Raw genomic sequence first — 112,869 nt, 5'->3', positions numbered from 1 at the left:
TTTCTACAGGATGCCGCCGGCGCTGTGACGGGCGGCACTGTGGCGCAGGGCGCATTTGCCGGTCAGGATATCGCTGTGGTTGGTGGCATGCTCGATGTGCTGCACGGAAATGCTCAGATGATGATCGCGATGCACGCCCTGTTCATGGCGATCACCATTTTCGTGGTGGCGCGAGGCGTTTCGGGCGGCATCGAAAAGGTGGCGATCTGGCTGATGCCCACCTTCTTCGTCCTGTTTCTGGCGATCACCATCTACAGCATCTTCACCGGAGCCTTTAGCGAGACACTGAACTTTCTCTTCGCTTTTGAGCCAGCGCGGCTGCTTGACCCCAATGTCATGCTCTCGGCGCTGGGGCAGGCGCTGTTCTCCTTGTCGCTGGGCTCGGCGCTGATGATCACCTATGGTGCCTATGCGACGCCCGAAACCGATCTTGCCAGGACATCGGGCATGATCGGCGCTGCCGATACCTCGGTGGCGATTATCGCCGGGCTGGCAATTTTCCCGATTGTCTTTGCCGCGATGACACCCGAATTGCTGGCACAGGTCCTGGCCGGAGAACAGCCGGTGCCGCAAGGGCTGGGGCTGATGTTCGGTACCTTGCCGGTGTCGTTCCAGACCATGCCCGGTGGTTCGATAATCGGGCTGCTGTTCTTCATCATGGTATTTTTCGCTGCGCTGACCAGCTCTGTAGCTCTGCTCGAAGCGTCGGTAAGCTGGGCCTCGCGTCAGTTCAATGTCAGCCGCAGCATGACTGCGGTAGTGCTTGGGTTGATCGCCTTTGCCATCGGTGCGGTGGCCAGCTTCTCGTTCAATGATCTGACCGATTTCCAGCCACTGTCCTTTGGCATATTTGAAGGGCAGACATTGTTCGGTCTTCTCGATACCGTGACCGGCAAGATCATGCTGCCGGTATCGGCACTGTTGGTGGCGCTGTTCGTCGGCTGGATCGCCGATAAACACACCATCAATTCACAAAATGGCCTGAGCGGTATCGCTCAGGCGCTGTGGCGTTTCCTGATCGCCTGGCTATGCCCGCTGGTTATTGCCGCGATCCTGTTTTTTGGGCTGTTCCCCGGCATATTAGCGGCATAGAATAGTTGCTCCTCAGAGTCGCAAATATCCAGCAGGCGGACTATGGTCATGAAACGCTTTTCCCTGTCCGTCCTGTTACTGGCATTGGTACTGTTTCACGGCGGCCCTGGTCTTTCCGCCAGCGCAAGGGAGAGCATCGCCATGCCCAAGGCCGACAATGTCATCATCATTGCGCATCGCGGTTCCAGCGGTGAACGACCCGAGCATACGCTGGCGAGCTATGAGCGGGCGATCGATCAGGGCGCGGACTATATCGAACCCGATCTGGTGCTGACCAGTGACGGCGTGCTGGTGGCGCGGCACGAAAATGATATCTCCGACACCACCGATGTCGCCAATCATCCCGAATTTGCCGGTCGGCGCACCACGAAGACCATTGACGGTCAGCAGATCACCGGCTGGTTCACCGAGGACTTTACCCTGGCTGAATTGCGCACCCTGCGAACCCGCGAACGGCTGGAGCTACTGCGCCTGGCCAATAGCCGGTTCAACGGGCTTTACCAGATCCCGACCCTGGCCGAGATCATCGCGCTGGTGCGAGCCAAGGAGGCAGAGACCGGGCGCACTATCGGTATTTATCCCGAGACAAAGCATCCCAGCCATTTCGCTTCTATCGGTCTGCCATTCGAAGAAAAGCTGGTGCAGCAATTGCATCGTGCCGGCTATCGCGGGGCAGACGCGCCGATATTCATCCAGAGCTTCGAGGTCGGCAATTTGCAGAAGCTCAGCCGCATGACCGACTTGCCGCTGGTGCAGCTGATTTCAGGCGAAGGCACATTTCCTCCTGACCGTCCTGACATGCCCTATAGCCAAATGATGACGCCCAAAGGGCTGGCGGCGATTGCCGAATATGCCGATGCTATCGGCCCGGCCAAGAGTTGGGTCATTCCGCGCGATGACCAGGGCGCTTTGGGCCAGCCGACCGGACTGGTCGAAGCAGTGCATGCCGCTGGCATGAAGATCCATATCTGGACAATCAGACGTGAAAATTTCTTCCTGCCACAAGAGTATAAACAGGGCGACAAACCGGGTGCCATTGGTGATGTATCTGGTGAGATTCGCGCCTATCTGGATACCGGGATAGACGGCCTGTTCAGTGACAATGTCACCGAAGCAGTGGCCGCACGCAATGGTCAGGACGATTAGGGTTTGGGGCTGTAATAGCGTCTGACGGTCGCCAGATAGATGCTGATCGCACCGATGCCGAGCAGCGTCGACAGGATGAAGGGCGCGCCCGGAAAATACAGACCGTTGCTATCGGCATAGGCCGCGAATGCGCTTGTCATCATCACCGGACCGATGATCGAGGTGAGGCTGATTGTGCTGGCAATCGCACCCTGCAATTCTCCTTGTGCATCATCGTCGATGCGATCGGTCATCATCTGCTGCATGGCCGGGAAGGCAAAGCCGCTGACTGCGCCGACGATGACCCCGGCAATCATCATCCAGCCATCATAGGCAAACGCGAAGATCAGATAGGCCGGGACGCTGATCATCATGCTGATTATGGGCAGCCTCTTTTCGCCGAAGCGTGCGATTGCCCGGCCGGTCAGCGCTCCTTGCACAATGGCCAGCAAGATACCAAACAGGGCAACACTCAGACCTATATCAAGCTTGCTCCAGGCAAATTTCTCGATGGTGTAATAGGACCATATCGACAGTTGTGCCTGTGCAGCCAGCTGCAGCAGGAAAATGACGCTCAGAAAGCCGAGCACAAGCGGTGTACGGCTCATCTGCATGATGCTGCCAAAGGGGTTGGCACGGCTGGCCGAGAAATGGCGGCGGCGCTCTGGCGTCAATGTCTCGTGCAGCATGAAGGTGCCCGCAACAGCACCGGCGAGCGCCAATATCGCGGCAACGATGAAGGGAAGCCGGGTGCCATATTCACCGACAATGCCACCAATGGCCGGACCGACAACAAAACCCAGTGCGCCTGCACCACCCAATATGCCGAAATATTTTCCGCGCTCCTTGCGGTCGATAATGTCGGCGATGCAGCTATTGGCCGCGGCCCAGCTGGCGCCCATGATGCCAGAGAGAATACGACCCAGGAACAGCCATGCCAGTGTCGGTGCCCAGGCCATGATGGCATAGTCGAGGCCCAGCAGGGTCAATGTGATCAGCAGCACCGGGCGGCGCCCGAAACGGTCACTCAGACCGCCGATCACCGGTGCAAAGAGAAACTGCATCAGTGCATAGGCAAAGAGGAGCTGGCCGCCAATCTCTGCCGATTGCGCGACGGAGAGGCCGGTGAGTGAGACCAGCAATTCGGGCATCACAGGGATGATAAGTCCTATCCCCATCATGTCGATGAAGATGATAAGGGCAAGAACCGTTATTATGGATCGCGGCTTGATCGCAGACACGCTGGATGCCGCAGGTCGTGAGACCTCAGACATGGAGAATTCCATTGCTTTGATGTTCAGGGCGAGTCGTGAGCTGCCCAGAAAAGCTGCACCAGTTATGATTTTGGTGCAATAGGCTTCGAACAGAGTCCCGCCCAATTGCCATTATCGTCGATTGAACGCATAGAGCGTCAAGATACATATTGCCGCTTTTGGGAAAGACCGTTTCATGTCCACAACCTATACCCTCGACACCTCGACCAGCCGCGCCAACCCGACACCACAGCCGATGAAGCGGCTGACCGTGCCGGCGATCCGGCGGCGCAAGCAAGGCGGCGTGACCGAGAAGCCGATCGTCATGTTGACTGCCTATACCGCACGCATGGCACAGATACTCGACCCGCATTGCGACATGCTGCTCGTCGGTGATTCGCTGGGTCAGGTGATTTATGGCCTGCCATCGACGGTGCCGGTGACGCTGGACATGATGTGCGCACATGGTGCGGCGGTAGTGCGCGGCAGCTATCACAGCGTCGTGGTCATCGACATGCCCTTTGGCAGCTATGAGGCATCGCCGGAGCAGGCCTTTGCCAGTGCTTCACGCATTATGAAGGAGACCGGGGCCGCAGCGGTCAAGCTGGAAGGTGGTGAGGCGATGGCGGAAACCGTCGCCTTTCTCAGCGCGCGGGGCATTCCGGTGGTCGGCCATGTCGGGCTGACGCCGCAGGCGGTGAATGCACTGGGCGGCTATGCTGCGCGGGGCCGCTCCGATGCGGAAGCAGAAAAAATTGCCGGAGATGCCAAAGCACTGGATCAGGCCGGTGCCTTTGCCATCGTTATCGAAGGGGTAGTCGAGCCGATTGCCATTGCCGCAACCGGGGCGGTGGGCGTGCCGACCATTGGCATCGGCGCATCGGCGCAATGCGACGGGCAGGTGCTGGTGACCGAAGACATGCTTGGCCTGTTCGAGCGAACGCCGCGTTTCGTCAAGCGCTATGGCAATCTTGCGGAAACGGTAGAGGAAACGGTGAAGGCCTATGCCGCCGAAGTCAGCGACCGCAGTTTCCCGACTGAAGCACAGACCTATCAGCCGAAAAGCTGAGCCGCATCGCTGTTTACGCCATGGCGCTCAGCCCATTGCCCTGGCCTTGCGATACAGGCGCCGCCAGTGTTTGCGGTCGCGCAATGACAGGCTGTCATCTGCCGCGCGCGTCGCCAGTTCGTCGATAAAGTCATCACCGAAACGTGATTGCAGTCCCTGGATCTCGGTCATGTCACGCTGTTTGCGCTCATTGGGTTCAAATAGATAAAACATCATACGCCTCTACGATACAGGACCCTTTGCACCCACAGCTGCAGGCACTGCATGAAACAGAAATGCGCTTGTTTTTATTATCTATGCAGAAATGAACTGCATCAGCCTCTCACGAGACATTTTGTTACACGATGACAGCAGGGAAATCCAGAGGTGTTAACCACAACAAATCGCTTGTCTGCGACTGCCTGGCGATTAGTCTGCTTCGCACTCCCGGATTACAGAGAATGATGGAACCGAAATATGAATATCATGGGTAACACCGCCACAGGTGATGACGCTGCAAAGCGGGAAGGAGGCGGTCCGTTGGCCGGGGTACGGATCATCGATATGTCGTCGGTGGTGATGGGGCCTTTTGCCACCATGATCATGGCCGATATGGGCGCCGAGGTTATCAAGGTCGAATTTGATCGCGGCAAGGTGCCGGGCGATATGATGCGCTATGCCGGTTATTCGCCTGACGGCAAGCGGGGGCCGATCTTCATGGCGCTGAATCGTGGCAAGAAAGCGGTGACCATCGATGCTGGAAGCGACGAAGGCAAGGCCAAGCTTACCGCGCTGCTTGAAGGTGCGGATGTCTTCTTTCACAATGTGCGCCTTGCCGGGATGCAGCGGCTGGGTCTGGATTATGACGGCGTTCGCGCGATCAAACCGGATATCATCTATACCCATTGCGCCGGCTATGGCTCTGGCGGCCCCTATTCCAAGCGCCAGGCCTATGATGATCTGGTGCAGGCGGCTTCGGGCTTTGCCGCGCTGGAGGCTGAGCGGTCGGGCGGCGATCCTGCTTATGCACCCTCGCTGATCGCCGACAAGACGGTTGGGCTGTTCGCTACCTATGCGACACTGGCGGCGCTATACCATCGCGAGCGCACCGGTGAGGGGCAATTTGTCTCCGTGCCCATGTTCGAGAGCTTCACCTTCTTCAACATGGTGGAGAATCTCTATGGTGCGACTTTCGAGAGCGGTAATGGCAAGCTTGCCTATACCCGCTCGGTCAATCCGAGACGACGACCCTATCCCACCCGTGACGGCTATATCGCCATTGTTCCCTATATCGATGCCCAGTGGGAACGATTCTTCGAAATTGGCGGTCGCCCGGGTGTATTCGATGATCCGCGTTTTTCGACTTATGAGGCGCGGACGCAGAATACCGGCGCGCTCTATGCGATTATCGAGGAAGTGGCGGCGACCAAGACCACCGATGAATGGGTAAAGATATTGGCGGAAGAACAGATACCGGCGATGCGCTATAACAGCATGGAGGATGTGCTGCACGATCCGCATCTGCAGGCGGTGGATTTTTTCGAGGCACGCCAAGACCCGATACTCGGTACCTATCGGTCAATGCGCCATCCGGTTGATTTTCACGCCAGTCCGGCACGGGCAGGGGCGACGCCACCGGCAATGGGGCATGACAATGACTTGCTGAAGGATCTTTAGACGAATACTTGGAACAGGTTATTGCCAGAACGGGTTCAGATGCGGCGTACACGTCCTGGCGGTTGCTTGGCGAGTCTGCCGCCGCGATGCATGTTGCTGGGGCTGTATTTGTTATCGCCGCCTTTTTTGCTGCGTGCCTCTTGCGGATCAATTGGCTGATCAAAGGCAACACCGAAACGACCGCTGGCATGCCATGACACGCGACCGTCAATATCTTCGAGATTGGCGATTTTGACGACGACGCGATCACCGCGTTCGCAATAGATATTGCTCTCCGCCATCATGCCGCCAGCCGACAGGTTCCGGACACGCACGTCAACGACCTTGGCAGATTTTGAAAAATGGATTTTCGCCAGCAGGAAGAGTGAGTCACGGTGTTCGGTGCGATTGTCACGATCATCGCCCGAGGCACCCTTTCCGCCATCCGAAAAATTATCCCAAAAACCCATAGTCTCTGTCCTGTCCACCCTTTCGAGCATCCTATGCGTTGTAAATAGCCTTAAAGTGTCGATGCTTCGTTAATGGAGAAGGTAAATTTGTTCATAGCCTGTATCCGCGCCGCGACATGTTGCAGCGGCGTTTGCTTGGCCTATGCCAGACAAGGGTGAAGATTTCGTCAGCACGGCTGCAGGAATGTGCAGCGACGAAAGCAGATAGTACAGCGCGGACCAGTGGCCGCGCCGCGATTGCGTGACGTACTTCGAGGCGTTAGCGTTTAGCTGTCGCGGGAAATTTTCTCGCGCCGCTCATGTGCTTCCTGGGCATCGACTGTCATGGTGGCGATCGGCCGCGCGATCAGCCGGCCAAGGCCGATAGGCTCGCCGGTGACTTCGCAATAGCCATATTCGCCCGCATCGATGCGGCGCAGCGCGGCATCAATCTTGGAGATCAGTTTGCGCTGGCGATCACGGGTGCGCAACTCAATGCCCCAATCGGTCTCGCTGGAGGCACGATCATTGAGGTCCGATTCGCGGATAGGACCGCTTTGCAGCTGCTGCAAAGTGCCTTCTGCTGCCTCGATAATCGTTTTCTTCCATGCGTTTAACAGATCACGAAAATATTCGAGCTGCGGTGGGCCCATATATTCTTCGCTTTGGTCGGGGGTGTAATCCTGGCTGAGAGAACGTCGTGCTTTTGCCAGGACATCTATGTCGTCCATGCTTGTGGTGGTGACCATCAGATGCTCCCGTTAAGGCTTGTTTGCGCGGCCTATAACCATGGTCCGGGCCAACGACAAGCCCCATCCATCGGTGATTTATGCATTCTATCGAATAAAGTGTATGACCACTTTCGAAACTATGATTGCCGGAACTGATTGGCGCGGGAATGCTCTCCTTGGACTGTATCCTGCCAGGCTACAATGTTCCGAGCGGTATCATTATGCCCTGGTGCGGAGGCCTGGCGGAAGATGTTTTAACCTTTGCCGCTGACCAGTCTCATAACGGGACAAGGCGCAGGATTTGCCACAAAAATCCGCGAAATTTGTCATATTAGTAACGGTAGCAAGGTTAACGGGATTGTGATGACGCCCGTTTTCTGCCTTTGTGATTGTATCGGAAATGCAAGATTTGCGGTCATTATCCTTTTTCGGGTAATATGATTATCCGCGGTCCGTTAACGAGAGAGCAGAGATTATGTCTGTAAAGATGGCCCTGGCAAAACTATGCGCCTGCACCTGTGGTGGTGCAATTATTGGCGGCGGCGCGGTGCATGTCGCGGACACGCCTGCCACAGCGCAGACCCAGACGCTGCAGCTTGCCGGCGCGAAGAGCGTCGAACGCGCTACGCCGCGCAAGGCTTCGCGTGCCCGGGTTTATCGCAAGGGACCACTCAAGCGGGTGAAGCGGCGAGTGCGCCGTGTTGTCAGGACGGAAAAATCCTGTGCCGCACCGACTGTGGTGACCGTGGCGACACAGACTGCACCCATTCCGCTGCCCCCTCCGATTCTGCCCCCGCCACCTTTGCCACCCCAGCCCCCTGTCGGCAGCACTGGCGGTAATATTCCGGTGGTCATCGGCGGTGGTATTGGCGGTTTCGGCGGCGGCTTTGGCGGTTTCGGCGGCGGCTTCTTCGGCGGCTTCTTCGGCGGTGGCGGAGGAGGCGGCGGTGGCGGCGGCGGTGGCGGTGGCGGCGGCTCCACCGGCGGCGACGGCGACATCAATATCGACATCGACATCGACAATGACAACACCAGCTCGGGCAATGTCAGTACCAGCACCGGCGGTGTTTCCACTTCGACCGGCGGTGTATCGACATCTACGGGCGGTGTCTCGACCTCAACCGGTGGCGTATCGACATCGACATCTACGGGCGGCGTCTCGACCTCGACCGGTGGTGTCTCAACCTCAACGGGCGGCGTCTCGACATCGACTTCCACCGGCGGCGTCTCGACCTCGACCGGTGGTGTTTCAACCTCGACCTCGACCGGTGGTGTCTCCACCTCGACCTCGACCGGTGGGGTCTCCACCTCCACCTCTACCTCGACTGGCGGCGTCTCGACCTCAACCTCGACTGGTGGCAGCAGTTCATCCTCGTCGAGTTCGTCTTCGTCGAGCTCATCGTCTTCCAGCTCATCCTCAGGTGGTGGTTCGACTGGTGGCGGCACCTCGACTGGCGGTGACACGTCAACAGGTGGCGGCACTTCGTCCGGCGGCAGCAGTTCATCCTCGTCGAGCTCGTCTTCGTCGAGTTCATCGTCTTCCAGCTCATCCTCAGGTGGTGGTTCGACTGGCGGTGACACTTCGACTGGCGGCGGCTCGTCCTCGTCGAGCAGTTCGTCTTCCTCGTCGAGCTCGTCAAGCACCTCCTCGGGCGCGACCTCCTCGGGCGCAACCGGTGGTTCATCGAGCTTTGGCGCGACATCCTCCTCGTCGAGCAGTTCGTCCTCGTCTTCGAGCTCGAGCAGCTCTTCCAGCGGTGGCACCAGCGGCTCGACCGGTTCGACCAGTTCATCGTCGAGCAGCTCGTCTTCCTCGTCGAGCTCGAGCAGTTCTTCAGGCGGTACCAGCGGCGGTTCCAATGGTGGCACCCCGGTTCCGGCACCGCCGATGCTGTTGCTCTTCGGTGGCGCAGCCGCAGCCCTGGTGGCGCGGCGTCGTTATCTGGCGGCAAAGCAAGCGCCCACGGTCGAGGTGTCTCACAGCCTTTAAGAATATTCCTGTTACGGAGGGGGAATGGGCGGCGCCTGCCATGGCACCGCCCTTTTCCTATGGACCGGCAGCAAGGGCCTTGCACCGTGCACAGCCTCGTTGCATAGCGCTGGCCATGCATGACATTCGCACCATAAGAGAGAATCCTGCGGCCTTTGATAACGCGCTGACATTGCGCGGTATGGAGCCGCAATCCTCCACGCTATTGGAGCTCGATGAGGAGCAGCGGCGGCTTACCACCGAATTGCAGGTGATGCAGTCGCGGCGCAACGAGGCCAGCAAGGCGATCGGTGCGGCCATGGGCAAAGGCGACAAGGAAACCGCCGAGGCGCTCAAGGCTGAAGTGGCACAGATCAAGACCAGCATGCCGCAGGTCGAGGAGAAGCAGCGCGAAGTTGCCATGGCACTGCACAGGGCGATGGCGGCTCTGCCCAATCTTCCTGCGCCCGATACGCCGGAAGGTGCCGGTGAAGAGGACAATGTCGAGATATCCTCCTGGGGAACGCAGCGTGTATTCGATTTCACCCCGAAGGATCATAGCGAGCTTGGTCCTGCCTTGGGGATGGAGTTTGAAACCGGCGCAAAAATGTCGGGATCGCGGTTCACCTTTTTGCGCGGCCAGATGGCGCGTCTGCAGCGGGCCATAGGGCAGTTCATGCTCGACAAGCAGACACTTGAAAACGGCTATACGGAATGTGCCCCACCGCTGCTGGTGCGTGATCATGCGTTGTTTGGCACGGGTCAGCTGCCCAAATTTGCCGAAGACCTGTTCCGCACCACCGATGATCGCTGGATGATCCCGACGGCAGAGACCAGTCTGGTGAACTCGGTACGGGAAGAAATTCTCGATGCCGAGCAGCTACCGATCAGGATTACCGCCCTGACGCCATGCTTTCGCTCCGAAGCCGGCGCAGCGGGGCGCGATACCAAGGGTCTGATTCGCCAACACCAGTTCGAGAAGGTCGAGATGATTACCGTCGCCCGACCCGATCAGGACGAAGCCGAATTTGCCCATATGCTGGCCTCTGCCGAATCCATATTGCAGGCATTGGATTTGCCCTATCGCAACCTTTTGCTGTGTACCGGTGATCTTGGTGCAACGGTGCGCAAGACCATCGATCTGGAAGTCTGGCTGCCGGGGCAGGGCGCCTATCGCGAGATTTCGAGCGTTTCCACATGCGGTCAGTATCAGGCTCGTCGCATGAATAGCCGCTACCGCATCGAAGCCGAGAAAAAGGGCACGGATTTCGTGCATACGCTCAACGGCTCGGGCCTTGCGGTGGGCAGAACATTGGTAGCGATTGTCGAAAATTATCAGGAAGAGGATGGCAGCGTACGCATTCCCGACGCATTGCAACCCTATATGGGCAGCATCACCCGGCTGACGCCGCAATAGGAAAGACCTGGCCATGCGTATCCTGCTCACCAATGACGATGGCGTTCACGCGCCGGGACTGGCGGTGCTGCTCAATATTGCCCGCCAGCTGTCGGACGATATCTGGATTGTTGCTCCGTCGGAGGAAAATTCGGGTGCCGGCCATTCGCTGACGCTGTCGCGGCCGTTGCGGGTGCGTCGCCATGGCGACCGGCATTATTCGGTCGATGGCACGCCTACTGACAGTGTGTTGATGGCGGTGGCCAAGCTGATGAAGGACAGCCCACCCGACCTCATCCTCTCGGGTGTCAATCGCGGCGGCAATCTGGCCGAGGATGTTTCCTATTCGGGTACCGTTTCTGCTGCTGTAGAAGGCGCGCTGGCAGGCATTCCGTCAATCGCGCTCAGCCAATGCTATTCACGCGAGGGCGCGGGCAACAGCGTCTCGTTCGAAACCGCTGAAAATTGGGGTGTGAGGGTATTGCAGCCCCTGATTGCGCTGTTGTCAGACGATGCAGCGATGCCGGCACGCACACTTCTCAACGTCAATTTTCCTGCCTGTGCTGCCGGTGATGTCGCCGGGATCCGCTCGGTGGCGCTGGGCCGCCATGATTATGGCCGGGTGCGGATTATCACCAATCAGGACCCGCGCGGATTTGATTATCATTGGTTCGGTCTTGCCCCGACAGAGAAGACACCGGAGCATAGCAGCGACCTTGAAGCGGTGTCGGAAAACCACATCAGCGTGACGCCGCTGCATCTCGACATGACGCATTATGCATCGCTGGAATTGCTCGAATCGCGGCTCGCCGCTGCGACGGGTAACCAGGGCGATATGTAAACATGCTTGTGCTCGCTTGTAAAAACAGTGGCACATTGCCGACATTTTGTTAGACAGTCGCGATGGCCCGGGCACAAGCTTTGCGACGGATAGCGTTAGCGCGATGGCAGCAGGCTTCGCTGCGTAACTGCCTGCTGGCGCTGTGTCCCGCTCTCATACTCAGCGGCTGTATCCCCCAGGCAGCGGGCGACTATGGCCGTCCCACAACAACGGCTCCGACACCCGCGCCACGGCTCGAGAGTGACCCCTCTGTCGGCACAGTGGCCGATACACGCCCGTTATGGGAGGCGCGACCCGTCAGTCGCAATGCCGTGTCGGTCAGCGGCGGCAGCTATATCGTACAACCCGGTGATACGTTGCGCGGCATCGGCAACAAGACCGGTGCCGGTTCGGAAGCGCTGGCCGCGATCAATGGCCTGGAACCACCTTTCACCATCTATGCCGGTCAGCGGCTGACAATACCCTCCGGTCTGTTCCACAATGTCAGTAGCGGCGAGACCGGCATCGCCATTGCCCGCGCCTATAATGTCCGCTGGGCCGATATTGTCGTGCTCAATGATCTGGAAGAGCCGTTTATCCTGCGTATCGGCCAGCGGCTCAAACTGCCCGATGGCGCAATGATGCAGCCGGCAAGCCCGCCGGAGAATATATCTTTGGAGCAGCGCGCTGCCGCTTTCTCTCTCGATATAGATGATATTGTCACCGGCGGCCAACCGGCGGCGCGCGAGGGCGTGGCGGTGTCTGCGGGGAATGCCGCTCCGGCGCGCGCATCGACAGCGGCGATCGTTGCCCCCAGCGGCTTTGACGGCCGTTTCCAATGGCCTGCCAGCGGTGCCGTCCTTTCGCGTTTTGGCAATAAGGGCGGCGGCAAGGTCAATGACGGTATCGAACTGGCGATGCAGCAGGACGCGCGGTTCAGTGCTGCAGCCGGTGGTGTTGTCGCCTATACCGGCGATGATGTGCCGACGCTCGGCAACCTTATCCTGATCGATCATGGTTCTGGCTGGGTCACCGCCTATGGCAATGCCAGCCGCATATTGGTGAAGCGCGGGCAACAGGTCAAAGCCGGTGATGTGTTGGGCCTTGCCGGCGATACCGGGCTTGCCACCCGACCGCAGTTGCATTTCGAACTACGGCGCGACCGCAAGCCGGTGGACCCGCTGACACGGCTGCCGGAGCGCTGATTCCATGCGCTTGCGGCCCTATGAAACGCTGTCGCGCCGGTCGAGTATGCCGGTCTGGCTTGCGATTACCTGGCGCGTGGCATTTGTTGTCGGTCTGATCGCGGCGGCGATAGCGGTACACTGGTTCGATCGCGCTGGCCTGCGCGACGATTATGACGGCGATGTCAGTTTTATCGACGTCATCTATTTTACCATGATCTCGATCACCACCACAGGCTATGGCGATATCGCGCCGGTGACCGACAGGGCGCGGCTGTTCGATGCCATGCTGGTCACGCCGATCCGGATTTTTGTGGTACTGATTTTTGTCGGCACGGCGTATAACTTTGTTTTCAAGCGTACTTGGGATGTCTGGCGTATGAGAATCATTCAGGCCAATTTGCACGACCACATCATTGTTGCAGGCTTCGGCACAAGCGGGCGCGAGGCGGTGGAGGAACTGATTGCGCGCGGCACATCGGTCGAGGATATCGTGGTCGTCGACGCTGATGCGGAGGCACTGACGGTTGCCGAGCAGATGGGCTGTTCGGTGCTGTGCGGCGATGCGACCCGCGACAAGACGCTGCTCGATGTCAAGATATCGCGAGCGAAATCTATGGTGGTGTCTGCCGGGCGCGACGATACCAGCATATTGATCGTGCTGACCGCGCGCCATTTGGCGCATCATGTACCGATCAGCGTGTCGGTTCGCGCCGCTGATAACGAGTTGCTGGCGCGTCAGGCCGGGGCCTCGACAGTGATCAATCCGGTCAGCTTTGCCGGCCTGTTGCTTGCGGGTTCATGCGATGGTGCCAATATCTCCGATTATCTCAGCGATCTGGCCTCGGTGCATGGCCGGGTCAAGCTGAGTCAGCGTGATGTTGCCGATGAAGAACTGGGTCGGTCGCTGTCGGATATCACCTCGGGTGGTCTTGGCGTACGCATTTATCGCGATGGTCAGGCCTATGGTTTCTGGGAACCGCAGGCGGCCAAGCTCGAATCCGGCGACATGATTGTTGAAATCATGCCCGGCAATGGCGCCAAGGTCGAAGCCAAACAGGCTTGAGTTGCCTTTCGCGGCCTCAGCCCGCACCAAAGGCAGCGTGAACCAGCCCCATCGCCAGATAGAATAAAGTCCAGTATCCGGCATCGATAAAGAACAGTTCACGGCTTTTCTGTGAAAACAGGTAATTGGTGCCGATGGCAGGTACGACAAAACCAAGCCCGATACCCAGCGAGAGCAGAACCACGGTGACAAAGCCCAGGTCGCGCTCATAGCTGGCTATGGTATGCGCGAGAACAAACGAAGCCAGCAGGCTGAACAGAAAGGCCGTGCCGTAAATCTTGCCCATGTTGCCGCTTTGAATCTCTTCCTCCGTAAGCCCCACCGCGCCCATCCAGCGCTTGCCCATGATTGGCCCGTACCAGATGCCCCCGACAACAAAACCGCTGAGCGCGGCCACGAAGATTGCCAGCCAGTTCGGCGCAAATATATCCATGATAATCCTCCCCTTAGTGACCGGAACTTCTAACCCCTTGATGCCGAATTGGCAAAATTGCGCCGATCATCGTCCAAACAGCTATTTTTCCACAAATTACGCTGTATCAACAGTGCACAACGCCCCCAGTCTCTTGCCCCATACGGTCATGCTGTTAAGGATGATGTGCCGGATTCTCCTAGGGAGTTTCGGAACGATATTATGCAACTGTGGCAATGCGCCCGTAAGGGGGAAGAAAAGCGATGAAAGCGACACTGGAACGCGGCACCTTGCTGAAAAGTCTCAGCCATGTGCAATCGGTGGTGGAGCGTCGCAACACGATCCCGATCCTCTCCAATGTGCTGATCGAGGCGGCGGCCGATGGCAGCGTCCGCTTCATGGCCACCGATCTCGACCTTCAGGTGGTGGAAACGGCGCAGGCCAGCGAGGTCGAAACGCCTGGCGCGATCACCGTGTCAGCGCACACACTGTTCGAGATTGTCCGCAAACTCCCCGATGGCAGCCAGATTTCGCTTGACGCTGCCGATGGCAAGCTGGCGGTCAAATCCTCGCGCAGTCGCTTCAATCTGCCGACACTGCCGCGCGATGATTTCCCGATCATTGCCGAGGGCGAATTGCCGACCAGCTTTGAGCTGCCTGCAGCCGAGTTGATCGCGCTGATCGACAAGACCAGCTTTGCCATCTCGACCGAAGAGACCCGCTATTATCTCAATGGCATCTTCCTGCATGTCGCCGATGAGGATGCGCCGGTTCTCAAGGCTGCCGCTACCGATGGCCACAGACTGGCGCGCTACACGTTGACGCGTCCCGATGGCGCCGAGAAAATGCCCGATGTCATCATTCCGCGCAAATGCGTTGCAGAACTGAAAAAGCTGCTCGACGAGAATAGCGATAGCAATGTGATGGTTGACCTGTCCGCCAGCAAGGTGCGCTTCACGCTGAAATCGACCATCCTGACGTCCAAGCTTATCGACGGCACCTTTCCGGACTATAACCGCGTCATCCCGACAGGGAATGACAAGCTGCTCAAGCTTGACCCGCAGAGCTTCCGCGAAAGCGTAGATCGTGTTGCCACTATCGCCCAGGAAAAGACCCGCGCGGTCAAGATGGCTCTGGACAGCGACAAGGTGACGCTGTCGGTGACGTCGCCGGACAATGGCACCGCAGCGGAAGAACTCTCGGCTTCCTATGGCAGCGAGACGGTCGAGATCGGCTTCAATGCCAAATATCTCACCGATATTCTCAGCCAGATCGAAGGCGACAGCGTTGACCTGCATCTGGCCGATGCCAGCGCACCCACGCTGATCAAGGAGCATGACAAGGCACCGGCGCTTTATGTGCTGATGCCGATGCGGGTCTAAAACCGCCTTAGCCTGTTGCGCGAGTCACGAGCGAGCGTTAGAGCCCGCGCGACGCATATGGCAATGGTCCACATCTTCCTCGCGCGTCTTGCGCTTCTTGCCACGCTGCTGTCGGTGCTGGTTCCGGTCGGTTTCATGCCGGACTGGGGTGAGCAGGGCTTTGTCATCAGCATCTGTTCGCCGCGCGATGCCCAGATCGCAACCATCATGCCCGAAGATCCGATCTTTGCCAGGCTGGCCGAGGTGCAGCGGCGGATGCAGGATGACGCGCCGCTGGACAAGGATAACAGGCATGACGATACCATGCCCGATTGTACCTTTTCCGGTGCTGCCGCGCTGGCGGTGCTGGGCGATGGTTTCGCACCGCTGACAATCCCCTTGCCGGACCGCCAACCGCTGCCGGGCCGCAAGAATCTTGGCGGCTTTCTCTCCGAAACGCTGTTACCGCCGGCTACCGGGCCACCCCTTTTCTCGACGCTTTACTGAGACACCGCCGCTCCGTTCATCCGGGCGGCAACTGTTATGCGCGGTATCTGCCGATAGGTGGGTGCCGTGAAGAGTTGAGAGAATTCCGATGAAAAATATCCTGAAACTGGCGCTGCTTTGCGGCGCCGCGATCCATGCTGCACCCACGCTGGCGCATGATGTTTACGCCGATGACCATGCGCCGATCGGTGTCATGGCCGACCATGCGCACAAGAAAGGTGAGGTAATGTTTTCGGCCCGTTATATGCGGATGGAGATGAGCGAGAATCAGATCGGAACCGATCTGGTATCGAATGAGACCATCGTTACCACCATTCCCAATCGCTTTTTCGGCCTTCCCGGCCAGCCGCCGACGCTGCGCGTAGTACCCGAGTCGATGAGTACCGACATGTATATGGTCGGTGCGATGTATGCGCCCGAGGACTGGATCACACTGGTCGCCATGAGCAGCTATATCGAGAAGGAGATGCTGCATACCGTGTTTGCCGGTCCCGTCGGCACCGATGTGCGTGGCCAGTTCACCACCAATCCCAAGGATATTGGCGACCTCACCGTTGGTGCGATCTTCCCGGTTCTGGGTGTCAGCGATCACAAGCAGAGCAACCGCCATGAGCTCAATGTCCGTGCTGCGGTCAGCCTGCCGCTGGGGCCGACTGACGAAACCGATACCATTCTCACGCCCATGGGTACCACGCCTACAGTGCGTATTCCCTATCCGATGCAGATCGGCTCTGGCACTTTCGATCTCAAGCCCGCGGTGACCTATAAGCGCTGGAGCGGCGGCTTCGGTTTTGGTGCGCAATATAGCGGCATTATCCGCACCGGTGAGAATGAGCAGGGTTATCGTTTCGGCGATGTCCACCAGTTCACTGCCTGGGCCAGTTATCGCCCGGCGCAATGGGTCAGCCTGTCGGGCCGGGTGCAGGGCAGAACCACCGGTCAGATCGAGGGGATTGACCCGATCGTCGTTGCCCCGATCCAGACCGCTAATCCCGATTTTCAGGGCGGTGAGCGGGTCGACCTGATTGCCGGGGTCAATTTTGTCTCGACCCATGGCGCACTGGCCGGGCACCGCCTCGGGATCGAATTCGGCGCACCGGTCTATCAGGACCTGAACGGTCCACAGCTCGCTGGCGACTGGATGCTGACCATCGGCTGGCAAAAGGCGTTCTGAGCATCGGTGATGAGAGACTGTGCGCCATCATCGTACAGTCTCTCAGGCCTCTATTGCAGCATCTCGAGGCAGCCTGTTCCTGACAGAATGTCGTCAACCTTGTCATGCGCCTTGCCTTGCAGGGCGCCATAGCGCTGCCGCAGATCGGCGAGGCATTTGGCCTGATATTTGAACGTGCCCTGGGTGTACTCCATGCCGTCCACGCTGATGCTGAATGCCCTGTTGCCTTGTTGCAGTGCGGCAGCATTGGCAAGCAGGAAGGGGGCATAGACCCGGCCTGCCTGATGCAATAACGCATGAACAACAGGCTGCAGGGCGGCATCGGGATCATCCCATTCGCCTTCAATGCCCGACATATCGTCAATGTGCAGCAACCAGCGCAGGCTATAGGGGTAGTCGGTGCGCATCATCGCCTGTGCCGTAGGGTCAACGCCGAGTTGCGAGAGTTGCCCGTAAAGGCCAAATTCGGCGAGTGAGGGGCGTGTTCCGAACAGGCAATGCTGATCGGTAACATGGGCTTCCAGCGCATCCAGTACGGCGTGTGTTGTTGCCTTGATCAGGGGAAAATTTCCCTCGGTGCAGCCGACAATCGCCATGCGTTCAACTTGCCGTTTGCGAAACTGCTCGGCATAGACCTCGCTGGTTTCGCGTCCGCCGCCTTTCATCGCGTCAAAGGCGAGCCAGCGGCTCATCTGGATCTGATCCACCTCACGCAGCCAGCGATAGCCGAACATCGCCTTGGTCAGCCACTCATCGGCAAAATCCTCTATAAAATGGGCGAGAAAGGCGCGTGCCGGATCGGGCGGGATGATTGAGCGCCCCTGTTTGCGAGCTTCGAGGTCATAGAGTACCGGCGTACTGTCATTATGATAGCTGCCATCCGGATAGCGGATCACCGGGATGACCGGCGCTTTGACCTTGGTGCCGGCCAGTTGCATCGATTCCGCGCCATGGCGCCAGATATGCCCTATCCGGCGATAGCGCATGATGGCGCGCAGCTTCATCGAATATGGCGAGCCGAGCGCACCATGAAGCGTGTACATTGTCGCTATTCCGCTGCAATCCGTTGTGCTACCGATTGCGGGCCGCGGATCAGGCCGCCGGGACGGGCATCGGTCACCGTGCCTTTGTGGAAGGTCACCTGTCCCGATTTGATGGTGCAGTCATAGCCCTGTGCCTTTTGCAACAGACGTTTTCCGCCTGCTGGCAGATCAAAGGCCAACCACGGTTTCTCCAGCTTGATCGCATCGAGGTCGATGACATTCACGTCGGCGAGATAGCCCGGTTTCAACACGCCGCGATCCTCCAGTCCATAAAGACGCGCGGTGTCTGCTGTCTGGCGCTTGATTGCGTGCTCCAAATCTACCTTGTCGCCATCGCGGTTTTTCACCCAATGCTCAAGGAAGAAGGTGGTCGAGGCCGCATCGCAAATGGTACCGCAATGCGCGCCGCCATCGGACAGCGAGTTCACCGTATCGTCCCGGTGGAACAGCGGGTGGAGGAAGTTGAGATTGCCATCGGCATAGTTGAGAATCGGGTAATAGATCATGCCCGCGCCGTCATTCTGCATCAGCAGGTCATAGGCATATTCCGGGCCAGTCACCCCAGTGGTTTCTGCGCGCGCCGCGAGAGACTCCTCTGCGGTCGGTTCGTAGTTGAACGTATCGTCCATCTCATATTGCACCATCCAGCCATTGGCGATGATCATCATCAGCGGCAACAGGTCGCCTGCATCATCGGGATAGATGGATTCCTCGGTGATCAGTTTCGCCTTGAATTCGGGGTCCTGCAGGCGGGCATATTGTTCATCCCATGACAGTTCCTCGATTTCCTTCCAGCTCGGCTTGAACAGGAACGGATGCACCGTACCGCGCCAGCACATGATAATTCCATTGCCGCGTAGGGCTATCTGGGCGACGATATTGGCGCCCTTGGCATTTTCCTCGGCGGTGCGCTGGATCTGCTCGTCGAGCGGCATTTCCTTGGCGATGGACTGCAGCGCAGCAAAGGTGACGGGCAGGCCGGTTTCGCGGCTGAGATCGCCCATCCAGCCGAACTCATCCCATTCATAGCGCAGGTCCGATGCCATTTCGAACACGCCATGGCCAACGCGGCCCATGGCGCGACCAATGCCGATCAGCTCTTCCTTGGTCGCGGTTGTACCGGGCACCAGCTCGCCATCAACCGAGCGGTGCAAAACCGTGCGCGATGTTGAGAACCCGAGAGCACCGGCGCGCAGGCCGTCCTCGACGATCTTCGACATTTTCTGAATATCATCCCCGGTCGGCACCGCGCCAGGCTTTTCCCGGTCGCCCAGCACATAGGCGCGCACCGCGCCATGCGGCACATGGGTGGCGACATCGACGGTGCGCGGCATCGCCTCCAGCGCGTCCATATATTCGGGGAAAGTCTCCCAGTTCCAGGTCATGCCCTCGGCCAGCGCAGTACCGGGAATATCCTCGACGCCTTCCATCAGGCCGATCAGCCATTCATGCCGGTCGGGCTGCGCCGGAGCAAAACCGACGCCGCAATTGCCCATGACAACAGTGGTCACGCCGTGCCAACTCGACGGCGCCATTTCGCTGTCCCATGTCGCCTGACCATCATAATGGGTATGGATGTCGACAAAGCCGGGGGTAACGATACGGCCTGTGGCGTCAATTTCTTCGCGCGCTTCGCCGGAAATGTCGCCAATGGCGGTGATGGTATCGCCGTCTATGGCGATATCGGCGGTATAGGCGGCCTCTCCGGTGCCATCGACAATGGTTCCGCCGCGAATGATCAGATCATGCATTGACTCTCTCCTGCGTTTTCTTTTGTGATTATCAGAATTAACCGTGTGATTAAAGACGGGGATGCGATGGACCACGGACAGGATTATAGCTGGAACCCTGATCCCGATAGCGGGATCACCACCCGTTTTATCGAGACCAATGGCCTGCGCTTTGAACTGGCCGAAACCGGACCGGCGAACAGCGACAGACTGATGCTGTGCCTGCATGGTTTCCCCGAGCTCAATTTCAGCTGGCGACACCAGATGCCGATGCTGGCCAAAATGGGTTATCGCGTGTGGGCACCGAATATGCGCGGCTATGGCGCTTCGTCCAAGCCAGAAGGGGTAAGGGCCTATCGACTTGACGCGCTGGTGCAGGATGTCGCGGCGCTGATCGATGCCAGCGGTGCCAAACAGGTGACGCTGATGGCGCATGACTGGGGTGCGATTGTTGCCTGGCATTTCGCGATCAAGCGGATACGTCCGCTCGAACGGCTGATCATCATGAATGTGCCGCACCCGCTGGCGTCTCGGCGCGAGCTTCGTCATTGGCACCAGCTCAGGAAAAGCTGGTATATCTTTTTCTTCCAGATATCGGGTCTTCCCGAATGGGGATTGCGCCGCAATGGCGCGGAACGCGTACGCGACGTGTTTTACAATATGGCGGTCGACAAGACACATTTCACCGATGATGTGCTCGATATCTATGCCCGCGCTGCCGCAAAGCCGGGAGCGTTGACGCCAATGATAAACTATTACCGCGCACTGATGCGCTATCGCGATTTTCGCAAAATTGGCGATGGCCGGGTGGATATCCCGACGCTGATGGTCTGGGGTGAGGAGGATGCCGCTATCGATATACGCTGCACCGACGACACCGATCAGTGGGTGCCCGGCCTGACGTTGCACCGGCTGCCCAATGTATCGCATTGGGTACAGCAGGAAGCACCGGACAAGGTTAATGCGATCATTCGGGACTGGCTTGCCCGGCAGGTTTAGGCAGCCGTCATAGCGATGCAATATGCTGCGCCTAAGCGCGCGATCTGCTCAAGGAGAATTGTCCATGTCCGGTTACCGCAAAACTGCCCTATGGCTGTCCTGTATCACCTTGCCACTGGCACCAATTGGTGCCACGCAAGCGGCTGAGGAGCATTGGGCCGTGTCCTCCAGTGGCGATTTATCGGCCTTTCTCGACTGCCTGGAGCGCGAGCAACTGACCCTGATCTCGGCGCATCGCGGCGGGCCGTCTCCGGGGCTGCCGGAAAATGGCATAGAGGCTATGGACGCGCTTCTGGCCGCTGCTCCTGCTATCATGGAAGTCGATGTCGCCGCCAGTCGCGACGGGGTTTTGTTCCTGATGCATGATGATACGCTCGATCGCACCACCACCGGCAGCGGCGAGGCGGCAGCACAGGACTGGGCGAGCATAGCCGCGCTCAGGCTGAAAGACGCTGATGGCTGGGTGACGCCTTATACCGTGCCTACTCTGGAAGCGGCTCTGCGCTGGGCAAAAGACCGCACCATCATGCAGATCGATTTCAAACGCTCGGCGAAATATGAGGATGTGATTGCGCTGATCCGCGCCGAAGATATGGCGCAGGACGTCATATTGATCGCTTATTCGGTCGCGGCGGCGGCGAGACTCCACGAACTGGCACCCGAAATGCTTATCTCGCTTTCTATTGATCGTCCAGGCGCGCTGGCAGAGGCTGAAGCCGCCGGAGTCCCACGCCAGAATATCGTTGCCTTTACCGGCACCCGGTTACCGCGCCCCAATCTTTATGCAGAGCTGGACAAGGCCGATGTCGAAGTGATTTTCGGTACGCTTGGCGGTTCACGCTCGATCGACAAGGTGCTCGAGCGCTATGGTTTCGATGCCCGTTATGCGGAATTGGGCAGGAACGGTGTCGATATCATTGCCACGGACCGCCCCCGTGCCGCCGCCAGAGCCCTGGCAGAACGCGACCGCCTGCCGCAGGCGGGGCAGTGTGGAATAGAGCGTAAAGCAAAAGCAGAGTAAATCCGGTCAGGCCGCTTCCTCGGTTGGTTGTTTTTCATGCCGCGCCGGGCCATCGAGATGCTGGCGAATGGCCGTCAGGCATTCCTCGCTATGGCTGAGCAGGAACAGATGACCGCCATCTTCTATAAGGTGCATCTTGCTGTTGGGGATCAGCGTTTCGAGAATGGTGCCGTTGATCGGGCGGACAATATTGTCCTCGCCACCCATCATGATCAGCGTTTCCTTGTTCATCAGCGGCAGGAAAGGCGCGCTGGTCCAGCCGGCAAAGGCCAGTAGCTGATAGAAATAACCGAGCCTGGTCGGCGGCGTGAGGCGGCTGCTATGGTGCTGCTTGCCATCGGTCGAGCCGCCATAAAGGGTGGCGAAATTCTCGTTCATATAATCCGGGTCGATATAGCGCCGCGGATTGGCCATTTTGCTCAGCGCTGACATCTTGCCCGGCACCATGAACATGCCTGCCGTCGTTGCGGCGAGGATCAGCTTGCGCACGCGGTTGGGGTGCTGCAGCGTGAAATGCTGCGCCATGGCACCACCCCAGCTGACGCCCATGACATCGGCTTCCTCGACCTCGAAATTGTCCATGATGACATCGACAATACGCGACATCCAGACGGCGTTATAGGGGATCATGGTATCGGGTGAGCCACCCACGCCGGGCATGTCGAGTGTGATAAACGGCCGTTCGGTCAGCATCTCGGCAAAGGGCGCGACCGCTTCCATATTGGCGCCGATACCGTTGAAAAACAGCAATGGCGGCTTGTCGAGGCGGTCATTCATGCGCCAGCGCGCGACCCGCAACTCCTTGCCATCCACGGTTTCCATGGAGATTTCAGCGTTGCCGGTCAGTGTGTCTGCCTTGGCCATGTTTATCCTTTTGTGGCGCCAATCGCTGGCTGGGAAATGTGTTCTATCGCCATCGGGTTCGTTGGCAAAGCCGTTTTGGTTGCGTTCCAACAGGCAGTACGCCCCGATCAGTCGAGAACATAGAGCCCCGGTGCCGGCTCCAGCGGCGGGTGTTTCTTGCTGCCCAGCATATCGGGCGCGGGCATCTTGTCGCCCGACCGGGCCTGTACCCATTCCATCCAATAAGGCCACCAGCTGCCTTTCACCTCTTCGGTACCGGCGAGCCATTTGTCGACATCGACGGGTGGTTTCTTGTGCTTGGTCGGGCTGTTGCCCTTCAGCTTGAAATATTTCGCCTTGGGGTTGGTTGGCGGGTTGAGGATCGCCTGCATATGCCCCGATTGCGACAGCACGAACTCGATATTCTTCGAGCCGAAAAGCTGGGTCGAGCGGTAACAGGCGCGCCATGGGGTAATGTGGTCGGTTACGCCGCCGAGGATGAACAGGTCATTCTTGACCTTGCTGAGATCGACCTTGTGATCGATCATCTCCACCTGACCGTGATTGACGAAGGCGAGGGTTTCGTAAATGTGCAGGAAATCGCCCATCAGGCTGGCCGAGAGATTGGTCGCGTCAGCGTTCCAGAACAGTACGTCAAATGCCGGCGGGTCCTCGCCCATCAGATAGTTGTTGATGACATAATTCCAGATCAGGTCATTGGGGCGCAGCCAGGCAAAGCCCCGTGCCAGTGAATTGCCCTCGATCACGCCCTGCCGCGCCGCGCGCTGCTTGGCGAGCTCTAGGCTGTTTTCGCTCATCAGCGACCCGGCCTCGATATCATTCTGCTTGGGATGGAGCACACAGACCATCAGCGTCACCGCACCGATGCGGGTATCCTTTTCCGATGCCAGTTTGGACAGCAGCATCGCCAGTGTCTGGCCGCCCGAACAGCCGCCTGAGACATTGACGGTATCGGAACCGGTAATCTCGCAAATCGCATCAATCGCTTCTTTGCACGAGGCAATATAATCGGCCATGTCCCAGACGCCGTGTTCCTTCTCCGGATTGCGCCAGCTGATGACAAAGGTCTGGATGCCATTGTCGACCTGCCATTTGACCACCGATTTTTCGGGGCTGAGGTCGTTGATATACATTTTATTGATTTGCGGCGGGATGGTGAGTTGCGGCACCGCATAGACCTCATCGGTGGTCGGCGCATAATGAATCAGCTCCATCATCTCGTTGCGATAAACGACATTGCCCTTGGAGGTGGCGACATTCTTGCCCAGTTCGAACGGCTTCTTGTCGACCTGGCTGACCATGCCCTCATTATAGACCATGTCGTTATAGGCGTTCTTCAGCCCCTTGATCAGCGACAGGCCGCCACTGTCTATGGCGCGTTTCTGCGCCATGGGGTTGCCGATAAAGGTGTTGGTCGGCGCCAGCGAGTCGATGATAATGTTGCTGATGAAATTGGCGCGGTCTTTTTCCAGCGCATCGAGCTCAAGGTCCTGGATCCAGCGCTGCATGCCCTTTTGAACCGCAAGATAATATTGCGCACCGGCTTTGAAAAACGGGTTGAACTGCCAGGCCGGGTCCATGAATCGCTTGTCCTTGGGGTGAGGCGAAAGCTCCGACTGGCCGGTCATGATCTTGACCACATCCTCGGAAAACGCCTGGGCATGGCGCATGGTGCGCGCCGGATCGGTGGCAGTTTCGCGCAGCAAAAGGCTGATCGCGCCAACAAAATCCTCGCGCGCCAGCCCCATGAGCGGCCCCAGTGCGGTGGTGGATTGCGCTGCCTCGTCGATCAGTGTGCGTGGCCCCGAACCGGATGTTCCCTGTTCGCTCATATATCTCTCTCCCATGGGTCGCGCTGTTGCGCTGACAGTTGCTGTTGCCGTGTTAGTCCGTTTCCGGCGGAAATGCCATCATCGACATTATGTAGGAATTCTATTCGGCTATTGTTACCGGGCTGATGCCCAGGCCATCGCCCTGGCGGCCGACATCAAAGCGGCGCAGCACTTCGCCGCTTTCAAAATCGACTTCGGCAACTGTGTCCTGACCTGTCTCGGCGAGATAGAGCCGGTTGCCATCGGGCGAAAAAATCACCGTCACCTGCGCCGCCTCGCGCTCGCCACTGACGGTAATGCTGCGTACAACCTCCTTCTTGGCCGTATCGATCACGCTGACGCCGCCATCGACCAGATTGGAGGTCACGGCATATTTGCCGTCCGGGCTGATGGCGAGGCGCAATGGGAAGCGGCCTGATGCAATCTTGGCCTTTTGCTCAAAAGTCTCAGTGTCAAAAACAAAAACCTCATCACTGCCCCGGGCCGATACCCAAAGCTCTCTGCCATCGGGGGTGAGGGCAATCCCTTCCGGCTCGTTTCCGGCGGAAAGATTTCGCACGGCCTTGCCTGCGACGGTGTTGATCACGGTGACATTCTTCGATTGCAGATTGGCGACATAGGCGCGTCCGCCATCGGCGGTGACGGCCAGCATATGGCTGCCGTCATTCTCTGTAGGTATATCGCTGGTAACAAAAACCGATTCATTACAATTTTCATTGAAAGCACATTCATCAGGGGTGACGATGGTAAGCGTATCCGAACCCTCGGTTGTGGCCATGACGCGACCATCTTCAAGCCATATTATGCCATGCGGCCGTTTATTGGAAAACAGCTCTAGCCGAGTAACCTTGCTGCCGCTGCCAATCGAGAAAACATCTATTGTATTACCGCCATAAGCTGCCACTGCCACCATGCTGCCATCTGGCGATATCGCCACCTCATGCGGCTGGGGACCGGTGTCGGCGCGCTTTACCTCCCTGCCGCTGGCAAGATCGATAAAACTCACCGTATCCTCACCCTTGTTGCCAACCACCAGCGTGCCCGACAGTGCCGCTTTCTGCGTCGCATCTGGGTCGCCGGATTCCGCCTGCGCACCGCATGCTGCGAGTAGCAGAGTCAGTAACGGAAAAATGATCGACCGGCACATATTGGACTGATTCATGCGACTATCCTCTCCAAACCCCGTCTGCTGCGGGATATTGTTCGGAGACTAGCGCGCTATCGTTGTGGCGACAATATAGTGCAGTGCTTGTCGCCTGGCAGCTTTGGTCTAGCCGAAAATCCGCTTTCCATGTGTTACCCGGTCGGCCATGGCCATGGTGGTCAGTTGCGCATTGACACGCATGCAGCTGGGCATCACGCTGGCATCGGTGACGAAGACATTGGTGGTGCCGTGCACCTTCTGATCAAGATCAACCACGCCCTTGTCGGGATCGGTGTTGATGGCGTTGCCGCCATGCGGATGGCTGGAAGACAGCACGACATCGTCGGCCTCCCGAATAGCCTTGGCGAAGAAGGCATCGATGTCCGGTCCGTCCATGCCTTCCCATAATGTCTGGCCGCGCAGCAGCGCCGGATAGACTTCGCGTGCACCCGCGGCGAAATGCACTTTCGACAGCGTTGCCAGCGCCCGGCGCAGTGTCTCGAGGGTTGCTTGGTCGAGCTTGAAGTCGAGGGTGCGCTTTTTCATACGTCCCAGCCGGTCGGCGGGGAACAATATCCCGGCAGAAGCAAGGTGGCTGTAATTGCGCATGCGCTGGAAATGCTCCTCGAACCAGCCGGGGACCAGAGTCGACATGCTCATCGGCGGCTGGAAATGGCTCTCGATCAGGAAATCACCGCGGTCGACATAGGTCGCCATCTGGTCCTCGTCCCAGGCATTTTGCACATTATCCATGAGCGCCGGCACAGGACAGGCGATATTGAGCGAGATATTCTCGCCCGTCCCGTCAATGCCGCTGGCGTCGAGAATGTTCGAGGAGGCAATGGTGCCAGCCGCGACCACAACGCCCCTGCTGGCGTGGATCGTCTTGCGCGTACCGTCGCGAAACGTCACCGCAACCGCTTTGGCGATGCGCTCACCGGAGCCATTGCGACCACCCCACAGAATTTCAGTCACTTCGGCAGCAGTGACGATACGCGCTGGTACGGCCGCGCTGGTGGCATCGGCAAGCCAGGTTTCGGGCGGGGCATTTTTGCGGCCATAGGGGCAGCCAGTGTTACAATAACCTGCCGAGACGCAGGCGCGATCCGTGGCATAAGCACCCCAGTTCTTGCTGAACCATGCGAGTGGCGCATTGGCGTCGAGCGGATCGGTCGATGTCGCCTTGAAGGCATTCCAACCGCGGATCAGATGGTTGCCATTATTGCGCCCCAGCCGCTCGACGATCGGGGCGATATCCAACCGGTTTTCGATCCTTGCATAGCTGGTAGTCAGATCGGCCTCGCTCACCGGGGCGCCGAGGCTGCTCCAGGTGGCGAGCACGTCATTGGCTTGCGGGTGGATCAGCCCGTCCTGCTTCACGCGCAGCGAAATGCCATTGTTGATTACCGGCGAACCGCCGACCACCTGTCCCTGGAACACGATGATGTCACGGTTGCGCGTCGTCTGGATCGCACCGTCGCGATAAAGATTGGACGACATGATCTTTTCATGCGTGGTGATGCGGCTGGCAGGGAAATGCTCACCGGCCTCGACAATCAGCACCTGATAGCCACTGGCGGCAAGATTGGCGGCCGCCACAGCGCCACCGGCACCTGAGCCGATGACAATCACTTCGGCGCTGTCGGGCGCGGTGCTGCTGTCGAGGAATACCGAGGCAGGAAGATCGTCGCTGGAATTTTCGTCAACATCGGGATCTTCCGGAGGTCCGGCACGATGGCGCGCCGAGGGCAGGGTGAAGTTCAGCGTTTCGAGAACTGGATTATCGGCATTATCAGCCTCGCTGCCATGCTCGCCACCGAGCCAATGGCCATAATAGCCGGCATAGATAATCCCGCGAATCCGGGCAAAATCCTGAAACAGGTCAACACGGCGGTTCTGCAGCTTTTTCTCGAAGGCGCGTTTGCGTCCGGTAGGGCTGGCAAAATGAAAAAAGGGCCCGCCGAGGAACAGCCATATGACATAGAGCGACAAGCCTGTTTCGCGCGCCTTGCCGCCATGCATTGCGGCGAACATCACCTGCAGGTTCTTGACCACCTCATCGGCGGTGATCACCATATCGGTGCCATGGAACAGCGTTTGCGTGAACTTCTTCCAGATCGCGGCCTGAAAGCTGTTGAACGGCTTTGACATTACTATCCCTCCCCAGTGGCGACCCGAAGAGATAGCTGACCTTATGCCGACTATTCACTGGCTGCAACCATAGAAAAACAAAGAAAAATGCATTCATATTTTCGGCAGGTATTCTTTGCGGGGAAAACCATATCGTCGGCACGCGTGTTTCCTGCTGACAGGCAGGGTGCGGGCTGCTAACCGCTGCTGCACATGGCTATGGTGCCTTTACCGAGTTTTCCCGAAGCTGCATGACCGACCTCAACAAAATCCGCAATTTCTCCATCATCGCCCATATCGACCATGGCAAGTCGACGCTCGCCGACCGGCTGATCCAATATACCGGCGGCCTGACCGAGCGCGAGATGAGCGAGCAGGTTCTCGACAATATGGATATCGAGAAGGAGCGCGGCATCACCATCAAGGCGCAGACGGTGCGGCTGAATTACACCGCGCGCGATGGCGAGACCTATGCATTGTCGTTGATGGACACACCGGGCCATGTCGACTTTGCCTATGAGGTGTCGCGCTCGCTGGCGGCCTGTGAAGGCGCGCTGCTGGTAGTCGATGCCGCGCAGGGCGTTGAGGCGCAGACACTGGCCAATGTCTATCAGTCGATCGAGCATGATCATGAGATCCTTCCCGTCATCAACAAGATCGACCTGCCCGCCGCCGACCCCGACCGGGTCAAGGCCGAGATCGAGGATATCATCGGCCTGCCGGCGGACGAGGCGGTGCATGCCAGCGCCAAATCGGGTATCGGCATTCAGGATATTCTTGAGCAGATCGTCACCAAAATCCCACCGCCTGGGGGCGACCGTGATGCCCCGCTGAAAGCGATGCTGGTCGATAGCTGGTATGATCCCTATCTCGGCGTTGTCATCCTCGTCCGGGTGATGGACGGCGTGCTCAAAAAGGGTGAGCGCATCAAATTCATGCAGGCGGGCAGCGAGCATCTGGTCGACCGTGTCGGCTGTATGCGGCCCAAGATCGAGCATCTGGATGCGCTGGGACCGGGTGAAATCGGCTTTATCACCGCGCAGATCAAGGAAGTCAGCCAGACCGCGGTGGGTGACACCATCACCACGGTGAAAAACGGTGCCGAAGCGCCGCTGCCGGGGTTCAAGGAAGTCCAGTCCGTCGTATTTTGCGGCCTGTTCCCGGTCGATGCCGCTGATTTCGAGAAGCTGCGCGAGAGCATCTCCAAGCTGCGGCTGAATGATGCCAGCTTCACCTTTGAGATGGAAACCAGCGCGGCTTTGGGGCAGGGCTTCCGTTGCGGCTTTCTCGGGCTGCTGCATCTGGAGATTATCCAGGAGCGGCTAACCCGCGAATATGATCTCGACCTGATCACCACCGCGCCCTCGGTGGTTTATAAAATCACCATGACCGATGGCGAGGAGCTCTATCTGCACAACCCCGCCGACATGCCCGATGTGGTCAAGATCGCCGAGGTCGAGGAGCCGTGGATCGAGGCGGTGATCTATTGCCCCGATGAATATCTCGGCAGCATTTTGAAACTGTGTCAGGACCGGCGCGGGGTGCAGAAGAACCTGACCTATGTCGGCGACCGCGCCCAGGTGACCTATGAGCTGCCGCTCAACGAGGTGGTGTTCGACTTTTACGACCGGCTCAAATCGATCAGCCGCGGCTATGCCAGCTTCGACTATGAGCAGATCGGCCTGCGCCCTGGCAATCTGGTCAAGATGAACATCTTGGTCAACTCGGAGCCGGTCGATGCGCTGAGCATGATCGTCCATCGCGACGCCGCCGAGGCGCGCGGCCGGCATATGTGCGAGCGGCTCAAAGACCTGATCCCGCGCCACCTGTTCAAAATCCCGGTCCAGGCCGCGATTGGCGGCAAGGTCATCGCCCGCGAAACCATCAGCGCGATGCGCAAGGACGTCACCGCCAAATGCTATGGCGGCGATATCAGCCGCAAGAAAAAGCTGCTGGAAAAGCAGAAAAAGGGCAAGGCCAAGATGCGCGAGTACGGCAACGTGGCCATCCCGCAGGAGGCGTTTATTGCGGCGTTGAAGATGGGGGAGGAGTGAGGTGGCGCACTGCTTAACTCTCAGGCAAAGAGTGCTGAAAGCTAATAATCTAGCTGAAAGCAGCATGTGAGCTTTGAATAGAGCTTTACAAAGGTTTTTATCAAGCTGACGCTATGCACCTACTAGGCCAGCTTAGGTCCATATTAGTTGTGGATTATCGGGGCATTGGCACTTGCATGACAAGAGTGCCAATGCGATTTATTAATCCGACAAAGTTGGGGGCCGAGCAGCAACTCGACCCCCGGTTTACCACCGACTACTGGTTGGTCGCGGTGGAACTGTCCCATGTTGGGGACGTCGTGCCTATGGCAACGACGCCTACAGTCAGTCAAGCGGCCAATGTTTATACACAAGGTTATACACATGGCTGACTACAGGATTACGCACAGTCGTAAAGATGGAAATGACTCTGACCGCCGATTGGATGGTTTTCTGATCGGTGGTGAATATTTCACGATTGATCAGGTGATTTCCTGGATTATCAACGATCACCATCGTTTTTGGGTTTCTGTTAATGGGCGCTCAGTTTGGGTTGAAGTCCGGCAGCATTCACAATCTCGTCGGTATTTCCTAACGACCGAAGACGACGGATTCCCTCCTAACAACCTTTTGAGCTTGCCTGACTGCTAACTGGAAAATCTCTACATGCGCTTTTGAAGAAGCAAAACCAAACAGGCTCGGAAATCAATATGAATGAGAATAAAAATCTAAGTGATTTACGCAATAGTATTGATGAATTGATTAAAAAAGAAGTACGGTTAAGGCAAGATGCTAGCTTTTCAACTGATGAAATACTGGAAAAAATAAAATCACAGCTTCATACAGAAATAGGTAATTCTAAGAAGGGACTGATCGATATAGCCTTGAAAAGGCTTATAGATGAAGTCAGTAGACGCAAAGCGGGTAAGCGCAAATCCACAGATCAGTTGAGTCTATTTGCTGAATATAAAAATATCCCACAGACCGTAGCGATTGGAGGAAGGACTAGAAAACGCACTGCTAAACTCTCGATTTCTGAAGCATCAGCCTATTTAGAATCCATATCCCCCAAGGCGGTAAGCGATCAATATGAGGCTTTCAAAAAGTTAGTAGAAGATTGCCTTATGGTTAGTGTTTCAGGTGAAGAAACACTTGAAGTATTGATACAAAGAAAGCGAAACGAAGGCAGTAAGTGAACCTGTGCTAGACACCCTTTCGGAGTGCTAACAAACCTCCTCCATTCCGGACCAAGTTTCCGAAATTCTCCCTTATTCTGCGCTAGTTATGCGGCTGCTGACCATTTTGGAGGAAAGCATGGAGCCGCTTGCGGGGGCTGGCGGGGCGGGGTGTGCTGCTGCCGGTTCCGGGGATGATTATCGCGATGCGCCGCATTGCGTGCGGCAGATGTTGTCCCTGTCGCGCGCGGTGGGTGAGGCATCCGATGACGCATATGAGGCGGTGCCCTCCTGCCTCTGGGATTATGGCCAGTTGCGCTTCGATCTGTCGGCGCGGCGGGTGGCGCGGGCGGGGCGCGATATTCCGGTTACCGCGCGCGAATTTGCGATATTGCTGCATCTTGCCTGGGCCGGGGGGCGGCCGGTGGCAAAGACCAGCCTGTATCGCGCCATTTTCGGCCTTGGATTTGTGCCCGAGACCAATGCGCTGGCGGTGCATATCTACCGGTTGCGGCGCAAGCTCGATCATGGCTTTGCGGTGCCGCTGCTGCGGACCGTGGAGGGCCGCGGCTATGCGCTGATCCCCGAGGGATAGGCATATGTCGAAGCGGGCACGGGCCATTGTTTCACAAAAAGAGGCGAAGACGCGAAGAGCTTCCACCAGCAAGAACCTTCTTTGCGCCTTTGCGTCTTTGCGTGAGCCTTTTTAGAATATATTGAATCGTCATTGCGAGGAGGCCGAACTTGTTTCGGGCGACGCGGCAATCCAGAGCAGCACGAGACGCCCTGGATTGCTTCGCTACGCTCGCAATGACGTGCTTCAACGTAAAATGACAACGCTCTAGGAAACCTCGACCCGTCTCGGCTATGCTGATGAAAGCTGACGTCGAGATTTGACAGTCTCCCACTCCTCGCAATGACGGTTATGGGAAAGCGATTATGCTGCTAGGGTCGGGCCATGACCGATACCGATCATGCCCCGCTCGACCTTTACTTCGCGCCGACGCCCAATGGCTGGAAAATCTCGGTGATGCTCGAGGAGTGCGGGCTGGGCTATAATGTGAAGTGGGTCAATATCGGCGCCGGTGAGCAATTTGCCCCGGACTTCCTGAAGATCAGCCCGAACAACCGTATCCCGGCGCTGGTCGATCATGCGCCTGATGATGCTAAGGGACCGCTTTCAATCTTCGAGACCGGGGCGATCCTGCTCTATCTGGCCGAGAAGACCGGACAGTTCCTGCCCGGTGATCCGGCAGGTCGTTATGGCGTGATCCAGTGGCTGATGTGGCAGATGGGCGGGTTGGGACCGATGCTCGGCCAGCATGGCCATTTCGCGCTCTATGCACCGGAGAAAATCTCCTATGCCATTGACCGCTACCGTCGCGAGACCGAACGGCTTTATGGCGTGTTGGATCGGCAATTGACGGAGCATGAGCATGTTGCGGGTGCGGATTATTCGATTGCGGATATGGCGTGCTTCCCCTGGGTGCAGACCTATAAGCGGCAGGGGATTGATCTCGCTGAGGATTTCCCGAATGTGCGGCGCTGGTATGATGCGTTGAAACAGCGCCCGGCGCTGCGCCGCGGCATGGCGCTGGGGCGGGAGGCGCTGAACCGTAATCCGCAGCAGGATGCCGAGGCGCGCAAGCATCTATTTGGCCTCAAGGACTAAGCGCAGGAGCACAATGCATGACCGTGAAAGTCGAGTTTTTCTTTGATCTCTCCAGTCCATGGACCCGTCTGGCGTTCCATAATGTCCAGCCGATCATCGAAGTCACCGGGGCAGAGATCATCTGGCGGCCAATCCTTGTTGGCGGGGTGTTCAACGCGGTTAATCAGGCGGTCTATGCCAGTCGCGAGGACATGACCGGGCCCAAGGCGCGGCATTATGCCAAATCGCTGAAGGACTGGGCTGCGGCGGCGGGAGTGTCGATGCATTTTCCCTCGCCCTGGCATCCGGTGCGCTCGGTGCATGCGATGCGCGCTTGCACTGCATTGGCCGATGACCAGCCAGCGCTGCAACGCTTTGCCAAAGCCTGTTTCGATGCTTATTTCGGACCGGACCAGCGCAATCTGGATGATCCCAATGTGTTGAGCGCCATTGCCAGCGGGTTGGGCATGGATGGCCCGACGCTGATTAGCGAGACCCGGGACCAGGCGGTCAAGGACCGGCTGTGCGCTACTACGGAGGAGGTGATTGCGCGCGGCGGCTATGGCTCGCCGACCATCTTTGTCGACACCGACGACATGTATTTCGGCAATGACCAGTTGCCGCTGGTCGAACGGGCGATTAGGCTGAAAAGCGAATAGCAAAAAGGGATTCCCGCATGTCCGAACGCGTCACCATTTCCGTTACCGATCATATTGCCGATGTCCGCTTCAACCGGCCGGAAAAGCTCAATGCGCTCGACAAGGCGCAGCTTGAGGCGATTGCCGAAGTCGGCGATACACTGACGGCGATGGATGGCATCCGCGCGGTGGTGCTGTCGGGTGAGGGCAAGGGCTTTTGCGCGGGGCTGGATATGGCCAGCTTTACCGAACCGGCAACGACATCGAGCTTGACCGACCGTACCCATGGCAATGCCAATCTCTATCAGCATGTTGTGCTGCAATTCCGCCAGATCGCTGCGCCGGTGATCGCGGCAGTGCATGGTGCGTGTATCGGCGGCGGGCTGCAATTTGCCAGTGCGGCGGATATCCGCATCGTCGCGCCGGATGCGAAAATGTCAATCATGGAGATGCGCTGGGGCCTGATCCCCGATATGGGCAGCTTCACCACCTGGCGCAGCTTTGTCCGCGATGATGTGCTGCGCGAACTGACCTATACCAACCGGATTTTCTCCGGCGAAGAGGGCAAAGAGCTGGGCTTTGTCACCCATTTGTCCGAGAATCCGCGCGAGGATGCGATGGCGCTGGCCAGGGAAATCGCCAGCCGTAACCCGGATGCCGTGCAGGCCAGCAAACGCCTGATCAACCGCCTGCCCGATATGACCGCGGATGAAATCCTGATGATGGAGTCAGAGGAGCAGGACAAGATCGGGCGGACGCCAAACCAGATCGAAGCGGTTATGGCGTTTATGCAGAAACGCGCAGCAAATTTTGTCGACTGATATCATGGCTACCAATCCTTCCGCCGCAACCGACGACAAAATCTACATCTCTGCCGATCAGCTACTCAGCGATTCCTATCGGCTGGGGATGCAGATATTGGAGAGCGGTTTTGCGCCGACGCATCTGGTCGGCATCTGGCGCGGCGGCGCGCCGGTGGGGATTGCGGTGCAGGAACTGCTGGAGTTTCATGGGCAGGAGAGCGACCATATCGCCATCCGCACCTCCTCCTATATGGGCATTGACAAGCGCCGCGCGGGAGTACGCGTTTTCGCGCTGGGCTATCTGATCGACACGCTAGGCCCCGATGACCGGCTGCTGCTGATCGATGATGTGTTCGATACCGGGCGCAGCATCGAGGCGCTGATTACCGAACTGGCCAAGCGCTGCCGCTATAATATGCCCAGGGAAACGCGAGTGGCGACGGTCTATTACAAGCCGTCGCGCAATGAGACCGGGTTGGTGCCCGATTTCTATGTGCATGAGACCGAGGAATGGCTGATCTTCCCGCATGAGCTTATCGGTCTCACATCTGCCGAAATCGCGGCACACAAGGCCGATGCCGATATCATCCTGAAGGACACATAATGACCGGATTTGCTTCCGCTGAAGAACGCGACGCTTTCATCGCTGGCCTGCCCAAGGCCGAATTGCACCTGCATATTGAGGGTTCGCTGGAGCCCGAAATGATGTTCGCGCTGGCGCAGCGCAACACCGTCGATATTCCCTTTGCCTCGGTTGAAGAGGTGCGCGCTGCCTATGATTTCTCCAATTTGCAGGATTTTCTCGATATCTATTATCAGGGCATGGGCGTACTGATCGAGGAACAGGATTTTTACGACCTCACCATGGCGTATCTGCAGCGCGCACAGGCGGACAATGTACGCCATGTCGAGATTTTCTTTGACCCCCAGGGCCATACCGAGCGAGGCGTATCGTTTGAGACGGTGATCAACGGCATTACCCGCGCGCTGGCTGATGGCGAGCGTGATCTCGGCATTAGCTACCGTCTGATCATGTGCTTCTTGCGGCATCTGTCCGAAGAAGACGCCTTTGCAACCTTGGAAGAGGCGAAACCGCATCTCGATAAAATCCATGGCGTCGGGTTGGACTCATCCGAGGTCGGCCACCCGCCCAGCAAATTTGAGCGTGTCTTTGCCAAATGTCGCGAATTGGGCCTGAAGGTCGTCGCTCATGCCGGCGAAGAGGGGCCGCCTGAATATGTGCATGAGGCGCTGGACCTGCTGAAAGTCGACCGCATCGACCATGGCAATCGTGCGCTGGAGGATGACGCGCTGGTGAAGCAGTTGGCGGATGAAGGCATGTGCCTGACCGTCTGTCCTCTTTCCAATCTCAAGCTATGTGTCATCGACGACATCCATGAACATCCGATCCGGATCATGCTCGACCATGGTCTCAAGGCGACGGTCAATGCCGATGATCCGAGCTATTTTGGCGGCTATGTCAACGATAATTTCCGCGTGGTGACTAAGGCGCTGGACCTTGATCGTGATCACCTGCTGACGCTCGCGCGCAACAGCTTTACCGGATCATTTCTGGAAGATGCCGATAAGCAGCACCATCTGGCGGCGATCGCGGCCTTCGCCGGATAAGCCTATCCGGGCTGAATTGCCAAGCGCGCAAGGCTGCTGTGGTGCGAGTCATGCTGTCAATACGGTTCGCTGAAATATTCTATATAGCGAAACAATTATACGGCTAATAGAGTTAGTATAGTTCGATCCATATTGAATAAATATTACTTCATTTAGGCGTGAAAAGCTTTCTTGCCGCCGTATTCCATAGTCCGACCAGATTGAGGAAAATAATAAACGGTGCATGATGCAGTTGCGCTGTCCGATTCGCAGCGTAAAAGCAAGAAAAGGAGTTCCCCGATGAAGAATATTGCATTGAAAATGGCTGCATTCGCTATGGCGGTTGCCCTCCCCGGAGCCTATGCACAGGCACAGTTCCCCAGTGACGGCGCTTTCCTGCAATGCATGCAGGACTGTCAGGATTTCATGCCCGATGTGCAGACTGTGAGGCTGTGCGAAAACTGGTGCTATATTGAATTCGACCCTGGCTGATTGACGACTGACTGACAGCCATGCCGGGCTGATCTTCGTTCATCTATACGGTATAAGGCCGACAAAGGTGGGCGTGGAGAAGCCCGGTTTCGGCGCTTTACTCTTTCCGATCTAACTCCCCTCCACCATCAGCCTTTCATATTCGCGGCGCAGTTCCTCGGGAATGGGCACCGGGCCGTTTTTGTCCGTCAGCACAATGGTGGTGATGCAGGTTGCGACACAGCCATGGGCCTGAAACGCACCCGAGGCAATATCCCAACTTGAAGAGCCAATGCGGCTGATCCCGCTGGTGATTGTGATATGCTCGGGAAAAAACGCCTCGGCGACATAGTTTATCGCAACTGCCGCGATCAGCCAACGCTGCCCGGATTTGCGCCGTTCCGATTTCAGCGAATGGTTGAACAGCCCGCGGCCATGCTCGAACAGCCCAGCCATTTTCACATTGTTGATATGCCCGAGCACGTCGAGATCGGCAAAGCGAGTCTCGGTGGAGTGTGAAAAGGGATAGTTGGCGCTGTCTAGCTGCCAGCTTTCGGCTTTGGGCATTTCATTCTCCTCCTTCTCCCTTGAGTGGAGAAGGATATGGAGCCTTTCGCCTTCAGGCGTTAGGCGGAATTGGATGAGGGTGAGGAAGGGCATACGGGATGCACACCCTCTCTCAACTGCGACTAACCGCCTTCGCTAAAGCTACGGCGCTAAGTCTTCGTATCTCTCTCCCTTCAAGGGAGAGAGCAATCTTAAAGCGACCGTCCAATCAGCTCTTTCATAATCTCATTGGTGCCGCCGAAGATGCGAGTGACGCGGGCACCGCGCCAGGCGCGGGCTATGGGATATTCGTTCATATAACCGGCGCCGCCATGCAGTTGCAGGCATTTGTCCATCATTTCCCATTGCAACTCGGTGTGCCACAGCTTGGCCGCAGCACCTTCTTCCGGGGTCAGCTCTTTCTTGTTGTGCCGCGCCAATGCCCAGTCGAGATGCGCCCAGCCGACCTGCAGCTTGGTCTTGAGGTCCGCCAGCACGAAACGGGTGTTCTGGAAATTGAACACCGGCTTGCCAAAGGCCTTGCGATCTTTGACGAAGGCGACAGTATCATCATAGGCTTTTTGCGCCGATGCCTGCGCCGAAACCGCGATCGACAGACGCTCCTGCGGCAGTTCGCTCATCAGATAGATAAAGCCTTTGCCCTCTTCGCCGAGACAGTTGGTCATCGGCACACGAACATCATTGAAGAACAGCTCCGAGGTATCGGCGGCATCCTGACCGATCTTGTCGAGATTGCGGCCACGCTCAAAGCCCTCGCGGTCACTTTCGACCAGAATGATCGATACGCCCTGCCATGCCGGATCGGCATCGGGGTCGGTCTTGGCGCAGACCAGCACCAGATCGGCATTCTGGCCATTGGTAATATAGGTCTTGCTGCCGTTGACGACATAATGATTGCCGTCCTTCTTGGCGGTGGTGCGGATGCCCTGCAGGTCGGAGCCGGTGCCCGGCTCGGTCATGGCGATGGCGGTGATGGTCTCGCCCGAGACCAGACGCGGCAGCCATTTCTGCTTCTGCTCCTCGCTGCCATATTGCACGATATAATTGACCACAATGTCCGACTGGAGCGAGAAACCCAGCGGTGAGCCGCCATGATAGGCGGCTTCCTCATTGACGATGGCATTATAGCCAAAGTCGAGACCGAGGCCGCCATATTCTTCGGGCACGGTGGGGCACAGCATGCCAAGCTCGCCCGCCTTGGGCCAGATTGCCTTCGGTACCAGCTTGTCCTCGTCCCATTTCACCGCATTGGGCGCGACCTCTTCCTGCATGAAGCGCCGCACGGTCGAGCGGAAGGCTTCATGGTCTTCATTATAGGCGGTGCGGGGAAGGGCATCGAGAGACATATCGGGCATCCTTTAAATGGTTATCCGTTGGCAGGCATGGATGATGCCGCCTTCATCTGCCTTCTATGTCCACCTTTCCGTTTCCGTCAACCGGGAATTTAATTGAGCGATTAAAACCGCGTAAGCAGATAATCCCTATTCCCTCTCCTTGCTCCTGCCACAAGCTGGAGGGCAGAAAGATCGCGCGCCACAATCTCCTCCGGCCTGCGGCAAGGCTGGGGGAGGGGTTGGAAAAAATCAGTTGGAGGCTAGCTTCAATAACGCGCCGTCACTTGCACTCCGTAAAAAGCCGGTTCGCCGGGAATAAAGGTCGGGATGCCGAATGCACCCCCGGTATTGCCGCCATCGATGAGATATTGCTCGTCGAACAGGTTGCGCGCAAAGCCGGCGATTTCATAGCGGCCTTCCTCAAAGCTGATGCCGCCGCGGATATTGACCAGCGCATAGCCGTCTTCGGCGATGTTCGGATTATTGGGCAGCTCGAAGAACAGGTCGCTCTGATAGGTCACGCTGGGGGTCAGAAAGAAGCGGGTGCTGTCATTGATCGGATAGTCGATGGTAAAGCCGCCTGAAAGCTGCCATTCGGACTGGAGCCGGAAGCGATCGCCGACAAAAATGCCGTTCTCCGGCTCATTGTCGATCGAGGAATCGATATAGGCGCCATTGCCGAAGATGGTCAGCCAGTCGGCGGGACTGATGCTCAGCTCTGCCTCAACTCCGGTGCTGCTGGCATTTCCGGCATTGACGGTGATGAAATCTCCGGCGTCATTCTGGATGGTGACCTGGAAATTCTCATATTCCTGATAGAAAACACCGACACTTGCCTGCACCAGCGAGTCCGCATATTTGAGGCCCGCTTCATAGTTCCAGACAAATTCGGCCGGGATATTGTCGATCGCGGCGATTGGGCCATTGGGGCCGGTGGCCGATGTGACATCGATAACCGGCGAACGACGGCCGCGCGAGACAGTGGCGTAGCCGTTGAACCGGTCGTTGAAGCGGACCAGTGCGTTGAAGCGCGGCAAGACCGAGAAGAACTCGTCGGTTGCACCGAATTCCTGACCGGCTGTGTCGACCGTAGGCAATAATGGCGCGCCGGTGATGACCGAATTGGGCTGATCGGCCGAGAAGAAGCTCTGGCGGTCCTCGAACAGAAAGCGCACGCCCGCGGTCAGCTCAAGCGCCGGTGTCGGAATCACCGTGCCGTCGAAAAAGACCGAAAAGGCATCGTTGATGCCGCGATTTCCGAACAGCGAGGCATAGGGAATGAAGGTCGCCGCCCCCTGGGTCAGAAGTGCGGTAGCCTGCTCGGCGGTTACGGTGCCATCGGGAGCGACACAGGGCAGGCCGGGGATCAGTCCGGCGGCGCATTGCAGATAGGTGCCTTCTTCGGTCGAGAAAGGTACGGCCTGGCTGCCATTTTCATAGAAATAGTTGATGCCTACGAAGCCGCGGAAGCGGTCACCGGTGTAGCTCAGCCGGCTTTCATGGTTGATCTGATAGCCCTCGGCGTCTTCGGCAAACTCCAGATAGAACGCCGGTGAACCGTCGGCGTCGAACACCTCGAGCGAGTCAAAGTCACGATAAGCGGTGATCTGGGTATAGGTGAGGCTGTCGCTGATCTCGTAATTCACCGTCAGGCTGACATCATAGACATCACGTTCCAGGCCGAGTTCGCTCAACCCCAATATTTCGCGCGAAAAGGGCGAACCGGACAGCTCGACCGGATCAAAGGGCGAGGTGCTGCCGCCGGTGGCGGGCAGGGTACCTGAAACGAACGGTGTGCCCGAATTGCGCTGGCGGTCATAGGTGCCGACCAGATCGACGGTGAGTGGAATGGCGATGGGCGTCCAGCGCAGCGAGGCGCGCACGCCAAGCTGGTTCTGGGCATAAAGGTCGGGCTGATCGATCCCGGCGGTGTTCTGGTTGGGTATATTGGGGTCGCCGGCGATATTGCGCACCCAGCCATCGCGGCGGCGAAAGGCGCTGGCGACGCGCAGGGCGATTTCATCATTGCCGATATTGATATGTCCCTGCGCCTGGAACCAGTCGAAATTTCCGTAGCCGAGTTGCAGTTCGGCCGATGTTCCCGGTTCCGGCTTGGCCGAAACGAAGCTTACCGCGCCGATGGTGGAGGCAGTGCCGAACAGTGTTGCCTGTGGCCCCTTGATAACCTCGACTCGCTCAAGATCGTAGAGATCCTGATAGACACCGCGCGAGCGGCTGATATCAACGCCGTTATAATAGACGGTGACGCGCGGACCCTGTTGCGCGCTGCCGCTGTCCGATGTGATGCCGCGGATGACAAAGCCAGGGTTGTTGGCACTCTGTTCCTGGATAAACAGGCCAGGCACATAAAGCGAAATCTCATCCAGTTCATTGGCGTTGAGCCGCCGCAAGTCATCACCTGAAAGCGCGGTGATTGTCAGTGGCACATCAGTAATGCGCTCCTCGCGCTTCTGCGCCGAGACGACGATGACATCGGTAACGAAATCCGGCTCGCCATATTCTCCGTTATCCGCTTGCTGGTCGCTGCTCTGCTGTTCACTGGCGGGCTGGGCATCGGCCTGCAGCGCATCCGGGGCATTTACCGCATTGACCGAAGCGGTAGAGGCAAGCGCAACAGTCAGTGCGCCATGGGACAGCAATGCCATAATGGGATTTCCTTATGAAACGTTGGGACATGGGCGCTGTAACGCCGTGTCACGCGCTCTGGCGCCGATATATGACCCGGCTATGCGATTGCTGCGGCGGTTCGGTAAAAGATTTCTGACAAAAATGCTGCGCCGCAGCATGGGCTGCCCCTGATCTGGACAACCGCAATATTCTTGACCTCATCCCGAATCCCGTCTAAGGGCCGCGCTTCTCCGAAAGGTGCCTTTTTTACGCACCGGGAGAAAACCCGAAATGGGCACACAATGATATGTGGTGCGGGCAGGGCAAAGGCGGAGCCTCCTGCCGGAGCTGGTAACGGCTCGGCGTATCACATGGTCAGAGTAACCGTTTGAACTACAAGGTGAAGCATTTATGCCAACGATCAATCAGCTGGTCCGCAAGGGCCGGACGCCGCAAAAGGCGAAATCAAAAGTGCCGGCCATGGACCAGAACCCGCAAAAGCGCGGTGTCTGTACCCGTGTCTACACCACCACTCCGAAAAAGCCGAACTCGGCTCTGCGTAAGGTTGCGAAGGTTCGCCTGACCAACAGCCGCGAAGTCATCAGCTATATTCCGGGCGAAGGCCATAATCTGCAGGAGCACAGCGTTGTGCTGATCCGCGGCGGCCGTGTTCGTGACCTTCCGGGCGTGCGCTATCATGTGCTGCGCGGGGTTCTCGACACCCAGGGCGTCAAGGACCGCAAGCAGTCGCGTTCCAAATATGGCGCCAAGCGGCCCAAATAATAGTTAGCGGCTCCGGCCCGCTCCTCCTCCCAGCCACCCGATATGGTGTCGGACAGGCTATCGGGTGGCTGGGAGGAGGAGCGGGCCGAAACCGAGTTTTCACTCCGAAGGAGTTATAAAAATGTCACGTCGTCGTCGCCCCGAGAAGCGGGTAATCCTGCCTGATCCGAAGTTCGGTGATCAGGTCCTTTCGAAATTCATGAACAACCTGATGCTGGATGGCAAGAAGTCGGTCGCAGAGCGCATTGTCTATGGCGCGCTGGATTCGGTGGAAGCCAAGGCCAAGACCGATCCGCTGCAGCTGTTCCATGATGCCCTGAACAATGTAAAGCCGGGCATCGAGGTGCGCTCACGCCGTGTTGGTGGTGCCACTTACCAGGTGCCGGTTGAGGTTCGTCCCGAGCGTGCCCAGGCGCTGGCCATTCGCTGGCTGATCGCAGCCGCACGCGGCCGGAGTGAAACCACCATGGCGGCCCGGCTTTCGGGCGAGCTTCTCGATGCGTCCAACAACCGCGGTAACGCGGTGAAGAAACGCGAAGATACGCACCGTATGGCCGAAGCCAACCGTGCCTTCTCGCACTATCGCTGGTAACACCCCGGACAGGCGATTTTATACCGGATAAAGGGGCTGGCCAAAACCGGCCCCTTTGCCTATATCGCCCCCGATTTTGACACGCCTTAATTTTTGAGGCCACTCTTCTACGGAGTAACGATAATGGCCCGCAGCCATCCTTTGGAAAAATACCGCAATATCGGCATCATGGCACACATCGACGCCGGCAAGACCACCACGACCGAACGGATTCTCTATTATACCGGCAAGTCGTACAAGATCGGTGAGGTCCATGATGGCGCGGCCACCATGGACTGGATGGAGCAGGAGCAGGAGCGTGGTATCACCATCACCTCCGCGGCGACTACCACCTTCTGGCGTGCAGAAGATGGCGAGGGTCCCGAGCACCGCATCAACATTATCGATACTCCTGGTCACGTTGACTTCACCATTGAAGTTGAGCGTTCGCTGCGTGTGCTCGACGGCGCGGTTGCCGTGTTCGACGGCGTTGCCGGCGTTGAGCCGCAGTCCGAGACTGTGTGGCGTCAGGCCGACAAATATGGTGTGCCGCGCATGTGTTTCATCAACAAGCTCGACCGTACAGGTGCCGACTTTTACTATTGCGTTGACTCGATCGTCGATCGCCTCGGCGCGACGCCGCTGGTACTGTATCTCCCGATCGGCGCCGAGAGCGACCTCAAGGGCGTTGTCGATCTGGTCAACAATCGCGGCATTGTCTGGCAGGATGAAGCGCTGGGTGCCAAGTTCGACTATGTCGATATCCCGGCCGATCTTGCCGACAAGGCCGCCGAATATCGCGAACAGCTGATCGAAACTGCCGTTGAGCAGGACGATGATGTGATGGAAGCCTATCTCGAAGGCGAAATGCCCGATGCGACAACGCTGAAGCGCCTGATCCGCAAAGGCACGCTGGAGCGCGCCTTTGTGCCGGTGCTGTGCGGCAGCGCGTTCAAGAACAAGGGGGTCCAGCCGCTGCTCGACGCTGTGGTCGACTATATGCCGAGCCCGCTCGACGTTCCCGCGATCAAGGGCGTTCTGCCCGATAGCGACGAAGAAGTAGAGCGCCCCTCTGACGACGAAGCGCCTTTCGCTGCGCTGGCGTTCAAGATCATGAACGACCCGTTTGTTGGTTCGCTGACCTTTGCCCGTATCTATTCGGGCAAGCTGAGCAAGGGTTCGGTGCTGAACTCGGTCAAGGACAAGCGTGAGAAGATCGGCCGTATGCTGCTGATGCACTCGAACAACCGGGAAGACATTGATGAAGCCTATGCCGGTGACATCGTTGCCATTGCCGGCCTGAAAGAAACCACCACCGGTGACACGCTGTGTGCGCCGAGCGACCCGGTGATCCTGGAGCGCATGGAATTTCCCGAGCCGGTCATCGAGCTTTCGGTTGAGCCCAAGACAAAGGCTGACCAGGAGAAGATGGGCATCGCGCTCAACCGCCTGGCCGCCGAAGATCCGTCCTTCCGTGTTTCGACCGACCATGAATCGGGTCAGACGATCATCAAGGGTATGGGCGAGCTTCACCTCGACATTCTGGTTGACCGCATGAAGCGCGAATTCAAGGTGGAAGCGAATGTTGGCGCACCGCAAGTGGCCTATCGTGAATCGCTGACCAATCCGGCCGATATTGACTATACCCACAAGAAGCAGTCGGGTGGTTCGGGTCAGTTCGCCCGGGTCAAGTTCGAGGTTACGCCGGGTGAACGTGGCAGTGGCATCACCTTTAACGATGAGATCAAGGGTGGTAATATTCCGAAAGAATATATCCCTGCGGTTGAAAAGGGTATGCGCGAGACCGCCGAGACCGGTGCTCTGATCGGTTTCCCGATCATCGACTTCGATATTCGCCTCTATGACGGCGCCTATCACGATGTCGACTCCTCGGCTCTGGCCTTTGAGATCGCCGGTCGCGCAGCGATGCGCGAAGCGGCGCAGAAATCGAAGATCAAGCTGCTCGAGCCGGTGATGAAGGTTGAGATCACCACCCCGGAAGACTATCTGGGTGATGTAATTGGTGACCTCAACTCACGGCGTGGCCAGATCCAGGGCACCGACACGCGCGGTAATGCACAGATTGTCGATGCCATGGTCCCGCTGGCCAACATGTTTGGCTATGTGAACGAGTTGCGTTCGTTCACCCAGGGCCGGGCGCAATATTCGATGCAGTTCTCGCATTATGACGAAGTGCCGAATAATGTTGCCGAGGAGCTGACGGCGAAACTGGCCTAATCGGCTGATTTTTATACAGGCGCTCTCTATATGGATTGCCGGTTTGCCGTTTTTGTTCGGCATCAGCATTTCATTGGGTGTTGACAGATTGGGATAGTCTCGCCAAAGCGCCGCGCAGACTATCCGGTGATAGTAAATTGTGAAGGTAGGAAAAAATGGCAAAAGCAAAGTTTGAGCGGACGAAACCGCACGTGAACGTTGGCACCATCGGTCACGTTGACCATGGCAAGACCACATTGACTGCAGCAATCACCAAGGTGTTGTCAGAAGTAGGTGGCGGTGAAGCCGTTGACTTCGCTAACATCGACAAGGCACCGGAAGAGCGTGAGCGCGGCATCACCATCTCGACTGCACATGTTGAGTATGAAACCGACAATCGTCACTATGCGCATGTCGACTGCCCGGGTCACGCTGACTATGTCAAGAACATGATCACCGGCGCGGCGCAGATGGACGGCGCTATCCTGGTGGTTAACGCTGCTGACGGCCCGATGCCGCAGACCAAAGAGCACATCCTGCTCGCGCGTCAGGTTGGCGTTCCGGCCATGGTTGTCTTCCTCAACAAGGTTGACCAGGTTGACGATGAAGAGCTGCTTGAGCTGGTTGAGCTCGAAGTGCGTGAACTGCTCAGCGAATATGACTTCCCGGGTGATGATATTCCGATCATCGCCGGCTCGGCTCTGGCCGCTCTGGAAGGCCGCGACGACAATATCGGCAAGGAAAAAATTCTTGAGCTGATGGCTGCTGTCGACGACTTCATCCCGCAGCCGGATCGTCCGGTTGATCAGGACTTCCTGATGCCGGTTGAGGATGTGTTCTCGATCTCTGGCCGTGGTACGGTTGTTACCGGTCGTGTCGAAACCGGCGTTATCAATGTTGGCGACGAAGTTGAAATCGTTGGCATCAAGGATACCCAGAAGACCACCGTTACCGGTGTTGAAATGTTCCGCAAGCTGCTTGATCGCGGTGAAGCTGGCGACAATATCGGTGCTCTGATCCGCGGCATCGGCCGTGAGGAAGTTGAGCGTGGTCAGGTTCTGTGCAAGCCGGGTTCTGTTACCCCGCACACAGAATTCGACGCAGAAGTTTACGTGCTGTCGAAAGACGAAGGTGGCCGTCACACGCCGTTCTTCGCCAACTATCGTCCGCAGTTCTACTTCCGCACCACGGACGTTACCGGTGAAGTTATCCTTCCCGATGGCACCGAGATGGTCATGCCCGGTGACAATGTCACCATCGGCGTGAAGCTGATCGCGCCGATCGCTATGGACCAGGGTCTGCGCTTCGCTATCCGCGAAGGTGGCCGGACTGTTGGTTCCGGGGTTGTCAGCACCATCAAAGCGTAATATAGGCGCTGCACCGCTGCGGAGTTTGATTCGCGGCAAACAAATCTAGACAGGCCGCCCTGTTCTCCCATCGGGTTTTACAGGGCGGTTTGTTTTTTCCTCCTTCGCTCCTTCGGAGCTTCGGCGGATAAAGATAGTTTTTAGTTTAGTGTCTTTTGAGAGGCTGCGGTGGGCCTGCCCGCCGAAGTTTCAACGAAGGCGGGCTCTTTCAAATTCGCTCTTTGGCGACATCGGTAGTTGGAAACATGGAAACACAGAATATTCGTATTCGCCTCAAGGCTTTTGATCACCGCGTTCTCGATCAGGCGACTGGCGATATTGCGGATACCGCACGCCGCACCGGCGCGCTCATCCGTGGCCCTATTCCGCTGCCGACGCGTATTGAGAAATTTACCGTGAACCGCGGTCCGCACATCGACAAAAAGTCGCGTGAGCAATTCGAGGTTCGCACATATAAAAGGCTGCTCGACATCGTGCAGCCGACACCGCAGACAGTCGACGCGCTGATGAAGCTCGATCTGGCCGCCGGTGTAAATGTTGAGATCAAACTGGCCTAAAGCCAATTGACCTCATGATCCCCGTCAAGGCGGGGTCTGGTTCAGCCAGTCTGAGCCCTGAGAAATAGGGATACCGCCGGACGCTTCCAAAGGAAGCCATGCCGGGTCCGAGTCCCCCGTCTCGCTTCGCGAATATTCGCGAGGCACTTGGCCCGGACGGGGCACTCTTGAACATACAGGGTCATATCGCCGCCTGTGCCGCGTTGGTGCAGGTAAATTTGTCACGCCCTCCGGCGGGAAAGCGGGAGGGCCTCTGTAAGGAGACTGATCATGCGCACCGGTGTGATCGCAAAAAAAGTCGGAATGACACGGCTTTTCCAGGATGATGGACGTCACGTCCCCGTGACTGTATTGTCGCTGGAAGATTGTCAGGTAATTTCCGCCCGTACCAAAGACACCGACGGCTATTTCGCGGTGCAGCTTGGTGCTGGCGCAGCAAAAGCGAAGAACGTCAACAAGCCGCAGCGCGAGCATTTTGCCAAGGCCAAGGTTGAGCCGAAAATGCGCGTTGCCGAGTTCCGCGTCAGCGGTGAGGATGCCCTGCTCCCGGTTGGTGCACGCGTCGCTGCAGACCACTTCATTGCCGGTCAGCTGGTCGATATCCAGGGGCGCACCCAGGGTAAGGGCTTTGCCGGTGCGATGAAGCGTTGGGGCTTCGGTGGTCTTCGCGCAACCCATGGTGTTTCGCTGTCGCACCGTTCGCATGGTTCGACCGGTAACCGCCAGGACCCGGGCAAGGTCTTCAAGAACAAGAAGATGGCCGGCCATATGGGTGACCGCAATCGTACCCAGCAGAATCTGGAAGTTGTCCGCACCGATGCGGCTCGTGGCCTGATTTTCGTCAAGGGCTCGGTTCCGGGTTCCAAGGGTGGCTGGCTGATGGTCACCGATGCGATCAAGCATCCGATGCCCGAGGATGCGCCGTTCCCCGGTGCGCTGCACGACGCTACTGACGAGGCTCCTGCCGAGGAAACCCCGGCTGTAGAACAGGAAACAACGGAAACACCGGCGTCCGCCGAGGCCGAAGCGCCTGCCACAGAAGCGCCCGCCGCTGAAGCTGAAAAGGCTGATGCCGATACAGGCAGCGAAGAGAAGGAGGGCTAAGCCGTGAAACTCAAAGTCAAAGCCCTTGAAGGCAAGGCGCCCACCGGTGCCAAAGCCAATATTGAACTGAATGATGATGTCTTCGGTGTCGAGCCGCGCGCAGACATTTTGCACCGCGTCGTCACCTGGCAGCTGGAAAACCGTCGTGGCACGGCACGTCCGACGCGTGAGCGTTCCGATGTTGCCCGCACCGGCAAGAAATATGGCCGCCAAAAAGGTGGTGGTACCGCCCGTCATGGCGACCGCCGCGCTCCGATCTTCATCGGTGGTGGCAAGGCCCATGGTGCCCGGCGTCGCGATTTCGAGCAGTCGCTGAACAAGAAGATTCGTGCCCTGGGCCTGAAAATGGCGCTCTCGGACAAGGCCAAGAACGACAACCTTATCGTTGTCGACACGCTTGAGCTGAAAGACCCCAAGACCAAGGCGCTCAAGGGCAATCTGGACAAGCTGGGCCTCGGCAAGACAGCTCTGGTTATCGATGGCGATACGGTTTCGGAGGGCTTCAAGAAAGCGTCCTCCAACCTGATCGGTCTCAACAGTCTGCCAGCCGTTGGTGCCAATGTCTATGACATCATGAAACATGATACGCTGGTGCTGACGCGCGAAGCGGTCGAAAAGCTGGAGGCGCGTTTTGCCCTCCCGGGAGGGGCCAAGTAATGGCTAAGAAAACCAATATTGACGCCCGTCATTATGACGTGATTGTTGCGCCGCACATCACCGAAAAGTCGACGCTGCTGAGCGAGAACAACGCCGTGGTCTTCAAGGTTGCCAACAGCGCGACCAAGCCGGAGATCAAGGCTGCGGTCGAGGCGCTGTTCGACGTCAAGGTAACCGGCGTGAACACCATTGTGCAAAAGGGCAAGGCCAAACGCTGGCGCGGTCGTCCCTATCGCCGCTCCGACATCAAAAAAGCCATCGTCACACTGGCCGAAGGCCAGTCCATCGACGTGACCACCGGCGTATAAGACAGGACGGACAGGAACATGGCACTCAAGACATATAATCCGACCAGCCCGGCCCGTCGTGGCCTGGTGCTTGTCGACAAGAGCGACCTCTGGAAGGGCAAGCCGGTCAAATCGCTGGTCGAGGGCAAGCGCAAGACCGGTGGTCGCAACAATAAAGGTCATGTGACCTCGCGCGGTATTGCCGGCGGTCACAAGCAGAAGTACCGCAAGGTGGATTTCAAGCGTCGCAAGTTCGATGTTGCCGGAACCGTTGAGCGTCTGGAATATGACCCCAACCGTTCGGCGTTCATCGCGCTGATCAAATATGAGGATGGTGAGCTTGCTTACATTCTCGCGCCACAGCGTCTGGCTGTTGGTGATACGGTCATCGCCGGTGAGAAAGTGGATGTGAAGCCTGGTAATGCGATGAAGCTGAGCCAGATGCCGGTTGGCACAATCATCCACAATATCGAGATGAAGCCGGGCAAGGGCGGCCAGATCGCCCGCGCCGCCGGCACTTATGCCCAGCTGGTCGGTCGTGACCGCGGCATGGTCATCGTTCGCCTCAACTCGGGCGAGCAGCGCTATATTCGTGGCGAGTGCATGGGCACGGTCGGCGCGGTGTCCAATCCGGATAACGCCAACCAGACCTTTGCCAAGGCTGGCCGCACCCGCTGGAAGGGCCGTCGCCCGCTGACCCGCGGTGTTGCAAAGAACCCGGTCGATCACCCGCATGGTGGTGGTGAGGGCCGTACCTCGGGTGGCCGCCATCCGGTGACCCCATGGGGCAAGCCGACCAAGGGCGCGCGCACCCGCAACAACAAACAGACCGACAAGATGATCATCCGGTCGCGTCACGCGAAGAAGAAGAGGTAAGTCATGGCACGTTCCGTCTGGAAAGGCCCGTTTGTTGAGCTCAGCCTGCTGAAGAAAGCGGAAGAGGCTCAGGAAGCTGGCGGCCGCGCTCCGATCAAGACCTGGTCGCGCCGGTCAACCGTATTGCCGCAGTTCGTTGGCCTGACATTCAATGTCTATAATGGCCATAAATTCATCCCCGTCTCGGTGAATGAGGACATGGTCGGTCACAAGCTGGGTGAATTCGCTCCGACGCGCACCTATCACGGCCATGCCGCAGACAAGAAGGGCAAGAAATAATGGGCAAGCAATCTGCACCCCGCCGGGTTGGCGAGCGTGAAGCGCTGGCCGTTGGCACCACTATCCGCGGCTCGGCGCAGAAGCTGAACCTGGTGGCGCAGCTGATCCGTGGCAAAAAGGTTGAGGACGCGATGAACATTCTCGCTTTCTCGAAAAAGGCCATGGCGGTCGATGCTCGCAAGGTTCTGGCTTCGGCCATTGCCAATGCGGAAAACAACCACAATCTCGACGTCGACGCGTTGGTCGTTGCCGAGGCCAGTGTTGGCAAGGCGATCACCATGAAGCGCTTCACCACCCGGGCGCGTGGTCGTTCGAGCCGCATTTTGAAGCCGTTCAGCCGCTTGCGCATCGTTGTGCGCGAGCATGATGAAGAGGAGGCGTAAGCCATGGGTCAGAAAAGCAATCCAATAGGCCTGCGTCTGCAGATCAACCGCACCTGGGACAGCCGCTGGTATGCCGAAGGCGCCGATTATGCGCAGCTGCTCAAGGAAGATATCGAGATCCGCAAATACATCATGGACAATCTGCCCCAGGCAGCAATTTCCAAGGTGGTGATCGAGCGCCCGGCCAAGTTGTGCCGCGTTTCGATCTACGCCGCCCGTCCCGGTGTTATCATCGGCAAGAAGGGTGCGGATATCGAAAAGCTGACCAGGAAACTCGGCACCATGACCGACAGCGAAGTGAAGCTGAACATCGTCGAAATCCGCAAGCCGGAAGTCGATGCAAAGCTCGTCGCCCAGGGCATCGGCGATCAGCTGATCCGCCGTGTCGCTTTCCGTCGCGCGATGAAGCGTGCGGTGCAGTCGGCGCTGCGTCTGGGTGCTGAAGGTATCAAAATCACCTGTGGCGGTCGTCTCGGTGGTGCCGAAATCGCCCGCGTCGAATGGTATCGTGAAGGCCGTGTGCCGCTGCATACGCTGCGTGCCAATGTCGACTATGCCGAGTCCGAAGCGCTGACCGCTTACGGCATCATCGGCATCAAGGTGTGGATCTTCAAGGGCGAGATTATGGGCCATGACCCCATGGCACAGGACCGTCTGATGATGGAGGCACAGACCTCCGGTGTACGTCCGGCGCGCTGAGCGACGGCTGACAGATTTTTGTAGGATAAGGCATCATGCTGCAACCGAAGAAGACAAAATACCGCAAGGCCTTCAAGGGCAAGATCAAAGGTGACGCCCCGGGTGGCACCACCCTGAACTTTGGCTCCTACGGCCTGAAGGCGCTCGAGCCGGAGCGGATCACCGCACGCCAGATCGAGGCTGCGCGTCGTGCGATTACGCGTCACATCAAGCGCCAGGGGCGTTTGTGGATCCGCGTATTCCCCGATGTGCCGGTATCGAAAAAGCCTGCCGAAGTCCGTCAGGGCAAGGGCAAGGGTTCAGTCGAATATTGGGCCGCCCGGGTCAAGCCAGGCCGCATCCTGTTCGAGCTGGATGGCGTTCCGGGCCCGATCGCTGCTGTCGCTTTCGAGCGCGCGGCAATGAAACTGCCGATCAAGACCAAGGTTGTGGCGCGTCTCGGCGACACGTCGCATCTGGAAGGATAAGTCATGAGCAAGCAACTCGAAGACCTGCGCACAAAGACCAACGACCAGCTTGCCGAAGAGCTGACGGCGCTGAAAAAGGAAGCGTTCAATCTGCGTTTCCAGGCCGCAACCAACCAGCTGGAAAAGCCGTCGCGTATGCGTGAAGTGCGTCGCACCATCGCGCAGATCAAGACGCTTCAGGGCGAACGCGCACGCAGCGCGGCGCAGGCATAAGGGAGACACGCAATGCCAAAACGGGTTCTGACAGGAACGGTGGTCTCCGACAAGACCGACAAGACCGTCGTGGTAAAGGTCGAGCGCAAGGTGAAGCACCCGCTTTACGGGAAAATCATCCGGCTTTCGAAGAAATATCACGCGCATGACGAGGATAACAGCTTCAAGGCAGGCGAGGTGGTTCGCATCGAAGAGACCCGGCCGATCTCCAAGCTGAAGACCTGGCGCGTGCTCGATCGCGTTGGCGGTACGCCCGACATTGCGGTGCAGGATAACGCCTGAGGACAGGCAGACAGTTTTTAGGAACTGCCAGACAGGTTCTGGCAAGCCAGACAAGAAGGAACCGGATCAATGATCCAGATGCAGTCAAATCTTGAGGTCGCGGATAACAGCGGCGCCAAGCGTGTGCAGTGCATTAAGGTGCTCGGCGGCTCGAAGCGCCGCTTCGCCAGCGTCGGCGATATCATCGTCGTATCGGTGAAGGAAGCAGCACCGCGCGGCAAGGTAAAAAAGGGTGACGTGCACCGTGCCGTTATCGTGCGCACCGCCAAGGATGTGCGCCGTGCCGATGGCACCGTCATCCGCTTCGACAGCAACGCCGCAGTGCTGGTCAACAAGAGTGACGAGCCGATCGGCACGCGTATCTTCGGCCCTGTGGTGCGCGAACTGCGTGCCAAGAAGCACATGAAGATCATTTCACTCGCACCGGAGGTGCTCTGACAATGGCTATGGCAAAGATCAAAAAGGGCGATGACGTCGTCATCCTGTCCGGCAAGGACAAGGGCAAGACCGGCAATGTCACCCAGGTGATGCCGAAAGAAGGCAAGGTCGTCGTTGCTGGCGTGAACATGGTGTCGCGCCACCGCAAGCCGACCCAGCAAAACCCGCAGGGTGGCATTGACCGCTTTGAAGCACCGATGGCGATCTCCAAGGTCGCGGTTGCCGATCCCAAGACCGGCAAGCCGACCCGGGTTCGCATCGAAGACAAGGACGGCAAGAAGGTCCGCGTGGCCGTGAAGTCCGGGGAGACAATCGATGGCTGATAAATATGTCGCCCGCATGCGCCAGCGCTATGACGAAGTTGTCGTCAAGGGCATGCAGGAAAAGTTCAACTATGCCAATCCGATGGAAGTGCCACGTATCGAGAAGGTCGTGATCAACATGGGTGTCGGCGAAGCCAGCCAGGACAAGAAAAAGGTCCAGACGGCGGCTACGGAAATGGAACTGATCGCCGGCCAGAAGCCGGTCATCACCCGGGCCAAGAAATCGATCGCCGGCTTCAAGCTGCGCGAAGGCATGCCAATTGGCTGCAAGGTAACCTTGCGCAAGGAACGCATGTATGAATTTCTCGACCGCTTCGTGACCATCGCAATGCCGCGCATTCGCGACTTTCGCGGACTGAACCCGAAAAGTTTTGACGGCCGTGGCAACTATGCCTGTGGCCTGAAGGAGCAGATCGTGTTCCCGGAAATCAGCTATGATGCCATTGATGCCGTTCGCGGCATGGACATCATCATAACCACAACCGCGAAAACGGATGAAGAAGCGCGCGAGATGCTGCGTCTGTTCGGATTTCCGTTCCCGCAGGAAGAGGAACAGCAGGCGGCCTGACAGGGCAGCGGCTGTTTCACCAGAGATTTTCTCAAGAAAGGTGAACTTAAGTCATGGCGAAACTGAGTTCGATTAACAAAAACGAAAAGCGCAAGCGGCTGGTGAAGAAATATGCCGGTCAATATGCCAAACTGAAGGCGATTGCGGCCGACACCTCGCTCGATGAAACCGAGCGTCTGATGGCCCGCCTGAAGATGGCGGAAATTCCGCGCAATGGTAACCCCACACGCGTTCGCAACCGGTGCAACACCACCGGTCGCCCGCGCGGTTATTATCGCAAGTTCGGCCTTTGCCGTATCGAGCTGCGCGATCTGGCCAATAAGGGCCTGATCCCCGGCGTCACGAAGTCCAGCTGGTAAGGATTTGCATCATGGCATTTACCGACCCCTTGGGTGATATGCTCACCCGCATTCGCAACGGTCAGCAGGCCAAGAAGGACAGCGTCGTATCGCCGTCTTCCAAGCTGCGTGCCCGTGTTCTCGATGTGCTGCAGCGCGAAGGCTATATTCGCGGTTATTCCGAAGAAGAGCTGGGCCGCCATAAGGGCCTGCGCATCGAGCTGAAATATTTCGAAGGCGAACCGGCGATCAAATCGCTGGCTCGCGTGTCCAAGCCGGGCCGCCGCGTCTATAGCGGTTCGCAGGAACTGCCACGCATCCGCAACGGCCTGGGCATCACCATCGTATCCACGCCCAAGGGTGTTCTGTCCGATGCGGAAGCACGTGACCAGAATGTCGGCGGCGAGGTTCTGGCGGAGGTATTCTGATCATGAGCCGTATTGGTAAAAAGGCAGTGGCCATCCCGGCAGGCGTCAGCGCCAATATCGCTGACGGCATCCTGTCGGTCAAAGGCCCCAAGGGCGAGCTTACTCTGCCGCTCTCGGATGACATTGAGTACAGCATCGGCGACGAAGGCGTCGCGGTGAAGCCGGCCAATGACACTAAACGCGCGCGTGCCTATTGGGGCATGCAGCGCACGCTGGTGCAGAACCTGGTCACCGGTGTGACCGAAGGCTTTTCCAAGACGCTGGAAATCAATGGCGTTGGTTATCGCGCCAAGGTGCAGGGCAAGACGCTCAACATGCAGCTCGGTTTCAGCCATGACGTCGATTTCCCGATCCCCGAGGGTATTGAGATCAAGACGCCGGACCAGACCACGGTCGAAATCTCCGGCATGGACAAGCAAAAGGTCGGCCAGGTGGCCGCAGAAATCCGTCGCTGGCGCAAGCCTGAACCCTATAAGGGCAAGGGCATCAAATATCGCGGCGAATATATTTTCCGCAAGGAAGGAAAGAAGAAGTAAGCCATGGCGAAACTTTCTCTGTTCGAAAAGCGGCGCCAGCGTGTGCGTTCCGCTCTGCGCAAGCAGGCCGGTGGCCGGGCGCGTCTTTCGGTGCATCGCACCGGACGGCATATCTATGCCCAGATCATCGATGACGCCGCCGGCAAGACCGTTGCCGCTGCCTCGACCCTCAACAAGGGTGACAAGCAAGCGGGTGCGACCTGCGAAGCCGCAGCCAAAGTCGGCAAGGATATTGCTGCCGCTGCCAAAAAGGCAGGCGTCACCACCGTTGTGTTTGATCGCGGCGGTTTTCTCTATCATGGCCGGGTGAAGGCGCTTGCAGACGCCGCCCGCGAAGGCGGACTGGAGTTTTAAGCGATGGCTGACGAAGCAAACACAACCCAAGCAGCCGAAAACCAGAGCGCTGAAGGCGCTGCGGCAACCCCGGAAAACGCACCACGCGGTGGCCGCAATGCCCGTGGTGATCGTGGCGGACGCGGTGGCAATCGCGGCGGTGGCCGTGGCCGTCGCAATGATCGTCGCAATCGCGATGAGGACAAGGGCGATGATCTGATCGAAAAGCTGGTCCACATCAATCGCGTTTCCAAGACCGTAAAAGGCGGTAAGCGTTTCGGTTTCGCCGCTCTGGTGGTTGTCGGCGACGGTTCGGGCCGGGTCGGTTTCGGTCATGGCAAGGCACGTGAAGTGCCCGAGGCGATCTCCAAGGCGACCGCTGCTGCCAAGAAGAAGATGATCCGCGTGGCCCTCAAGGAAGGCCGCACGCTGCACCATGACGGCAAGGGCCGTTTCGGCGCTGGCAAGGTTACTGTGCGCACCGCACCTCCGGGTACCGGCATCATCGCCGGTGGTCCGATGCGTGCCGTGTTCGAGAGTCTGGGCGTATCCGATGTGGTGACCAAATCGGTCGGTACCTCAAACCCCTATAACATGATCCGCGCCACCTTTGAGGCTCTGGGCGACCAGACCAGCCCCAAATCGGTAGCACAGCGTCGCGGCAAGAAGGTCGCCGACCTGCTCGGCCGCGGTGGTGCCAGCGCAGCCGAAGCCAAGGTTGACGCGGAAGCAATTACGGAGTGATGAGCAATGGCTGCTAAGAAAACCATCAAGGTACGCCAGATCGGTTCGCCGATCCGCCGTCCCGAAGTCCAGCGCAAGACGCTGATCGGCCTGGGCCTGAACAAGATGCACAAGACAGTCGAACTGGAAGACACCCCTTCTGTGCGCGGCATGATCGACAGCGTCAGCCATATGGTTGAGATCGTCGAATAAGAAAAACAGCTCCTCTCCCATTTAGGGAGAGGATAGCGGCGCTTGTCGCGAAGCGACTAGCAAAGCTTGGAGAGGGCACAGGCCCTCTCAACTACGACTAAGCAGCAAGCTGCCAAGTCTCCGTATCTCTCCCTTGAAGGGAGAGAGATATTAGCGCGTAACCCCCGATAATCGGGCCAAGCATGAAGCGAGTGCAAAAATGAAACTGAATGAAATCAAGGATAATGAAGGCGCCCGCAAGGGCCGCATCCGCATCGGGCGTGGTATTGGCTCGGGCAAGGGCAAGACCGGTGGTCGTGGCCAGAAGGGCCAGAAGAGCCGTTCGGGTGTTGCCATCAAGGGCTTTGAAGGCGGCCAGATGCCGCTGCATATGCGCCTGCCAAAGCGTGGCTTCAACAATCCGTTCGGCAAGGATTATGCCGAGGTCAATCTGGGCATGGTTCAGAAGATGATCGACGCCAAGAAGCTCGATGCCAAGGGCACCATCGACCATGCCGCGCTCAAGGCTGCTGGCCTGGCGCGTGGCGGCAAGGATGGCGTCCGTCTGCTGGCCAAGGGTGAGCTGAAAACCAAGGCCAGTTTTGCCGTGGCCGGTGCCTCCAAGGCAGCGGTTGCTGCGGTCGAAAAGGCCGGTGGCAAGGTCGAAATCCTCGCTGCCAAACCCGAAGCCAAGGCAGAATAAGTCAGGGCACCTTGCGAAGCAGACCCCGCATGCCGATATGGTGCTGCGGGGTTTTGCTTTTGAGGCCACCTGCCTGTCTGATCGGCATCTCGCAATCTGCGGGAACTCGACAGGTCAGGGCAGGGCGGCTAGGGTAAAACGGAATGACGATGAGCGGCGCAAAACGGCTCTGACGAGCGCGCTGTGATCATGGGGTGTTTGGAAATATGGCAACACGTGCCGACAATATCGCCAGCAGTTTCAGCCTGGCAAAATTCTCCGAAGCGACCGAATTGCGGCGCCGCATCTGGTTTACCATCGGTGCGCTGGTTATCTTCCGTCTGCTGAGTTATGTGCCGCTGCCCGGCGTCAATCCGACGGCACTGGCCAATCTGGCAGAGCGTACCCAGGGCGGTGTTCTCGATATCTTCAACACCTTTTCCGGCGGTTCACTCGAACGCATGAGCCTGATCGCTCTGGGCGTCATGCCCTATATCACTGCCTCTATCGTGGTGCAGCTGGCAGCGGCACTGTCGCCGACCCTGGCCGCGATCAAGAAAGAGGGCGAGAGCGGGCGCAAGAAACTGAACCAATATACCCGTTACGGCACGGTCGGCCTGTGTATGGTGCAGGGCTATTTTATCGCGGCAGGGCTTGAGACCTTTGCTTCGGCCAGCGGTGTGCAGGCGGTTATCGACCCCGGTCTGACCTTCCGCATCGGTGCCGTGATCTCGCTGGTCGGTGGCACCATGTTCCTGATGTGGCTGGGCGAGCAAATCACCAGCCGCGGTATCGGCAACGGTATCTCGTTGATCATCATGGCCGGTATCGTCGCGCAAATGCCGACTTTCGTGTCGCAAATGTTCCAGCAGGGCCGCGAGGGTACTATCTCTGCCGGACTGATCGTCGGTATCATCGTGATGATCATCGGCCTGATCGTATTTATCTGTTTCATGGAGCGCGCCCAGCGTCGGGTGCTGATTCAATATCCCAAGCGGGCGCAACAGCGCGGCGGCATGCAGGCTGATCGCTCGCACTTGCCGCTCAAGGTCAACACCGCCGGTGTTATCCCGCCGATCTTCGCCTCGTCGCTGCTGCTGCTGCCGCTGACAATCAGCCAGTTTGCCGGTAACAATATCGATACCACCACCACCTGGGGTTCGGTGCTGCAGACACTGAACACGACGCTGTCGCATGGCGAGCCGGTCTATATGACGCTCTATGCCGTCGGCATCATCTTCTTCTGTTTCTTCTACACCGCGGTGGTGTTCAACCCGGAAGAAACCGCCGACAATCTGAAGCGCAATGGTGGCTTTATCCCCGGCATCCGTCCGGGCAAAAACACCGCAACCTATCTCGACTATGTGCTGACCCGCATCACTGTCGTCGGTGCAGCCTATCTCGCCTTTGTCTGCGTGCTGCCCGAATATGTCATCAAGCAGACCGGCATTCCGCTCTTCTTCCTTGGCGGTACCAGCCTGCTCATCGTCGTCAATGTGACTGTCGATACGGTGACCCAGATACAGAGCCATTTGCTGGCGCACCAATATGGCGATCTTATCAAAAAGGCTAAGTTGAAGGGTCGGCTGCGCTAGGCCATAGTCCTGAAAAATTAGGCATTCGCCGACAATTAGGGGAGTCGTCGCTTGAATATCATCCTTTTGGGCCCGCCCGGGGCAGGCAAGGGCACACAGGCGCACAAGCTGGTTGAGCAGCGCGGCATGGTGCAGCTTTCCACCGGCGATATGCTCCGCGCTGCGGTCAAGGCTGCAACCCCGGTGGGTCTCAAGGCCAAGGCGGTGATGGATGCAGGCCAGCTCGTCTCCGATGAAATCGTCTCCGACCTGATCGGTGATGCTTTGGACAGCCTCTCCTCCGAAACAGGGGTTATCTTTGACGGCTATCCGCGCACGGCAGCGCAGGCGGCTTCGCTCGATGACATTCTGGAATCGCGTCACCGCAGCCTCGACCATGTCATCGAACTGGCGGTCGATGTCGATGCACTGGTCGATCGGATCACCGGTCGCTTCACCTGTGCCAATTGCGGTGCCGGCTATCACGACCGGCACAAGTTGCCCGCCAAAGAGGGCATATGTGATCGCTGCGGCAGCACCGAGTTCAAGCGCCGCCCTGATGACAATGAAGAAACCGTGCGCAAGCGGATGGAAGAATATCGCGCCAAGACCGCCCCGATTCTGCCTATCTATGAGCAGCGCGACATTGTCACCCGGGTCGACGGCATGGGTTCGATGGATGAAGTTGCGAGCGATATCGCGGCGATACTTGATAGCTGAGTGCGAAGCCCATAGGCTTGGTCGCCTGAAATGAGGGAGAGGCCATGCGATATCCGATAGTTCTGGCTGCCATTCTGGTTCTCGGTGCGGTTCCGGCCCATGCCGAGATTACCGCGAGCAGCGATAACGGCTTTGTCACCACCCATGATGTCGAGGTCAGTACCGACCCTGATGCCACCTTCGCAATGTTGCGCGCTCCGGCGAAATGGTGGTCAGCCGAGCATAGCTGGACGGGTGATGCCGACAATTTCTACATGGATGCCCAGGCGACGGGCTGCTTTTGCGAGCTGATCCCAGCATCTACTCCCGATGGTTCGCGCGGCAGCGTTGAGCACATGCACATCGTCTATAGCGAGCCGGGCAAGATGCTGCGCATGGTCGGTGCGCTGGGGCCGCTGCAATCCGAGGCGGTTACCGGCAGCCTGACGATCACGCTGACCCCCAGCGACGCCGGCACCAAAATCCGTTTCGAATATGTCGTTGGCGGCTATATGCGCTTCCCGATGGAAACGATCGCTGCCGCCGTGGATGGCGTCATCGGCGAACAGGCGTCGCGCCTGTCGATGGTGCTGGGCCCGGTGGTTGCCGGACCCGATGCGGGTAATGGCGTGCCTGAGGATGACGCGGATGAAACCGCGGACAGTGAAGCCGTTGACGATGGCGTGGGCGAAGATAGCGATGCAGCCGAACGCCCGTCCGATAATGCGGGCTGAGTTCGTTCACGGGTGACAGTTCTGCTCTTTGTCGCCACTGGCTCTTGCCGTGATTTCGGCTGGAAGCTGTCGCGCATATTCGACCGAAGAAACTCAACTATAGGCATTTTCCGAAAAGCTGCTACTCTGTTGCGGCGCAGTGCACCGAGTCACAGAAGCCCGGAAAGCAATCGCGCATAACAGCCAGGGTCGCTCGCAAGTTTTTGGCATTTTGCAGAGAGGGGCAGACCATGGCAGTATCCGATCACGTAGATCTCGACACCTTTATGGCGGGCGTGAAAAAGCGCAATCCCGGCCAGACCGAATTCATCCAGGCGGTGCAGGAAGTCGCGCAGGATATTTACGACTTCATCGCCGACAAGGAAGAATATCATTCAGCCCAGATCTTGCGCCGCATCGCCGAGCCGGACCGGGTGGTTTCCTTCCGTGTTTGCTGGGAAGACGACAATCACAATATCCGGGTGCAGCGTGGCTGGCGGGTACAGAACAACAATGCCATCGGCCCCTATAAAGGCGGCATCCGTTTTCACCCCACCGTCACTGAGAGCGTGCTGAAATTTCTCGCTTTCGAACAAACGTTCAAAAATTCGCTGACCGGTCTCCCCATGGGTGGTGGCAAGGGCGGCGCCAATTTCAATCCGCGTGAAAAGTCGGATGGAGAAGTGATGCGCTTCTGCCAGGCGTTCATGACCGAGCTCTATCGCCATATCGGTCCCGATACCGATGTGCCTGCTGGCGATATCGGTGTTGGCGGGCGCGAGATTGGCTATATGTTCGGCCAGTATAAACGGATCACCAATCGCTGGGAGGGGGTATTGACCGGCAAGGCGCTGGAATATGGCGGATCGCAAATGCGGCCCGAAGCCACCGGCTATGGCGCGGTCTATTTCCTCGAGAATATGCTCAAACACAAGGGTGAGGACATCGCTGGCAAGACAGCGGTAATCTCGGGATCGGGCAATGTTGCTACCCATGCCGCCGAACAGATTACACTCAAGGGCGGCAAGGTACTGACTCTGTCGGACAGTGGCGGCTTCATCCATGATCCCGATGGTATCGACCAGGAGAAGATCGACTGGATCAAGAATCTCAAGACCGTCAAACGCGGCCGCATCAGCGAATATGCCGACGAATTTACCGGTGCGAGCTTCCATGAAGGCGAACGGCCCTGGGGCGTGACCTGTGATCTCGCGCTGCCTTGCGCCACTCAGAATGAGCTTAACGAGGATGAGGCAAAAACGCTGGTTGCCAATGGTGTCCAGGGTGTTTCCGAAGGCGCCAACATGCCCACTACGCTCGAAGGTGTCCATGTCTTCCATGATGCGAAGATCATGTATGGCCCGGGCAAAGCCGCCAATGCCGGCGGTGTGGCGGTTTCGGGGTTGGAAATGAGCCAGAATGCCGAGCGCATCAGCTGGACCAATGAACGTCTTGGGGAGATGCTCAACGACCTGATGGCGGGCATCCATGAAAAATGTGTCGAATATGGCGATGAAGGCGACGGTTATGTCAATTACGTCAAGGGCGCCAATATCGCCGGTTTCAAGAAAGTCGCCGATGCGATGCTCGCCTATGGCGTAGTGTAAGCCTTCTCCGCGACGTTTCGAGCACTGGCCGCAATTGTTTTGCGCGGCATTGCGGCCGGTGCTAGCGCTTGGCGATGGATTTGCCGAAACTACGCAAAAAGCTGAAAAAACAGCAGGAAATCGGCTGGTGTGAGTGCATTGATCTGCCCGGTCTGGGGTTGCGCCGGATCAAGGCCAAGATCGACAGCGGCGCAGCGACATCTTCCATCCATGCCACCCGCATTCGACCACTTGATATTGACGGTGTCCCGCATGTCGAATTCTGGTTCCGGGCGCATAAGGGCGAGCGTGCGGCACGCTATCGCGCACCGGTGGTCGAACAGCGCAGCGTTACAAGCTCCAATGGCGAGCGCCAGCTACGCTATGTCATAGAAACGACCATGCGGCTTGGTAAGCTGCATTGGCGGGGCCATCTCACATTGGCGAATCGCGGCCGGATGACCTTCCCGATCCTGATCGGGCGAAGGGCATTGCGCCGCGGCTTTCTGGTCAATTGCAGGCACCGTTACATGCTGGGCAAGCCCGAGGAGAGCGACCGATGAAAATCGCCATGCTGGCGCGCAACCCTAAGCTCTATTCGCACCAGCGGCTGGTCGAAGCGGCGGAGCAGCGTGGCCATACACTTGATATCATCAACACTTTGCGCTGCACGATGAACATCACCTCGCATCGACCGAGCATCCTTTATGAAGGTCAGACGCTGAGCGGTTATGATGCGGTTATCCCACGGATCGGCGCGTCGGTGACCCAATATGGCCTCGCAGTGCTGCGCCAGTTCGAGATGATGGGCGTATGGCCGCTCAATGAAAGTGTCGCCATTGGGCGTAGCCGCGACAAGCTGCGCTCTATGCAGATCTTCGCCAAGCACGGGCTTGGCCTGCCGGTGACGGCCTTTGCCCATGATCCGAAACAGACCGAAGAGGTAATGAAGATTGCCGGTGGCGCGCCGGTGGTGATCAAGCTGACCGAAGGCACACAGGGGATAGGGGTCGTGCTGGCCGAAACCGACAAGTCAGCCAAGTCGGTGATCGAGGCGTTTCGCGGTGCCAATGTCAATATATTGGTGCAGGAGTTTATCAAGGAGGCCGGTTCAAGCGACCTGCGCATCCTCATAGTCGGCGGCAAGGTAGCGGCATCGATGATGCGCACCGGGGCAGCGGATGATTTCCGGTCCAACCTTCATCGCGGCGGTTCGGCCAAGCCGATCAAGATCACACCAGAAGAACGCTCAACTGCCGTGCGCGCTGCCAAGGTGATGGGACTGAATGTCGCCGGTGTCGACATATTGCGCTCCAATCATGGTCCGGTGATTATGGAGGTTAACAGCTCGCCCGGCCTGGAAGGGATTGAAAACGCGACCGGCAAGGATATTGCAGGGCGGATCATAGAGTTTATCGAGACCACCGCGAGACCGGGAGCCACAAAGACACGGGGGAGGGGATAGCTCCTGAACCCGGTACGTTTCGGTGCGGCAGTGCGGTTTGCACCTCGACAACGTCATATGGTGCGTGATTTCAATTCGGGTTTTGTATCAAGCTCGCCCTTGTCCATGATTCTGTCGCGCATCTCGTCGCGCTTTTCATGGACCGAGGCGATGACATGCCCCATGCCGATGCCGAGATCGACCAGCGCTGCTTCGGATATCTGTAACGAGCTTTCCAGCGTTTCCGGCACCGCTACAGAGGCTCCGGCGCGGTATAGCTCGGCGGCGTTTTCTGTATCGCGGGCGCGCGCGATGATCGTGAGGTCGGGCACCCAGCCGCGCACCCGCTTGACAATGCGCGCCGCCAATACCGGCTCATCCATGGTAACGATCAGCGCCCGGGCATGGCCTAGCTGCAGCCGGTCCATGATTTCCGGCCGCGAGACATCGCCGTAAATGATATTGAAGCCGTTTCGGCGCCCCCGGGCAACGACATCGATGTTGGAGTCGATGGCAATGTAAGGCTGGTCGTGCTTGTCGAGCATTTCTGCCACCATCACGCCGATACGGCCAAAGCCGAAGATCACCGAGCGGTCGGTGGTATTGCCCTCCTCCACCGTTGGCGCCTCGCTGCTGGCCATTTCGACCCGGCGGGAAATGTCATGGCCAAGCCGTGCCAGTAGCGGCGTGATGGTCAGGCCGATGGCGGTGACGATCTGCCAGAATTGCGCAGTATCCGGGTTGATAAGCTGTGCCGACGCCGCTGCGGCAAGCACGATCAGCGTCGTTTCCGAAGGGCTGGCCATCAACACTCCGGCCTCGGCCGCGGTGCCTCTGCTGGCACCGGCAAAGCGCAACAGCAGGCCGGTGACAATTGCCTTGATCACCACCACGCCGGTGACCGCCGAAACCAACAGCAGGGCATTTTCCGATATGACCCGCAGGTCGATGCTCATGCCGACACTGATAAGGAATACCCCTAGTGCCAGACCCTTGAACGGGGCGGTTATCACCTCGACCTCACCGACATATTCTGTCTCTGCGATCAACAGACCGGCTAGCAGTGCGCCGACAATCGGTGACAGGCCGACAGCACCGGTGACCAGGCTGGCGACAATCACCACCAACAGGCTGGTGGCGAGGAAGATTTCCGGGCTTTTGGTGCGTGCTGCCTGGGCGAAGATATAGGGCAGCAGCAGGCGACCAAGGAACATCATGCCGATGACCACCAATGTGCCGTTGATCAATATGCTGGCGAGACCGCTCAGCCCGGCATCATCGCCGACCATTTGGGGAGCAATGGCACCGAGCAGGAAGATGATAGGCACGATGGCGATGTCCTCGAACAGCAACATCGCCAGCGCCGCCTTGCCGACCGGTGAGGTAGTGCCGGACATTGGCAGCACCAATGCGGTGGAGGACAGTGCCAGCGCCAAGCCGAGACCGAGCGAACCCTGCCAGTTTTGCGACGTGATCAGGTTGAGTGCGATGGCGATCAATAGACCGGAAACCAGCAATTCTGCGGCGCCGACGCCGAATACCAGCTTGCGCAGCGACCATAGTCGTTTGAACGACAGCTCCAGCCCGATGGAAAACAGCAGCAATATGATCCCGAACTCGGCAAAGGGCTCAATCGGTTCGGTATCCGAAATGGTGACATAGCTCAGCCATTCATAATCGCCGGTCAGTGAGCCCAGTCCGGCCGGTCCGACCAATATACCGACCAGAATGAAGCCGATAATCGGGGTGATGCGGAAACGGGCAAAAGCCGGGATGACCAGCCCCGCCGCGCCGAGAATAACCAGCGCATCGGACATGCCCTCGATCTGAATTTCGCCTGCCATGGGTGACTAATGCCGTATGGCGCAGGCCAAGTCAGCAAAATTCATCTGCTGGTGGCAGGCTGTTATTGCTGTGTTTCCGCAGGAGCGGGGTCTTCGGCAAAGGTGATCCGCACCAGCGCATCATTGGGGACTGCCTTGTCAGAAATCGGAACAAGATACGCCTCGTTTTCCGGTTCCTTCAGCGGTTGCGGGCTTTCCATACCGTCGATTACGACCGATACCAGCTCTCTGTCGAGCGGGTAATAGGGTTTGAAGCGTTTGCTCGCACAGCCGCCGATAACATCGAACAGCCCGCGCAGGACGACATTGACGCGGTTATTGTAAAAGCCCCAAAACACACGGCACTCCAGCCGGATATCGCCCATTCTTCTCAATGTTTCACTGGTCCCTGGCGACAATATGGTGGGAAAAACCCGCAACTTGCCCTTTACCTGGTTGAAGGCCAGTTCCCATTTGCCATCGCCAAGACGCTCGACCGGCAGCTTGACCAGCCATGTCTCGTCAAAGGCGAGGTCGATAATTTCCCCGTCGCGGCTCAACTGTGCGGCGACGTCGCCAATGTCCTCAACGGTCTCGTCCTTTGCCGGGCGTAGCTGCAGGAATAATTCACCCCCAGGGGCATATTTGCTGCGCCATTTATAATAGGCGTCGATCATTTCGCGGAAGTCGCCGGGCTTTACGGTGTAATTGCCCTCGCGATTGGCAGAGACGACGATGCCGCCAAAGGCCTCGTCGTTGGCGTTCGCACTGGCGGTTTCTTCAGCGCTGTCACTGTCTTGCGCGATTGCGGGTGCACCCAAACCAGCCATGATGCCGATGACCAATATCAGGTGCAGCCATCGCATCAGGACCAGTTACCCATTTCCTTTTCGAGATTTTGGACAATCGCCTCGAAGAACTGACCGGTGGTCATCCAGTTCTGATCGGGGCCGATCAGGATCGCGAGATCCTTGGTCATGTCGCCCTTTTCCACAGTCTCGATGCACACACGCTCGAGCGTTTCAGCAAAGCGCACAACATCCGGCGTCTCGTCGAACTTGCCGCGATACATCAGGCCGCGGGTCCAGGCGAAGATCGAGGCGATCGGGTTGGTCGAGGTCGCCTTGCCTTGCTGGTGCATACGATAGTGGCGGGTGACGGTGCCGTGCGCCGCTTCCGCCTCGACGGTCTTGCCATCGGGAGTCATCAGCACCGAGGTCATCAGGCCTAGAGAGCCAAAGCCCTGGGCCACGGTGTCGGACTGGACATCGCCATCATAGTTTTTGCAGGCCCAGACGAACTTGCCGTTCCATTTCAGTGCAGAGGCGACCATGTCGTCGATCAGGCGATGCTGATATTCAATCCCGGCCTTGTCGAACTGGGCCTTGAATTCGCTTTCGAAAACCTCTTCGAACAGGTCCTTGAAGCGGCCATCATAGGCTTTCATGATGGTATTCTTGGTCGAGAGATAGACCGGCCAGCCACGATTGAGGCCATAGTTCATCGAGGCGCGGGCAAAGTCGCGGATCGAATCATCGAGATTGTACATCGCCATGGCGACGCCTGATGATGGGAACTGGAACACTTCTTCGTCAATGGTGTTGCCGTCCTCGCCCTCGAACACCAGCCTCAGCTTGCCGGGGCCGGGAACACGAAAGTCGGTGGCCTTGTACTGATCGCCAAAGGCATGGCGGCCGACAACAATGGGATCGGTCCAGCCCGGCACCAGGCGCGGTACATTGTCGATCACAATCGGCTCGCGGAACACCACACCGCCCAATATGTTGCGGATGGTGCCATTGGGTGATTTCCACATTTTCTTGAGGTCGAATTCCTCGACCCGGGCTTCGTCCGGGGTGATGGTGGCGCATTTCACTCCGACGCCGTGTTCGCGAATGGCATTGGCTGCATCTACTGTGATGCGGTCATTGGTCTCATCGCGCTTTTCTACTGAAAGATCGTAATATTTCAGATCGATATCGAGATAGGGCTCGATCAGGCGTTCGCGGATCCACTGCCAGATGATGCGCGTCATTTCGTCGCCATCGATTTCGACGACCGGGTTTTTCACCTTGATCTTTGCCATATGTAGCTTTCCTGAAAGAGGTTGGCGGGGAAGAAATTCGAAAATGTGCCTGCCTCTTAGCAAAGCGGTACCATATATCAACTATCGCCGGGCGGATTATCTGCTGCGCCGTATCATGGTGCGGCAATGACTGTTGTAACCGCATAAAGCAGCGATTAAGGAACCGCATATGGCAAATGATATTCTCGACAATCGCGGCAATGGCATTACCGAGTGGCGGTTTCCGTCTGTGCACCCCGAAGGACGCAAATTCGCTGTTATCGCCGGCGCCATCACCCTCGGCTTCTTTCTGCTGGGGTGGAGCCTGCTCGCCTGGCCGATGGTCGGTATTACCGCCTGGGTGGCGGCGTTTTTCCGTGATCCCAAGCGTGTTACCATTGATGACCCCGGATTGATCACCGCGCCGGCTGATGGGTTGATCACACTGATCCAGGAAGTGGTGCCACCGACCGACATTGCCGGTGCAGAAGGGTTGGGCGATGATCCGCTGGTGCGGGTGTCGATTTTCATGAGCGTGTTCGATGTGCATATCAACCGCAGCCCGATTGCTGGCACGGTGAAGCGCGTTGCCTATATACCCGGCAAGTTCGTCAATGCCGATCTCGACAAGGCGAGCGAGGACAATGAACGCCAGCATTTTCTGGTCGAGCGCGACGATGGTGTGCGCATCGGCTTTACCCAGATTGCCGGGCTGGTCGCACGGCGCATCGTTTCCTTCGTCAAGGAAGGCGATATTGTTGCCGTCGGTCAGCGTATCGGGCTGATCCGTTTTGGCAGTCGGGTCGATATTTTCCTGCCCAAAGGGACATTGCCGCGGGTGGTTAAGGGGCAGCGCACCGTGGCGGGTGAGACCGTGATTGCCGAGATTCGCTCGACACCGCAGCTGACCGGGATCAGCCAGTGACAGCTTTATTACCGGCAGGGCGTTGATGCCGAAAAGGCCACCAGCCCACCGCCTTTCCACTCGCCTGCGCGGGCGGCGCCTTCGGCTGCTGCAACGCCGCCGTGGCCTGTCGCTGCGGGCAATGGTACCCAATGGCGTCACCGTACTCGCGCTGTGCTTCGGGCTGACGGGGATCCGCTTCGCCATTGCCGGCGAGTGGACCACGGCAGTCGCGGCGATCATCGTTGCCGGGGTGCTGGATGGTATTGATGGCCGGATTGCACGGCTGATGAATGCCCAGAGCCGCTTTGGTGCCGAGCTGGACTCGCTGAGCGACTGTATAGCGTTCGGAGTATCGCCGGCGCTGGTGTTGTATCTCTGGTCATTGCAGGGCCTGCCGAAATTTGGCTGGATCATCGCGCTCACCATTGCCGTTGCCTGTGCATTGCGGCTGGCTCGGTTCAATGCGCAGATCGATATTGAGGATCAGCCGCACAAATCGGCCGGTTTTCTGACCGGTGTGCCGTCACCGACAGGGGCGGGTCTGGTGTTCCTGCCCATCTATCTCTGGCTGATTACCGATAACCCGCTGTTCCGCGAATACTGGGTTGTCGGGCCGTGGACCGTGATCATTGCATTTCTGATGATTTCCAACGTTGCTACTTTCAGCTGGTCATCGCTCCGGCTGCGTCGGAATATCCGGCTGGAGGCGATAGCGCTGGTGGGGCTGATCGGTGCTGCGGCAATCACCGCGCCGTGGTGGACGCTGACCGGGATCAGCCTTTCCTATATCGCGCTGATACCGTTCGGGATTCTGAGCTATGCAAAGGTCAAGCGGCGGCAGGAAAGCGAAACAGAAAACGCCTAGACGATTATGCGGCGATGCAGTCGATATCCTGTTTGCGGTTACCGACACTGGGGCAATCGGCAAACTGAAAATAGATAACCTGGCCATGATTGCCCCCGTCTGCATCCCGGGATGGGGAATAGTCACGGGTGGTGACAACAGGCTGGCTGCGGTGGCGAATATGCGTTTGCGCCAGCAGCGGAGCCGGCTGATAACCCGAGAGGGTGGAACGGATGGCATCGCCATATTGCGACATGGTGGAGATCATGGCCCAGGCTGCGAAAACCAGCGCTGCTGTGAAAAATGTTGCAATCAAAAAACTGGCCATAGTCTGCTCCTATCAACCTATCAACGTCCAATAGGTTCTTTTGTTCCACGTTTATCCACAAGCTGTGGAAAAGTGCTTCTACCCTGCAGAGTTCGGTGCCTTTGGGGAAAAGTTACACCATAGCTCTGTTCGCTTAATGTTCTCTATTGTTCACAAAATGTTCCGGTCGTCAACCGCAAAAATCACCTCGAGCGTAGTTTTGCCAAAAAACACTGGATTTTGTCCGGCAATGGGCCTAATGGCGCCTCTATTCCACATGACGTGCAACATATTCCGGTGCCGGATTGTCCGGTCACCCGCGCGTCAGAGGCTCAACCGGAAGGAGAAGAATTATGGCGGATACCACCGTCACCATGCAGCAATTGATTGAAGCTGGTGCCCATTTCGGCCACCAGACCCACCGCTGGAACCCGCGCATGAAGCCCTATATCTTCGGCGCGCGCAACGGCATCCACATTATCGACCTGTCGCAGACCGTGCCGCTGTTCGCGCGCGCGCTCGACTTTGTGTCGGCCACCGTCAAGGCTGGCGGCAAGGTCCTGTTTGTCGGCACCAAGCGCCAGGCACAGCAGCCGATCGCCGAAGCCGCGCTGTCCTGTGGCCAGCACTTCGTCAACCACCGCTGGCTCGGCGGCATGCTGACCAACTGGAAGACGATCTCCAACTCGATCAAGCGGCTGAAATCGCTTGAGGAACAGCTTGGCGGAGATACCTCGGGCTTCACCAAGAAAGAGGTGCTGCAGCTGACCCGCGAGCGCGACAAGCTGGAATTGTCGCTTGGCGGCATCCGCGATATGGGTGGCATTCCCGATGTCATGTTCGTCATCGATGCCAACAAGGAAGATCTGGCGATCAAGGAAGCCAATGTCCTTGGTATCCCGGTGATTGCGGTGCTCGATACGAACACCGATCCGACCAACATCGCTTTCCCGGTTCCGGGCAATGACGATGCCAGCCGTGCTGTGCGCCTCTATTGCGACGCCATTGCCGCCGCCGCGAGCCAGGGCAGTGCCGGTGCTGCGGCATCGAGCGGCGAAGATCTGGGCGCGGCGGCTGAGCCTGCTGCTGAAGCGATTGTTGCCGAGCCTGCAGCCGAGCCGGAAGCGGAAGCCGCTCCTGTAGAAGAAGCTCCGGCTGAAGCGGAAGCTGTTGCGGAAACCCCGGCAGAAACCGAGCCTGCAGCCGAAGCCCCGGCCGAGGTCGAGGAAGCCAAGGCGGAATAAGCGTCAAAACCGGAGCGTGAGCGGCATGTCGTCGCGCTCCGGCTTTGCGTTACGCGAAACTGCAACAGTTGCACGCTAATGCTCGCGCACTATCTGCACATCTGACACTTACCGACACGTCCCGAAAGGACGCCTGAGCAACAGCATCAGGACAACATCAAAGGATATGGATCATGGCGATTACCGCTGCTGCCGTAAAAGAACTGCGCGAGCGCACTGGCGCAGGCATGATGGATTGCAAAAAGGCACTGGCCGAGACAAATGGTGATCTCGAGGCCGCCGTTGATTTTCTGCGCGCCAAAGGGCTGGCCGCGGCCCAGAAGAAATCGAGCCGCACCGCCGCTGAAGGCCTTGTCGGTGTTGCCGTTGACGGCACCAAGGGTATCGCTGTGGAGGTCAACAGCGAAACCGATTTTGTTGCCAAGAACGAGCAGTTCCAGGACTTTGTCAGCACCGTCACCAGCCTGGCGCTGGCCCAGGGCGAGACCGATATCGAAGCGCTCAAGGGCGTCGACTATCCCGGTGGTGGCAGCGTCGATGACAAGCTGACCAACAACATCGCCACCATCGGTGAAAACCAGTCGCTGCGCCGGGCTCAGCTGGTCTCGGTAAGCCAGGGCATGGTCGTGCCTTATGTCCACAATGCCGTGGCACCGCATCTCGGCAAGATCGGAGTTCTGGTTGCGCTCGAGGGCGATGCGCCCGCTGAAAAGATGGAAGAGTTGGGCAAGCAGCTTGCGATGCACATCGCTGCGGCTTTCCCGCTGGCGCTCAACGCTGATGATCTCGATCAGGATGTACTCGAGCGGGAACGCGCGGTTGCCCGCGACAAAGCTGCGGAATCGGGCAAGCCCGATAATATCGTCGAGAAGATGGTTGAGGGCGCGGTGAAGAAATTCGCAAAGGAAAATGCGCTGCTCAGCCAGCTGTTCGTAATGGACAACAAAACACCGGTGGCCGATGTCGTAGCCACTGCGGCAAAAGATGCCGGCGGCTCGATCGTGCTGAAGGACTATGTCCGCTTCCAGCTGGGTGAAGGCATTGAGAAGGAAGAGAGCGACTTCGCCGCAGAAGTCGCCGCTGCTGTGGGTAGCTGACCGTCCGATATGACATTGCAAAAGGGCAGCAGTCCGGCCTTTACCGGATTGCTGCCCTTGGCATATATGCCCTCTGAACGCCGGGCGGTTCAGCATATCGCAATCAATCGCTTGGCAGGGCAGTGGCCACTCACTATGAGGGTTCGGAGGCTGCTGTCTGGCAGGCCTCTGGCCATCATCCAGCCGGGAAAGCCCGCATGACCGAAAAGCGCTTCAATCGCATATTGCTTAAATTGTCCGGTGAGGCGCTGATGGGCGAAGGTGCCTTTGGCATCGATCCCGAAACCGTGCAGCGTATGGCGCTGGAGGTCAAAGCGGCGCAGGAAGCTGGGCATGAAATCTGTCTCGTCATCGGCGGTGGCAACATCTTTCGCGGCATGGCCGGTGCCGCCAAGGGCATGGATCGTGCCCAGGCCGATTATATGGGCATGCTGGCGACGGTTATGAACGCGCTGGCGATGCAGAATGCGCTCGAGCAGCTTGGCGTCGATACACGGGTGCAGTCGGCGATCCAGATGGACCAGGTGTGCGAACCGGTGATCCGCCGTCGCGCGCTGCGCCATCTTGAAAAGGGCCGGATCGTGATTTTCGCCGCCGGTGTTGGCAGCCCGTTTTTCACCACTGATAGCGGCGCTGCACTGCGTGCCGCCGAAATGCAGTGCGATGCGCTGTTCAAGGGTACCAGCGTCGATGGTGTTTATGACAGCGACCCCAAGACCAACCCGCAAGCCGTGCGGTTCGACAGCGTCAGCTATAGTGAGGTTCTGGCCAAGGATCTGCGGGTGATGGATGCCAGCGCAGTGGCGCTGTGCCGCGACAATGCCATTCCGATCGTCGTATTCTCCATCCGCAGTCAGGGTAATCTGGCCCAGGTGCTGTCGGGTGAAGGTGTGGCGACGGTTGTTGAATAAGGGCTTCAGGAACAAGAGGGATTTGAGAAAGCAAACGCTATGGCAAAATATGACAAGGCAGATCTGGAACGCCGCATGCACGGCGCGGTCGAGGCGCTCAAGGGCGATCTCTCCGGCCTGCGCACCGGCCGTGCCAATGTGGCGCTGCTCGATCCGGTGCAGGTAGAGGTCTATGGCTCCAACATGCCGCTCAACCAGGTGGCGACAGTCAGCGTGCCCGAGCCGCGCATGCTGAGCGTACAGGTGTGGGACAAGTCCAATGTGACACCGGTTGAGAAAGCCATTCGCGCAGCCGGTCTGGGGCTGAACCCGATTTCCGATGGCCAGATGATTCGCCTGCCAATCCCCGATCTGACCGAAGAGCGTCGCAAGGAACTGGCCAAGCTGGCTGGGCAATATGCCGAAAAAGCGCGCATCGCCATCCGCAATGTTCGGCGCGACGGCATGGATGCGATCAAGGCTGATGAAAACAAGAAGGAAATCAGCGAAGATGATCGCAAGCGACTGGAAACCGAGGTGCAGAAGCTGACCGACGACATGATCGCCGAGGCGGACGAAGCGGCTGCCGCCAAGGAAAAGGAAATCCTGAGCCAGTGACAGGCCCGCGGGGACATAACCGCGACGAAAGCCGCCCGGAAGCTCATGATACCCATCATGAGGACCATCATCATGGCACCGGGCGCTGGCCGGGAAATGTTGATCTGGCAGAAGCCGAGGCCGGCGATTCTGAAGACACGCAAGCGGTCGATTATGGCGTACGCCATGCCGCGATCATCATGGACGGCAATGGCCGCTGGGCCAAGAAACGCCATTTGCCGCGCGCCATGGGCCATCGCGCCGGGGTGGAAGCTGTACGCAAGACGGTGCGTGCGGCGCGGCATCTCGGCCTTGAAGCGCTGACATTATATGCCTTTTCATCGGAGAACTGGAAGCGGCCCGAGGAAGAGGTCAGCGACTTGATGGGCCTGCTGCGCCATTATATCCGCAACGATATCGATGAGCTGGTCGCCAATAATGTGCGGCTGCACGTCATCGGCAATTACCGGGTGCTGGCGCCCGATATTGTCGCCATGATCGACGATGTCCTGGAACGCACTGCGGACAATGATGGCACCATATTGGCGGTGGCGCTCAACTATGGTGGCCAGGACGAGATTGTCCGTGCCGCCCGTGCGGTCGCCGCCGAAGTGGCGCGCGGTGACGTTGATCCCGGGACGATTGCAGCAGAGCATATCGATGCCGCGCTCGATACCGCAACTCTGCCGCCGCTCGATCTCATCATCCGCACCTCAGGCGAGCGTCGTCTGTCCAATTTCCTGCTGTGGCAATCGGCCTATGCCGAGCTCTATTTTACCGATACGCTATGGCCCGATTTCAGCGGTGATCATTTGCGCGAAGCGCTGGACGATTTCCGCGGCCGCGATCGCAGATTCGGTGGGCGATAGACGCGTGGGCGGGGGGGTGACATCCGGGCGCTCGGAGCTTGCCGTGCGCACCGTTTCAGGCATTGTGATGCTGGCCATTGCCGGTGCCGCCCTGTGGACGGGCGGGCTGTTCTTCGGGCTGCTATGCGCACTGGTCGCCGGAGCTGTACTGGCGGAATTCTGGGCACTGGTGCGCAAGTTCACCACGACGCTTGCTGGGCGGGTACTGTGGATGGGCTTTGGGCTTGTCTATATCGGGCTGGCCGTGATTGCGCTGATTTTCACCCGGATTGAGCCTGGTGCCGGTCTTCAGGCGCTGATGCTGATCATGGCGGTAATCGCTACCGATGTTGGTGCCTATTTTGTCGGTCGCGCTATAGGCGGCCCCAAATTGGCGCCGCGTATCAGTCCCAACAAGACATGGGCCGGGCTGTTGGGCGGCATGGTCGCCGCGACAGCCATATGGACTGGATATAATCTGCTTACCGATGGTCAATCGCTGCGGATCGCCGTAACCAGCGGCATATTGATCGCCATAGTTGCACAATCGGGCGATTTGCTCGAAAGCTGGATGAAACGGCGGGCAGGGGTCAAGGACAGTGGTACGCTGATCCCCGGTCATGGCGGCGTTTTCGATCGCGTCGATGGCATGCTCGCCGTCTTCTTTGTCTTTGGCCTGACGCATATCGTTCTGATCTGGAGATATTTTTCACCGTGAGCACGACCCGCACAGTCTCGATTTTCGGCGCTACCGGTTCGGTTGGCACATCGACACTGGATCTGGTGCGCAGCAACCGGGATGCCTATCGCGTTTCGGTGCTGACGGCACATCGCGATGTCGATCAGCTCGCAGCGCTGGCGCGCGAATTCTCCGCTGAACTGGCGGTAATCGCCGATGAAAGCCGTCTTGCCGAGCTGCAAAATGCGCTGACCGGAAGCGGGATCGAGGCGGCGGCGGGCGAGGCGGCACTGGTCGCTGCTGCCGATCATGATGTCGACTGGACCATGGCGGCAATTGTCGGCTGTGCCGGTCTCGCACCGACCATGGCGGCGCTGAAACGGGGCAACTGCGTCGCACTGGCCAATAAGGAAGCGCTGGTCTCTGCCGGGGCGCTTATGACCGATGTGGCCCGCGCCAGCGGCGCCAGCCTGCTCCCGGTCGATTCAGAGCATAATGCTATCTTCCAGTGTCTTGCTGGCGGCAAGATAGAAGATGTCCGAACAATTACTCTGACCGCCAGTGGCGGCCCGTTTCGCGGTCGCAGCCGGTCCGAACTGCAATCGGTGACGCCCGAACAGGCAGTGGCGCATCCCAATTGGGATATGGGTGCCAAGATCAGTGTCGATTCAGCAACAATGATGAACAAGGGGCTGGAACTGATCGAGGCGTATTATCTGTTTCCCGTCGGCCTCGATAACATCCATATCCTGGTTCATCCACAATCAGTGATCCACTCAATGGTCGAATATCATGACCGATCGACCCTGGCCCAGCTCGGGTCGCCGGATATGCGAATCCCCATCGCCAGCGCGCTGGCTTGGCCGGATCGGATGCACACCGACTGTACCCCGCTCGACCTTGCCACGATCGGTCAGCTCGATTTTATGGCGCCTGATGAAAAAACCTTCCCGGCAACGGCGATGGCACGCGCGGCGATTTCCGCAGGTGGCGCCCGTCCGGCCATGCTTAACGCCGCCAATGAAATCGCAGTGGCGGCGTTTCTTGCCGGAAAGATCGGCTTTCTGGATATTGCAGATATTGTCGATGGAGTGTTGCAATCGCTGGACTGTGCTGCGCCCCAAAATATAGAGGATGTGCTCGAGATCGATAGCCTCGCTCGTCAGGCGGCGCGCGAACAGGCCATGCTTGCTCCGGTTAGCCCCGGTTAATCTTAACCCGGTTAGAGGCGGTATAGCCCACAGGAAAAGGTGTTTTACAGTTGCTGGAAAATCCCGGTCTCTTATTCTCAATCGGCGCGTTCCTGTTGCTGCTCGGGCCTTTGGTGTTTGTCCATGAGATGGGCCACTATCTGGTGGGCCGATGGTGCGGGGTGAAGGCAGAGGTTTTCTCGATCGGTTTCGGCAAGGAAATTTTTGGCTGGTATGACCGGTTGGGCACCCGCTGGCGCGTATCGGTGCTGCCGCTGGGTGGCTATGTCCAGTTTGCCGGCGACATGAACCCGGCAAGCCAGCCCGATGCCGAGTGGCAGAATTTGCCCGATGCCGAACGCAACAAGACATTTCAGTCCAAATCGCTGTGGCAGCGCGCGGCAATCGTCTTTGCCGGTCCGGCGATCAACTTTCTCTTCGCCATTCTGATCTTTGCCGGCTTTGCCATGGTCTATGGCAAGGTGGTGACGCCGCCGGTGGTAGAAAATGTCGAACCCGGAACCGCTGCCGCGGAATATGGACTGCAGGAAGGCGACCATATTCTCGCCATCAATGGTGAGAAAATCGAATATTTCGGCGATATTCGCCAGCAGGTTGCCCCCTGGCCTGGTGGCGAGGCCAGTCTGCTTATCGAGCGCGATGGCGCCGAACTGACAAAAACAATCACCTTGGGCACGGCCTATATCGAGGACCGGTTCGGCAATAGGAGTCCCTATGGCTTGCTCGGCATTGCACCGCCGGAGCGGGTGATCGAGCCGGCTTCACTGCTGGAAGCACCACAAATCGGTGTCGAGCAGACGGTCAGGGTTGTCAGGTTCATGATTACCACATTGGGCCAGATCATCACCGGCAGCCGCTCGCTCAAGGAACTGGGTGGGCCGCTCAAGATCGGCCAGGTCTCCGGTGAACGGCTTGCCGCCGGCACCGCCGAGTTTGTCGAACTGGTGGCGTTGATCTCAATTAACTTGGGGTTCATTAACCTGCTGCCAATCCCGATGCTCGATGGCGGCCATTTGCTGTTCTACGCCATTGAGGCAGTGCGCCGTCGTCCGGCCGGACCGAGGATGCAGGAATGGGCCTTTCGCTTCGGACTGTCCTTCGTGCTGTTGTTCATGGTGCTGGTGACGGTAAATGATGTGTTATCTTTTGGCCTTCTGCGGGTTGAATGATTGCCGGGCTTGGGGCAGAGGGGCTGCCGAGAGGATTACGCTCAAACAGGGCGAGTGGGATAATTGGGGTTAATTTGGTGAATTCATTGACATCATCGGACCTGGCGTCGACCACGCATGGCGGTCGCCGTCGGGCGGCCTATATGGTTTCCGGCCTGCTGGCGACGACCATTTTGGCCGGCCTGCCGACATCAGCGCTGGCGCAACAGGCTCCGGCCGCAACTCCGCAGGCCGCGCCGGCACCGGCGCAACCTGTGCGGCAGCGTGATGTTATCCGCTCGATCACTGTAAACGGTTCCGAGCGGCTCGAGCCCGATACCATCCGCTCCTATATGAAGTTGCGTATTGGCCAGGCTTACACCCAGGAAACTGCCGACCAGGCGCTCAAGGATCTCTACGCTACAGAGCTGTTCTCCGACGTCTCGATCCGCAACAATCAGGGTGCGGTTGTCATTACGGTGCAGGAAAACCCGGTGATCAACCGGGTTATTCTGGAAGGAAACAAGCGGCTCAAGGATGACAAAATCCTGCCCGAAATCCGCCTGTCGCCGCGCCAGATTTTCACCCGTACCAAGGTGCGGGCCGATGTCGCGCGGATTATCGAGCTCTACAAGCGCCAGGGCCGTTTTGCTGCAACGGTTGAACCGAAAATGGTCGAACTGCCGCAAAACCGTGTCGATATCGTCTTCGAGATCAATGAAGGCCCGCGCTCCAAGGTGCGGCAGATCAACATTATCGGCAATGAGGTATTTTCCGATGGTGAGCTGCGTGGCGAGATGGTCACCAAGCAGTCGCGCTTTTACCGCTTCTTTAGCTCCGCCGATACCTATGACCCGGATAAACTGGCTTTCGACCAGCAGAAGCTGCGTCAATTCTACCTGACCGAGGGATATGCCGATTTCCGCGTCGTCTCTGCCGTCGCCGAGCTTACCCCGGACAAGCGTGATTTCATCATCACCTATGTTGTCGAAGAGGGCGAGCGCTATAAATTCGGCGAGGTCACCGTCGAGAGCGAGTTGCGCGAATTTGATGGTGAAGTGCTGCAGCGCGGCCTGCGTATGCAGACCGGCGATTTCTACAACGCCAAGCTGGTCGAGGATACCGTCGAGCAGCTCAGCGAGACTGCCGGCCTGTTCGGTTATGCCTTTGCTGATGTGCGGCCGCAATTCCGCCGCGACAAAGACACGCTGACGATGAACATCAACTTCCTGATCGCGGATTCCGAAAGGGTCTATGTCGAGCGTGTCGACATCAACGGCAACACGCTTACCCAGGACAAGGTGGTGCGGCGTGAATTCCGCCTGACCGAGGGCGATGCGTTCAACAGCTTTCAGGTGCGGCGCTCGACCAACCGGATCAATTCGCTCGGCTTCTTTCAGGAGGACCTGGAGGTCGAACAGAAGCCGGGTTCGCGCGAGGACCGCATCATTCTCGAGGCCAATGTCCAGGAACGACCGACCGGCGAATTACAGCTTTCGGCCGGTTTCTCGAGCATCGAGAACTTCATTCTTCAGGCCTCTATCCGTCAGCGCAACTTCCGCGGCAAGGGGCAGACGCTCGGCTTGAGTGTCGATTATTCGCAGTTCCGTTCGAGTGTGCAGGTGAGTTTCACCGAGCCTTATCTGTTCGACCGCAACATCTCGGTCGGCGCCGATATTTTCCGCCGTGACCTCAACAGCTTCAACTTCAACAACAATAATCTCAACACCACGTTCGAGCAGCTGACAACCGGTGCTTCGCTGCGTGTCGGTGCACCGCTGACCGAATTCCTGTCACTGTTGCTGACCTATCGTCTCGCGGTCGATGATGTTACCGTCGATGAGAACCTCTTCTTTGCCGATCTCGATGGCGATGGCGATACCGAATGTAACCCTGCACAGGCCGGCTTCTTTCTCTGTGACGCGCTGGGAAGTCGCACGACCTCGCTGATTGGCTATTCACTGATCTATGATGATCGCAACAACCGCATCCGGCCGACAAGGGGACAGAATTTCACCCTGAGCCAGGAATTTGCCGGTCTTGGCGGTGCCGTGCGCTATATCCGAACCCGGCTGAACGCAGCCAAATTCTGGAATGTCGGCAACGGCTTCATCTTTTCGCTTTCCGCGGAAGGCGGGCATATTCAACCGTTGGAAAATCGCGGTTCTCCGGCTGATGGCATTGACGATGTCCGGCTGATCGACCGTTTCTTCCTGGGCCAGCCACAATTTCGCGGCTTTGATATTCGTGGCGTCGGGCCGCGTGTCTTGCGGACTGCCATCTTCGACACTCAGGTTGGTGATGACGGCGTCGTTACGCAGACCCCCTTGTTCGAGGGACGCCGCAACTTCCAGGACGATGCTCTGGGTGGCCGCACCTATTATCTGGCACGGGCGGAACTGGAAATTCCGCTGGGTTCGGGTGCACGTGAACTTGGCCTGAGGCCATCGATCTTTGTCGATGCCGGTGCCGTTTTCAACGTCGTTTCGCCGATATTGCAGTCGCCACAGCTTGTCGCCGATGCCAATCCTGATCCGACTATCGTCGATCCGCAACCGGTTTTCCTGATCGCCGATCCCGATGCCGAACTCGGTTTTCGCCAGACTTTCGATGCCGTTGATGCCAATGGGGACCCCAATACCCCGGCATTGCAGTTTCAGGAGGTTTTCCTCGGTGACTCGCCAACGCCACGCATAACCGCCGGTATCGGCGTCAACTGGAATTCGCCATTCGGTCCGTTCAGGATCGACTTCGCCTATGACATTCTGACGCAAGAAGGCGACGACACTCGATTGATTACATTTAACGTAGGGACACAATTCTGATGACTATGAAAACCAAATTGCTTGCTGCCGCTCTGTGCGGTGTGACAGCGCTTTCCGCTGCTCCTGCTGCGGCTCAGGTCAATGGCATTGCCACCACCGATCCCGCGACAGTCATCGCTGTCAGCCAGGCACGGCAGACCGCCTACCAGCAGATCGAGACAACCTATGCCGCCCAGCTCCAATCCCGGCAGCAGAAAGAGCAACAGGCGGAGCAGCTGACCCAGCAACTGACCCAGCAACTCGATACCGATGGTAACGGCCAGCTCAGCGAGCAGGAGCGTGCTGCAGCACAAAACTCCAGCAACCCGTTGCTGGGGCAGATTCAGACCCTGCGCACTGAAATTGATGGCCTGGAACGCCCGATCCTTCGCGCGCAGCTTTATGTCATTCAACAGATTGCAGCACAGTTTCCCGCAGCCCAGCAGCAGGTTATCAGCGACAAGAGTATCAGCATGATCCTGTCTCCGGAGTCACTGATCTACAGCGCTCCCGGGATGAACATTACCAATGATGTGGTCACTGCGCTCAACACAAGGCTGCCCGCAGTAAGCACGGCCGTTCCTGCCGATTGGCAGCCATCACGCCAGGTGCAACAGCTGTTTCAGCAGGTGCAGCAAATTCTGGTGCTGGCACAGTTGCAACAGCGTGCCCAGCAGCAGCAACAGCAACAGCAACAGCAGCAGACGACGCAGCAGCCAACGGGCCGCTGATCGGCTGGCCGGGACGACAAGGCAAGGGGGCTGCCATGACCGAGAATACAGATACGTCCTACGACATAGCCAAGGTTATGGCGGCGATCCCGCATCGCTATCCGCTGCTGCTGGTTGATCGGGTGGAGCGTTTGACCATTGATGAGTCGATTCACGCGGTCAAAGCGGTCACCATTAATGAACAGTTCTTTCAGGGGCATTTCCCGGGTCGCCCGATCATGCCCGGTGTCCTCATCATCGAGGCGTTGGCGCAATCGGCGGCAATTTTGGCGATCGAGACACTCGGCCTCGCCGATACCGGTAAGCTGGTCTATTTCATGGCGATTGACGGTGCAAAATTTCGCAATCCGGTGGAGCCGGGATGCCTGCTCGACCTGCATGTCGAATTCGAGCAGAAGCGGGCACGGGTGTGCAAGTTCAAGGGCGTTGCCAAAATCGGTGAGAAAACCGCCTGCGAGGTGACGTTCACCGCAATGATTGCAGACCCGCCGCAATAGCCAGTACAGCGCGGCCAGGACCGCAATTTCGCTTGCCATATCGCATGACAGACGCTAATGGCCGCGCTTTCCCGCAAGACTGTGCTGGTCGGTAACCAGTGCGGCATGGAGACAGATATGAAAAAAGATATTCATCCCGATTACCACATGATCACCGTCCAGATGACCGACGGCACCAGCTTCCAGACCCGTTCGACATGGGGCAAGGAAGGCGACACGCTGCAACTGGATATCGATCCGACCTCGCACCCGGCATGGACCGGCGGCAATCAGCGTCTGATGGATCAGGGTGGCCAGGTCGCACGCTTCAACAAGCGTTTTGGCGGTCTTTCGCTCAAGAAAAAGTAATTCTGAAAAGCTGCTGAAGACCGGTACAGCCTCTTGCCTCTTGCGGCAGGGGCACGCCCGGCTTTGCCTGTATCGGTTTAATCAAGCTTGAGATCGGGCAGATATCGCCGCCACAGCTCCAGTTTGTCACGATACATTTCGCGCGCCTTGTCCGCAGGTGTAGCGATCAGGCCGACACGGTCGCCGGCACGCATTTGCCCCAGCAAGTGCCGGTCGGCGCGGATAATCTGTCCGGCAACTACATAGCCGCCGGTGGTGCGGCCATCGACACCCATCAGCAATGGCTGGCCATCGGGTGGCAATTGAATAGCACCCGGGAACACCGCATTGCTTGGCATGGTGGCCGCAGCTTCTGCTGATCCTGGTGAAGGACTTTGCCCCGGGCCAGGCTTGATCTGCACCGCGCTGCGGTCGCATCGCTTGGTGACGAGCCATGTTGACTGCTCTGTCGTATTTTGGACTTTTGCTTCATCGGCAGCATAAGGCACATAGCGCAAGGCGTGATTACCGGTGAAATCCTGCCGGCAGCGTTTCGGCAATATGCGTTGGGATGGTGGTCGTGAGCTTGATCGCACCGGCATTGCATCGCCTGCTTCCATTGGCCATGCCGCTGCGGTACCCAAGCCGGCCGGCGGGTAGGTCGAATTCGCCCCCAATATGGTGTCGACGGCGAAACCCCCGGAAACCGCGAGGTAGAGCCTCGCGCCATGACGTGACGGTGTAATGCGGATATGGTCACCCGATTTCACCAGTGCGGTCTCATGCGGGTTATGGGGTTGGCCGCTGATGGTTAGGCTGCCGACAGCACCAGCGATACCCAGAGCGGTATCGATGGTGACGTGACCCGAAAAGCCGGACAGCGCCCATTCGAGCGCCGGGCTGCCGGCTGGATTCCCGGCCAGCCAATTGGCCATGGTGCAGGCAACAGCATCGGCAGGCCCGGCCAGCGGCACACCATGATGACGCGCGGTACGGAATGGCCGTCCCTGTATCGTCATTGCCAGGCCGGCTTCCTCGATTACCAGTGCCGCTTCAGCCATTGGTCGCTCCGCTGCCATGATCGTCATCGCTGATGATCGTGAAGGCTACGGTGTCACCGATGGAGAGCAACGCTGGCGAACGGCGATTGTCCGGCGTGAACAGTGACGTATTTGTGCGTCCGACTATAGGCCAGCCGCCAGGGCCATTATGAGCATAAAGACAGGCCTGTCGTCCGCGCAAACCAAAACTGCCGGCGGCGACCGTGAGGCGCGGGGTCGCCAGCCTTGGTAGATCGGGAATGCTGTCTTCACCCATATCTTCCAGATAAGCGAAGCCCGGCTGGAACCCGGCCAGCGATACCCGATAGACCCGGTCGGACAGCCATGCAGCCAGGCCTTGGGGAGCAATACCGAGTTGCTCCGTCACCATGGTGATGTCCGGTGCCGTCTCGGTGTCGATGTGCAATGGCAGGCTATGATGCTGTACGGCTATATCCGGAGCTTTTCTGTCGCTGCTTTCCACCAAAGCCAGCGCAGCGGCACGCGCCTGTTTATAAGTCACCTTGGCCGGATCATAGCGCAAAGTCAGCATTGACTGACCGGCAACAACCGCTTCCCAGAAAGCCTGGTCGATTGCAGCCGATTGCAGCGCGGTCATGGCTTGCCAGCCATTGACCGGTATTGCGAACCAGTCTTCGCCGCTGGCCAGCCTTTGCTGGCGCATCGCGGTCATAGAGCAGGGCTCCTGAGAGCGTTGCTTTCGATGGTGACGCCTTTGGCTTCCAGTGCCTGTCGAACTTTGGCAGCATTTTCTGCTGCGCCCGGTGTATCGCCATGCAGGCAGAGAGTCTGCGCCCTGACGGCAACGGGTCTGCCGCTGTTGCTGGCAACGCGATGCCGCAACGCGATGGCCAGCGCCTGTTCCGCCTGCTCTTGCCAATCGGTGATGACCGCGCCGGGCTCACTGCGCGGTTGCAAATGGCTGTTATCGGTGTAGCGGCGATCAGCAAAGGCCTCGGGGATATAGTCTTTTCCAGCCGTTGCTGCTGCCTGTTCCATCGCACCGCCCGCCAATCCGACAATCGCAAGGTCAGGGAATGCCTCGGAAAAAATGCGTATAAGTTGTTGCGCCAGCACCGGGTTGCCGGCTGCGTCATTATATAGCGCGCCATGCGGTTTGATATGGCGTAGCCGGATGCCGAGTTCTCCGGCAATGTTCATGAGAGCGCCTATCTGTGCGACCAGGCTGTCGCGCAATTCTGGTGCCGCCATGTCCATCGATACCCTGCCGAAATTGGCGCGATCGGGGTAGGAGGGGTGCGCTCCGGCGGTGACATCATGGTGCGCCGCCAGCTGCAATGTCGTGCGCATGGTTGCCGCATTGCCGATATGGCCACCACAAGCGATGCTGCAGCTGGAAATAACCGGCATGATCGCCCGGTCCGCAACCAGGGCATCGACGCTGTCCGCTTCGCCAAGATCGGCATTGAGATCGATACGATATTCTGTCATCGCCGCATTATCCCCATATCCCGAGGCTTCTGGCAATTAGTCGCGACCCGAGAAGCGACGCTATAACAATGACCAGCAATCCTGCAAGTCTTGTTACATGTTTGCCCGCAACGGCCTGTGGACCATGATAATGCAGGCGATACAGCATGATGGCGACGACCGGCAGCAACAGCCCATTGGCTGCCTGGGCGGTGACGATAATGGCGATGATAGAAGTCCCGCTAATGGCGATAATGGCACCGATACAGACTATAGTCAGTGCCACTATCCGCTCGACCCATGCCTTGTCAGCAGAAAGTGCAAACAGGCTGGAAGCGATCTCGGTGACGATGATTCCGGTCGCCAAAGGTGCTGTGATCGCCGAGGTCAGCCCGGCGGCGAACAACCCGGTGCCGAGCAGCAGAGGGGCATAGGCACCCGCCAGCGGTTCCAGCTGCAGCGCCAGGTCAGCTGGACCATCAATCGCGACGCCATGCGCGGCGAAATGGGTTGCGGCGGTGGACAATATGGCGATGGAGACAATCCCGCCCAGTGTCACCGCGCCGATAGTGTCGTTGCGCATTTCGCAGAGCGCTTCCGTGTTGGCCTGTGGCCAGCGCTGCCGCGCCAGTGCCGCATGCAGAAACAGGTTATAAGGCACGATAGTGGTGCCGATCAGGGCGATGGCAGTCAGTGTCCCGCCTTGCGGGATGACGGGTAGGAAACCGCGGATAAAGGCTTGCAGATCAACACCGGAGAGGATCGCGGTTGCAAGGAAAGCGAGGCTCATCACCAGTACCAGTGCCGTGAGCAGGCCGATCAAAGCCTTGCGCCCCGGCCATAGCAGCGCGATCATTGCCAGAATGGCGATCAGGCCGACCGATAGCGACCTGTCTGTTGCAGCGTCACCGAAAAGCAGGTCGAAACCGATAACCGCACCAGCGATATTGCCTGCTTCATAGGCGGCATTGCCGACGGCCAGTGCCACCAGCAACAGCAGCGCGATGATGATACGCCCTGCGACGCTACCCGATGTCGCCAGCATCGCCTCGGCCAGCCCCTGGCCGCGGACCATGCCGACTGTCCCCGCCATATTCTGCAGGATGATGGTGGCGATGGTGGCGAACAGCAGCGCCCATAAAAGGGCAAAGCCATATTGGTTGCCTGCCAGGGTCGCAGTGGTGACTGTACCGGGACCGATAAAGGCAGCGGTGACCAGCAGTGCCGGACCGGGCTGGTAACGGGTTTTCCCATTCACCGCCGTTACAACCCGTCAAAGGATATCGAAGCGCATGGCACCGTGCTTAGCGCCACGGTTTCTCGCGATACCATTTGGTGATGATATATTTGACGCCCTTGCGCACCTTCATCCCGTGATGGATAGTGGTTGGGTTGACGCTGCCATCGGGCCGGCGATTATTCCATCCAAGCAGCTTGCCGGTTTCCGGCTGCACGGTTTTCTTTATCGCTTTGAATCGTGTCGCGCCGCCAGCATCGACCTCATTCAAATACACGGTGAAAGTCCATGTCCGCTGGCCGGCAACCGAGCAATAACGGTCATAATCCTGACCGCCCGGCTCGAAATAATCGGTATGTGCCTTGAATTCCTGTCCGACGGCATAGCGCTGGCCTTGCAGTGTCTCGCCATATTTCTGTTCTATGCCCGACAGTTCTGAAAGCTTCTTGTCCAGCGCAGCGACAACGGGGTCTTCATGGTTGAGGTCGCATGTCTCGCTGGTGCGGAAATAGTCATCGCCATTAGGGTCGGCGATCGTCGAAGGCCGGCGATCAGCATCAATCAGTTTCACCAGATGGGCGCAACTCTCTGGATCAAGGAAGTTCTTGTAAATAAACAGTTCCAGCTTGGGGCTCGGCACCTTTTGCACCCCGGGGTTGGCGATCAGCGTGGCAACATCGCACTGATTGCTGCCTGTAGCAGGGGCAGGCCGGTTTTCCATGGTTCGAGTCTCCATATTCTCCGTTTTAGCCAAATTGCAGCGAAAGCAAATAGGGTGCTGCATTCATGCGCCAACCAAATTATAGCGGAGCTATGCTTTTCCCGGTGCACATTTTTCCTGTCCGTCGTGATCACCAAGGCAGTGCCGATGCCAGAGGTTTCACGCTGCTGGAAATGATGATCGCGCTTGCCATCTTCGGGCTGGCAGCGCTGGCGCTGATCCGTTTGACCAGCTTCACCCTGTCGCAGACGGCGACGCTTGATGACCGGCTGATGCAGGAACTGGTGGCCCAGAATATTGCCGCCGAAGTGTTGACCGATCCGCTGCCTCCCCCTTTGGGTGAAGACCAGGGCGAACGTGAAAATGCCGGCCGCCTTTTCAAATGGGAGCAGACCGTCGTCCCCGAGGCCGAAGGGCTGTTGCTGCGGGTCGCCATTACCGTACGCAACGCCGAGCCGACCGGCAGCGGTCGTGGTTATACACTGGAAGTCATCCGCAGGGCCGAGCCATGAGCGAGCAGGGCTGCGCCAGACCACAAGGCCGTGCCAGTGCGGGTTTCACCCTGATCGAGATGATGATTGCGCTTTTCATCTTCGCGCTGCTTTCCGGCGCGGCGGTGGCGCTGCTCAGGATCAGTGCCGACAGCGAAAACATGGCCCGTGAAAAGTCTGCCGAGATATCCAAGTTGCGGCGCTTCACCACCATCATGCGCCAGGACATGGCGCTGGCGCTGCAGCGACCGGTGCGCGATGCACGCGGCAATCCGCGTCCAGCCTTTTATACCGATGAGGAGGTGCTTGCCGGATTTGTCCGCGGCGGTGTGCAGATGATGGACGACAATGGCGAGGTCGGGGGCAGCACCGTTCAGCGCATCGAATATCGCTTTGCCGATAATCGTCTCAGCCGCTTTGCTTTCATCCATGTCGATGGCAGCGATGCAGGACGCGAGACGGTGATCGGCGACGATGTCGAAGATGTCGCTATCCGCTATCGTCTCTCCAACGGCCAGTGGCAGGATGACTGGCTGGTCGACAATATTCTCGACCAGCCGCTGGCAGTGGAACTGACCATATCACGCACCGGTCAGCCACCTGTGCGTATCGTTACCCCTGTGGGTACGGGATATCGCCGATGAAGGTCCGCTTACCCTCTACGCACCCTGGCAACCGGTCCGAGCGTGGTGCGGCGCTGCTGACCGTATTGCTGCTGGTGGCGGTTCTCTCTGTAATTGCCGCACTGATGCTCGAGCGCTCGACGCTGGCGACTCGGCTGGCCGTCAACGGTGCTGATCGCGAGACGGCACGCTGGTCGGCACTGGGCATCGAGGCATTGGCGATGCGGCAGATTACGGACCTGAAAAGACAGGGTGGCCGCTTGCCGCCCATTGGCCTTACTCCGGAGGGACTGCAGCAACAAGTGCCGCTGGAACGTGGTGCTGCCGAGATAACGGTGCGTGACGCGGCCACCTGCTTCAACATCAATTCACTGGTCACGGGAGAGAGCGGTCTTCTGTCGACCCGGCCCGAGGCGATGGAGCAATTTGTCCGGCTCGCCAATATCGTTCAGATCGATGCGCGTGACGGCCGTGCGCTGGCGGCGGCAATTGCCGACTGGATCGACACCGATGCCCAGGAAAATCCGGGCGGTGCTGAGGATGGCTTTTACCTGCGCGAGGACGAGCCCTATCGCACCGCTGGCCAGCTGATCAACGATATTGGCGAGTTGCGCGCAGTGCGCGGAATGGACTCGGTGACCTTTGACCGCCTGCGGCCATGGTTGTGTGCTCTGCCGGCAGCTGAGATGTCGCGGATCAACATCAATCAGGTGCGGCAGGACCAGTTTCCGCTGATCGCGATGCTGCTGCCGTCGCAATATCCGCTGCGCCGGATACGCGAAATACTCGCAACCCGGCCGCCTCAGGGCTTTGGCAGTGTATTCTCCTTCTGGCAGATGGTCGAGAGCGGCCAGCCGGAAGTCAATGCCGGGGTTCAGCAGCAGGCGGTGCTCAACACTCGCTGGTATGGTTTGGAAACGCGGGTTACACTGGGCGATGCTGTGCTGGTCGAGCGTGCATTGATCGATGGCAATATCGAGCCGTCGCGGGTTGTCTGGCGCCGCTGGGACAGCGATTGAATATTTCCTTCTGCCGCGCTTGACGAAAACTTCGCTTTTGCTATCGGCCAATATGCGCAAGAAACGAAAAGCAACGGATTCCCCGCTTGACGGTTGTCGAAACCGACCCTTAAAGAGCGCGGCGCACGCGGATGCAGTTTCCTGTCGCGGGATATGGCGATCGTAGCTCAGTTGGTTAGAGCGCCGGTTTGTGGTACCGGAGGTCGGGGGTTCGAGACCCCTCGATCGCCCCATTTTCCCGATAGCATTGTCAACCGTGTCGCATCGTACGAGATGCCGCTGCCTGCGGTATATGGCCATGACGCGCCGATAGGGGACATGCAGTGACGTCGGTTTGGGATCTGCCTGATTTTGACGATCATGAGGTGGTGCATTTTGTGCATGACCGGGACTCGGGTCTGAGCGCCATCATCGCGCTGCACTCCACCGCGCTCGGCCCCGGCGCCGGCGGCACCCGTTTCTGGCATTATGCTCACCGCGAACATGCGGTGACCGATGCGCTGCGCCTGTCGCGCGGTATGAGCTACAAGAACGCAATGGCCGGTCTGCCCATGGGCGGTGGCAAAGCGGTTATTCTCGCCGATGCGCAGGGCACCAAGACACCCGAGATGCTGGCCGCCTTTGGCGATGCGATTGAAGGGCTGGGCGGGCGTTATGTCACCGCAGAAGATGTCGGCATTACCGATGCCGATATGGTCGCTGTTTCGCAACGGACCAGCTATGTTTCCGGCCTGCCGGTCAGCGATGCCTCCAGCGCTGGCGGTGATCCGGGCCCGTTTACTGCACATGGCGTCTATCTCGGCGTCAAGGCTGCAGTAGCCGAGGGCCTTAAAACAGATAGCGTGCGCGATGTGCGGATTGCGGTGCAGGGCGTGGGCAGCGTTGGCGGCGGTCTGGCGCGTTTGCTGGCTGCGGATGGAGCCCGACTGGTGCTTGCCGATGTCAATATTGATCGCGCGGCAGCGCTCGCCGATGAGCTTGGTGCCGAGCATGTCGACAGCGATGCGATCATGACTGTTGATGCCGATGTCTTCAGCCCCAATGCACTTGGCGCGATACTCGATGAGCAGACTATCCCGGCGCTCAAGTCGAAAATCATTGCTGGTGGCGCCAACAATCAGCTCGCCCGCGCCGAGAATGCGCAACTTCTGCATCAGCATGGCATTGTCTATGCCCCCGATTATGTCATCAATGCTGGCGGGATCATCAGCGTCGCGCTGGAATATCTTGCACAGCGCGATGGCGAACCCTGTTCGCGCGAACAGGTCATGGAACGTGTGGGACGCATCCCCGACCGTCTGAAAGCGATCTGGCAGGAAAGCAGCGCGCGCGATATGCCGGCGGCGGACGTCGCCGATGCCATGGCGCAGCAGCGGATCGGGCGTGCCTGACCACGCTACAGGATGGTCCACTTTCCTGTAATGCCCTGATAGCAACTGTGACGCGGACCACATTATTGCCTGACCAAAGCGCTAATTACGCTTGAGACTGCCCCGCGCTCATGGCAACAGGATGCACCAAGACGATCACTCGGTGATCCGCTATACCGGTTTTGAACAATGCATGGTTTTGCAAATCCCAATCGTTTCCTGTCGATCGCCAGGCCGCTGACGCCGGTCTTGCTGCTATCAGGCATTATTCTCGTCGCCGTTGCGCTGTGGATGGGGTTGTTCGCTACTCCGGCAGACCGGCTCATGGGTGAGACGGTACGCATCATGTATATTCATGTGCCCGCTGCGTGGCTGGGTATGGCGGGGTGGACCAGCATCGCCATCGCCAGCCTGGTCGAGCTGGTGTGGCGCCATCCGCTGGCCGGTATTGCGGCCCGTGCATCGGCGCTTCCCGGTGCTTTTTTCGCACTGATCTGCCTGGTGACCGGCGCCATCTGGGCGCGCCCGACCTGGGGCACATGGTGGGTATGGGACGGACGGTTGACCTCGATGCTGGTGCTGTTTCTGCTCTATCTCGGCTATATGGCAATTGCTGCCGAGGCGCAGCGCGAGGCGGCTGCCGGACGCACCGGCACCGCGCGCATTGCCGCGATATTCGGCATGGTCGGCGCGGTCAGCGTGCCAATCGTCAACCGCTCGGTGGAATGGTGGAACAGCCTGCACCAGCCGGCCAGCATCAGCGTTGGCAAATCGGCCATCGATCAGGCCTTTCTCTGGCCTTTAGGGATAGCGGTTCTGGGATTCAGCCTTATATTCGGGGCGCTGGTCCTGCTGCGCATGCGGCAATTGCTGGCGGAGATCCGTATCGAGGCGCGACTGCGCCGAAAGGCAATGGCGTGAACCAGTGGTCCTATGTCATTGCCGTCTATATATTGGGCATTGGCGGCAGCGTGGCGATCATCGCCTGGTGCCTGATGGCCCAGCGCCGCGCTGAAAAGCGGCTTGAGGAGCTGAAACGCAAATGATCCAGGCCAAACATCAACGGCTGGTGCTGATATTGAGCGCCGTTGCCATCGTGCTGGTGGCGGTATTCCTCGCCGGCTATGCGCTGCGCGAGCAGGCCTCCTATTTCTACACGCCCTCGGAACTTGCCGATGCAGGTGTCTCGCCAGACCAGGCCATTCGTCTCGGTGGCATGGTGCAACAGGGTTCTATCCGGACCGCATCCGATGGCATCACGGTGAATTTCATCGTCGGCGATGGCAAGGCAACAATCCCGGTTACCTATACCGGCATCACTCCCGATCTGTTCGTCGAGGGGTCCGGTGTTGTCGCCGAGGGACGCTTAGCCGCCGATGGTCTGACCTTTGTCGCCGACAATCTGCTCGCCAAGCATGATGAAAATTACATGCCGCGTGAGCTGGAAGGCCTGGACAAGGAAGCCATTGCCGCGAGCACCGCCAGGGCGGGAAGCGCGCGCGAATGATCGCTGAAATCGGTCTCGGCCTGTTATGGTTCGCCGCTGCACTGGCGGTGATGCAACTGGCTATCGGGATCATTATTCTGCGCGGCGGCGACGCTGGCACCAGCGCAACACTGGCAACGGTGGTGCGGCCGCTAGCCATTGTCCAGGGCGTCATGGTGGCGCTGTCTTTCCTCTGCCTGATCCAGATTTTCTGGGTCACCGATCTGTCGGTCAAGCTGGTCGCGACCAACAGCCATTCGCTGAAACCCTGGCTCTACAAGCTGGCTGGTGCATGGGGCAATCACGAAGGCTCGATGCTGTTATGGGTGACGGTGATGGCGATGTCGGGCGCGCTGGTGGCGATGCTGGAAAAGCGTATCAGCCAGGCGATGATGATCGCGACGTTGGCGGCGCAGGCCTTTGTCAGCATCGGCTTTTATGCCTTTTTGCTGCTGTCTTCCAATCCGTTCGAGCGGATTTTGCCGACGCCGCTGGAAGGGGCAGGGCTCAATCCCTTATTGCAGGACCCGGGCCTCGCCTTTCATCCGCCGACGCTCTATTTCGGCTATGTTGGTCTTTCCATCGCCTTTTCCTTTGCCGTCGGCGCGCTGGTGACCCGCGAGGTCGGACCGACCTTTGCCCGCGCGATGCGGCCCTGGGTGCTGGGCGCGTGGATATTTCTGACGCTGGGCATCACCGCCGGCAGCTATTGGGCCTATTATGAGCTGGGCTGGGGCGGCTGGTGGTTCTGGGACCCGGTGGAGAATGCGTCGCTGATGCCATGGCTGGCGGCGACGGCACTGCTGCATTCGGTCACGGTTCTCGCCAATCGCGGCGCGCTCAAGGCGTGGACCGTGATGCTGGCAGTGGTGGCCTTTTCCATGTCGATGGTCGGCACCTTTCTGGTGCGTTCGGGGGTGCTGACCAGCGTCCATGCCTTTGCCGTCGATCCTGAACGCGGCAGCTTCATCCTGGTGCTGCTCGCCATCTATATTGGCGGTGCGCTGGCACTGTTTGGCCTGCGCGCCAGTACGGTTCAGGAGGGAACGAAATTCCAGTTTCTCAGCCGCGAGGCCGCTCTGGTGGCCAACAATCTGCTGCTGATGGGCATATTGGCGATCGTGCTGATGGGTACGCTCTATCCGCTGGTAACAGAAGCGACGGGCACCAAGGTCTCGATCGGCCCGCCCTATTTCAATCCGGCCTCGGCCATCTTCTTCGTGCCGATGGTTTTGATCATGGCGGTCGGCCCGATGCTGCGCTGGCGCAAGAGCGACAAGGCGCAGCTGATGTCCGCCGCGGCGCTACCATCGGCCGCTGGGGCTCTGGCGCTGCTGCTGACAGTGATCTTTGGTCCCGCAGCGGGGATATTGCCGACGCTTGGCCTGACGATGGCGGCAATGCTGGCGGTGGCCAGTGTGATGCCGCTGTTTCGCAGCCAGACCAAACGCGCTTCGCTGCCGGTCTGGGGCATGGTGGTGGCGCATCTCGGCGTGGCGGTGACGATGGCCGGCATGGCCTCGGAATCAGCCTTCACCATGGAAACGCTGGTTGCGTCGTCAATTGGTGAGAGCCATCAGGTCGGCGACTGGAGTATTACGCTGCTTGCGGTCGAGCCGGTTGCCGGGCGCAATTGGACTGCACTTGAGTCGCGGCTTTCTGCCCAGCGCGGCGATGGCGAGCCGGTTGAGCTGGCGCCACAGGCGCGGATGTTCTCATCACCACCGACCAATACCAGCGAAGCGGCTCTGGTCACCCGCTGGGACGGCCAGCTTTACGCAGTGCTTGGCGAGCGCGCGCCCGATGGCCGCTGGCAATTGCGGCTGTGGTGGAAACCCTTTGTGCCGCTGATCTGGTATGGTGGCATCATGATCGGGCTGGGTGGCCTGCTGGCGCTGATCGGACGCATGTTCCAGCTCAGCCGCCGTCGTCCGGTGCGCCGTAGCAGTGCCGCGCCCGAAGCGGCAGGGCAGGCGGTTCCCGCATGAGCAAGAGCATGACCGAAACACAATCGCTGAAATCGCGCGGCTGGCTGATCTGGTTGCCGCTTGGCCTGTTTGCGCTTTTGCTGGCGATTGCCGCGTTCAGTCTCGCCAATCCGACCGACCGGGTCATCACTTCCAAGCTGGTGGGGCAGGATCTGCCGGTATTCGACCTGCCACCCGCGATTGAAGGCAGTGGCGGTCTGAAACAGGCGGATTTCACTGATGGCCAGCCGAAGCTGCTCAACATCTTTGCCAGCTGGTGCGTACCTTGCATCATCGAGGCGCCGCAGCTCGAACAGCTGGCGCGTTCGGGTGTGATTATCCATGGTGTCGCCATTCGCGACCGCCCTGCCGATGTGCAGGCATTTCTGGCGCGTAACGGCAATCCCTATAGCCGCATAGGCGCCGACAATATCAGCTCTATCCAGCTGGCCATCGGTTCGTCAGGTGTGCCCGAGACCTTTGTCATCGACGGGCAGGGGAGGATCGTGCATCAGCATATTGGCGAAATCCGCGAGGACGCCGTGCCGCTGATCCTCGAAAAGCTGGAAGAGGCGCGCCAATGATCCGGGTGATGCTGTTTCTCGTGATGCTCATTTCTGCGTCAATTGCGGTTGGACAGGACAGCCTGCCGCCCGCGCCCTATGCCTATCGCCAGCTCGATAATCCGATGCAGGAGGCCGAGGCCAAGGCGCTGATGGAGAGCCTGCGCTGCCTGAAGTGCCAGAGCCAGTCGATCGCGGATTCGGATGCGCCGATGGCAGGTGACATGCGTCATCAGGTGCGTACGCGCATCGCTGCCGGGGAATCGCCGGAGCAGATCCGTACCTGGATGATCGAGCGCTATGGCGACTGGGTATCCTATGCACCGCAGCTCAATGCCGTGACCTGGCCGCTCTGGGTAGCGCCGATCCTGTTCCTCGCTCTAGGCCTGTTTCTGGCGCGGCGGCGTTTCACCGGCGCTGCTTCCGATAGTGAGGTTACGGAATAATGGCGCTGCTGTTTATCGGGATTATCGGCCTGCTGGCGCTGATCGCGGTTTATGTCATCGCCCGTCCGCCCATGGCCGGGATGCAGCTGATCGCAGCGGCGCTGTTCCTTGGCATTGCCGGTTATGCCTGGCAGGGTTCGCCGACACTGGAGAGCGCGAACAAGGCGCCGCGCGAAGAAGCTGCCGAAGCCGATGAGGCGTTGCTGGCCACGCGCAACGCCATGGGTGAGCGCTTTGGCGATGCGCAGCAATGGCTTATTCTTGCCGATGCCCAGAGCCGACAGGGCAAATATACCGCAGCTGCCAAAGTGTTGCGTAATGCTGTCAAGGACCACCCCGAAAATGTCGATCTTTGGGTTGCGCTGGGCAATGCTCTGGTCGGGCATAGTGACGGGCTGCTGACACCGGCATCGCAATTCGCCTTTCAGCGCGCGGCGACATTGTCGCCCGAGCATCCGGCACCGCCTTTTTTCATGGGGCTTTCACTGGCACAGAGCGGACGACTCGAAGATGCACGCGCGATCTGGAAAGAGCTTTATGACCGCTCGCCCGAAGATGCCCCGTGGCGTGCCGATCTGGAACAGCGTCTGGCGCGTATCGACAGCATGATCGGGCCAACTCAGTTACCTGGACAAGGCACTGACAAAAAACCGGAATCGGGCAGTCCCGATACGGAACAGCCCGAGGCCTGAGTCGGCTTTCGGCGGACACATATTGCACTGCACCATCGGCCATGATAATGGCGCCAGCCTATTGAATATCGCGATATTCAGACACGGCCCCACAACAGGGAGATACCGGGAGGACCGGTGATGCACCGATCCGGAAATCCCGATACGCAATGACGACGGAATATGGCCTCCAAGGTTAAAGCCGAATTTTCGGCACGGCGAGCACAGCCGGACCAGCATGGCGCGACATGGAAGCTCGCGCTGGGGGCGATAGGTATTGTCTTCGGCGATATCGGCACCAGCCCGCTTTACGCCTTTCGCGAGACCTTTGTCGGGGCGCATAATCTGGCGCTCGACAAGCTGCATGTCTTTGGCGTGGTCAGCCTGATTTTCTGGTCTATGACGCTGGTGGTGGCGATCCAGTATGTGACCATATTGATGCGTGCCGACAATAAGGGGCAGGGCGGTTCACTGGCACTGGTGGCCCTGATTCAGCGCAATGTCAGCGGTAGCCGCTATGGCGCCTTGCTGATTCTGCTCGGCGTTTTTGCCACCGCTTTATTCTACGGCGACAGCATGATTACTCCGGCAATTTCGGTGCTGTCGGCGGTCGAGGGGCTGACCGTAGTCAATTCCGATCTGACGCCACTGGTGATCCCGATTGCGCTGGCGCTGCTGGTGTTCCTGTTCGTGCTGCAATCGCGCGGTACCGCCAAGATAGGCGCGCTGTTCGCGCCGGTGATGATCGTCTATTTCTCGGTCATTGCGACATTGGGCACGATCCAGATCACCCAGAACCCCGGAATATTGCTGGCGCTCAACCCCTGGTATGCGGTGCAGTTCTTCATCACCGATGGCTGGGAGGCGTTCCTCGCGCTCGGTTCTGTGGTGCTGGCGGTGACCGGCTCGGCAGCGCTCTATGCCGATATCGGCCATTTTGGTCGCGGTCCGATGCGGCTGTCCTGGTTCGGCTTTGTCATGCCGGCCCTGCTGCTCAACTATTTCGGACAGGCGGCGATGATCGACCGGCTAAGCGGGCCGGAAGCCGCCGAAGTCATCCAGAATCCGTTCTTCCTGTTGGCACCCGAATTTCTGCGCCTGCCGCTTGTACTGCTGGCGACGGTGGCAACCTTTATTGCCAGCCAGGCGGTGATCTCCGGCGCATTCTCGATCACCCATCAGGCGATCCAGCTGGGCTTTGTACCGCGCCTTTCGATCAAGCATACCAGCGCCTCCGAAGCCGGGCAGATTTATATCCCGGTGATCAACTGGATGCTGATGACGGCGGTGATCATTCTGGTGCTGACCTTCGGCAATTCATCCAATCTCGCATCGGCTTATGGCATTGCCGTGACCGGCGCGATGACCATAGACACCTGTCTGCTGGCGGTGCTGGTGTTGGCGGTCTGGAAATGGCGTGCCTGGTATGCGGTGCCGATGCTGGCGATATTCTTCATCGTCGACTTTTCCTATTTCACCGCCAATCTGACCAAAGTGCCCGATGGTGGCTGGTTCCCGCTGATGATCGGTGCCATTGCCTTTACCATGCTCACCACCTGGTCACGCGGGCGCAAGGTGATGCGTGAGAACATGGATGATGGTGCACTGCCGCTCGAGATCTTCGCCAAGTCGGCGAAGAACAGCGCCACCCGGGTACCGGGCACCGCGATCTTCATGGCGTCCAGTTCTGCTGGTGTGCCACCCGCATTGCTGCACAATATGAAGCACAACAAGGTGATTCATGAGCGGGTTGTGGTGCTGACCGTGAAGATCGAGCAGGTGCCCTTTATCGAGCCGTCCGAACGCTGCAAGGTCGACGATCTGGGCAGCGGTTTTTACCGACTGATCCTGCGCTTCGGTTTCATGCAGAAAACCGACATTCCCAAGGCGCTGAAACAGGTAAAGCAGTGCGGCCTGCCATTTGACATGATGCAGACCAGCTTCTTTCTGTCGCGCCAGACGCTTCTGGCATCGGAAAAGCCAAAAATGCCGCTATGGCGCGAGAAGATATTCGCCTGGATGTTGCGCAATTCCGCCGGGCCGATGGACTTCTTCCGGCTACCGACCAACCGGGTGGTAGAACTGGGCAGCCAGGTAGAAATTTAATATCCTCGCCAAGAACGGGAAGGATGAATGTTAGACCGTTGCCAGTTCCTTCCATCCGGCACTGGCGATGCTGTCCATGCGGGCCTTGGCTTCGAGATATTCGCGCTCAAGCCGATCGACCATGTCGGCGACGCTCAGCACTTCCTTGACCGCGCCAATGCCCTGACCGCTGCCCCAAATGTCTTTCCAGGCCTTTTTGTCGGTATTGCCGCCCGAACCGAAATTCATCGTGCTATAATCGCCATCGGGCAGGTTGTCCGGGTCCATACCGGCATTCTCGATCGACTGGCGCAGATAATTGCCATGCACGCCGGTGAACAGGTTGGAATAGACGATATCGGAGGCGCGGCCCTCGACAATGCCGCCTTTATAACCGCTGTCCGCATTGGCTTCCTTGGTGGCAATGAAAGCTGAACCGATATAGCCGAGATCAGCGCCCATGGCCTGTGCGCCAAGCACGGACGCGCCGGTGCCTATGGAGCCAGACAGGGCAACCGGGCCGTCAAACCATTCGCGGATTTCCTGCATCAGGCCGAAGGGCGAAGTCGTGCCCGCATGGCCGCCTGCGCCTGCCGCAACCGGGATCAGGCCATCCGCGCCTTTTTCAATCGCTTTATGGGCGAAACGATCGTTGATGACATCGTGCATGGTGATGCCGCCCCAGCTGTGCACCGCCTTGTTAAGATCCTCGATGGCGCCGAGGGAGGTGATGACCATTGGTACCTGCCATTTGGCACAGGTGGCCATATCCTGCTCAAGTCTGTCATTCGATTTATGGACAATCTGGTTCACCGCATAAGGCGCGGCAGGACGATCAGGATTATCACGATTATGCGCCGCCAGTTCCTCGGTAATCTGGTGCAGCCACTCATCGAGCAAGGCTTGCGGTCGCGCGTTGAGCGCAGGGAAGGAGCCGACGATACCGGCCTTGCACTGCGCAATGACCAGCTCCGGGCCGGATACGATAAACAGCGGCGAGCCAATGATCGGCAGGCGTAGATTGTCGAAAAGCGGGGGCAGGGCCATGGTGTCTCTCTCCGGATGTTCGGGATAGTGGTAAGTGAACGGCGCGGCAGCGCGGTTGTTCCGTCATAGTGTAATGACCGTAGGGGTCAACGCGATTTAAGTGATCGGTTAAATTGTAATCCTCCCTGGGACGGGGAGGAGGATCAGACGGAATTCAGCGCGCTTAGCAGCGCCTCCAGCGAGGCCGTGGCAACATCTTCATTGATGCCGACACCGAAATGGCGGTGATTGTCGATCAGCACCTCGACATAGGCAGCGGCGCGGGCGTCCGACCCATGGCCGATGGCATGTTCGCGATAGTCGATAATATCAATAGCATGCTCCAGCGTCTGCGACAGTGCGTTGACCACGCTCGACATCAGGCCATTGCCGCGGCCGCTAATCGCGATATCGCCGCCGGGACCGGTCACCGTGCCGGTGAGCAGATAATCGCTGCCCTTGCGCTGTTCCGCATAGTCACCGAGTTGCCAGGCACCGCTGCCATCGAGATGATAATAGCGGGTGAAACATTGCCAGATATCCTGCGAATGCAGCTCGCGACCAAGGTCATCGGCGAGTTTCTGCACCGCGCGGCTGAAATGCGCCTGGAGCTTTTTCGGCAGGCGCAGGCCATAATCCTGTTGCAGTACCCAGGCAACGCCGCCTTTGCCGCTTTGCGAATTGACGCGGATCACCGCTTCATAATCGCGGCCCAGATCGGCAGGGTCGATGGGCAGGTACGGCACGCGCCAATGCGGATCGTTGCGTTTTTCCTGATCGGCAAAGCCTTTTTTGATCGCGTCCTGATGGCTACCGGAAAAGGCGGTGAAAACAAGCTCACCGGCATAGGGGTGGCGTGCAGGCACCGGCAGCTGGTTGCAATGCTCGGCGGTCCTCACAATGGCGTCCATGTCGGAAAAATCCAACCCCGGATCGATGCCTTGCGTGTACATATTGAGCGCCAGCGTAACCAGATCGACATTGCCGGTCCGTTCGCCATTGCCGAACAGGCAGCCTTCAATGCGGTCGGCCCCTGCCATCAGCCCGAGCTCGGCGGCAGCGACACCTGAACCACGATCATTATGCGGATGCAGGCTGATGATGACACTGTCGCGGCGCGAGATATGGCGGCAGAACCATTCGATCTGATCGGCATAGATATTCGGTGTCGCGGCCTCGACTGTAGCGGGCAGGTTTAGGATCAGCGGCTTTTCGGGCGTTGGCTGGATCACACTGATCACCGCCTCGCAGACCTCGAGCGAGAAATCGAGCTCGGCGGTGGAAAAGGTCTCGGGCGAATATTCGAAACGCCAGTCGGTCTCCAGGTAGCGCGCCGCCTGCTCCATCAGGATTTCGGCGCCGCTGACGGCAATATCGCACACCCCGGTGCGATCGAGCCCGAAAACAATCTCGCGCCATGCGGGAGACACGGCATTATACAGATGCACTATGGCGCGGTGTACCCCTGCCAGGCTCTCGAAACTGCGTTCGATCAGGTCTCGGCGCGATTGGGTCAGCACCTGCACTGTGACGTCTTCGGGGATATTGCCGCTGTCGACCAGTCCACGGATAAAGGAGAATTCGGTCTCGCCTGCGGAAGGAAAACCGACCTCTATTTCTTTCAGCCCGATCTGTACCAGCAAGTTGAAATAGCGCTGTTTCTTTTCGGCATTCATCGGGTCGATCAGCGCCTGGTTGCCATCGCGCAAATCGGTTGAGAGCCAGCGCGGCGGTTGCGTGATCTGCCGGTCGGGCCATTGCCGGTCGGGCAAGTCGATGAGCGGGAAGGGGCGATATTTTTGTGACGGGTCTTTCAGCATGATGGATTCTATATGCTCATTGGTGGCGCGCCATCAGCGGCGCTGGCGGATCATATCTATCGAAAATTGTCCCTGGGCATGTTGCGCCGGGCAGCTGCGCGGCACGGTTCACGCCCAAGGGCGCGTAAGTCGTAGATCCAGAATGCCAGTACCTGTTTTCATAGTTCCAGCGTGGCTCAGCCGGTCGCCGCATGCAAGGCGAAACCGCAAAGTGCTGAAAATTTTTATCGCCCAATGAAACCTTATCCGCTCCTGCGGCGAAGCTCATGGTGACAGTTATGTCTCGCAATACCTGTTCAAAACCAAGCGTTTTGAATGCGCTACCCCTATGCAAGGATAAATGCCATGAAGACTTTAATGACTTCGCTCGCCCTGGTTCTGGCGGCGACCACCACCGGCGCTGCATTGACCAGCGCTGCCATTGCCGGTCCGACCTTTACCGGCCTGGAAGGCAATACCGCCGTCAGTGGCTATGATGTCGTGTCCTATTTTGAGGGCAATGGACAGCCGGTGCGCGGCTCGGACAAATTCAAAGTGTCTTATAAAGGCGCCAACTATTTCTTCGCCTCGGCAGCCAATGCCACGAAGTTCAAACAGAACCCGACCGCCTTTGCGCCGCAATATGGCGGCCATTGTGCCTGGGCCATGTCGCGCGGCTCGCTCGCCCCGGGTGATCCGCTGCTGTACAAAGTTGTCGACGGCAAGCTGTATCTCAATTTCAACAAGAATGTGCAGCAGACCTGGCTGAAGGACGTCCCCGGCTTTATCGCCAAGGCGGATGCACAATGGCCGTCCATTCCTGACAATGCGAAATTCGGTGGCTGAAACCACCGATAGGTGCCGGGGCAGGTTGCATCTTCCTGGGCCGCATTCTCGGCTCCGGCACCGCTTTTCCCTTAATACCATCCCTGTCCCTGAACTGGAGAAAACCATGTCCATGATGAAAACTGTCGCCGCGATGATGACCGTTGCCGGCGGAATGACGATTGCCGCCGCACCGGCGCAAGCCGCGTTTGAAACCCCCGCGCATCAGAATGCTTGTGCCGGCTGCTCGGCCTGCAGCGCGTGCAGCGGCTGCGCTGCTTGTTCCGCCTGCTCTGCCGATTGTGGTGCCTGTGGCGCGTGCAGTGCCTCGGATGATGCCTGCTCAGCCTGTGGTGCGTGTTCAGCCTGCGGCGCTTGCTCAGCCTGTGGTGCCTGCTCGGCGTCCAAGTAACCTGTCCGGTATCGGTAAAAGGGCCTTCGCTCCCTGACGGGCGAAGGCCCTTTGCGTATTTCGAAGGATTGTTTTGGGAAGACAGAATATTTTTTCTGATGCAAGTGTAACGCCTGCGCAACGATGCGCGAACAGCCATATGATAACGCAATCAAGGAGTTTATTATCATGAAGAAATCGATTTTGTTCGCGGCTGTAGCCAGCCTTGCCCTTGCCGCCTGTGGTGGTGCTACCGATGCCCCGGCCGATGACATTGCCGCTGCCTCCAGCAGCATTGTCGCCGATCTGGGCGGTCAGCCGGCCGGTCCGGTCTATACCGCAGAGCCTGGCGAAACGCTGGCGCTGTCGGGCTATGACGCGGTGTCCTATTTTCAGGGTGACGGTGTTCCGGTCGAAGGCAGCGAAGACCATGTTGTGGTCTATCAGGGCTATGATTATCGTTTTGCCAGCGAAGAAAATGCCAAGGAATTTGCCGGTGATCCTGCCAAATTCGCACCTGCTTATGGTGGCTATTGCGCTTGGGCCATTGGTGCAAAGGATGCGCTCGCACCCGGCGATCCGAATGTCTACGAGATTGTCGATGGCAAGCTCTATTTGAACTTCAACGAAGAAGTGAAGAGCAACTGGGCTCCGGAAAAAGAGAAATTCATCGAGCAGGGCGACGTAAACTATCCCCAGCACGATGCCAGCGAGCACTACAAAGCATAAGCAACGCTAATTCTCTAAAAAAAGGGGCGCTTGCCACAAGGCAGCGCCCCTTTTTTATGCTGAGAACTGGTGGCTTACTGCTTCTCAAATGCGACCGAGATATCCAGTTCGACCTCATCGCTGACAAACGGAATACCGTAATTCACGTTGAAATCGCTGCGTTTGATCGTTGTGGTCGCCTCAAAGCCGACCGTTTCCTTTCGGTTGAACGGATTGGTGCCGGCGCCGGTGAATTCACTATCCAGGGTGACCGGCTTGGTAACGCCGTTGAGCGTGAGATCGCCGGTGATCTTGGCAGTCATGCCGTCTACGACCACGGCGGTCGAAACGAAGCGCGCATCCGCCGGCTCGGGGCCGAAAAAGTCAGCCGGGCCGCCATCCTTGCCGGGGCGCAGCAGATGTTCAGTCAGGCCGGCACTGGCGGTGGTCACCTTGCTGACCGGAATAGTGATATCGACCCTGGCGGCGCCGAGATTGGCGGGGTCGATGGTGAGCGTTCCGGTGGCGTCACCGAAAATGCCGAAATAGTCGTTGAAACCGAAATGGCTGACGCGCCAGCCGATCAGCGTATGGCCGGGATCGGTGGCATAGGTGCCGGCGGTGACGCGGTTTGCATCGACCTGGCCGGGGACCTGTGGTGCCGACTGGGCGATAAGCGGTGTGGCGACGAGAAGGGAAGCGAAGACAAGAGCTTTTTTCATCGGGGGAGTTCTCCTATTGGCTGAAACGGCCCGCATTACATAATGCAGTGTCGCCGGTTTCGCCAGTCTTGCCGAAAAGGGCATCGCGGCGGTGTCATCGGATATCACCGATATAGGAAAATGGTGCCCAGGCGCTGGGATGCGACCAGCTTGCCAGATCGTCATCGGCGCGGCGGTCATTGCGCACCGCGGCCATCGCCGCCTGCAGCGCCTCGGCGCGTGACCAGCCGGGGTTATCGCGCTGCAATTCGAACAGCCTTACCGTCATCACCGCAGCGACATCGTCGCGTACCGGCCAGTGCGAGGCGAGCAGGCTTTCCGCTCCGGCATAGAAGAACGATCGGGCCAGTCCCGAAAGACCTTCTGCTCCCTCGCTGCCGTCACCCGCGGCGGTGTTGCAGGCCGACAGGATCACCCATTGCACGTCCAGCGGCAAGGCTGTCACTTCGGAGGCGGTTAACAGCCCGTCATCGGCCTGTGTGGCTATTTGAGGCGGGGTAAAGAGCAAGCCAGGCTCGGCAATTTCGCCTTCCATCTCGCCGGCGACGAGGCCATGGGTGGCAAGGAACAGCACCGACAGATTGCCGAGATCGGTGTTCTTTATGTTGGTCTCGGTGGCTTTCTCGGCGAGAAAAAGCCGGGTGCGACCGATGCCGAAAACCCGTTCCATGGCGCGCAATTCGCGTTTAGTGCCTGGCAGACGTGCCAGTTTGCGCAGCTTCTCCGGATCGGCCAGCCGCAGACTGGCTGAAGTGCCGCCATTATTACGCCATATACTCATCGGTGTGGCGCCACCGGCGCGAGTCAGGCGCTGGCGCGCGCTGGTGCCGCGATTTGCAGGCTCCCCGTCAAGTACCGGGTCACCAAAACCCAGCATCATGGCTTCGTCGCCGACGTCGCTGTCCTGCTCTAAGGCGCGTAGCAATTGCAGTGACTGGAAAGATGGCAGCTGGACCAACGCAATCCGGTCGGCAAGCCATGGCGTTGCGCGCAGGATATCGGCATCACCATCGGCTCCCACCGGCTGCTCGGTAACGAGAACGCCAAAGGGTAACGATGACAGCGCCCCGGTTGCGGCAACAAAGAGATGGCGCTTTCCTGCTATCTGCCGGGCGAAGGGCGCCACAAGTTCGCGATAAAGCAGATGCGCGGTGGCGCGATCAAAGGGGTAGGGGCCTTCGCCTTCACCGAGCCAGCGGGCATTTTCCTCCTCGCTCACCTGTACATTGGCACCAAGATCCCAGAGCAGACGGCGAACATGCGCGTTTAGCTCTGCTTCACTTAGTGCGGATCTTTGCCATTGCACGCTTTCGCCAGTCAGCAACAGCGTGTGAATACCCCGTGCGGAAGGCACCACCAGCAGGAAGGCTTCATCCGCCCCCAGCATCGCTTGCGCGCTGGCCAGATCAAGCGGCCTGGGGCGCACCAGCTCGAAATAGCCGGGCGCGGCGACGGCAATCGCCTGGTTGATTTCGCTGCGGCGAAAATTCTTGCGGCGGATTGCGTTATAGATCGCTTCACGCGCTTGTCGGTCACTGGCGAGATCGCCCTGTGCCAGCGTTGGGGCATCTTCAATGCCCAGTTCTGCGCGCTTGCGAAGGATATAATTACGCAGATCGCGGCCGCGCCGTCCCTCTCGGGTCAGTCCTGTGCTGCGCCCATAATAGCGGCTTTCAAGTTCGTCGATCTCGGTGTCTATCAGCGCACGTTCATTCAGGAGTTCATCAACGCCACCGCGTTCTGCAGCGCGTTCTGCTGCGGCTTTGGCAACGGCGCGACTGGTTGTACCAATCATTGCTTCCTGCAACGCGATAAAGGCTGCCTCGCTATTTGCCCTATTATCCTGATTCACCGTCCACAGCGCATCAGCGAGCAAGATGAAATAATCACGATATCTGGGTACGCCGCCATAAGCCCATGGATCGCTGGTTTCATAGCTCAGGCGTTTCTCGTCACTGCGCGAAAAACCAAGGGAATCACGATAGGCGCGCACCCCGGTCGCTGCATGACGCGCCGCTTCAAGTGCCAGATCGGCCTCTGTGCCATTGTCCAGCAGCAATGTGGCAAAGGTGGCTTTCAGCTCGTTGAGCGTGGCGTAAGGGTCAATAAATCCGTCAGACAGCAAGCGTGACTGCATCGGGTCATTATAGATTGGCATGATATCGTTATCGGGATGGGCCAATATGTCACGCATCATGGCAATGGCATCATCTGTTCTCCCGATCTGGATGAGCATATCGGCGTAGCGGTTGAGGCTGTGCCAGACCTCAAAATGGCCGTCGCCAAAGCCTGCACGCGATACCGCAAGGGCTTTGCGATACGCATTTTCGGCGCGGGCATATTTATCGGCAAGCCGCCATTGAAATGCTGTGTCGCGCCAGAATCTGACAAGCTCATGCGATTGTTCACCTGATTGCTGGGCGATCAGCGCTGCCTTCTCGTCAAGAAGTCGCTCACGCAGATCATCATCACCTATCCCGGCAGCCTGTTTAATGGCTGTATCGAGTCTGGCTATCCTGGTGTCGCGATTGGCGCTTGCCATGCGATCAGTGACCAGATTCTCCTGCCCCAGCGGTTTCAACAGGGCCAGTGCCTGCTCGATATCGCCACTTCCCACGGCACGCTTGGCATAATCATCAAGAATGGCATCCATGATCTCACTGTAGCGTGTATCAAAATAGCTGGTGTCACCGGTCGGGTCGGGCGCATAGGCAGGGGCATTAGCCAGAATGGACAACCAGCGATTGTCCATGTCCTGCAACGCGCTGAACATGTCGATTTTGACCAGGAAATCGCGATAGTTGCGGAAGTCGCGAAGCAGATCATAGTCTGCCTCGCAGGATTTTGCCTCGCACGTCGCCAACGCCTTCAGCCTTGGCATCAGATTGCCGCGCAATATGGCCATCGCGTCATCATTGCGTTTCACATTCTGCAGAAAGCGGGCATATTCCGCCATGAATGCGCGGCGATTTTCCTCGGCGCGGCTGCATTTGGTGCCCCATATTTCGCTCTCGCATCCTTCCCAGCGCGGGGTGAAGCGGGCGATGACCGCCTCGAACCTCGCAACGGCCTCATCGGTTCTGCCTAGGTCATGCAGGATGTTGCCATGGACGATCAGCGCGGTGCCCAGGCTCCTTTCGTCGTGCGAGCAGCCGCGAATGATGCTGCCCTCAATGCCAGCGATGTTCGTTTGTTCGATCCGGCCGCAGCCATAGGCGATATCCGCCAGCTTATCGACATAGGCGCGCTCTACCGGCTCCGCTTCAGCGGTAAAGCCGTTTATCCGCAAGGCTATTGAATAGTCGCGTCGGGCAAAGGCGACCTCGGACGAATCCGCACCGTGCATTGCGATCAGACGGGGAATGAGGTCTTGCAATATGCGCTGTGCTTCGGGGCTGCGCTGGGCTGAGATAAGATTGACGGCATGCAGTTGCAACTCGCCGGCATATTCCGGACTGTCTTCACCGAAGCGCGCGGCCATCAGCGCGATGAGTTTTTCGGACTCGATTGCTCGTTCGGCTGACGATGTACTGAACACCTTTGCCCGCTGCGCTGCGATTTCCGGATCGTCATCCCCGGGACGCTGCCATTGCGCCGCAGCCGGTGCGGCGACACACAGAGCGAGACACAATATCCAAAGCCGGACGATGTTCAGCATCACATTCCCCCATGTGCAGCTTAACGCGGACAAAGGGGGAAGGCAAAATGAGGAAAGCGTGCGCTTCTATTCCGCTGCTATGGGTGAACCGGCGGCGCTTTGTGATGTTCTTCGTTTGTGCTGTGAGGGGTTGTAGATAGCGACCCGATTGCGGCCATTATGCTTGGCAGTGTAAAGCGCGGCATCAACCTTGCGAAATGGGTGTTCTCGATCGACTTCCTTCAACCGGCCCATTCCTATGCTGACGGTGAGCCTGTGCGGTATTGCTGTGATGCCTTCAAATTGCGCCGATTCAATACGCTGTCGAATCATCTCGGCGATTATTGATGCTTGCTGAAGGCCCTTGTTCCGGATGATCAGGGCAAATTCTTCACCACCAATCCTGCCGGCAACATGGTTGCCGTCGTCTATATTGCGCAAAATATCCGCGATGATATGCAACGCTTCATCACCCTTATGATGGCCGAAATCATCATTTATTCTCTTGAAATGATCGGCGTCGATCAACAACAGCACATCATCACTTGCCGCATCGAGGCGTTGTTCCAGCCGGGCAAGAAAGTGGCGGCGGTTGAACAACCCGGTCATGGCGTCATGCGATGCTTCATATTACAACTTGTCGTTCAACCGGATCATCTGCTCACGCGATGCGGACAATTCCGCGTTGAGCAATTGCAGCCTGTGACCCTGCACGGTCAGATAATAGCCAACGGGAAGGCTGCACAGAATGGGCACCAGCACTGCAAAAGCGGCTGCCGGATAGAATTGCTGATCGATACCGTATAGTGCATAATAGGCGCTGCAGGTGAAAGTTACCGACACAGCAACAGAGAACCCCACTATTTTGAGGATTCTCCACTTCATCTTTGCATCAAGGCGCACCGCTGAAAGCATGGCACATCAATACAGGTGCAATGTTGAAACTACGTTTGCGACCAAGGTTAATATCGTAACTATGCCTTTGCAGCACTTTAGGGCGTTGCGATATGCATTATTCTCCGCTGATCATTTTCGGGTCGGGCGCTAGTTCTTTTCCTTGTCGACCAGCTTGTTGGCACCGATCCACGGCATCATCGCACGCAGCTTTTCGCCGGTTTCCTCGATCGGATGGGCTGCCTGGCGCTTGCGCGCCGCTTTCATTTCCGGATTGCCGACGCTGTTATCGACCATGAAGCGCTGGACAAAGCGACCCGACTGGATGTCTTCGAGCACCCGCTTCATCTCGGCGCGGGTCTCTTCGGTGATGATGCGCGGGCCGGTCTGGTAATCGCCATATTCGGCCGTGTTGCTGATCGAATAACGCATATTGGCGATACCACCCTCATACATCAGGTCGACGATCAGCTTGACCTCGTGCAGACACTCGAAATAGGCCATTTCCGGCGCATAACCGGCCTCGACCAATGTTTCGAACCCGGCCATGACGAGGTTGGTGACACCACCGCACAACACCGCCTGCTCGCCGAACAGATCGGTTTCGCACTCTTCGCGGAAATTGGTCTCGATAATGCCTGAACGGCCGCCGCCCAGTGCGGCAGCATAGGACATGGCGAGCGCCTTGGCATAGCCATTGCCGGCATGTTCGCTGCTCTCCTGGTCGACCGCTATGAGGCAGGGCACACCGGCGCCGCGCAGATATTCCGAGCGCACTGTATGGCCCGGGCCCTTGGGTGCGATCATGATGACATCGACATCTGCGCGCGCCTCGATCAGGCCGAAATGGACGTTGAGGCCATGGGCAAAGGCAAGAGCGGAACCCGGCTGCATATGCGCGGCCAGTTCCTCATTATAGATTTTCGCCTGGTGCTCATCGGGTGCCAGCATCATGATGACATCGGCCCAGGTTGCAGCTTCGCTGTTGGACATCACCGAAAAACCGGCTTCTTCCGCCTTTCTGCGTGTGGCTGAGCCTTCACGCAGCGCAATCGCCACTTCCTTGACGCCGCTGTCGCGCAGATTCTGTGCATGGGCATGGCCCTGGCTGCCATAGCCGATGACCGCGACCTTCTTGTCGCGGATCAGCTCGAGATCGGCGTCGGAATCATAATAGGCTTGCATCAGTTCGTCCTTGTTCTTTGGTAAGGAATAGAGTTGTTAAATCTCTGGGTTATCCAGCATCAGGGCCACGGGCTATGGCGACCACGCCGGTGCGACCGACCTCAACCAGTCCGACCTTGCGCATCAGGTCGATAAAGGTGCCGATCTTTCGCGGCCCGCCGGTAATCTCGAAGACAAAGCTCTCGGTGGTGGCATCGACGACGCGGGCGCGATAGACATCGGCCAGCCGCAGCGCCTCGATACGATGATCGCCGACACCCGCGACCTTGACCAGCGCCAGCTCGCGCTGAACATGCGGGCCGCGTTCTGTAAGATCGGAGACGCTGTGCACCGGGATCAGCCGGTCGAGCTGGGCAATGATCTGTTCGATCACCGTTGGCGGGCCGTTGGTGGCGATGGTGATACGGCTGATCGTATGATCCTCGCTGATATCGGCCACGGTCAGGCTCTCGATATTATAGCCGCGCGCGGTGAACATGCCGGCGATGCGGGCCAATATGCCGGCCTCATTGTCGACGATAACGGTCAGCACATGCCGTTCGGCGATTTCTTCCTTTATGTGCATCAGACCAGCGCCTTGGCTTCGTCTTCGGCCTCGCCGGTCACATCATCATCGCCATGCAGCATGATCTCGGTATGCGCCGCGCCCGAGGGAATCATCGGGAAGCAATTGGCCAGCTTGGCGACACGACAGTCGACCATCACCGGTCCCGGTGTCTCGATCATCCGGGTAATGCCGTCATCCAGTTCATCGCGCTTTTCGATGCGAATGCCGGTCCAGCCATAGGCTTCGGCCAGCGCAACGAAATCGGGCAGGGCGTCGGAATAGCTTTCCGAATAGCGGCTGCCATGGTTGAGCTGCTGCCATTGGCGCACCATGCCCATATATTCATTGTTGAGGATGAAGATTTTGACCGGCAGCTTGTACTGGGTTGCCGTCGCCAGCTCCTGAATGTTCATCTGGATCGAGGCCTCGCCGGCAATGTCGATGACCAGCGCATCGGGGCAGGCGATCTGCGCGCCGATGGCGGCAGGCAGACCATAGCCCATGGTGCCGAGGCCACCGCTGGTGAGCCATTTGTTCGGCCCCTCGAAATGATAATGTTGCGCCGCCCACATCTGATGCTGACCCACTTCAGTGGTGATGATCGCATCATGCGTTTTTGCGGCCTCATAGAGCTGTGCAATGGCACGCTGCGGCATGATGACCGGGCCATCATCCTCAGGATAGGAGAGGGACTCGCGTGCGCGCCAGCCTTTGATGCGTGACCACCATTCGGAATAATCCTGCGGCTTGCAGCTTTCCGCTTCCCAGCGATCGCATAGCGCTTCGATAAAAGCGCCGACATCAGCAACCACCGGCAGGTCGACAGTCACATTCTTGTTGATCGACGAACGGTCTATATCGACATGCACTTTGGTGGAGTTGGGCGAAAAGGCATCGAGGCGACCGGTGACCCGGTCGTCGAAACGCGCGCCGAGACAAAGGATCAGATCGGCGCGGTTCATCGCCAGATTGGCCTCATAGGTGCCGTGCATACCCAGCATGCCGAGCCATTGCGGTTCCGAAGCAGGGAAGGCACCCAGGCCCATCAGTGTTGATGTCACCGGGGCACCGGTCAGTTTGGCGAGCCGCCGTAGCTGTGTGCTCGCTTCGGGGCCGCTGTTGATGATACCGCCACCGGTATAGAGGATCGGCCTTTTGGCCTGTTTGAGAAGTGTGAGCGTGGCAGCGACATCGTCATTATCGGGAGCATGGGCCGGACGATAGGTCTTGTGCTCGGTGACCGGCCTGGCGCTGGATTCGGCGCTGGCGACCTGCACATTTTTCGGGATATCGACCACCACCGGGCCGGGGCGACCGCTGGTGGCGATATAGAATGCGTCATGCACCGCCGCGCCGAGCTTTGCTGGATCCTTGATCAGGAAATTATGCTTGGAGCAGTGGCGGGTCAGCCCAACGGTATCAGCTTCCTGAAACGCATCGGTACCGATCAGTGTCGTCGGCACCTGGCCGGTGATGACGACCATCGGGATCGAGTCCATAAAGGCATCGGCAATGCCGGTAATGGTGTTGGTGGCGCCGGGGCCGGAGGTGACCAGCACCACGCCGGGCTTGCCGGTGGCACGGGCATAGCCTTCGGCGGCATGCGCCGCACCCTGTTCATGCCGCACAAGGATATGGCGCAGCTTTGTATGCTGAAAAATGGCGTCGTAAATCGGCAGCACCGCGCCGCCGGGATAGCCGAAAATCACCTCGACTCCCTGATCGACCAGAGCTTCCACCAATATTTCGGCGCCGGTTTTTTCGGCCACGATTCTTCACCTTTTCCTGTATGTCATGAAGCCAATATGGCAGCGATAGGCAGGATGTTGCGACGCAGCAACCTTGGCCTGATATGAATCATAAAATGTCATGTCAACATTTTATCATATAATTTTATTACTAAATCATCGGCATTTTCATTATTTATGGTGTCTCTGCACCGTTGCCAGTCACTGTCCGGCTGATTGCCGAACCAGGTATATTGCCGTTTGGCATAGCGCCGCGTCTCCATCTGCCCCTGTTCGACCATAGTGTCGCGGTCGATATCCGCTGCAACAAAGGCGCGGATTTGCGGCACGCCAATAGCACGCATCACCGGCAGGTCATCGGCAAGGTTGCGCGCCACCAGCGCCCTGACCTCATCCACCGCACCATGATCGAGCATGGCGATGAAGCGCTGATCACACCGGGCATAGAGCCAGTCGCGGGGCGGTAGCAGGATAAGTGGCGCGAGGGCTATGTCCGCACCAATACCGCCGCTCTTTTGCCGTCGCCAATATTGGATGCTGCGGCCCGAGCTGCGTATCACCTCGAGTGCGCGCTGGATGCGGCTGGTATCATTGGGGTGAAGATTGGCGGCGGCGGCCGGGTCTTCATGCTCGAGTGCAGCCCAGGCCGCTGGTGTCGACAGAGCGCGCACATCTCCCCGTATATCGGGGTCGATATCGGGGATTGGCGCAATACCATAGAGCAGGGTGCGCAGATACAGGCCGGTGCCGCCGACCAATATCGGGATGATGCCACTGTTATGCGCTGATGCGATTGCGCTGCGGGCATCAGCGGCCCAGTCGGCTGCCGAGAACGGTTCTGCACCGTCGCGATAGCCGAAGAGCCGATGGTCGATACCGGCCATTTCCTGTGCATCGGGGCGGGCGGAGAGTATCGCAAGGTCGCGATAGACCTGGCTGGCATCGGCATTGATGACCATGGCCCGTTGGCCGGTACTTTCCAGCCGTTGCGCCAGCGTCACCGCCAATCCGCTCTTGCCGCTGGCGGTCGGCCCGGCAATAAGCGCTACAGCCGGTTTGCCGATTATGGTTTCAGGGGAATGGTCGATGCTCATAGTCACGCTCATAGCAGCAAATCCTGATGCGCCATCCCCCGGATTGACGGCGGCGGATCGCGACAGCGGGTTAAGCCTGCTCGCCGATGCGGGATTTGCTGCCGGGCAATGGGAATGGATTGAGCCGGAGCAGGTCGCGCGCCTGCCGCTCAATGGGGCAACCCATGAGAATATCGCTGCTGTTCGCACAGCACTGACACCGCTGACCGGGCATATCGATATCGCCATTCGTTCCGTCGATGCGCCAATGCCCCGGCTGATGCTATCGGATATGGACAGCACCATGATCGGACAGGAGTGTATCGACGAGCTCGCCGATTATGCCGGGATGCGCGATGCGGTGACCACGATTACCGAACGCGCGATGCAGGGTGATCTGGACTTTGCCGCGTCACTGAAGGAGCGCGTCGCGCTGCTGGAAGGGCTGCCTGAGCACGTCATTGCCGAATGCCTGGCCGAGCGTGTGCGCCCCAATCCTGGTGCCCGCACCCTGGTACAGACATTGCGCAAATTCGGGGTGGAAACGGTACTGGTCTCGGGCGGTTTTCACCATTTTGCCGACCCGGTGGCGGCGGAAATCGGGCTTCAGGGTGTGGTCGCCAACCGGCTTGATGTCGAGCATGGCCATTTGCTGGGGACTGTATCGGGGCCGCTGGTCGATGCCGCGATGAAAGCGCATGTGCTGGAACGCGAGCGCGAAACACTGAAACTGGCGCCCGAAACGACCATGGCCCTGGGTGATGGTGCCAATGATATTCCGATGCTCGATGCCGCCGGCTTCAGCGTTGCCTATCGCGGCAAGCCGGTTGCCGCAGACGCCGCCGATTTTGCCATCCGCCATAACGGCCTGACCGCTGTGCTGCACGCACTTGGCATGCCGCGCGCGCAATGGGCTGCTATCGACTAAATGCCCGCCATGCCGCCTATTTGCGTACGGTGAAACAATCTTGGCCGGTGGCTTTCAGGCTGCTGCAAAGCCGATCCGCCTCGCCGCGTGAGCCAAAAGGGCCAGCCTGAAGCCGGGTGACCTTGCCGGCCTTTACCAGATAAGGCTGAAGCTGGACCAGTGCCGAATTGCGCTGCTCTAGCCGGGTCCAAAGGGCTTCCGCCTTGGCCTGGCTGCTGAACGCACCGAGCTGTACCCGCCAGTTGCCGCTACGCGCAGCCTGCGCTGTCGGGCGTGTGGCCGGAGCGGTTCTGGCAACAGGTACCGAAGCCCTGGGTGCCGGGGTTGAACCTCCGGCAAAATCGGCCCCGGCATTGGCCGGGTTGACGGTCGCTATATCGACTACTTCTGGCTGGCGCGGCGCGGCTGGGCGTGTCGCTACCGAAGAGGGTGGAAGCTGGGTTGAGGGAATGGTGCGCGGCGGCGCCGGCGGCGTGCGCACAGCCTGCGTTGCTGCATCGCGCGTCCCCTGGTCTGCGGGTGGCAATGTTGCCGCTGCCAGTTGCCGCTGGCGCTCACGCGTCGCCTGTTCTTCGAGCTCGCCTGCAAGTGCGAGACCCCTTTGCCGCTGATCAAGCGGGATATACTGATCCATCGCTGCCAGGTTTTTCGATGCCTGAGGCAAGCCCGAAGCCGAAGCCCGGGTCATCAGCGCATAGGCGCGGACCCAGTCCTTGGTCACCAGATCGCCATTGAAATGGGCCGTGCCAAGCAGATATTGTGCCCTTGGTTCACCGCGCTTCGCCGAGGCTTCGAGCCAGGGTATGGCATCGCGGCGACGATTATTCTGGAACAGGATCAGACCGTAATTGTCGCCTGCCTGCAAATGGCCCTGTTCGGCAGCCTTGCGGAACCAGTCCGCAGCGATATTGAGATCCATCGGTACGCCGCGGCCGAATTTATAGGCCTGGCCGAGATTGAACTGGGCATCGGGATTGCCGTCAAGCGCTGGCTGCCGCCACTCGGCCACCGCCGTATCATAATCGCCCCGCTCCCAGGCATCGACTCCGGCTTTGACATCGGCCAGCGCGGGCATCGGCCCGACTGCCAGCGCCAGCGCCAGAAGCGCTGCGATCGGACGAAGGGAAAGGGGCATGTCTGTCATTTCTCAACTCCTGGGCCGGATCCGGCATCCGGTTAACGCGATAATGCTCTCCGGCGGCTCCATTATCGCCATGACAGCGGTGCCGGGGCCAATCATCGAAAACCACTATAGCTAATGAGATATTAGCAAAGGATTTATGCCCCGTCATCCGGCTGTTCGCCTGACGATCCGCAGCGCCGTTAACTCAAAATTAGGTCTGTTCTGCGAAACCATTCCCGAAAACTTGCGATTTAAGGGGATAACTGTGCGCGTACTCGCATTGGCATCACAAAAAGGTGGCTCGGGCAAAACCACATTGTCCGGGCATCTGGCAGTACAGGCCCAGCTTTCCGGGGCAGGCCCGGTTGTCCTGATCGATATCGATCCTCAGGGCTCGCTTGCCGACTGGTGGAATGAGCGCGAAGCGGAATATCCGGCCTTTGCCCAGACCACTGTTGCCCGGCTTGCTTCTGATCTCGCTGTGCTGCGCCAGCAGGGGTTCAAGCTGGCAGTCATCGATACCCCGCCGGCGATCACCATGGCGATCCAGAGCGTGATCTCTGTAGCCGAGCTGATTGTCGTGCCGACACGGCCCAGCCCGCATGATCTGCGCGCCGTCGGAGCCACGGTCGATCTGTGCGAACGTGCAGGAAAACCGTTGGTATTTGTCGTCAACGCCGCGACTCCCAAGGCGAAAATCACCTCCGAAGCCGCTGTCGCATTGTCACAGCATGGCACAGTGGCACCGACCACGCTGCATCACCGCACCGACTTTGCCGCCTCGATGATCGATGGCCGCACGGTGATGGAAGTCGACCCCAACAGCAAGTCTGCTGCCGA

119 protein-coding genes, 1 tRNA gene and 1 pseudogene (2 of these 121 cut by a window edge) are annotated in these 112,869 nt (G+C 58.5%); 85 read left to right on the top strand and 36 right to left on the bottom strand.

Annotation, left to right across the window (positions count from 1 at the left end; translation table 11 throughout):
• Both AAFX04_08265 and AAFX04_08260 read left to right on the top strand, forming a co-directional pair.
• Positions 1–1,092, top strand: partial view of a sodium-dependent transporter gene (locus AAFX04_08265; GenBank protein ID MEO1045415.1) — the 3' portion only. 378 nt of this gene lie to the left of the window's left edge; 1,092 of the gene's 1,470 nt are visible here — the last part of the coding sequence; the start codon falls outside the window, past its left edge; it ends in the stop codon at positions 1,090–1,092.
• 141 nt (positions 1,093–1,233) lie between these two features.
• Complete coding sequence (locus AAFX04_08260) at positions 1,234–2,238, top strand: glycerophosphodiester phosphodiesterase (GenBank protein ID MEO1045414.1); 1,005 nt, start codon at positions 1,234–1,236, stop codon at positions 2,236–2,238.
• Here AAFX04_08260 and AAFX04_08255 read toward each other — a convergent pair.
• On the bottom strand, positions 2,235–3,491 hold the full coding sequence (locus AAFX04_08255) for a TCR/Tet family MFS transporter (GenBank protein MEO1045413.1): 1,257 nt from the start codon (positions 3,489–3,491) through the stop codon (positions 2,235–2,237). The two genes, AAFX04_08260 and AAFX04_08255, sit on opposite strands and share 4 nt — an antisense overlap.
• 175 nt (positions 3,492–3,666) lie before the next feature.
• On the opposite strand from AAFX04_08255, the gene panB reads away from it, so the two are divergent.
• Positions 3,667–4,539, top strand: coding sequence for a 3-methyl-2-oxobutanoate hydroxymethyltransferase (gene panB / locus AAFX04_08250; protein MEO1045412.1), 873 nt, complete (start codon positions 3,667–3,669; stop codon positions 4,537–4,539).
• Positions 4,540–4,566: 27 nt separating this feature from the next.
• On the opposite strand, the gene AAFX04_08245 is transcribed toward panB, so the two are convergent.
• Positions 4,567–4,755 (bottom strand): hypothetical protein, encoded by a 189-nt coding sequence (locus AAFX04_08245; protein MEO1045411.1) that lies wholly within the window; start codon positions 4,753–4,755, stop codon positions 4,567–4,569.
• A gap of 240 nt (positions 4,756–4,995) precedes the next feature.
• On the opposite strand from AAFX04_08245, the gene AAFX04_08240 reads away from it, so the two are divergent.
• Positions 4,996–6,195 carry a CoA transferase gene (locus AAFX04_08240; GenBank protein MEO1045410.1) on the top strand — a complete coding sequence of 400 codons (1,200 nt, stop codon included), beginning with the start codon at positions 4,996–4,998 and terminating at the stop codon, positions 6,193–6,195.
• A gap of 35 nt (positions 6,196–6,230) precedes the next feature.
• On the opposite strand, the gene AAFX04_08235 is transcribed toward AAFX04_08240, so the two are convergent.
• From AAFX04_08235 to AAFX04_08225, 3 genes are all read right to left on the bottom strand, one after another.
• The gene (locus AAFX04_08235; protein ID MEO1045409.1) at positions 6,231–6,644 is read right to left on the bottom strand and encodes a PilZ domain-containing protein; all 414 of its coding nucleotides are present in this window, start codon (positions 6,642–6,644) and stop codon (positions 6,231–6,233) included.
• Between the two features lie 266 nt (positions 6,645–6,910).
• Complete coding sequence (gene dksA, locus AAFX04_08230) at positions 6,911–7,372, bottom strand: RNA polymerase-binding protein DksA (protein MEO1045408.1); 462 nt, start codon at positions 7,370–7,372, stop codon at positions 6,911–6,913.
• Between the two features lie 636 nt (positions 7,373–8,008).
• Entirely contained in the window at positions 8,009–9,223 is a 1,215-nt protein-coding gene (locus AAFX04_08225) for a hypothetical protein (GenBank protein MEO1045407.1), read from the bottom strand.
• Positions 9,224–9,459: 236 nt separating this feature from the next.
• Here AAFX04_08225 and serS point away from each other — a divergent pair, with 236 nt between their 5' ends.
• The 4 genes from serS (at position 9,460) to AAFX04_08205 (ending at position 13,789) form a co-directional block, all read left to right on the top strand.
• A complete protein-coding gene (serS, locus tag AAFX04_08220; protein MEO1045406.1) occupies positions 9,460–10,740 on the top strand; it encodes a serine--tRNA ligase in 1,281 nt (426 codons plus the stop codon).
• A 13-nt stretch (positions 10,741–10,753) separates the two neighbouring features.
• Complete coding sequence (surE, locus tag AAFX04_08215) at positions 10,754–11,560, top strand: 5'/3'-nucleotidase SurE (GenBank protein ID MEO1045405.1); 807 nt, start codon at positions 10,754–10,756, stop codon at positions 11,558–11,560.
• Between the two features lie 62 nt (positions 11,561–11,622).
• Positions 11,623–12,744, top strand: coding sequence for a LysM peptidoglycan-binding domain-containing M23 family metallopeptidase (locus AAFX04_08210; GenBank protein ID MEO1045404.1), 1,122 nt, complete (start codon positions 11,623–11,625; stop codon positions 12,742–12,744).
• A 46-nt stretch (positions 12,745–12,790) separates the two neighbouring features.
• Positions 12,791–13,789 carry a potassium channel family protein gene (locus tag AAFX04_08205; protein MEO1045403.1) on the top strand — a complete coding sequence of 333 codons (999 nt, stop codon included), beginning with the start codon at positions 12,791–12,793 and terminating at the stop codon, positions 13,787–13,789.
• A gap of 16 nt (positions 13,790–13,805) precedes the next feature.
• Here AAFX04_08205 and AAFX04_08200 read toward each other — a convergent pair whose 3' ends face one another.
• The gene (locus AAFX04_08200; protein ID MEO1045402.1) at positions 13,806–14,222 is read right to left on the bottom strand and encodes a DUF1761 domain-containing protein; all 417 of its coding nucleotides are present in this window, start codon (positions 14,220–14,222) and stop codon (positions 13,806–13,808) included.
• 242 nt (positions 14,223–14,464) lie between these two features.
• Between AAFX04_08200 and dnaN the strand changes: the two genes are divergently transcribed.
• From dnaN to AAFX04_08185, 3 genes are all read left to right on the top strand, one after another.
• Positions 14,465–15,583, top strand: a complete 1,119-nt coding sequence (dnaN, locus tag AAFX04_08195; protein MEO1045401.1) for a DNA polymerase III subunit beta — start codon at positions 14,465–14,467, stop codon at positions 15,581–15,583.
• Positions 15,584–15,640: 57 nt separating this feature from the next.
• Positions 15,641–16,069: a hypothetical protein gene (locus AAFX04_08190; protein MEO1045400.1), complete on the top strand. Its 429-nt coding sequence runs from the start codon at positions 15,641–15,643 to the stop codon at positions 16,067–16,069.
• 88 nt (positions 16,070–16,157) lie between these two features.
• Complete coding sequence (locus AAFX04_08185) at positions 16,158–17,243, top strand: transporter (GenBank protein ID MEO1045399.1); 1,086 nt, start codon at positions 16,158–16,160, stop codon at positions 17,241–17,243.
• A 50-nt stretch (positions 17,244–17,293) separates the two neighbouring features.
• Here the strand turns inward: AAFX04_08185 and AAFX04_08180 are convergent, their stop codons facing one another.
• Together AAFX04_08180 and AAFX04_08175 are read right to left on the bottom strand one after the other, a co-directional pair.
• The gene (locus AAFX04_08180; protein ID MEO1045398.1) at positions 17,294–18,286 is read right to left on the bottom strand and encodes a glutathione S-transferase N-terminal domain-containing protein; all 993 of its coding nucleotides are present in this window, start codon (positions 18,284–18,286) and stop codon (positions 17,294–17,296) included.
• 5 nt (positions 18,287–18,291) lie between these two features.
• A complete protein-coding gene (locus tag AAFX04_08175) occupies positions 18,292–20,037 on the bottom strand; it encodes a D-aminoacylase (protein ID MEO1045397.1) in 1,746 nt (581 codons plus the stop codon).
• A 66-nt stretch (positions 20,038–20,103) separates the two neighbouring features.
• Here AAFX04_08175 and AAFX04_08170 point away from each other — a divergent pair, with 66 nt between their 5' ends.
• Entirely contained in the window at positions 20,104–21,015 is a 912-nt protein-coding gene (locus tag AAFX04_08170; protein ID MEO1045396.1) for an alpha/beta fold hydrolase, read from the top strand.
• A 64-nt stretch (positions 21,016–21,079) separates the two neighbouring features.
• Entirely contained in the window at positions 21,080–22,036 is a 957-nt protein-coding gene (locus AAFX04_08165) for a glycerophosphodiester phosphodiesterase family protein (GenBank protein MEO1045395.1), read from the top strand.
• 6 nt (positions 22,037–22,042) lie between these two features.
• Here AAFX04_08165 and AAFX04_08160 read toward each other — a convergent pair whose 3' ends face one another.
• The 4 genes from AAFX04_08160 to AAFX04_08145 all read right to left on the bottom strand — a co-directional run bounded on the left by AAFX04_08160 (position 22,043) and on the right by AAFX04_08145 (position 28,027).
• The gene (locus tag AAFX04_08160) at positions 22,043–22,900 is read right to left on the bottom strand and encodes an alpha/beta fold hydrolase (protein ID MEO1045394.1); all 858 of its coding nucleotides are present in this window, start codon (positions 22,898–22,900) and stop codon (positions 22,043–22,045) included.
• Positions 22,901–23,007: 107 nt separating this feature from the next.
• Positions 23,008–24,732: an alpha/beta fold hydrolase gene (locus AAFX04_08155; GenBank protein MEO1045393.1), complete on the bottom strand. Its 1,725-nt coding sequence runs from the start codon at positions 24,730–24,732 to the stop codon at positions 23,008–23,010.
• 100 nt (positions 24,733–24,832) lie between these two features.
• The gene (locus tag AAFX04_08150) at positions 24,833–25,894 is read right to left on the bottom strand and encodes a beta-propeller fold lactonase family protein (GenBank protein MEO1045392.1); all 1,062 of its coding nucleotides are present in this window, start codon (positions 25,892–25,894) and stop codon (positions 24,833–24,835) included.
• A 108-nt stretch (positions 25,895–26,002) separates the two neighbouring features.
• A complete protein-coding gene (locus tag AAFX04_08145; protein MEO1045391.1) occupies positions 26,003–28,027 on the bottom strand; it encodes a GMC family oxidoreductase N-terminal domain-containing protein in 2,025 nt (674 codons plus the stop codon).
• Between the two features lie 230 nt (positions 28,028–28,257).
• On the opposite strand from AAFX04_08145, the gene lepA reads away from it, so the two are divergent.
• The 10 genes from lepA (at position 28,258) to AAFX04_08095 (ending at position 36,406) form a co-directional block, all read left to right on the top strand.
• Positions 28,258–30,060, top strand: a complete 1,803-nt coding sequence (gene lepA, locus AAFX04_08140) for a translation elongation factor 4 (protein MEO1045390.1) — start codon at positions 28,258–28,260, stop codon at positions 30,058–30,060.
• Between the two features lie 363 nt (positions 30,061–30,423).
• Positions 30,424–30,690, top strand: coding sequence for a DUF3892 domain-containing protein (locus AAFX04_08135; protein ID MEO1045389.1), 267 nt, complete (start codon positions 30,424–30,426; stop codon positions 30,688–30,690).
• Between the two features lie 59 nt (positions 30,691–30,749).
• On the top strand, positions 30,750–31,235 hold the full coding sequence (locus AAFX04_08130) for a hypothetical protein (protein ID MEO1045388.1): 486 nt from the start codon (positions 30,750–30,752) through the stop codon (positions 31,233–31,235).
• Between the two features lie 118 nt (positions 31,236–31,353).
• Entirely contained in the window at positions 31,354–31,809 is a 456-nt protein-coding gene (locus tag AAFX04_08125; GenBank protein MEO1045387.1) for a winged helix-turn-helix domain-containing protein, read from the top strand.
• 363 nt (positions 31,810–32,172) lie between these two features.
• Positions 32,173–32,886, top strand: coding sequence for a glutathione binding-like protein (locus tag AAFX04_08120; GenBank protein MEO1045386.1), 714 nt, complete (start codon positions 32,173–32,175; stop codon positions 32,884–32,886).
• A gap of 17 nt (positions 32,887–32,903) precedes the next feature.
• Positions 32,904–33,524, top strand: coding sequence for a 2-hydroxychromene-2-carboxylate isomerase (locus tag AAFX04_08115; GenBank protein MEO1045385.1), 621 nt, complete (start codon positions 32,904–32,906; stop codon positions 33,522–33,524).
• Positions 33,525–33,541: 17 nt separating this feature from the next.
• Positions 33,542–34,324 (top strand): crotonase/enoyl-CoA hydratase family protein, encoded by a 783-nt coding sequence (locus AAFX04_08110; GenBank protein MEO1045384.1) that lies wholly within the window; start codon positions 33,542–33,544, stop codon positions 34,322–34,324.
• Positions 34,325–34,328: 4 nt separating this feature from the next.
• The gene (locus tag AAFX04_08105) at positions 34,329–34,910 is read left to right on the top strand and encodes a phosphoribosyltransferase family protein (GenBank protein MEO1045383.1); all 582 of its coding nucleotides are present in this window, start codon (positions 34,329–34,331) and stop codon (positions 34,908–34,910) included.
• Positions 34,910–35,935, top strand: a complete 1,026-nt coding sequence (locus tag AAFX04_08100; protein ID MEO1045382.1) for an adenosine deaminase — start codon at positions 34,910–34,912, stop codon at positions 35,933–35,935. Before AAFX04_08105 ends, AAFX04_08100 begins: the two co-directional genes overlap by 1 nt.
• A 279-nt stretch (positions 35,936–36,214) precedes the next feature.
• Entirely contained in the window at positions 36,215–36,406 is a 192-nt protein-coding gene (locus AAFX04_08095) for a hypothetical protein (protein MEO1045381.1), read from the top strand.
• A gap of 111 nt (positions 36,407–36,517) precedes the next feature.
• On the opposite strand, the gene AAFX04_08090 is transcribed toward AAFX04_08095, so the two are convergent.
• From AAFX04_08090 to AAFX04_08080, 3 genes are all read right to left on the bottom strand, one after another.
• Positions 36,518–36,952 carry an acyl-CoA thioesterase gene (locus AAFX04_08090; protein ID MEO1045380.1) on the bottom strand — a complete coding sequence of 145 codons (435 nt, stop codon included), beginning with the start codon at positions 36,950–36,952 and terminating at the stop codon, positions 36,518–36,520.
• 191 nt (positions 36,953–37,143) lie between these two features.
• On the bottom strand, positions 37,144–38,298 hold the full coding sequence (locus AAFX04_08085) for an acyl-CoA dehydrogenase family protein (protein MEO1045379.1): 1,155 nt from the start codon (positions 38,296–38,298) through the stop codon (positions 37,144–37,146).
• Positions 38,299–38,552: 254 nt separating this feature from the next.
• On the bottom strand, positions 38,553–40,952 hold the full coding sequence (locus tag AAFX04_08080; GenBank protein MEO1045378.1) for a TonB-dependent receptor: 2,400 nt from the start codon (positions 40,950–40,952) through the stop codon (positions 38,553–38,555).
• 373 nt (positions 40,953–41,325) lie between these two features.
• Here AAFX04_08080 and rpsL point away from each other — a divergent pair, with 373 nt between their 5' ends.
• From rpsL to rimK, 31 genes are all read left to right on the top strand, one after another.
• Positions 41,326–41,697, top strand: a complete 372-nt coding sequence (gene rpsL / locus AAFX04_08075) for a 30S ribosomal protein S12 (GenBank protein MEO1045377.1) — start codon at positions 41,326–41,328, stop codon at positions 41,695–41,697.
• Between the two features lie 121 nt (positions 41,698–41,818).
• Positions 41,819–42,289, top strand: coding sequence for a 30S ribosomal protein S7 (rpsG, locus tag AAFX04_08070; GenBank protein ID MEO1045376.1), 471 nt, complete (start codon positions 41,819–41,821; stop codon positions 42,287–42,289).
• Positions 42,290–42,412: 123 nt separating this feature from the next.
• Positions 42,413–44,506 carry an elongation factor G gene (fusA, locus tag AAFX04_08065; GenBank protein MEO1045375.1) on the top strand — a complete coding sequence of 698 codons (2,094 nt, stop codon included), beginning with the start codon at positions 42,413–42,415 and terminating at the stop codon, positions 44,504–44,506.
• A gap of 155 nt (positions 44,507–44,661) precedes the next feature.
• The gene (gene tuf / locus AAFX04_08060; protein MEO1045374.1) at positions 44,662–45,852 is read left to right on the top strand and encodes an elongation factor Tu; all 1,191 of its coding nucleotides are present in this window, start codon (positions 44,662–44,664) and stop codon (positions 45,850–45,852) included.
• Between the two features lie 245 nt (positions 45,853–46,097).
• On the top strand, positions 46,098–46,409 hold the full coding sequence (gene rpsJ / locus AAFX04_08055; GenBank protein MEO1045373.1) for a 30S ribosomal protein S10: 312 nt from the start codon (positions 46,098–46,100) through the stop codon (positions 46,407–46,409).
• Between the two features lie 270 nt (positions 46,410–46,679).
• Positions 46,680–47,513 (top strand): 50S ribosomal protein L3, encoded by an 834-nt coding sequence (gene rplC, locus AAFX04_08050; protein MEO1045372.1) that lies wholly within the window; start codon positions 46,680–46,682, stop codon positions 47,511–47,513.
• 3 nt (positions 47,514–47,516) lie between these two features.
• Complete coding sequence (gene rplD / locus AAFX04_08045; GenBank protein ID MEO1045371.1) at positions 47,517–48,170, top strand: 50S ribosomal protein L4; 654 nt, start codon at positions 47,517–47,519, stop codon at positions 48,168–48,170.
• Positions 48,170–48,478, top strand: a complete 309-nt coding sequence (locus AAFX04_08040) for a 50S ribosomal protein L23 (GenBank protein ID MEO1045370.1) — start codon at positions 48,170–48,172, stop codon at positions 48,476–48,478. The genes rplD and AAFX04_08040 overlap by 1 nt, the downstream gene beginning before the upstream one ends.
• Before the next feature lie 18 nt (positions 48,479–48,496).
• Entirely contained in the window at positions 48,497–49,333 is an 837-nt protein-coding gene (gene rplB, locus AAFX04_08035; protein MEO1045369.1) for a 50S ribosomal protein L2, read from the top strand.
• A gap of 3 nt (positions 49,334–49,336) precedes the next feature.
• Entirely contained in the window at positions 49,337–49,612 is a 276-nt protein-coding gene (rpsS, locus tag AAFX04_08030; protein MEO1045368.1) for a 30S ribosomal protein S19, read from the top strand.
• Entirely contained in the window at positions 49,612–49,995 is a 384-nt protein-coding gene (gene rplV, locus AAFX04_08025) for a 50S ribosomal protein L22 (protein MEO1045367.1), read from the top strand. The genes rpsS and rplV overlap by 1 nt, the downstream gene beginning before the upstream one ends.
• A 3-nt stretch (positions 49,996–49,998) precedes the next feature.
• Positions 49,999–50,694 (top strand): 30S ribosomal protein S3, encoded by a 696-nt coding sequence (gene rpsC, locus AAFX04_08020; GenBank protein ID MEO1045366.1) that lies wholly within the window; start codon positions 49,999–50,001, stop codon positions 50,692–50,694.
• Between the two features lie 35 nt (positions 50,695–50,729).
• The gene (gene rplP / locus AAFX04_08015) at positions 50,730–51,161 is read left to right on the top strand and encodes a 50S ribosomal protein L16 (protein MEO1045365.1); all 432 of its coding nucleotides are present in this window, start codon (positions 50,730–50,732) and stop codon (positions 51,159–51,161) included.
• A 3-nt stretch (positions 51,162–51,164) separates the two neighbouring features.
• Positions 51,165–51,374 carry a 50S ribosomal protein L29 gene (gene rpmC / locus AAFX04_08010; protein ID MEO1045364.1) on the top strand — a complete coding sequence of 70 codons (210 nt, stop codon included), beginning with the start codon at positions 51,165–51,167 and terminating at the stop codon, positions 51,372–51,374.
• A gap of 12 nt (positions 51,375–51,386) precedes the next feature.
• On the top strand, positions 51,387–51,656 hold the full coding sequence (gene rpsQ / locus AAFX04_08005) for a 30S ribosomal protein S17 (GenBank protein MEO1045363.1): 270 nt from the start codon (positions 51,387–51,389) through the stop codon (positions 51,654–51,656).
• A gap of 69 nt (positions 51,657–51,725) precedes the next feature.
• Entirely contained in the window at positions 51,726–52,094 is a 369-nt protein-coding gene (rplN, locus tag AAFX04_08000; protein ID MEO1045362.1) for a 50S ribosomal protein L14, read from the top strand.
• Positions 52,095–52,096: 2 nt separating this feature from the next.
• Positions 52,097–52,417 carry a 50S ribosomal protein L24 gene (gene rplX, locus AAFX04_07995; protein MEO1045361.1) on the top strand — a complete coding sequence of 107 codons (321 nt, stop codon included), beginning with the start codon at positions 52,097–52,099 and terminating at the stop codon, positions 52,415–52,417.
• On the top strand, positions 52,410–52,985 hold the full coding sequence (rplE, locus tag AAFX04_07990; GenBank protein ID MEO1045360.1) for a 50S ribosomal protein L5: 576 nt from the start codon (positions 52,410–52,412) through the stop codon (positions 52,983–52,985). Before rplX ends, rplE begins: the two co-directional genes overlap by 8 nt.
• A gap of 53 nt (positions 52,986–53,038) precedes the next feature.
• On the top strand, positions 53,039–53,344 hold the full coding sequence (gene rpsN, locus AAFX04_07985; GenBank protein ID MEO1045359.1) for a 30S ribosomal protein S14: 306 nt from the start codon (positions 53,039–53,041) through the stop codon (positions 53,342–53,344).
• A gap of 11 nt (positions 53,345–53,355) precedes the next feature.
• Complete coding sequence (rpsH, locus tag AAFX04_07980) at positions 53,356–53,751, top strand: 30S ribosomal protein S8 (protein ID MEO1045358.1); 396 nt, start codon at positions 53,356–53,358, stop codon at positions 53,749–53,751.
• Positions 53,752–53,753: 2 nt separating this feature from the next.
• A complete protein-coding gene (gene rplF, locus AAFX04_07975) occupies positions 53,754–54,287 on the top strand; it encodes a 50S ribosomal protein L6 (GenBank protein ID MEO1045357.1) in 534 nt (177 codons plus the stop codon).
• Between the two features lie 3 nt (positions 54,288–54,290).
• On the top strand, positions 54,291–54,641 hold the full coding sequence (gene rplR / locus AAFX04_07970; protein MEO1045356.1) for a 50S ribosomal protein L18: 351 nt from the start codon (positions 54,291–54,293) through the stop codon (positions 54,639–54,641).
• A gap of 3 nt (positions 54,642–54,644) precedes the next feature.
• Entirely contained in the window at positions 54,645–55,364 is a 720-nt protein-coding gene (rpsE, locus tag AAFX04_07965) for a 30S ribosomal protein S5 (protein MEO1045355.1), read from the top strand.
• Between the two features lie 6 nt (positions 55,365–55,370).
• Positions 55,371–55,556 (top strand): 50S ribosomal protein L30, encoded by a 186-nt coding sequence (gene rpmD, locus AAFX04_07960; GenBank protein MEO1045354.1) that lies wholly within the window; start codon positions 55,371–55,373, stop codon positions 55,554–55,556.
• Between the two features lie 199 nt (positions 55,557–55,755).
• Positions 55,756–56,238, top strand: a complete 483-nt coding sequence (gene rplO / locus AAFX04_07955) for a 50S ribosomal protein L15 (protein ID MEO1045353.1) — start codon at positions 55,756–55,758, stop codon at positions 56,236–56,238.
• A 206-nt stretch (positions 56,239–56,444) separates the two neighbouring features.
• Positions 56,445–57,812, top strand: a complete 1,368-nt coding sequence (secY, locus tag AAFX04_07950) for a preprotein translocase subunit SecY (GenBank protein MEO1045352.1) — start codon at positions 56,445–56,447, stop codon at positions 57,810–57,812.
• Between the two features lie 51 nt (positions 57,813–57,863).
• The gene (locus tag AAFX04_07945; GenBank protein MEO1045351.1) at positions 57,864–58,511 is read left to right on the top strand and encodes an adenylate kinase; all 648 of its coding nucleotides are present in this window, start codon (positions 57,864–57,866) and stop codon (positions 58,509–58,511) included.
• 44 nt (positions 58,512–58,555) lie between these two features.
• Positions 58,556–59,224: an SRPBCC family protein gene (locus AAFX04_07940; protein MEO1045350.1), complete on the top strand. Its 669-nt coding sequence runs from the start codon at positions 58,556–58,558 to the stop codon at positions 59,222–59,224.
• 230 nt (positions 59,225–59,454) lie between these two features.
• The gene (gdhA, locus tag AAFX04_07935) at positions 59,455–60,810 is read left to right on the top strand and encodes an NADP-specific glutamate dehydrogenase (protein ID MEO1045349.1); all 1,356 of its coding nucleotides are present in this window, start codon (positions 59,455–59,457) and stop codon (positions 60,808–60,810) included.
• 74 nt (positions 60,811–60,884) lie between these two features.
• A complete protein-coding gene (locus AAFX04_07930; GenBank protein MEO1045348.1) occupies positions 60,885–61,352 on the top strand; it encodes a RimK/LysX family protein in 468 nt (155 codons plus the stop codon).
• Positions 61,349–62,254, top strand: coding sequence for a 30S ribosomal protein S6--L-glutamate ligase (gene rimK, locus AAFX04_07925; GenBank protein MEO1045347.1), 906 nt, complete (start codon positions 61,349–61,351; stop codon positions 62,252–62,254). The genes AAFX04_07930 and rimK overlap by 4 nt, the downstream gene beginning before the upstream one ends.
• Before the next feature lie 53 nt (positions 62,255–62,307).
• Here the strand turns inward: rimK and AAFX04_07920 are convergent, their stop codons facing one another.
• The 3 genes from AAFX04_07920 to AAFX04_07910 form a co-directional block, all read right to left on the bottom strand.
• Positions 62,308–64,077: a cation:proton antiporter gene (locus AAFX04_07920; GenBank protein ID MEO1045346.1), complete on the bottom strand. Its 1,770-nt coding sequence runs from the start codon at positions 64,075–64,077 to the stop codon at positions 62,308–62,310.
• Between the two features lie 62 nt (positions 64,078–64,139).
• Positions 64,140–64,922 carry a hypothetical protein gene (locus AAFX04_07915; GenBank protein MEO1045345.1) on the bottom strand — a complete coding sequence of 261 codons (783 nt, stop codon included), beginning with the start codon at positions 64,920–64,922 and terminating at the stop codon, positions 64,140–64,142.
• Positions 64,922–66,142, bottom strand: a complete 1,221-nt coding sequence (locus AAFX04_07910) for an NADP-dependent isocitrate dehydrogenase (GenBank protein ID MEO1045344.1) — start codon at positions 66,140–66,142, stop codon at positions 64,922–64,924. The genes AAFX04_07915 and AAFX04_07910 overlap by 1 nt, the downstream gene beginning before the upstream one ends.
• Positions 66,143–66,311: 169 nt before the next feature.
• Here AAFX04_07910 and AAFX04_07905 point away from each other — a divergent pair, with 169 nt between their 5' ends.
• Positions 66,312–67,046 (top strand): phosphatidylserine decarboxylase, encoded by a 735-nt coding sequence (locus tag AAFX04_07905; GenBank protein MEO1045343.1) that lies wholly within the window; start codon positions 66,312–66,314, stop codon positions 67,044–67,046.
• Positions 67,047–67,167: 121 nt separating this feature from the next.
• On the top strand, positions 67,168–67,893 hold the full coding sequence (locus AAFX04_07900; GenBank protein MEO1045342.1) for a phosphatidylcholine/phosphatidylserine synthase: 726 nt from the start codon (positions 67,168–67,170) through the stop codon (positions 67,891–67,893).
• Between the two features lie 4 nt (positions 67,894–67,897).
• On the opposite strand, the gene AAFX04_07895 is transcribed toward AAFX04_07900, so the two are convergent.
• Positions 67,898–68,200, bottom strand: a complete 303-nt coding sequence (locus AAFX04_07895; GenBank protein MEO1045341.1) for a hypothetical protein — start codon at positions 68,198–68,200, stop codon at positions 67,898–67,900.
• 332 nt (positions 68,201–68,532) lie between these two features.
• On the opposite strand from AAFX04_07895, the gene rpsB reads away from it, so the two are divergent.
• The 12 genes from rpsB to rpmE all read left to right on the top strand — a co-directional run bounded on the left by rpsB (position 68,533) and on the right by rpmE (position 80,273).
• A complete protein-coding gene (gene rpsB / locus AAFX04_07890; GenBank protein MEO1045340.1) occupies positions 68,533–69,423 on the top strand; it encodes a 30S ribosomal protein S2 in 891 nt (296 codons plus the stop codon).
• A 170-nt stretch (positions 69,424–69,593) separates the two neighbouring features.
• On the top strand, positions 69,594–70,520 hold the full coding sequence (gene tsf, locus AAFX04_07885) for a translation elongation factor Ts (protein MEO1045339.1): 927 nt from the start codon (positions 69,594–69,596) through the stop codon (positions 70,518–70,520).
• 197 nt (positions 70,521–70,717) lie between these two features.
• Entirely contained in the window at positions 70,718–71,431 is a 714-nt protein-coding gene (gene pyrH / locus AAFX04_07880) for a UMP kinase (GenBank protein MEO1045338.1), read from the top strand.
• 39 nt (positions 71,432–71,470) lie between these two features.
• Positions 71,471–72,028: a ribosome recycling factor gene (frr, locus tag AAFX04_07875; GenBank protein MEO1045337.1), complete on the top strand. Its 558-nt coding sequence runs from the start codon at positions 71,471–71,473 to the stop codon at positions 72,026–72,028.
• A gap of 104 nt (positions 72,029–72,132) precedes the next feature.
• Positions 72,133–72,876: an isoprenyl transferase gene (locus AAFX04_07870; GenBank protein ID MEO1045336.1), complete on the top strand. Its 744-nt coding sequence runs from the start codon at positions 72,133–72,135 to the stop codon at positions 72,874–72,876.
• 43 nt (positions 72,877–72,919) lie between these two features.
• Positions 72,920–73,573, top strand: a complete 654-nt coding sequence (locus AAFX04_07865; GenBank protein MEO1045335.1) for a phosphatidate cytidylyltransferase — start codon at positions 72,920–72,922, stop codon at positions 73,571–73,573.
• Positions 73,570–74,745 (top strand): 1-deoxy-D-xylulose-5-phosphate reductoisomerase, encoded by a 1,176-nt coding sequence (locus AAFX04_07860; protein MEO1045334.1) that lies wholly within the window; start codon positions 73,570–73,572, stop codon positions 74,743–74,745. The genes AAFX04_07865 and AAFX04_07860 overlap by 4 nt, the downstream gene beginning before the upstream one ends.
• A 50-nt stretch (positions 74,746–74,795) precedes the next feature.
• Positions 74,796–75,914, top strand: coding sequence for an RIP metalloprotease RseP (gene rseP, locus AAFX04_07855; protein MEO1045333.1), 1,119 nt, complete (start codon positions 74,796–74,798; stop codon positions 75,912–75,914).
• Between the two features lie 143 nt (positions 75,915–76,057).
• The gene (gene bamA, locus AAFX04_07850; GenBank protein MEO1045332.1) at positions 76,058–78,718 is read left to right on the top strand and encodes an outer membrane protein assembly factor BamA; all 2,661 of its coding nucleotides are present in this window, start codon (positions 76,058–76,060) and stop codon (positions 78,716–78,718) included.
• The gene (locus AAFX04_07845) at positions 78,718–79,428 is read left to right on the top strand and encodes an OmpH family outer membrane protein (protein MEO1045331.1); all 711 of its coding nucleotides are present in this window, start codon (positions 78,718–78,720) and stop codon (positions 79,426–79,428) included. The genes bamA and AAFX04_07845 overlap by 1 nt, the downstream gene beginning before the upstream one ends.
• A 35-nt stretch (positions 79,429–79,463) precedes the next feature.
• Positions 79,464–79,925, top strand: a complete 462-nt coding sequence (fabZ, locus tag AAFX04_07840) for a 3-hydroxyacyl-ACP dehydratase FabZ (protein MEO1045330.1) — start codon at positions 79,464–79,466, stop codon at positions 79,923–79,925.
• 117 nt (positions 79,926–80,042) lie between these two features.
• Complete coding sequence (gene rpmE, locus AAFX04_07835) at positions 80,043–80,273, top strand: 50S ribosomal protein L31 (GenBank protein MEO1045329.1); 231 nt, start codon at positions 80,043–80,045, stop codon at positions 80,271–80,273.
• Positions 80,274–80,350: 77 nt separating this feature from the next.
• Here the strand turns inward: rpmE and AAFX04_07830 are convergent, their stop codons facing one another.
• From AAFX04_07830 to AAFX04_07810, 5 genes are read right to left on the bottom strand one after another with little or no spacing between them, the layout of a single operon-like run.
• On the bottom strand, positions 80,351–81,313 hold the full coding sequence (locus AAFX04_07830; protein MEO1045328.1) for a biotin-dependent carboxyltransferase family protein: 963 nt from the start codon (positions 81,311–81,313) through the stop codon (positions 80,351–80,353).
• Complete coding sequence (locus tag AAFX04_07825; protein MEO1045327.1) at positions 81,306–81,986, bottom strand: carboxyltransferase domain-containing protein; 681 nt, start codon at positions 81,984–81,986, stop codon at positions 81,306–81,308. The genes AAFX04_07830 and AAFX04_07825 overlap by 8 nt, the downstream gene beginning before the upstream one ends.
• Positions 81,983–82,765: a 5-oxoprolinase subunit PxpA gene (gene pxpA / locus AAFX04_07820; GenBank protein MEO1045326.1), complete on the bottom strand. Its 783-nt coding sequence runs from the start codon at positions 82,763–82,765 to the stop codon at positions 81,983–81,985. Before pxpA ends, AAFX04_07825 begins: the two co-directional genes overlap by 4 nt.
• A gap of 7 nt (positions 82,766–82,772) precedes the next feature.
• Positions 82,773–84,002, bottom strand: coding sequence for a divalent metal cation transporter (locus AAFX04_07815; GenBank protein ID MEO1045325.1), 1,230 nt, complete (start codon positions 84,000–84,002; stop codon positions 82,773–82,775).
• A gap of 46 nt (positions 84,003–84,048) precedes the next feature.
• Positions 84,049–84,702, bottom strand: a complete 654-nt coding sequence (locus AAFX04_07810; protein ID MEO1045324.1) for a 2OG-Fe(II) oxygenase — start codon at positions 84,700–84,702, stop codon at positions 84,049–84,051.
• A gap of 104 nt (positions 84,703–84,806) precedes the next feature.
• Between AAFX04_07810 and gspI the strand changes: the two genes are divergently transcribed.
• The 13 genes from gspI to AAFX04_07745 all read left to right on the top strand — a co-directional run bounded on the left by gspI (position 84,807) and on the right by AAFX04_07745 (position 95,444).
• Positions 84,807–85,214 (top strand): type II secretion system minor pseudopilin GspI, encoded by a 408-nt coding sequence (gene gspI, locus AAFX04_07805; protein ID MEO1045323.1) that lies wholly within the window; start codon positions 84,807–84,809, stop codon positions 85,212–85,214.
• Entirely contained in the window at positions 85,211–85,837 is a 627-nt protein-coding gene (gspJ, locus tag AAFX04_07800; protein ID MEO1045322.1) for a type II secretion system minor pseudopilin GspJ, read from the top strand. Before gspI ends, gspJ begins: the two co-directional genes overlap by 4 nt.
• Complete coding sequence (gene gspK, locus AAFX04_07795) at positions 85,834–86,835, top strand: type II secretion system minor pseudopilin GspK (protein ID MEO1045321.1); 1,002 nt, start codon at positions 85,834–85,836, stop codon at positions 86,833–86,835. Before gspJ ends, gspK begins: the two co-directional genes overlap by 4 nt.
• A 156-nt stretch (positions 86,836–86,991) precedes the next feature.
• Positions 86,992–87,068, top strand: a tRNA-His gene (locus AAFX04_07790).
• A gap of 90 nt (positions 87,069–87,158) precedes the next feature.
• On the top strand, positions 87,159–88,226 hold the full coding sequence (locus tag AAFX04_07785) for a Glu/Leu/Phe/Val dehydrogenase dimerization domain-containing protein (GenBank protein ID MEO1045320.1): 1,068 nt from the start codon (positions 87,159–87,161) through the stop codon (positions 88,224–88,226).
• Between the two features lie 168 nt (positions 88,227–88,394).
• Positions 88,395–89,126 (top strand): heme ABC transporter permease CcmC, encoded by a 732-nt coding sequence (gene ccmC, locus AAFX04_07780; protein ID MEO1045319.1) that lies wholly within the window; start codon positions 88,395–88,397, stop codon positions 89,124–89,126.
• A complete protein-coding gene (locus AAFX04_07775) occupies positions 89,123–89,251 on the top strand; it encodes a hypothetical protein (GenBank protein ID MEO1045318.1) in 129 nt (42 codons plus the stop codon). Before ccmC ends, AAFX04_07775 begins: the two co-directional genes overlap by 4 nt.
• Positions 89,251–89,712, top strand: coding sequence for a cytochrome c maturation protein CcmE (gene ccmE, locus AAFX04_07770; protein ID MEO1045317.1), 462 nt, complete (start codon positions 89,251–89,253; stop codon positions 89,710–89,712). Before AAFX04_07775 ends, ccmE begins: the two co-directional genes overlap by 1 nt.
• Positions 89,709–91,679, top strand: coding sequence for a heme lyase CcmF/NrfE family subunit (locus AAFX04_07765; protein MEO1045316.1), 1,971 nt, complete (start codon positions 89,709–89,711; stop codon positions 91,677–91,679). Before ccmE ends, AAFX04_07765 begins: the two co-directional genes overlap by 4 nt.
• Complete coding sequence (locus AAFX04_07760) at positions 91,676–92,242, top strand: redoxin family protein (GenBank protein MEO1045315.1); 567 nt, start codon at positions 91,676–91,678, stop codon at positions 92,240–92,242. The genes AAFX04_07765 and AAFX04_07760 overlap by 4 nt, the downstream gene beginning before the upstream one ends.
• Entirely contained in the window at positions 92,239–92,667 is a 429-nt protein-coding gene (locus tag AAFX04_07755) for a cytochrome c-type biogenesis protein (GenBank protein MEO1045314.1), read from the top strand. Before AAFX04_07760 ends, AAFX04_07755 begins: the two co-directional genes overlap by 4 nt.
• Positions 92,667–93,359 (top strand): tetratricopeptide repeat protein, encoded by a 693-nt coding sequence (locus AAFX04_07750; protein ID MEO1045313.1) that lies wholly within the window; start codon positions 92,667–92,669, stop codon positions 93,357–93,359. The genes AAFX04_07755 and AAFX04_07750 overlap by 1 nt, the downstream gene beginning before the upstream one ends.
• A 162-nt stretch (positions 93,360–93,521) precedes the next feature.
• Positions 93,522–95,444, top strand: a complete 1,923-nt coding sequence (locus AAFX04_07745; GenBank protein ID MEO1045312.1) for a potassium transporter Kup — start codon at positions 93,522–93,524, stop codon at positions 95,442–95,444.
• Between the two features lie 30 nt (positions 95,445–95,474).
• On the opposite strand, the gene AAFX04_07740 is transcribed toward AAFX04_07745, so the two are convergent.
• The gene (locus tag AAFX04_07740; protein ID MEO1045311.1) at positions 95,475–96,470 is read right to left on the bottom strand and encodes a nitronate monooxygenase family protein; all 996 of its coding nucleotides are present in this window, start codon (positions 96,468–96,470) and stop codon (positions 95,475–95,477) included.
• 143 nt (positions 96,471–96,613) lie between these two features.
• Positions 96,614–98,272 (bottom strand): 2-isopropylmalate synthase, encoded by a 1,659-nt coding sequence (gene leuA, locus AAFX04_07735; GenBank protein MEO1045310.1) that lies wholly within the window; start codon positions 98,270–98,272, stop codon positions 96,614–96,616.
• Between the two features lie 342 nt (positions 98,273–98,614).
• Here leuA and AAFX04_07730 point away from each other — a divergent pair, with 342 nt between their 5' ends.
• Positions 98,615–99,094: a YHS domain-containing (seleno)protein gene (locus tag AAFX04_07730; GenBank protein ID MEO1045309.1), complete on the top strand. Its 480-nt coding sequence runs from the start codon at positions 98,615–98,617 to the stop codon at positions 99,092–99,094.
• Positions 99,095–99,298: 204 nt separating this feature from the next.
• Here the strand turns inward: AAFX04_07730 and AAFX04_07725 are convergent, their stop codons facing one another.
• Positions 99,299–99,481: a hypothetical protein gene (locus AAFX04_07725; protein MEO1045308.1), complete on the bottom strand. Its 183-nt coding sequence runs from the start codon at positions 99,479–99,481 to the stop codon at positions 99,299–99,301.
• Positions 99,482–99,653: 172 nt separating this feature from the next.
• Between AAFX04_07725 and AAFX04_07720 the strand changes: the two genes are divergently transcribed.
• Positions 99,654–100,193: a YHS domain-containing (seleno)protein gene (locus AAFX04_07720; protein MEO1045307.1), complete on the top strand. Its 540-nt coding sequence runs from the start codon at positions 99,654–99,656 to the stop codon at positions 100,191–100,193.
• Between the two features lie 74 nt (positions 100,194–100,267).
• Here AAFX04_07720 and AAFX04_07715 read toward each other — a convergent pair whose 3' ends face one another.
• The 8 genes and pseudogenes from AAFX04_07715 to miaA form a co-directional block, all read right to left on the bottom strand.
• Positions 100,268–100,894 carry a YceI family protein gene (locus AAFX04_07715; protein ID MEO1045306.1) on the bottom strand — a complete coding sequence of 209 codons (627 nt, stop codon included), beginning with the start codon at positions 100,892–100,894 and terminating at the stop codon, positions 100,268–100,270.
• Positions 100,895–100,988: 94 nt separating this feature from the next.
• Positions 100,989–104,552, bottom strand: a complete 3,564-nt coding sequence (locus AAFX04_07710) for a CHAT domain-containing tetratricopeptide repeat protein (GenBank protein MEO1045305.1) — start codon at positions 104,550–104,552, stop codon at positions 100,989–100,991.
• 66 nt (positions 104,553–104,618) lie between these two features.
• Positions 104,619–105,143 (bottom strand): annotated as a pseudogene (locus tag AAFX04_07705) (GGDEF domain-containing protein).
• Between the two features lie 18 nt (positions 105,144–105,161).
• Complete coding sequence (locus AAFX04_07700; protein ID MEO1045304.1) at positions 105,162–105,392, bottom strand: hypothetical protein; 231 nt, start codon at positions 105,390–105,392, stop codon at positions 105,162–105,164.
• A gap of 183 nt (positions 105,393–105,575) precedes the next feature.
• Positions 105,576–106,610 carry a ketol-acid reductoisomerase gene (gene ilvC / locus AAFX04_07695; GenBank protein ID MEO1045303.1) on the bottom strand — a complete coding sequence of 345 codons (1,035 nt, stop codon included), beginning with the start codon at positions 106,608–106,610 and terminating at the stop codon, positions 105,576–105,578.
• Positions 106,611–106,659: 49 nt separating this feature from the next.
• Positions 106,660–107,175, bottom strand: a complete 516-nt coding sequence (gene ilvN, locus AAFX04_07690) for an acetolactate synthase small subunit (protein ID MEO1045302.1) — start codon at positions 107,173–107,175, stop codon at positions 106,660–106,662.
• A complete protein-coding gene (gene ilvB / locus AAFX04_07685) occupies positions 107,175–108,926 on the bottom strand; it encodes a biosynthetic-type acetolactate synthase large subunit (GenBank protein ID MEO1045301.1) in 1,752 nt (583 codons plus the stop codon). The genes ilvN and ilvB overlap by 1 nt, the downstream gene beginning before the upstream one ends.
• A 98-nt stretch (positions 108,927–109,024) precedes the next feature.
• On the bottom strand, positions 109,025–110,011 hold the full coding sequence (gene miaA / locus AAFX04_07680; protein MEO1045300.1) for a tRNA (adenosine(37)-N6)-dimethylallyltransferase MiaA: 987 nt from the start codon (positions 110,009–110,011) through the stop codon (positions 109,025–109,027).
• On the opposite strand from miaA, the gene serB reads away from it, so the two are divergent.
• Complete coding sequence (gene serB / locus AAFX04_07675; GenBank protein MEO1045299.1) at positions 109,992–110,906, top strand: phosphoserine phosphatase SerB; 915 nt, start codon at positions 109,992–109,994, stop codon at positions 110,904–110,906. The genes miaA and serB overlap by 20 nt on opposite strands.
• Positions 110,907–110,922: 16 nt before the next feature.
• Here serB and AAFX04_07670 read toward each other — a convergent pair whose 3' ends face one another.
• On the bottom strand, positions 110,923–112,050 hold the full coding sequence (locus AAFX04_07670; GenBank protein MEO1045298.1) for an SPOR domain-containing protein: 1,128 nt from the start codon (positions 112,048–112,050) through the stop codon (positions 110,923–110,925).
• 244 nt (positions 112,051–112,294) lie between these two features.
• On the opposite strand from AAFX04_07670, the gene AAFX04_07665 reads away from it, so the two are divergent.
• Positions 112,295–112,869 carry the 5' portion of a ParA family protein gene (locus AAFX04_07665; GenBank protein ID MEO1045297.1) on the top strand. Its footprint extends 154 nt past the window's final position, so the window shows 575 of its 729 coding nt (coding positions 1–575); the start codon lies at positions 112,295–112,297; its stop codon lies off the right edge, out of view.

The sequence above is a fragment of the Pseudomonadota bacterium genome (assembly GCA_039818985.1).
GTDB lineage: Bacteria > Pseudomonadota > Alphaproteobacteria > Sphingomonadales > Sphingomonadaceae > Alterisphingorhabdus.
Note: the sequence above shows the minus strand (reverse complement) of the source record. Positions and strands in the feature narration are given on the sequence as shown.

What these genes read in the sequence shown, in the direction of transcription:
- AAFX04_08260 (MEO1045414.1), top strand. Translation starts at nt 1,234, where the DNA reads ATGCCCAAGGCCGACAATGTCATCATCATTGCGCATCGCGGTTCCAGC.
- AAFX04_08255 (MEO1045413.1), bottom strand. Translation starts at nt 3,491, where the DNA reads ATGTCTGAGGTCTCACGACCTGCGGCATCCAGCGTGTCTGCGATCAAG.
- panB (MEO1045412.1), top strand. Translation starts at nt 3,667, where the DNA reads ATGTCCACAACCTATACCCTCGACACCTCGACCAGCCGCGCCAACCCG.
- AAFX04_08245 (MEO1045411.1), bottom strand. Translation starts at nt 4,755, where the DNA reads ATGATGTTTTATCTATTTGAACCCAATGAGCGCAAACAGCGTGACATG.
- AAFX04_08240 (MEO1045410.1), top strand. Translation starts at nt 4,996, where the DNA reads ATGAATATCATGGGTAACACCGCCACAGGTGATGACGCTGCAAAGCGG.
- AAFX04_08235 (MEO1045409.1), bottom strand. Translation starts at nt 6,644, where the DNA reads ATGGGTTTTTGGGATAATTTTTCGGATGGCGGAAAGGGTGCCTCGGGC.
- dksA (MEO1045408.1), bottom strand. Translation starts at nt 7,372, where the DNA reads ATGGTCACCACCACAAGCATGGACGACATAGATGTCCTGGCAAAAGCA.
- serS (MEO1045406.1), top strand. Translation starts at nt 9,460, where the DNA reads ATGCATGACATTCGCACCATAAGAGAGAATCCTGCGGCCTTTGATAAC.
- surE (MEO1045405.1), top strand. Translation starts at nt 10,754, where the DNA reads ATGCGTATCCTGCTCACCAATGACGATGGCGTTCACGCGCCGGGACTG.
- AAFX04_08210 (MEO1045404.1), top strand. Translation starts at nt 11,623, where the DNA reads ATGGCCCGGGCACAAGCTTTGCGACGGATAGCGTTAGCGCGATGGCAG.
- AAFX04_08205 (MEO1045403.1), top strand. Translation starts at nt 12,791, where the DNA reads ATGCCGGTCTGGCTTGCGATTACCTGGCGCGTGGCATTTGTTGTCGGT.
- AAFX04_08200 (MEO1045402.1), bottom strand. Translation starts at nt 14,222, where the DNA reads ATGGATATATTTGCGCCGAACTGGCTGGCAATCTTCGTGGCCGCGCTC.
- dnaN (MEO1045401.1), top strand. Translation starts at nt 14,465, where the DNA reads ATGAAAGCGACACTGGAACGCGGCACCTTGCTGAAAAGTCTCAGCCAT.
- AAFX04_08190 (MEO1045400.1), top strand. Translation starts at nt 15,641, where the DNA reads ATGGCAATGGTCCACATCTTCCTCGCGCGTCTTGCGCTTCTTGCCACG.
- AAFX04_08185 (MEO1045399.1), top strand. Translation starts at nt 16,158, where the DNA reads ATGAAAAATATCCTGAAACTGGCGCTGCTTTGCGGCGCCGCGATCCAT.
- AAFX04_08180 (MEO1045398.1), bottom strand. Translation starts at nt 18,286, where the DNA reads ATGTACACGCTTCATGGTGCGCTCGGCTCGCCATATTCGATGAAGCTG.
- AAFX04_08175 (MEO1045397.1), bottom strand. Translation starts at nt 20,037, where the DNA reads ATGCATGATCTGATCATTCGCGGCGGAACCATTGTCGATGGCACCGGA.
- AAFX04_08170 (MEO1045396.1), top strand. Translation starts at nt 20,104, where the DNA reads ATGGACCACGGACAGGATTATAGCTGGAACCCTGATCCCGATAGCGGG.
- AAFX04_08165 (MEO1045395.1), top strand. Translation starts at nt 21,080, where the DNA reads ATGTCCGGTTACCGCAAAACTGCCCTATGGCTGTCCTGTATCACCTTG.
- AAFX04_08160 (MEO1045394.1), bottom strand. Translation starts at nt 22,900, where the DNA reads ATGGCCAAGGCAGACACACTGACCGGCAACGCTGAAATCTCCATGGAA.
- AAFX04_08155 (MEO1045393.1), bottom strand. Translation starts at nt 24,732, where the DNA reads ATGAGCGAACAGGGAACATCCGGTTCGGGGCCACGCACACTGATCGAC.
- AAFX04_08150 (MEO1045392.1), bottom strand. Translation starts at nt 25,894, where the DNA reads ATGAATCAGTCCAATATGTGCCGGTCGATCATTTTTCCGTTACTGACT.
- AAFX04_08145 (MEO1045391.1), bottom strand. Translation starts at nt 28,027, where the DNA reads ATGTCAAAGCCGTTCAACAGCTTTCAGGCCGCGATCTGGAAGAAGTTC.
- lepA (MEO1045390.1), top strand. Translation starts at nt 28,258, where the DNA reads ATGACCGACCTCAACAAAATCCGCAATTTCTCCATCATCGCCCATATC.
- AAFX04_08135 (MEO1045389.1), top strand. Translation starts at nt 30,424, where the DNA reads ATGGCTGACTACAGGATTACGCACAGTCGTAAAGATGGAAATGACTCT.
- AAFX04_08130 (MEO1045388.1), top strand. Translation starts at nt 30,750, where the DNA reads ATGAATGAGAATAAAAATCTAAGTGATTTACGCAATAGTATTGATGAA.
- AAFX04_08125 (MEO1045387.1), top strand. Translation starts at nt 31,354, where the DNA reads ATGGAGCCGCTTGCGGGGGCTGGCGGGGCGGGGTGTGCTGCTGCCGGT.
- AAFX04_08120 (MEO1045386.1), top strand. Translation starts at nt 32,173, where the DNA reads ATGACCGATACCGATCATGCCCCGCTCGACCTTTACTTCGCGCCGACG.
- AAFX04_08115 (MEO1045385.1), top strand. Translation starts at nt 32,904, where the DNA reads ATGACCGTGAAAGTCGAGTTTTTCTTTGATCTCTCCAGTCCATGGACC.
- AAFX04_08110 (MEO1045384.1), top strand. Translation starts at nt 33,542, where the DNA reads ATGTCCGAACGCGTCACCATTTCCGTTACCGATCATATTGCCGATGTC.
- AAFX04_08105 (MEO1045383.1), top strand. Translation starts at nt 34,329, where the DNA reads ATGGCTACCAATCCTTCCGCCGCAACCGACGACAAAATCTACATCTCT.
- AAFX04_08100 (MEO1045382.1), top strand. Translation starts at nt 34,910, where the DNA reads ATGACCGGATTTGCTTCCGCTGAAGAACGCGACGCTTTCATCGCTGGC.
- AAFX04_08095 (MEO1045381.1), top strand. Translation starts at nt 36,215, where the DNA reads ATGAAGAATATTGCATTGAAAATGGCTGCATTCGCTATGGCGGTTGCC.
- AAFX04_08090 (MEO1045380.1), bottom strand. Translation starts at nt 36,952, where the DNA reads ATGCCCAAAGCCGAAAGCTGGCAGCTAGACAGCGCCAACTATCCCTTT.
- AAFX04_08085 (MEO1045379.1), bottom strand. Translation starts at nt 38,298, where the DNA reads ATGTCTCTCGATGCCCTTCCCCGCACCGCCTATAATGAAGACCATGAA.
- AAFX04_08080 (MEO1045378.1), bottom strand. Translation starts at nt 40,952, where the DNA reads ATGGCATTGCTGTCCCATGGCGCACTGACTGTTGCGCTTGCCTCTACC.
- rpsL (MEO1045377.1), top strand. Translation starts at nt 41,326, where the DNA reads ATGCCAACGATCAATCAGCTGGTCCGCAAGGGCCGGACGCCGCAAAAG.
- rpsG (MEO1045376.1), top strand. Translation starts at nt 41,819, where the DNA reads ATGTCACGTCGTCGTCGCCCCGAGAAGCGGGTAATCCTGCCTGATCCG.
- fusA (MEO1045375.1), top strand. Translation starts at nt 42,413, where the DNA reads ATGGCCCGCAGCCATCCTTTGGAAAAATACCGCAATATCGGCATCATG.
- tuf (MEO1045374.1), top strand. Translation starts at nt 44,662, where the DNA reads ATGGCAAAAGCAAAGTTTGAGCGGACGAAACCGCACGTGAACGTTGGC.
- rpsJ (MEO1045373.1), top strand. Translation starts at nt 46,098, where the DNA reads ATGGAAACACAGAATATTCGTATTCGCCTCAAGGCTTTTGATCACCGC.
- rplC (MEO1045372.1), top strand. Translation starts at nt 46,680, where the DNA reads ATGCGCACCGGTGTGATCGCAAAAAAAGTCGGAATGACACGGCTTTTC.
- AAFX04_08040 (MEO1045370.1), top strand. Translation starts at nt 48,170, where the DNA reads ATGGCTAAGAAAACCAATATTGACGCCCGTCATTATGACGTGATTGTT.
- rplB (MEO1045369.1), top strand. Translation starts at nt 48,497, where the DNA reads ATGGCACTCAAGACATATAATCCGACCAGCCCGGCCCGTCGTGGCCTG.
- rpsS (MEO1045368.1), top strand. Translation starts at nt 49,337, where the DNA reads ATGGCACGTTCCGTCTGGAAAGGCCCGTTTGTTGAGCTCAGCCTGCTG.
- rplV (MEO1045367.1), top strand. Translation starts at nt 49,612, where the DNA reads ATGGGCAAGCAATCTGCACCCCGCCGGGTTGGCGAGCGTGAAGCGCTG.
- rpsC (MEO1045366.1), top strand. Translation starts at nt 49,999, where the DNA reads ATGGGTCAGAAAAGCAATCCAATAGGCCTGCGTCTGCAGATCAACCGC.
- rplP (MEO1045365.1), top strand. Translation starts at nt 50,730, where the DNA reads ATGCTGCAACCGAAGAAGACAAAATACCGCAAGGCCTTCAAGGGCAAG.
- rpmC (MEO1045364.1), top strand. Translation starts at nt 51,165, where the DNA reads ATGAGCAAGCAACTCGAAGACCTGCGCACAAAGACCAACGACCAGCTT.
- rpsQ (MEO1045363.1), top strand. Translation starts at nt 51,387, where the DNA reads ATGCCAAAACGGGTTCTGACAGGAACGGTGGTCTCCGACAAGACCGAC.
- rplN (MEO1045362.1), top strand. Translation starts at nt 51,726, where the DNA reads ATGATCCAGATGCAGTCAAATCTTGAGGTCGCGGATAACAGCGGCGCC.
- rplX (MEO1045361.1), top strand. Translation starts at nt 52,097, where the DNA reads ATGGCTATGGCAAAGATCAAAAAGGGCGATGACGTCGTCATCCTGTCC.
- rplE (MEO1045360.1), top strand. Translation starts at nt 52,410, where the DNA reads ATGGCTGATAAATATGTCGCCCGCATGCGCCAGCGCTATGACGAAGTT.
- rpsN (MEO1045359.1), top strand. Translation starts at nt 53,039, where the DNA reads ATGGCGAAACTGAGTTCGATTAACAAAAACGAAAAGCGCAAGCGGCTG.
- rpsH (MEO1045358.1), top strand. Translation starts at nt 53,356, where the DNA reads ATGGCATTTACCGACCCCTTGGGTGATATGCTCACCCGCATTCGCAAC.
- rplF (MEO1045357.1), top strand. Translation starts at nt 53,754, where the DNA reads ATGAGCCGTATTGGTAAAAAGGCAGTGGCCATCCCGGCAGGCGTCAGC.
- rplR (MEO1045356.1), top strand. Translation starts at nt 54,291, where the DNA reads ATGGCGAAACTTTCTCTGTTCGAAAAGCGGCGCCAGCGTGTGCGTTCC.
- rpsE (MEO1045355.1), top strand. Translation starts at nt 54,645, where the DNA reads ATGGCTGACGAAGCAAACACAACCCAAGCAGCCGAAAACCAGAGCGCT.
- rpmD (MEO1045354.1), top strand. Translation starts at nt 55,371, where the DNA reads ATGGCTGCTAAGAAAACCATCAAGGTACGCCAGATCGGTTCGCCGATC.
- rplO (MEO1045353.1), top strand. Translation starts at nt 55,756, where the DNA reads ATGAAACTGAATGAAATCAAGGATAATGAAGGCGCCCGCAAGGGCCGC.
- secY (MEO1045352.1), top strand. Translation starts at nt 56,445, where the DNA reads ATGGCAACACGTGCCGACAATATCGCCAGCAGTTTCAGCCTGGCAAAA.
- AAFX04_07940 (MEO1045350.1), top strand. Translation starts at nt 58,556, where the DNA reads ATGCGATATCCGATAGTTCTGGCTGCCATTCTGGTTCTCGGTGCGGTT.
- gdhA (MEO1045349.1), top strand. Translation starts at nt 59,455, where the DNA reads ATGGCAGTATCCGATCACGTAGATCTCGACACCTTTATGGCGGGCGTG.
- AAFX04_07930 (MEO1045348.1), top strand. Translation starts at nt 60,885, where the DNA reads ATGGATTTGCCGAAACTACGCAAAAAGCTGAAAAAACAGCAGGAAATC.
- rimK (MEO1045347.1), top strand. Translation starts at nt 61,349, where the DNA reads ATGAAAATCGCCATGCTGGCGCGCAACCCTAAGCTCTATTCGCACCAG.
- AAFX04_07920 (MEO1045346.1), bottom strand. Translation starts at nt 64,077, where the DNA reads ATGGCAGGCGAAATTCAGATCGAGGGCATGTCCGATGCGCTGGTTATT.
- AAFX04_07915 (MEO1045345.1), bottom strand. Translation starts at nt 64,922, where the DNA reads ATGCGATGGCTGCACCTGATATTGGTCATCGGCATCATGGCTGGTTTG.
- AAFX04_07910 (MEO1045344.1), bottom strand. Translation starts at nt 66,142, where the DNA reads ATGGCAAAGATCAAGGTGAAAAACCCGGTCGTCGAAATCGATGGCGAC.
- AAFX04_07905 (MEO1045343.1), top strand. Translation starts at nt 66,312, where the DNA reads ATGGCAAATGATATTCTCGACAATCGCGGCAATGGCATTACCGAGTGG.
- AAFX04_07900 (MEO1045342.1), top strand. Translation starts at nt 67,168, where the DNA reads ATGGTACCCAATGGCGTCACCGTACTCGCGCTGTGCTTCGGGCTGACG.
- AAFX04_07895 (MEO1045341.1), bottom strand. Translation starts at nt 68,200, where the DNA reads ATGGCCAGTTTTTTGATTGCAACATTTTTCACAGCAGCGCTGGTTTTC.
- rpsB (MEO1045340.1), top strand. Translation starts at nt 68,533, where the DNA reads ATGGCGGATACCACCGTCACCATGCAGCAATTGATTGAAGCTGGTGCC.
- pyrH (MEO1045338.1), top strand. Translation starts at nt 70,718, where the DNA reads ATGACCGAAAAGCGCTTCAATCGCATATTGCTTAAATTGTCCGGTGAG.
- frr (MEO1045337.1), top strand. Translation starts at nt 71,471, where the DNA reads ATGGCAAAATATGACAAGGCAGATCTGGAACGCCGCATGCACGGCGCG.
- bamA (MEO1045332.1), top strand. Translation starts at nt 76,058, where the DNA reads ATGGTTTCCGGCCTGCTGGCGACGACCATTTTGGCCGGCCTGCCGACA.
- AAFX04_07845 (MEO1045331.1), top strand. Translation starts at nt 78,718, where the DNA reads ATGACTATGAAAACCAAATTGCTTGCTGCCGCTCTGTGCGGTGTGACA.
- fabZ (MEO1045330.1), top strand. Translation starts at nt 79,464, where the DNA reads ATGACCGAGAATACAGATACGTCCTACGACATAGCCAAGGTTATGGCG.
- rpmE (MEO1045329.1), top strand. Translation starts at nt 80,043, where the DNA reads ATGAAAAAAGATATTCATCCCGATTACCACATGATCACCGTCCAGATG.
- AAFX04_07830 (MEO1045328.1), bottom strand. Translation starts at nt 81,313, where the DNA reads ATGGCTGAAGCGGCACTGGTAATCGAGGAAGCCGGCCTGGCAATGACG.
- AAFX04_07825 (MEO1045327.1), bottom strand. Translation starts at nt 81,986, where the DNA reads ATGACCGCGATGCGCCAGCAAAGGCTGGCCAGCGGCGAAGACTGGTTC.
- pxpA (MEO1045326.1), bottom strand. Translation starts at nt 82,765, where the DNA reads ATGACAGAATATCGTATCGATCTCAATGCCGATCTTGGCGAAGCGGAC.
- AAFX04_07810 (MEO1045324.1), bottom strand. Translation starts at nt 84,702, where the DNA reads ATGGAAAACCGGCCTGCCCCTGCTACAGGCAGCAATCAGTGCGATGTT.
- gspJ (MEO1045322.1), top strand. Translation starts at nt 85,211, where the DNA reads ATGAGCGAGCAGGGCTGCGCCAGACCACAAGGCCGTGCCAGTGCGGGT.
- gspK (MEO1045321.1), top strand. Translation starts at nt 85,834, where the DNA reads ATGAAGGTCCGCTTACCCTCTACGCACCCTGGCAACCGGTCCGAGCGT.
- ccmC (MEO1045319.1), top strand. Translation starts at nt 88,395, where the DNA reads ATGCATGGTTTTGCAAATCCCAATCGTTTCCTGTCGATCGCCAGGCCG.
- AAFX04_07765 (MEO1045316.1), top strand. Translation starts at nt 89,709, where the DNA reads ATGATCGCTGAAATCGGTCTCGGCCTGTTATGGTTCGCCGCTGCACTG.
- AAFX04_07760 (MEO1045315.1), top strand. Translation starts at nt 91,676, where the DNA reads ATGAGCAAGAGCATGACCGAAACACAATCGCTGAAATCGCGCGGCTGG.
- AAFX04_07755 (MEO1045314.1), top strand. Translation starts at nt 92,239, where the DNA reads ATGATCCGGGTGATGCTGTTTCTCGTGATGCTCATTTCTGCGTCAATT.
- AAFX04_07750 (MEO1045313.1), top strand. Translation starts at nt 92,667, where the DNA reads ATGGCGCTGCTGTTTATCGGGATTATCGGCCTGCTGGCGCTGATCGCG.
- AAFX04_07745 (MEO1045312.1), top strand. Translation starts at nt 93,522, where the DNA reads ATGGCCTCCAAGGTTAAAGCCGAATTTTCGGCACGGCGAGCACAGCCG.
- AAFX04_07740 (MEO1045311.1), bottom strand. Translation starts at nt 96,470, where the DNA reads ATGGCCCTGCCCCCGCTTTTCGACAATCTACGCCTGCCGATCATTGGC.
- AAFX04_07730 (MEO1045309.1), top strand. Translation starts at nt 98,615, where the DNA reads ATGAAGACTTTAATGACTTCGCTCGCCCTGGTTCTGGCGGCGACCACC.
- AAFX04_07720 (MEO1045307.1), top strand. Translation starts at nt 99,654, where the DNA reads ATGAAGAAATCGATTTTGTTCGCGGCTGTAGCCAGCCTTGCCCTTGCC.
- AAFX04_07715 (MEO1045306.1), bottom strand. Translation starts at nt 100,894, where the DNA reads ATGAAAAAAGCTCTTGTCTTCGCTTCCCTTCTCGTCGCCACACCGCTT.
- AAFX04_07710 (MEO1045305.1), bottom strand. Translation starts at nt 104,552, where the DNA reads ATGCTGAACATCGTCCGGCTTTGGATATTGTGTCTCGCTCTGTGTGTC.
- ilvC (MEO1045303.1), bottom strand. Translation starts at nt 106,610, where the DNA reads ATGCAAGCCTATTATGATTCCGACGCCGATCTCGAGCTGATCCGCGAC.
- ilvN (MEO1045302.1), bottom strand. Translation starts at nt 107,175, where the DNA reads ATGCACATAAAGGAAGAAATCGCCGAACGGCATGTGCTGACCGTTATC.
- serB (MEO1045299.1), top strand. Translation starts at nt 109,992, where the DNA reads ATGCTCATAGTCACGCTCATAGCAGCAAATCCTGATGCGCCATCCCCC.
- miaA (MEO1045300.1), bottom strand. Translation starts at nt 110,011, where the DNA reads ATGAGCGTGACTATGAGCATCGACCATTCCCCTGAAACCATAATCGGC.
- AAFX04_07670 (MEO1045298.1), bottom strand. Translation starts at nt 112,050, where the DNA reads ATGACAGACATGCCCCTTTCCCTTCGTCCGATCGCAGCGCTTCTGGCG.